Genomic DNA, 115,343 nt, shown 5'->3' on the forward strand with positions numbered 1-115,343 from the left:
GATATCCTCTTGCGACAACTGAACGTCTAACGTACGCAACGTATCCGTCACCTGATCTGGTCGTTTGGCACCAGGAATGATGGCATCGATGCCGTCCTGTGCCAAATACCACGCGAGTACGACGTGTGCGACTTCCGCATCGTGTGCTTCTGCGATCGGACGTAGTTGATCGACTTTTGCGAGATTTTGTTCGAAGACATCTTTTTGGAACAAGGGATCATTTTTTCGTAGATCATCAAACGTCGTCTCTTTCGTATATTTCCCTGCCAATAATCCAGCAGCGAGTGGGAAGTACGGGACGAAGGACATACCGTTTTCAACGATATACGGGAGTAATTCTTTTTCCGCATCCCGTTTGAATAGGTTGTATTCCCCTTGGTAGACGTCGACATGTCCGTCTTTGTTCGCTTCCTTCAGTTGTTCGAGTGAGAAATTCGAGACACCGATTGCGCGAATCTTTCCTTCTTTTTTCAGTTCAGCGAGTGCTGCGACCGCTTCATCTTTTGGTGTCGATTCATCCGGAAAATGAATGTAATACAAATCGATATAGTCTGTCTGAAGACGTTTTAAACTCTCTTCGACCGATTGACGGAGAAAGTCTGGTGAATTGTTCATGACGACGTTTCCGTCAACGAACTGATGCGCACCTTTCGTCGCGAGGACGACATCTTCTCGAGCGACCGTATCGTTCCAGACCTCACCGACGAGTTCCTCCGAACGTTCTGGTCCGTAGATAAAAGCTGTGTCGAGGAAATTGATTCCTTGCTTCAAAGCGACACGAACGAGATCGCGTCCGGCTTGCTCATCGAGATTCGGATACAAGTTGTGTCCACCGACAGCATTCGTACCGAGACCGATTGGGTGAACGAATAAGTTAGATTGACCGAGTTGAACATGTTTTGTCATGAAAATGACCTCCTTAAACGATATCGAGTGGTTCTTTTTTTGTTGGTGCTGGGAACGCTTGATCAAGTGCAGCTAACTCTTCCTCTGTTAAATTCAGAAGCGCAGCGCGACCATTGGCTTCGACATGATGTGCTTGTCCGGCTTTAGGAATAGCGATGACGTCACCTTCACGAATCGCCCATGCGAGTAGAATTTGTGCCGGATCCACACCGTGTGTCTCAGCGAGTTCTTCGACAGTCGGATGATTCAGAAGTTGATCGCGTAATGAACCACCTTCTGCTAGTGGGCAATACGCCATCACTGGAATACCATGCTCACGTAGTAACGGTAATAGTTCATACTCGATTCCGCGTGATCCAAGGTGATAGAGTACCTGATTGACAGCGCATTGATCACCATTTGGCAGTGCCAACAGTTCTTTCATGTCTGATACGTCAAAGTTAGACACACCCCAACGGCGAATCTTTCCTTCTTGTTTTAAAGCTTCCAGTCCTTCGACGGTTTGTTTCAGTGGAATGTCGCCACGCCAGTGCAGAAGGTACAAATCAAGGTAATCGGTACCAAGACGTTCAAGTGTGTTGGAACAAGCCTGCTTCAATGCTTCCCCACCAGCATGATGCGGATAGACTTTCGAAACGAGAAAGACTTCCTCTCGTCGATCTGCGATCGCGTCGCGAATCAATTCTTCAGAAGCACCTTCTCCGTACATCTCTGCCGTATCGATGAGTTCCATTCCGCTATCAAGACCGACACGGAGTGCTTCGATTTCTGCTTCGTGCTTCTCCGACTCTTCTCCCATCCGCCACGTACCTTGTCCGAGTGCCCGAACATGCGTCTGATCGGGAAACGTCACCGTTTTTTGCTTTAATGCAGCAAGTATCAACGTCTTTTCTGTTGCGTTCATCGTTCTTCCTCCTTTAGTAGAGAGACAATAGTAGGGTTTACCACGCGAACTCCGAACAAAAACGTCTTCTTCAATAGAAGGAGACGTCACCAATGCTCAAACAAGGGACCGTGATCACCGAATACAGGATCTTGAGTTGGGCGCATCACCTGACGAATACGTTGAAGATTTTCCGGGCGTTCACTTGTTTGACCTGTCAGCGTATCGTAATCTTGACCATCCGGATAGGCACCGATTACTCGAAAGTGTCGACTTGTATCAAGTGCTTTATGTCCCGTACCTGCAGGAAGTAAAAGAATATCTCCACTCGTCAAAGTGAAGGTCTTACCGAGCGGACCACCCAGCTGAACGGTTGCATGCCCTTCAAGAATCCCGATCACTTCATGAGCGATACTATGATAATGATGAAAGTCAAAAATCCCATCCACCCAGCTGTTACGCCAGTCATGTGCATGGAAGGTCTGTTCGATGTGTGATGGCTCTGCAAATGCGTGCCGATAAATCAACACCGGGAATGTCGGGTTGTTCGGAATGTGCCCGTCATCCTCAAAATAAAATACCTCAACGCGCATCTTCGTTGCTCCTTTCTCTGGTGTGGCACAAAGTAATAATTACATCTGTAATTACCCGTAATTAAATATCATCAATCGTCCAAGCATCTTTATGGCGTAACGAATTCGGAGGTGCTAAGATGCTTAAGTTAACGAAATTACAAAGGAGGCTTTCCGATGATCGCCATCGAAGCAAAATTAGAAGTACAACCCGCAAAACGAGAAGAGTTTTTAGCAGCAACTAAAACACTAGTTGCAGGATCACGTGCTGAAGCAGGAAACATCAGCTATGACTTATTCCAAAGCACAGAAGACGAAAATGTCTTCATGATGATTGAAAAATGGGAAGACCAAGCTGCAATCGAAGCACACAACACGAGTGCTCATTTCGGACAATTCGTTGCGTTTGCACAAACGGCTCTTGCTAAACCATTAGACGTTCAATCGTTCCAAGCATAAGTGTAAGAGAGTAACGAAATAAAAAAGGAGGATATCCTCGGTTTTATGACCGAGAATATCCTCCTTTTTTCGTTCAATGTGACCGTTTAGAACGTTCATTTTCAATTCAGATTTCATATAAGAGTGTTTCACTTTTCTTTTACAATCATATGACATTTCACTGAAACTGTTAGTTTTTCCCTGATTAGGGCATTATTCTTATAAAGACACAAAAAGGAGGCTTTTATCATGAATGAACGAACGAATGCAGCAGAGTCGAAGCGATCATTCTTCAAGATGCCTCATACATATGCCATCATCATGGCAATTCTCATCATCTCAGTCATCTTGACGTATACACTTCCAGCAGGACAATTCGATCGTGAAAAGCAAGACGGACAGACTGTCGTCATCGATGGTACATATCGCGCGGTAGAGTCTGCGCCTGTCAATCTCTTTGGTTTATTTGAAGCAATTCCGCAAGGCATGGAAGCGGGTGCTGCGATCATTTTTTACATTTTCTTAGTTGGTGGTGTCTTCGGTATCATTCGTCAAACCGGTGCTATTGAAGCGGGAATCAATCAATTAATCCGTCGATTTGGTCAAAAAGGGCACATCATGATTCCGATGACGATGTTCGTCTTTTCAATTGCCGGAGCAACGATTGGTATGGCAGAAGAAACAATCATCTTCGTGCCAATTGGGATCATGTTAGCACGTGCCCTTGGATATGATGCGATGACAGGAGCCGCGATCGTCAGTCTAGGGGCAGCGGTTGGTTTTGCCGGCGGGATGTTGAATCCGTTTACGGTAGGTGTCGCTCAATCAATTGCGGAAGTACCGCTCTTTAGTGGTCTCGGGTATCGAACGGCTGTGTATATCGTATTTTTAGCGGTGACGATTCTTTATGTGATGAACTACGCACGGAAAGTTAAACATGATCCGGCGCGCAGTCTTGTTTATGATCTCGAACAACGTCGTTCGGAAGAAGCAGCGACGACGATTTCAAGCTTTTCGAAACGTCATGCCTTTGTTTTACTGGTTTTAATCGGTGGCATTACGCTCAATGTGATCGGAATCTTTGAGTGGGGCTGGTATTTGACGGAATTAACCGCATCCTTCTTGATCATCGGGATGATTGCGGGAATCGTTACGCTTGGTGTGAACGGTACGTTCGAGAGTTTGATTGACGGCGCAAAAGCCGTGACGTTCGGCGCCTTGATTGTTGGATTTGCTCGAGCAATCGTCGTCATTCTTGAAGAAGGACGTGTTATCGATACGGTCATTTACGGCTTATCGAATGCCGTAGGACATTTGCCAACGTTCTTCGCCGTCATCGGGATGTACGCCGTGCAATTGATTACGAACTTCTTCATTCCATCGGGGAGTGGACAAGCGGCGACGACGATGCCCATCATGGCACCATTGTCGGATTTACTTGGGATCGAGCGTCAAGTGGCTGTCCTAGCATTCCAATATGGAGATGGACTGACGAACATGATTTTCCCGACGAGCGCGCATTTGATGGCATTTCTCGCAATCGCAGGCATTCCGTATGAGCAATGGTTACGCTTCGTCTGGAAACTCTTCGCGATTTGGATTGCCTTGGCATGTGCTGCCTTATTACTTGCCGTAACGCTTGGTATTCAATGAAGTCGACCTTTCGGACATCTGTCCGGAAGGTTTTTCAGTTGCAGGAATCGGGAAGCGTTATCACGAACGGAATAGGTAATGACTAAAGGGGGAACTGAAGTGACATATTCAATCGTTGGGTATTGTGAAAAAGAACAAGCATGGGGCGTTGCCGTTCAGTCGAAGTTTTTAGCGGTCGGGAGTGCTGTACCATTTGCGAAGGCGGGAGTAGGTGCGGTAGCGACACAATCGTTTGCAAACACGACGTATGGCCCTGAAGGATTACGAATGATCGAACAAGGTGCTTCAGCGGACGAAGTGTTGCGTCGATTGACGGAAGCAGATGAAGGACGAGCGGATCGTCAAGTGGGAATCATTGATGCGAATGGCAAGAGTGCGACATTCACGGGAGAGGGATGTAACGACTGGGCAGGCGGTATTGCCGGGAAACACTTTGCAGCGCAAGGGAATATTCTTGTAGACGGTAACACGGTAAAAGAGATGGCACGTGTCTTTGAATCAACACAAGGTCCGCTCGCAGAACGTTTGTTGCGTGCGTTAGCAGCTGGTCAAGCAGCAGGCGGGGATTCACGCGGAATGCAATCAGCGGCACTCCTCGTCGTCAAGGAGGGTGGCGGATACGGTGGATTCAACGACCGATATATTGATTTACGCGTTGACGATCATCCGAGTCCGATTGAAGAGCTCGAACGCATCTATCAACTGCATACACTTTATTTGCAACCGAGTAAGCCAGAAGAAATCAAGCCAATCGATGATGCCTTAGAGTCAGAGTTGATGGATAAATTATTAGCGCTTGGCTACCGCGGTGATTTCGAAGACGCGTTCCGGACGTATCTGCATACGGAAAACTTCGAGATGCGCGAACAAGCGGAGCGTGCGATTGATACACGTGTTCTCGCGTATATTCGAGCACAATGAAAAAATGACAGGATGGACCGCGGTCCATCCTGTCATTTTGTTCATACTTGTGTCGACTGGGCGCGAATCGGTACTTTGAATCCGGTCGCGATGAATCGTTCCATTTCCGGTTCCGATTTAGCGTTTAAGCCAACTGTTCCGTCTCCTTTTAATGCCACGTTCGTCAACTTGATACGCGTGATGTCTGGACCGATCGTAATCCCGTGTTTGGCAGAATCCTCAATGCGGATATCACGAAGGCGTACATCCTCAGCTCCGTTTTCTCCCCCAAAGATTTGGATGTCCGTTTTCGCTTGACGGAATCCGCTCATCTTCAACTGACTGATCGTGACGTTCCGTGCCTTATATTGAATCCCGATCATCGGTTGTTCTTGATAGTCATAATACGGATCACCGAGCACCGTAAAATCATGTATGACGACATTACGATAAGCGGAAACGACGAGCGCACGCGGTTTTGAATTCGCATAGAGTTCTGTATATTTAGGAGTCTGAGCAATCAAACGCGTTGCGATGATATTATAAGCCGTCTGAGACGTCGGATCAGTCGCTTGATGGTGACCGATATGTCGGAAGTTAAAGGCGCGATGATCATCAATCGATAGGTGCCCGACGATTTTGACGGTCGAGGCAGCAGAAGAGGTTGCATGTGCCTTAATCTCAAGTCCACCGAAACAACGACTTGTTGCGTTATTGAACAACCAGACGTCGCGTGATCCATCATCGACTTCGATTCCATTTGAATTGGAAAAGCCTTCTGCATGGGCACGTCCACTTGGATCATGCATGAAACAGTTCGAGATGAAGAGATGATCACTATGATGCGTCGTAATCCCGTCATCGCCGAATCCATAACCGTTCAATCCATCGAACCAGATGAATGAACTACTTAAATTTGCTCGAGCTCCATCTCCGTTGTAATTGTAATATGGTGTCGAGATATCAAAACAGTGAAGTCCCGGGTTGACGGCCTCAACATCAAAGACCCAGCCATAGGTGACATGCGCATACGTAAGACAACTGGAGTGGTTGCCCCATGTGCTACTTTTTTTCGCGTCACCGATGCGTTTAATGTTCCAATCAAGCGTCATTTTTTCGACGAGTAGATGATGATTGCCGAGAAGATAATTTTGGTTCGTCACGAGACGTCGTCCTTTTGGTGCATCATCGTGCATCTTTAAAATTGTCTTCCCTTTACCGGCTCCTGTTAAAATCGTATAACTTGGCAAACGAATTCCCCGAACGACGTACGTACCGGCTGGGACATGGACTTGTCGATGTCCATCACCGAGCGCTTCAATGAATGCTTGTGTATCATCCGTCTGTCCATCACCGACTGCGCCAAAATCAGTGATATCGACAGTTTCGACATCGCTGATCAAACGTTCGAACTCATGATTGAGACGACCGAACCAACTTGGTCGAATCTCATCGCGTGGTGTCACGAAAGCGGGTGTCAGCGGTAGAATATGTTTATCACGGTTCGTCAAAAATAATGGCGAGATCATCGAACGAAGCGTTCGACTGAGGTTAGGATTGCGTCGTGGTGCGACGAATGGACTATCGTGTAGCAGTTGTTCCGCTTGTCGAACTGCTTGTTCGTTGGTTGACGTTTCAACGTATTCCTGAATCAACGCCGCATTTTGATACGGATCATGCGTGTGATCGAGTTTTAACATGAAATGGTTCCCCTCTCTGAATAGGTCTGTCTACCTTTTCCCCTCTCCTTACACAATCATTCCTCGTTTCAAGACATCCATAAAAATACACAAAAATTTTTAATATGGATTATAATGGTATTTAAAAAGGGGGGGTCTTCTGATGTCACTTCGAAAACGACTCGTAATTGGTATCGGACTGATTTTGCTAATCTTAGGAATCGGTAAGCCACTGACAGAAGCGGCTGTTCAAGCAATGAAGCCAAAAGCGGTTCAGCCGTCTGGAATCGAAACAAATAGATCGTGTAAACCGAACTGCAAGAAAAAAGGCGAATTGTTAAACATTCGATTTTTTTCATGGTTACCTAAAAAGAAAATGAAGAATGATGAAGATTTACGTGCTTGGGATACCAAGGAAAAGCCGAAGAAGCAGAAAGACCTCAAACCGAAAAAGAAAAAGAATAAGATCTTCACTATAGGAGTTGAAAATGCTAAACGAGGTACGAATGAAAAAGGAGGATCGTCCTCATCGATGTTACTGATGAGTCTGCTTGTTCTCCCGCTAGTCATCATAAGCTATATCGTTTGGCGGAAACGTCGAAAGACCAAGAAACAGGGTGAGGACTCGATCAGAACTGACACCCCGTTACAGTCCTTAGACAACGACTTTGTTATAAAAAAGAACTCGATCGAGCTACCAGATGCCTGGATTCGCAAACAGCTTATCCAGTTCAATCAGATTCTCCCGGTCCGTTTACAGCGACATGATACAGAGACGTTTCAGGAATGGTGCCTGCGAATTGGATTTCAACCTTCCCATCGCTTAACAAAAGCCTATCTTCTAGAACGATACACAGAACGATCTTTTGCGATATCGGAGATGGATAAACAAACGATTCAGGGAGAATTCGGAGCCTTCGTCCACCAGTTCAATTGAAACTTTTTGAATTAGGTGACGTAAATGGAACAGGAAAGGGGAGATGATGATGTACCTAGCAGATGCTGTGAAATTAAAGAGTATCCTGAGGAAACAGCTTGATCAGTTGATTGAAGAGATGGAGCGCGTCGCGTTCATTGATTTAGAAAAGGGAGAAGCACTCCCCGCGCAACAAGGTCGAACCTTAACCGATGTCGAAGCCGCCATGGACATCGTACGTCATGACATGCGGGTCTTGGATCGTCTCGTTTATGCAGCGAATTTAAACACCGTAATTGAGACGGATGAAGGAGACATACCACTCGTCGAAGCGATCGAGTGGGCTACCCAATTACGGGCAAAGGCACAAAACTATCAGATGCTCGCAAGTCGACCAAAACGCGAGTTCCAATATGGATTCGAAGGGACGACGATCATTCGTCATGCCTTGTTTGATCCAGATGCCTATCGTTTAAAAGCGGAGGAAGTGGAACGACGAGCACACAAAGTATCGAATGCAATCAATGCGGCAAACTATCAGACGACGATTGACTTTGATGGTGGACGTTATATGTAACTTCCTTGGCGCGGTGAGACTCCCCGTCAAGGATAGGGGACGGACCTCAATTTTCCTTTGTGGAGAAGAAATGGCGATGGCAAACCGATGACCACGAACCGTTGACAGATTGACCTGTTACCTTTGACCACCTATGGAATCCTGATGTTTTTTCCGTCCCCGCTCCCTGTCGCTTCTTTGAGAAACGGCAGGGATTTTTAGTGTGTCGATGGAAACAACAGGGTATAGAGAAGCACAAGCGAAAGGAGAGAGATCATGGAACACACTTTTTCAGCATTCGTCGTTCGAGAAGTCGATGGATCATACGAGGGGAATATCGAGACAAAGCACGTCGATGATTTACCAGAAGGAGACGTCCTGATTCGTGTCACGCACTCATGCGTCAATTATAAGGATGCTTTATCGATGTCGGGTAATCGTGGGGTGACGAAATCCTATCCGCATACCCCGGGCGTTGACGCAGCAGGATTCATCGAACAAACGACTGATGAACGATTTCACATCGGTCAAGCCGTCGTCGTCAATGGCTTTGATTTCGGGATGAACACTTCGGGCGGATTTCAAGAATACATACGTGTACCAGCCGATTGGGTGACGCTACTTCCAGAATCCATTCGTCCATTAGAAGCGATGCAATATGGAACGGCCGGATTGACGGCAGCGCAATCGGTTGATGAATTGTTGCGAATCGTCTCGAAGGATGCAGGACCGATCCTCGTGACGGGAGCGACAGGTGGGGTTGGTACGATTGCGATTTCTTTACTGATTCGATTAGGATACACGGTATATGCCGTGACCGGAAAACGAGTAGAACAAGAACGATTGCTCAAAAAGGGAGTGGCTGAGGTACTAGACCGCACGACATTCCTAGAAGAAACCGATCGTCCTCTAAAAAAAGGGCTTTATGCCGGTGTCATTGATACGGTCGGGGGACCATTGCTCGCGTCCGTCATTCGCTTCGTGCAATATGGTGGTGTCGTCACGACGTGTGGGAACGTCGGTGGGGCAGAAATGACGTTGACAGTCTATCCCTTCATCTTACGTGGTGTCCGCTTGATTGGAATCGATGCGGTGCAAACACCGATTGCTTATCGTCAAGCGTTATGGCAACGTTTAGCGAGTGACTGGCAGGTCAATCTTTCGTCAGAAGTCGATATCAAAACACTAAACGATTTACCTGAAATCGCAGAAGCCTTGCTGACTTCACGTCATCGTGGTCGAACTGTCATCGAAATTTAAATATTTCGAGTAAACATTGGTGGTATAGTGGGGAAAAACTGTGTCGACTTTTTCAGGAGGAACCATACATGAGTGAACACCAACAAGAACAAGAACGACAGTCTCGACAAGAAAGACGGAAACAAAAACGAAATCGTCGAGGGATTGCCTTTGGTGGTATTCTCGCGACATTATTCATCGTCGGTGGTTGGTTGTATATGTTGACGAACAACGATGCTTCTCAAGCGACATCTACACTTGAAAAACCGAAAACGACCAATCAAGCAACACAAAACGAGGAGTCGGAGAAGGAAACAGCAGCAACGGATGATAAAAAAGAAGCGAAAAAAGAAAAGAAGAAATCAAAGAAAAAAGCAGCAGAGTATGCGCAAGCGGCTTGGGTGACGCGTCCGTTCGCGAACGTTTACGGTGATGCGAATCGTAGTAGTGTCATCTACAAAGCAGATTTAGGTGATGTTTATGAGGTACTGGATGCGAAGGACGGCATGGTCCATCTCAAACTCAATGACAGCATCGAAGGATACTTACCGGAAAGTGATGTTCGTTTGGAAGCACCAAAAGGGACGTCAGACGAAGCCGTTCTTGCGGCGCTCTCGCAAGCAGTCGCTAATCAACCGATTGACAAGCCGGAGCAGTATCTCGGAAAACCGATTGCTGAATTCGAAGCGAAGTATGGTGCTGTTGGTAATACACAACAGGATGCCGTCAATACGTATTACTTCTCGAATGCTGGATATCTGCTTGTCGTCTCGGATGGAATCATTGAAGCGATTGACTGGACGAATGCTTCGACTGGTGGATTATCGACACTGGGTGAACCCGTCGTCGATACGAGCTATGGTACGTGGTACGAGGGAGAATCCTTACAACTAAAAGTGTTCCCGGACAACGGAAAGATGCGTCTACGTCTTGCGCGTGATCCTGGACAAGAATGAATGAACGGCGAATTCGCTTGAAGCGAGTTCGTCTTTTTTTTGCACAAAAAACCTCCCGAGTCCGACACTCAGGAGGAAATATGAAAATCCTTTGGGAGGAGATTTTCTTAGTATACGCCTACTGCATCAAATGATTTCGCTGCAGCTGTTGCTTCTGCACTTGTTGAACCGTAAAGGTCTTTCGCCGATTGAACGACTGCTGCACGGAGTGAGCTGAAGTTCGAGTTTGGAGTCAAGTACACGTTGAGGGCACGGTAGTAGATCGCACCGAGTTTCGGTACACCGATTCCTGTGACAGATACGTTGTAGAACGTTCCGCCGTTACCGAGGAGGTAAGCAGCTTTGTTGATGATACCAGAGTTGATGTGGACACCACCGTTATCTTGCGTACCTGTGTAACGTTTAGAGTAGTGATCTGGATCACCGTAAGCAGCTGGGTTCGACATCGAACGGAGTGCGTCACCGCTGACTCCTGGTGTGTAGATGTCTTCTCCTACGAGCCAGTCAAAGTTCGATCCGACTGTATACTCAGCTACTGTACCCATGATATCTGAGACGGCTTCGTTGATCGCACCAGATTCGTTTTGGTACACGAGACCAGCTGTGTATTCTGTGACAGCGTGTGTCAATTCGTGAGCGACGACGTCAAGTGCGCCTGAAAGTGCGACGAATGTCGTGCCATCTCCGTCACCATAGACCATCTTCGTGCCATCCCAGAATGCGTTGTTGTAGTTCGTTGAATAGTGGACCGTTGAGTTCAAGCGTGCACCAGCGTTGTCGTAACTGTTACGACCATATGTGTTTTTATAGAAGTCATATGTTTTTGCAGCGTTGACGTGTGCACTGACAGCAGCGCGGTCATATGTCGCGTTGAAGACGTTATCTGCATCTGCCCAGAGTGTTCCCGGGAGTGATGTCCGGTTTTTCGCGTCGTATGTGTAGACACCTTTTCCACGCGTTGTATCTTGAAGATAGTATTTCCCAGCACTCAACGTCGTGTTGAACGTTGCGCTTGTGCCAAGTACAGTCGTACCTGTTGCATGAGCGAGTTGGTCGAATTTGTTAAGTACTTTACCTGAGTTCGCATCGATGAAGTATGTCCAACGTGATGGCTCTTTGCCAGCGAGGACTGTCGATGTGACTTTGTATGCATAGACAGCATCATCTTTTACTGGATAGATGACGAGTTCTGCTTTTGGAGCGACTTCGAATTTAGAAGCCTTGATTGCTTTTTGATAAAGTTTGATGGCTTTCTTTTCAGAGAGCGTTGCTTTTTTCGCGAGACCTGGTTTTCCTTTGACGTTGATTGCATCGTTTACGACTGCTTTCAAAGTACCGTCTTTCGCGACGTTCCCGACGACGACACTACCAAAGACAGGGACGCCATCCACTTCTTGTTGGAGACGTACGATCTGTGAAGATCCGTCTTTTTCGACGTTCTGAACAGCAAAGTCACCCTTTTTGTTCACGAAATCTTTAACGATCGTTGCAGCTGGTTCTGACGAAGCTTTCGTGAGCTTACCAGACTGAAGACCTTCTGCACCTACTACCGTAGGAACGACAAGTACACTTGCGACAAGCGATGTAGCGAGAAACTTTTTCAAAATAAATCGCCTCCTTGTTTGGGTTGAGTCTAACTATGCCAAAGAATCAGAGAAGCGAGAATAAGTCATTCGAATTAAATAGAATTTTCTGAATATAGTCCGTAGTACCTGGACTGAATTATTAAGTGTAAAAGATATTTCAAGACGAAAAAAGAACCATTCAAGAGAATGGTTCAGCGAATGCGTTGGTAGAGATGGTGGACGTCATCTCGGGTCTCATCAATTTTAAAATCATGTGGGTCAAGTTCAATTCCTTGTTTTGAAGCGAAGCGTTGGATTTTCTCGAACGATTTCCAAATTTCGATATCCGGTCCTTCGTGCTTCCAGAAGACATAACGCGCAGCAGGAATCCGATGCCCTTTCATACCTTTAGGAATCTGTTCAAGCGACGAGACGGGATACCCGACACATTGCGAATATTTGGTTCCGTTTCGTTCGAGCGAGATATCGAGCGGATAGCTGTCCAGCTTTGCAGGGATCTCATGCGAACGTCTTGAAAATTCACGCCAGAGTTCCGGCATCAATGTATGCAACTCGTTCTCTTCACACGTCAGTCCAAGTCCCACAAAATAAAATTCATGGCGTTCAACGATTTTTGGATGCATCAGAAACTCCCTTCCTTCTTATGACACGTCCTCGACGGGCGAACGCTTCAAATCTAGAAATAGACGCGTAAAGGTGGCGTCCCATTGTGTACCCATACCTTCTTCTAAAATCGACAAGGCTTTTTCTGCGGACATTCCCTTACGATAAGGACGGTCGGATGTCATCGCATCATAGGCGTCAGCAATCGCCATGATTCGACCGAAGAGTGGAATGTCCTCTCCTACGAGACCTTCCGGATACCCCTTTCCGTCATAGCGTTCGTGATGGTACTTTACCCCAGGAAGAATCGGTTGTAACGTCTTTGGTAGCTGAACTTGCGATAGAATGTGCACACCGATGACTGGATGTTGCTGAATGATCTGAAATTCTTCGTCTGTGAGACGTCCTTCTTTCAATAACACATCGTCTCGAATCCCAATTTTTCCGATGTCATGTAACAGCGCGGATTTACGTAACAGTTCGATTTGTTCGTTCGGTAGATTGGCAGCGGTAGCGATTTCGACTGAATAGGCAGCGACACGAACGGAATGACCGGCTGTGTAAGGATCACGGGCATCTAGTGTCGCAGCAAACAAGGTAAACAAACTATCAAGTAACTGTTCGTTTTCCGCATCACGCTTTTTAATACCTTCCATCATCAAGTTAAAACCAGAAACGAGATGGGAGAACTCGTCTGAATATGGATTCGGTAATGAGACGAGTCGATTGCTTTCGACATCTTGAATCCCTTGTTGCAGGGTAGCGATTGGTTTACGGATGTTTTCATAGAGAAGAAGACTACAAAACGTCGCAACGGATAAGATGACGATTAAAATAAGTGTCGCCCAACTCCAGTAAGAGCGAAGGCTCTCATTTTCCGTTAACTGGACAGCTGAGGCGAGAACGAACAGCATGATCGGGAAAACACCGATGATGAGTATGCTGATGAGCATTTTTTGTCTTAGCGTGACAACTGTCGTTTTTTTAGGAAAATCAAATCCATGTTCAAAAGCATACTTCTCTAACGTCAGAAGCATGTGCTCCGTGACACGATAGGTTAGAAAAAACTCAATCAGCGCATGCAGAATGGCGACGAGGACCGCACCAAAACAAGCAAGACCAATCAAATAGTACGGCATCTGTAACCATCCTTGAGAGATCGCTAGTGCTGTCAGAAGTGAAGCGGGAACAGAAAGTCCTAAAAAATGAGGTCCCATGATGCGCTGGACAGTCAGTACCGGAAAACGATGTACCGTTTGATAAGCCTCCTGAAACGAGACGAGAGACGGAATATCGTTTTGGAAGAAACGACGTAAAGGGTGAATATGTCGCGAATAGACTGTGTATTCGAGTAAAAACATCAGACTGACAGATACGGCCATGAGCCCCATCAACATCAATTGTTCGGTTCTAGTGAAGGTGAGGGTCTCAAAAATAAACAGACATCCGACGCCGAAGACAGCGACGAATGAACCGATTAGATAGTTCCTTAGTAAGTGACGTTCAAAACGTTGTAAAGCGCTCATTGTATCCTCCCTTAAGTGAATTAGAGTGCTTTCAGCGTACCGTTTTCTAAAATAATAAGAACGTATTTTTTTGAAAAAGAGGTGAAAGAATCCTTTGAAAATCTTTTGAAAATAATCCCCAAAAATAGGTATGGTTACAAAGCACTAATTGTCTTAAAAGCAATTGATTAACGAAATAAAATAATCTATGATTTGAATATTCAGAAAAGTATAGTAATCAGATGCTTTTCACTAATACATAGGGGGTCAATTCACGTGGGAAAAAAGAAACAGCTTAGCCTAGCCGTTCTATCTGGAATTACGGCAGCTGCATTTGCTGTTGGTCCGGTCTTACCTGGTGGGCAGGTAACGTCCGTACAAGCAGCAGAAAAAGTAGCACCTGGTGCACCGATGGATTTGAACACGGTCGATCAGGATCGATTAGCAAAAGTGCTTGAAAAACGTGGGGTCATCTCAAAAGCAGCTTCAGCAGAAGCAAAACAAAAAGCCGTTCAAAAGTATCTGGACAAAAAGGCGAACGGAAAACCGGACGTCGATCATGACCACGATCATGAATCAAGTAAAGAAGCCGCGTTTGATAAGAAAACAAAAGACTTCTTAACAAAACAAAAGGAACAACTTGCTAAACAATTAAAGAAAAAACACGACAACTACAAAAAAGGTAATCCGAATGGCTTCGTCAAAGTGGATAAAGCAAAACAGGCAGCCTATAACGGTGCGACACGGACGGACAAAGTCCTCGTCCTTCTCGTCGAGTACAGCGACTTCAAGCACAACAACGTCGTTCAAGAGCCTGGATATATGTATTCAGATGACTTCAACCAAAAACATTATCAAGATTTAATGTTTGGTGATCAAGAGTTCGAACTTTTCAACGGAGACAAAGTAAAAACGTTCAAACAGTTCTATGAAGAACAATCAGGTGGTAGTTACTCGGTAGATGGTACGGTGTCCAATTGGTTGACTGTTCCTGGAACAGCAAAAGATTATGGTTCGGATAATCCTGCAGGTGGAAACGATAACTTGCCTGGCGCAAAAGGACCACGTGGTCTCGTCAAGGATTCCTTGAATGCAGCTGTTAAAGCTGGCATTAACTTAGCAGATTACGATAAGTTCGACCAGTACGATATGGACGGCGATGGCGACTTGAATGAGCCAGATGGTCTCGTCGATCACTTGATGATCATTCATGCTGGTACAGGACAAGAAGCAGGCGGCGGTAAGCTCGGTGACGACGCGATCTGGTCACACCGCTGGACACTTGGTAGCGTGTATCCTGTAGCGGATACGACGGCAAGCGTCAATTACTGGGGCGGAAAAATGGCTGCTTATGATTACACAGTTCAACCAGAAGATGGCGCAGTCGGCGTCTTCGCGCACGAATTTGGTCATGATCTTGGACTTCCTGATGAGTACGATACACAGTACACAGGTCAAGGTGAACCAGTTGCATCTTGGTCTATCATGAGTGGTGGTAGCTGGAATGGTAAAGTTGCTGGAACAGAACCAACAAGTTTCTCGCCACAAAACAAAGAGTTCTTCCAAAACGTGATGGGTGGAAACTGGGCGAACATCCAACAGATTGATTTTGATTCACTCACTAAGGCAGGAACGGCATCGTACCTCGACCAGAGTGTAACGAAATCAAAAAATCCAGGAATCATCAAAGTAAATCTACCGAAAAAACCAGTGAAAGGTATCACGCCGGCTTACGGTAAGAAGTATTACTACAGTACGAAAGGTGATGATCTTCATACGTCGATGACTTCACCAGAGTTCGATTTGACGAATGCAAAAGAAGCGAAGTTCGACTTCAAAGCCTTTTACGATGTTGAATTTGATTACGATTACTTGACAGTCACAGCTACTGCTGACGGTCAATCGAAAGTCATCGATAAAATCGGGGATCAAGATACAGATGGTGATCAGCGTGCTGAATCAACAAAAGGAGCATGGGTCGATAAATCATATGACCTGAGCGAATTTGCGGGTAAAAAAGTCACGTTGAAATTTGAATACGTGACAGATGGTGGACTTGCACTAGACGGATTTGCACTTGATAACGCGAAGTTGACAGTTGACGGTAAAGTCGTCTTTGAAGATGATGCAGAGGGTACTCCTAAGTTCACTCTAGATGGTTTCGTTGCTTCAGACGGTTTCTCTTATGCCGATAACGCGTACTACCTCGAATGGCGTAACTATGCAGGCTCGGATAAAGCACTCGAGCATGCACGAGGCGTTAAGTACAACACAGGTCTTGTCGTCTGGTATGGCGATTCAAGCTTCAACGATAACTGGGTTGGCGTACACCCAGGTGAAGGATTCCTCGGAGTCGTCGACTCACATCCTGAAGCAATCGTTGGAACACTCAACGGTAAGCCGGTTACGACAGGAAGCACACGTTACCAGATCGCAGATGCTGCTTTCAGTTATGATAAAGCACCTGCATGGCTCATCGATTCGCCATCACGTGGACTCTATGACTACAAAGGTCTCCCAGGTGTGACGAAGTTTGATGATTCGAAATCGTACATCAACCAGTTGATTCCGGACGCAGGGAAATTGCTTCCGAACAACGGGCTGAAGATTCAAGTCATCGGTGAAGCGAAAGACAACTCTGCTGGAGCAGTCTGGATCCACCGTTAAAAACAGAAGAACAGGTTCAGTTTCGGCTGAACCTGTTTTTTATTTTAGTTATGTAGAAGAAGTGGAATCAATTGGAAAAAACATTGGTCTGACAACTTGACTTTTAAAGCGCATCCATTCTATACTTACGTTAGCTTAATATTGTTATTGTCATTACGGATTCACATCGTGTCACGAACAATCTTTTCGTTGCTCCATGTATTTCGGGACAATAATGAATTCTTTTCATATGCCCAGCATATGTATTAAGTAATTTATTTTTGGAGGTTGTTCCCATGAACACAGGTAAAGTAAAATGGTTTAACGCAGAAAAAGGTTTCGGTTTCATCGAAGTTGAAGGCGGAGAAGACGTATTCGTACATTTCTCAGCAATCACTGGTGAAGGCTTCAAAACTCTTGACGAAGGTCAAGAAGTTGAGTTCGAAATCACTGAAGGCGCACGTGGAGCACAAGCTGCTAACGTCGTAAAACTTTAATTTCAACTATTCAATCGTCCCTTTTCGGAGGGGCGGTTTTTTATTAGACTAATATCTTGAATTCAAGATAAATATGAGATATACTCCAATTACCAAATCATTGACAAGGAGTGAGGAAGATGGAATTACTCGGAATTCATCATGTATCAATCTTAACAGGCATGGCGGAACGCAATTATCAATTCTACACACAAATACTTGGCATGCGTCTGATCAAAAAGACTGTCAATCAAGATGACACGACATCGTATCATCTGTTTTATGGAGATGCGGAAGGGAATCCAGGAACGGACTTGACGTTTTTTGATATTCCGCATCTTGGAACGGGTGTACCGGGGGCATCGAGTATCTCTTCGACATCGCTTCGTGTCAAAACAACGGCTGCACTTCATTTTTGGAAACGACGTTTTGAAGCGAAAGGTGTAGATCACGATGAAATCGTCGAGCGAGCAGGGCGCCAAACACTAGCCTTTCGTGATCAGGAAGGAACACGCTTGATTCTCGTCGCGGAAGATGGTGAGGCAGGTGTCGCAGGTGGTGTACCATGGCCGCAAGAAGAGATTCCATCGGAGCATGCCATTGTTGGACTGGGAGCTGTCACATTAACGGTCAACGATCCGACGTTGACGATTCGTGTTCTGACGGAAGTCATGGGATTCCGAAAAGTAGGCTCTTATCCATCTTTAGCAGGTGACTTTGAACCGATTGAAGTCTATGCAACTGGAGAAGGTGGTATCGGAGCAGAGGTTCATATTGAGGCACGTCCAGATCTCGACCGAGAACGTCTCGGTCGTGGTGGTGTGCATCACGTCGCGTTCCGAGTGCCGAACAGTGATGAATATGAAAAGTGGGTCGAACGCTTGAATTCTCATCACTTACCGAACTCCGGTAAAGTCGATCGTCACTATTTCCAAGCTCTTTACTTCCGGGAACCGAACCATATCTTGTTTGAGCTTTCAACAGACACACCAGGGTTCGCGACGGATGAGTCCGTTGAAACATTAGGAGAGACGCTTGCGTTACCACCGTTTCTTGAACCAAAGCGAGCTGCCATCGAAGCACGGTTACGTCCACTCGAAATCTGACAATCCTGTGACACAGGTCACAGAAGGATCGTCCATCCCGTATACTAAGAACAGGAATCAAGAAAAAGGAGTGACGGGATGTTAAGAACTACGCTTGGGCAATTCCGAATGATTGCGATACTAGAAGGAATCTCGTTTTTAGTTTTACTGTTGATTGCGATGCCGTTAAAGTATATGGCGGATATTCCGCAAGCTGTTTCGGTCGTTGGCGCACTTCATGGTGTCTTGTTCGTCATGTATGCACTCTGGCTCGCGGTCGTGAAATTCAAATACGATTGGTCGATTATCAAGGCGGGGATTGCGTTCATCGCATCATTCATCCCGTTTGGTACATTCGTGCTCGACTGGAAGCTAAAACAGGAAGCAACAAACGCGTAAATTGTGTATACTGAATAGAGCACGGCTGTGGATAACTGTTTTTGTCTATGCGAAGCAGGTTATCCACAGCTTTTTTTCTGTGGATAATTTTTAGGAGGATATATCATGTCAACATTTGAAACATTACACATCAGCGATCTGTGGATAAAAAAATTACAAAAACAAGGCATCAAGGAGCCAACACCGATTCAAGAACAAGCGATTCCGTCATTACTCGACGGACGTGACTTGATTGGGCAGGCGCAAACGGGAACAGGAAAAACGTTAGCGTTTCTCTTACCAATCCTTGAGCAAATCGATGTCGAATCACAAACGGTTCAAGCATTGATTGTTGCACCAACACGTGAACTTGCGCGTCAAATTGCCGATGAGACGCATAAACTGATTCGGAACATGGAACAGTATCGTGCACTCGCTGTATACGGTGGACAAGACGTCTTTAAACAAATTCAACGACTCGGTCGGATGCCACAAATCATCATCGGGACACCAGGACGGATTCTTGACCATGTCGGTCGCGGCACACTTGATTTAAGTGAATTACGGACGCTTGTCTTAGATGAAGCAGATCAAATGCTGCAAATCGGTTTCTTGCCAGAAATCGAAGACATCATTGAAGCAGCACCGGTTGATCGTCAATTCGTCATGTTATCCGCAACGATGCCACCGAAGGTAGAGGAACTCGCAAAAACGTATTTGCGTAACCCGGTCGAAGTCCAAGTAGAGGCGGAAAGCATCACTGTTGAAGCGATTGAGCAGTTCGTCGTCGAAACAACGGATCGTCGCAAACAGGCGACACTGCGGACGATGCTTGACGAGATGCGTCCGTACGCAGCAATCATTTTCTGCCGTACGCAACGTCGCGTCAGTAAATTGAATGAAGAAATGCAGATGCAAGGGTATCCGACGGATGAATTGCATGGTGGACTAACGCAAGGGAAACGAGAAAAGGCGATGGCGAAGTTCTATCAAGGAAAAACACAATTCCTGATCGCAACAGACGTCGCTTCGCGTGGACTCGATGTGACAGGTGTGACACACGTCTTCAACTACGATTTACCGGACGATGCGGAAAGTTATGTTCACCGGATCGGTCGGACAGGACGTGCCGGGAACGACGGAATTGCTGTTTCGATCGTGACACCAAAAGATGGTCGGACGTTCCGTGATATGGAGCGGGAATTGAACATCACGGTCACGCCAATCGTCGTCGAATTATCTGAAGAAGCGATTCGCGCACAGCACGACCAAAGCAAAGGATCACGGAAGACGACAGAAGGACGTGGAAACACACGTCGTTCGAATAACCGTCGCCCGGGACGTGCACATCGTAAATAAACAGAAACAAGATAAAAGAGCCGGTCTACTTCTCTCATAAAAAGAGAAAATAGACCGGCTCTTGTTTTTATTTGGCATAGACCATCTGACCACCGAGATGTCCGGTATAAGCAAGCAACCCGCTACCGACGATCGCAACAACGAAACTAAGTAACAAAAACATTTTTTTGTTTGAACGGTAACCCAATAACAGAAATAACAGCGAGACGCCAAAGGCAAGAAGACTGAACAACGCGAAATGTTCATGATTTTCGATAGCAGCATGAGTAACACTGCTTAAGTTCGCTTCCGCATACTCTTCTGCTCCGTCTCCAGACAAATAGGCGACGACTCCGGAAATCAGACCGACGACTAACGTAAAAAGAGCAAACAGTTTGAATTGCGTCCATTTCAGACTGACGAGTAATAAGATCGTCGCAAATAATAAAAGTGCAATCGGTGCATGAACAAGAAGTGGATGAAGCGGTACGTTCCCCAACATATCAAAGACCTCCTTGGATAAGTATGGTAAAGCATAATTTCACTTTACCCTGCTTATCTGACAGTTAACTGACACCGTTTTAAAGAGTGGGGAAATGAATGATGAACCGTGTGCCCTCACCTAATGTGGAATCAATGGAAATCGTTCCGCCATGTTGCTCCGCAATGGATTGAGCGATTGATAACCCAAGACCAGTTCCTGTTCCGTGACGCGAATGGTCCCCCCGGTAAAAGCGCTCGAATATTTTAGTTTGTTGATCGGAAGCGATACCGATTCCACGGTCCTGTATCATCAACTGGCGTTCTGTAGTAGTTTCTTCGAGGGAGACATCAATGACGTCATCACTGTAGACAAGAGCATTTTCAAGAAAGACCGTCAATAAGCGGTTCAATTGATGGGCATCCCCCTTCATGCGTAAGTCAGGCATTATCGAAGCATGGATGACACGATCCGAGTAGGCATGCTGAAAACGTTCGACGGTCTTTTGAACGAGTGAACTAAGGTCAACTTCCTGTTTCGGTGAAGGTTGTCCTTCTCGCGCAAGTAATAATAAATCAGAGACTAAATACTGCATGCCTGCCGTTTCTGCTTTAATGTCCTCTAGAATCGTACGCCCTTCATTCGAAAGTGATTCCGCTTCTAGCAATTCAATTCCGCTATAGACGATTGTCAGAGGTGTCCGTAGTTCATGTGAAGCATCGGACGTAAAACGACGTTGGCGATCGAATGCTTGTTGCACCGGAATGACGGCTCGACCAGCAAGAATGTATCCGACTAGCGTCAGGACAATCGTTGCGAGCACCGCGATCCCCGCCAGAACGGCAATCAATCGCTGTAAGGTGTCTTCGGTCGGAGAGATGTCCTTCATCAGTAGTAGTCGTCCTTCTTCGGTACTCCGTTGATACAGCAAGAAGTGTCGATCATCCCATTCCACTTGTTTCGTCGTATCATTCGAGCTTAAAAAACGGCGTAGTGTTTTAGACTCGACGTCTGGCGGCAGACTTGCATAGCGTTCGTTTCCTGAACCGTCGAGTAACTGGAAATAGATCGGATTTCGAATGAATTGATCTTCCCCGTGCTCGATCCGTTCGAAGATATCTCGATCAGATACGCCCTTCAATTGATTCAATTCCATTCGATTCAGCAATTGGGCGTTCGTGACATACACACCGATCAGGATGAGGACTAGTACAAGAAAAAACGAGCCACTGAATAACAAGGTCAGTCGTTTTCGAATCGATTCAAGCATGCGGATCACCTAAACGATAACCGAACCCGCGAACTGTCCGGATCAAATTAGGAGCACCGACCGCATCTAATTTTTTACGAACGAGTCGGACGAGCGCATCGAGCGCGTTATCCGTAATATCCGCACCGCTCCCCCACACGACTTCGATGATTAATTCACGACTCATGACCTGTTCAGGTCGTCTTAACAGTAAGGAAAGGAATTCAAATTCACGTCGTGTTAAATCAATCGGATGATGTTCGTAGGAAATCGTTTGTGACGATAGATCGAGGACTAGTCCGTTGAAGGAGACCGTCGACACGAATGCCTTTTGTTGACGACGACTGAGCGCGCGCAAACGTGCCAGTAATTCATTCGATTGAAACGGTTTAACGAGATAGTCATCGGCTCCACTATCGAGACCATGAACGAGATCGATTTCCGTATCGCGAGCAGTCAGCATCAAAATGCCACCTTCAAACTGTTCTTTCCGTAAGGTAGCGGCGACTTCGACTCCGCTCTTGCGAGGCATCATCCAATCGAGAACGAGTAAGTCATAGCGATACGTCTGACATTGGAGGAGCGCTTCCACTCCATCCTGCGCAACATCTACCTGATATCCTGCCCGCTCCAAATGGAGGCGTAACATCTTCGCAAGACGCTGATCATCTTCTGCTACCAAAACGCGCATGCACATCGCTCCTCTTTTTTTCTCATTATCCCATAGTTGCCGTCAGTTAGTTGTCAGTTTTTTTCGATACAGTAAACGTAACAAGAAGGGAGAGAAAACAGATGAAACCCAAACCATTTGCGAAATGGCTCGTCGGGCTTAGTAGTTCCGTCTTCATCGGACTTGCGATTGGTCAGTTGAGTGTTAGCTCGAACGATTCCTCTACGACACCTGTTTCGACAGGCGATACGTATTCGAACGATACGACGCTACCATCTCAAGGGAATCAGTATAGCGATGATGAAGGCGAATACGAAGGGGATGATGGATATTACGAAGATGACGATGATGATCAATGGCAAGGTGATGAATCGTCTGGCTTCAGTCAACCCGGTGGATCAAGTGACGGTCAGTCTAGCCATTCGAGGTAAGGAGGAGGAAGATGGAGCGACAATTGTATGCGATGCATAATCAGGTGCGGTTCGTGACGGATCAGCCGATCGATGAAGCAGAATGGGAGGAACTTGTCCGATTCTTTCATTATGTGGATCGGCAGTGGTCACGCTTTGATAAGCAAAGTGAAGTCAGTCGATTGAATCGCTTACGGATCGGCGACACGTTATCTGTGTCCTTACCGTTAGCCCGCTTACTGGGCCGCGCCACACGATACTTCGAGCAGACCGAACGTTATTTTTCCCCATTCCTGCTGGCGCAACAACAAGCCAATGGCTATCGCCAATCATTTCCCTTCACACAAGCTGTCGTTTATGAAGAGGTTGCTCCACCAGAGATCCCCCCGTTCATCATTGAAGGATGTGACGTGACTCGAGTCGGAGGCGGTTTTATCGACCTAGGTGGAATCGGAAAAGGAGCTGCCGCGATGATTGCAGCGCAGCGACTACGAAAAAGCTGGAGTCGTGGATTGATTGAAGCGGGAGGTGACGTCATCGTCTGGTCCGAGGAGGAACCATGGAATATCACGATCACGCATCCCGAGACCGAACAACGCGTCGCTGACATGCAATTACGACAAGGTGCGATTGCGACATCGAACCGTGTCTATCGATCGTGGAAGACGGACGGACAGACGCATCATCATTTGTTAGATGGACGAACAGGACGTCCGACGAGAAGTCCGATTCTTCAAGTGACGGCATCTGCGCCACAACTCTATGAAGCCGAAGTCATGACGAAGCTTGCCTTTCAGATGACAGAGGCAGAACGTCAAGAAAAGCTGTTTCGTTGGTTTCCAAAAGGACGATTATTGATCTTGGATACTGCTGGGGAATGGCGAAGTGAACAGAAGGGAGTGAGTGAGATATGGACTGGATGAAATGGTTGTTCTCGACATGGACGATGATTCGATTGAGTGGATTAAGTGGGCACTTCTTCATGACGATTTCTGTCTTAGCGGGATTGCTCGGTTCCTACCCGGCACTCAAAAAACAAAAAGCACGACTGCATCACGTGCACTTATATAGTGGCTGGGCAGGTTTGCTCGCAATCGTCCTTCATGCGACGCTCATCATCGTCGATTCATACGCACCACTGACAATCTTTGAGGTCCTGATTCCGGGCCAAGCTTCTTATGAACCACTCTGGAATGCGCTAGGAACAATCAGTCTCTACTTATTCGGGTTCGTTCTCGTGACTTCGGATTTCTTGAAGGAGACGCTAGGCAAGACGCTTTGGAAATTGACACACTGGCTCGTCTTACCTGCTTGGCTATTAATGACGGCACACGGTCTATTCATCGGTACGGATACCGGAACCCTGTTTACGACGATCTGGTACGCTGTCTCAACACTGACGATGTTTACGCTCGTCCTATACCGGATGCGGATCCGTCCTGTGCAACGGACTCGAACTTCAGCAAAAGAGCGCTCAGTCGTACGCTGAGCGCTCTTTTCATTGTCGTGCGAGCCAAGCTGTCCATTCGTTAAAGGCAGCGTCCCGATTCTCGATATAGTTGTGATCACTATCGACAATCGCTTCCTCGAACGGACTGTCGGGTAGCAATAAGTCATGATGAAGCGCTTTGATTGATGTTTCGTCCCGTTCTGACGTCATAAGCAACATCGAGCGATCGGCTAGACGTTCTTTTAGCGTCAGTAAGTTCCAAGTCGTATGATGATGCTTCAACTCGTCGAGTAACGCGTCAGCAGCGGCACCATTCAGGAACGAAGCTCCTCGTTCGAGTACACCGTGTAGCGCAGCTTCGTATTCCGGGTGTTCGAGGACGAGCTGACCGACGAGACCAAAATTAAACGGAGAGATCCCGACATAATGTGCAGCCTCCGGTGTCTCAGCAAAAGCATGTAGACCGGCGAATCCACCCATGCTATGACCAACGACGGTAATCTGATCCGCCTTGATGCCATGTTCGGCAGTGAAAGGCTCTGAGCAGACGTGCTGTAGTGTCGCGGTCGCATCTTCCAAAACATGTTGGAATCGAAAGGTTCCAGGACTACCGATCGTTCCACGATACGACGTGACGAGTACATGGTACCCTGCACTTTGAAGTTGAACTGCCCAGTCCATGTTCAACTGTTTCCCGGGAAATCCGTGGAAGAGTACAATCAGTGGAGCATCCGCTGTATGTTCAGGTGAATAGAGACGGGCAATCAACTGTTCTGAACCACCGCTTGGAACATGGAGATAGGATAGTGTTGCCTTTTTCGTGATCGTTTCCAAAAAAACACGCTCCTTCATAATCATTTTCTAAGTCTTAGTGTGCGTGAAGATGCACGATCATGCAATGATTAAGTGTATGAACTAAAAAGATGGGATACCCTTCTGGGCATCCCATCTTTTGTATGATGTAGCTTAGAATACTTTTGTCGTCCATGATTCACAGTTCCATAAGTCTGTCGCAACAGCTTCATAGAATTCTGGTTCGTGTGAGATCAACAGGACTGTTCCTTTGTACTCTTGTAACGCACGTTTTAATTCTTCTTTGGCTTCGACGTCCAAGTGGTTCGTCGGCTCATCGAGTACGAGGATGTTCGATTCCGTATTCATCAATTTACAAAGACGGACTTTCGCTTTTTCCCCACCGCTGAGCACTTCGATTTTCGATTCGATGTGTTTCGTCATCAAACCACACTTCGCGAGCATAGCACGGACTTGTTGTTGTGTCAGAGACGGGAACGTATTCCAAATCTCTTCGATACACGTATTCGAGTTCTTCTCTTTAACTTCTTGTTCGAAGTACCCGATATGCAAGTTCTCGCCTCGCTCAACGACACCCGAGACAGCTGGAATTTCACCGAGCAAACTCTTGAGCAACGTCGATTTCCCGATTCCGTTCGCACCGTGCAACGCAATCTTCTGCCCACGTTCGATCGTCAGATCAAGAGGGCGCGAAAGTGGCTCATCGTATCCGATGACGAGACCTTTTGCTTCGAACATCAATTTACTTGGTGTCCGTGCTTGGAGGAAGTGGAACTCTGGTTTTGGACGCTCTTGCGCAAGTTCGATGACATCCATCTTATCGAGCTTCTTCTGACGTGACATCGCCATGTTCCGTGTCGAGACACGTGCCTTGTTCCGGGCAACGAAGTCCTTCAACTCAGAGATTTCCTGCTGTTGACGCTTGAACGCAGACTCGAGTTGCTTTTTCTTCGCTTCATGGATCGTAACGAAGTTGTCGTAATCACCGACATAACGATTCAATTCTTGATTTTCCATATGATAAATCAAGTTGATGACGCTATTGAGGAATGGAATGTCGTGCGAAATCAAGATGAACGCATTCTCATATTCATTCAAGTAGCGTTTCAACCATTCGATATGCTGGACATCGAGATAGTTGGTCGGCTCATCAAGTAAGAGAATGTCCGGTTTTTCAAGAAGGAGTTTGGCGAGCAGGATTTTCGTCCGCTGTCCACCACTGAGCTCTTGTACATCCCGGTCGAGTCCGATCTCATCGAGCCCAAGACCGCGCGCGATTTCTTCGACTTTTGCATCGATCGTATAGAAGTCGTTATTCGTCAGAATGTCCTGCAAGACGCCGACTTCTTCGAGCATTTTTTCCAGTTCCTCTGGCTCGACTTCGCCCATTTTACCGTACAAATCATTGATTTCCTGTTCGATGTCGAACATGTACTGGAATGCACCTTTAAGTGCATCGCGGATGGTTAATCCTTTTTCAAGGACAGCGTGCTGATCCAAATAACCAACGCGTACATGCTTCGCCCATTCGACTTTTCCTTCATCCGGCTCAAGTTGCGACGTAATGATGTTCATGAACGTCGATTTTCCTTCACCGTTCGCACCGACGAGACCGATGTGCTCGCCTTTTAACAGGCGGAAGGAGACATTTTCGAAAATGGCGCGGTCACCGAATCCGTGACTTAAGTTAGATACCGTTAAAATACTCATAATTACTCCTTATTTCATGAATTCCTGTGACTTAGACGCCTGTCCGTTTTTTCTGGTTGTTTGCTTTTTTCGTCTGTTGGCTCGTCAATTGTTTCGTTTGTGTTCCTTGTAAGCCAGTCGGACGTTTTGTTTGCGCTTGTTTTTTTGCTTTCAAGCGTTCAATCATTGCCTCTTGCAATGATAGTTTTTTTGGTTGTTCACTCATGTTCGTTCACCTCGATTGATTCGTTCTTACTTTCTAGTATGCCAAAAAAAACGTCTCTTGGAAATGAAGAGACCTGATTTTACATCTCAAAGTGTATCGGCAAGATAGACGACGTAACAATTCCGGTCGATATCGATTTCACAGCTGTCACGCTCAAACACACCGTGGCCTTCGACTTCGATCTTGTCCTTGATCAAAAAACGCATCGCTTGGACGTGATTCGGAACCGTTGATGTCTTTAAGAGCGGTTGCGCGCTGTCAGATAAATACTGTCTGAACTCTATATGAATTTGATGCGGTGGATAAACGCGTTCTTCTGTCGCACGTGGTGATGCTTTAATGTGGTCGACGATCAATTGATCATATTCACCTGCCATCTCATTGGAACGAAGCTCGTATTGATGTCCTTCGATGATATGGAATTCGCAGAGTTGGTGGGCAATGATCTCTTCCGGTTCGATCGCATAACGATCATATTGATAGATCGGATGGAATTCACCATTTTCTTCAACGTAGTAGGCAAGTGACATGCGTAAATCCTCCTTTTCGTTCTATAGATACTATTACCACATTGAAGGAAAAAAAGTTCCGACAGAACAAAGAAACTTTTCTCTCCAAAAAAGCGTATACTATCCATAACGAGAGTAAAAGGAAAGGGGACTGAGACGGTGAATTGGATGAAACAAGCGACACTAGCTGCAACACTGTTGATCGGAACGACACTGAGTGGGTGTGGATCGGATGATGCACGAGCGGAACGACCAGATGATCCGGATTGTGATGACTATGAGTATGATAATGATGAAGGCGTTTGGTACTGTGATGATAGTTCATCAACCCATTCAGGATACTATTACTGGGGCGGTAGTTATTTCGCATCACGTGCCTTGATGCATAGTGCGATGCGAACAAAAGGGTATACGCCGAAATCAAAAGAAGTAAAGAGTTATAACACGAAGACAAAGGGATTCGGAACAGGCTCATCTTCCGGCTTTTTCGGCGGATGAATAGACGACAAACCTTTTACGGAGACATCGATCGTTTTTGGGATGTGCTAGACGGGGAACCGTACGCTGTGACGGAAATCATGCCCATCTCGGACGAACGAATCGACCAACTGCATATCGCGGCGCAAGAAGTTTACAAGATATTTGAAAAAGTACTTCCGATTCTTCGATCGATGGATGATGAGGCACTGCTCGAGCTGGGCTTTCCAGTTGAAAGTCTCGCTTTTTTGCGACTCGAGACGATGCGACCGTTGACCGTCATCGGACGCTTTGATTTCATTGCGACGGCAGATCGTATCTCACTCATGGAATGGAACGCGGATACGCCGACTTTCATTAAAGAAGTATTTGAAGTCAATGATGTCGTAGCGGAAAAACAAGGTTTTGAACGGGTCAACGATGGGGAAAACAAATGGCTGAAGGCAACTGTCCGTCGTGCGATCGAAGCCGCGATACATCGGACGAAACAGCATCCGCATGTCGTCTTCACCTCACATGGTGACCACATCGAGGATCGATTGACGGCTGAGTATTTGCAGTCGTTTTGGAGTGATGCGACCTATTGTCCACTTCATGCATTAGAGATTCGTCCAGAAGAAGGTCTGTACGATGAGGCTGGTAAAAGAATCGATATCTTATATCGTCAAACCTTTCCGATCGAGATGGCCTTACTTGACCGGGATGAGGACGGAAGAAATTTAGGACAATTACTCCTGCAACTCGTCGAGACGGGTCGACTCGAAATCATCAACCCGCCGTCTGCCTTTTTAATGCAAGCTAAGTCGGTTCTTGCATTGATCTGGATGTTGCATGAAGCCAATCATCCGTACTTGAGCGAAACGGACCATATGACGATTACGCGTTACTTTTTACCGACGTACTTATCCGCTGATCCATTCATTTCAAGCCAGCGATTATTCGTTAAAAAACCAATCTTCGGGCGTGAAGGAGATACCGTGACGGTCCATGATGGACAAGGACATATCATGCTAAAGAATGAACAGCATACGTTTCGTGATCAACCGGCTGTTTATCAAGCGTATCAAGAATTACCGACGTACTCACTTCAGGAAGAGGGAGAAGTCGCGTATATGTATGGTGTCTTTATTTTAGGAGGAAGACCAAGTGCGATTGGTGTACGTGCCGGAGAACGGATTACTGGAAACCGTTCCTATTTCGTACCAATTGGTCGACAGCATGAAGGAGGGAGAAACGTATGAGAGCAGCAATTTTAGGAGCATCTGGTCTAGTCGGACAAGAACTCGTCGATCGTTTGTTGGCAGAAGATACGTATAGCGAGGTACATGTTCTCGTTCGCCGCCCGATGCGCCGTTTTCATCCGAAATTGGAAGAATGGGTGATTGATTTTGATCGTGTGACAGAAATTGAACTACCTGTCGTCGACCATGTCTATTGTGCACTGGGCACGACGATCAAACAAGCAGGATCACAAGAGGCATTTCGTCAGGTTGACTACACATATCCGATTGAACTTGGCCGTGAATTGTTAGACCTCGGGGCGACACGATTTGCCTTAATTTCGGCGCTCGGTGCCCATCCGAATGCCAAAACCTTCTACAATCGCGTAAAAGGGGACACGGAAAACGGATTACGTGTACTCGGATATGACGCGTTATTGATTTTTAGACCATCCTTGTTATTAGGGGATCGAGATGAATTCCGCTTAGGCGAACAAGCGGCTGCGAAAATTTCGACGGTCTTACGCCCCTTGTTGAAGCGGAGCGCCATTGCTCCGATCGAAGCTGGTCAAGTCGCTGCGGCGATGATCCGTGAAACGTTACATGCACCGCCTGGAATTACAATCATCGAATCGAAACAGATGCAATCCTGAGCAGTCGAGTAGTCGACTGCTCTTTTTGTTATTCTTGTAACGTAAATAATATTTGACTCGTCAAATGATTTGCGGTTGAATGGTAAAGTGCTGTCTCATATATAAAAAAAGAAGTGAGACAATTCAGGCAAAACAGTGTATTCGTATCCTATCTGTTTCGTCACGCTTATCGTTTGGGGAAAGCGGGAAAAGATGATGGATTATGCACTTATTTAGGATTGATGAAAGGAGCCGATCATATGGCAGAGTTTGATCGCGATCAGGTCTATAAGACCGTTCCGCAAAAAGGATTCTTCGGGAATCCGAAAGGGTTGTTCACCCTCTTCTTCACTGAGTTTTGGGAGCGTTTCTCCTACTATGGCATGCGTGCCATCCTTATCTTCTATATGTACGATTCAGTTGCCAACGGTGGTCTAGGTATCGATAAGACGACAGCTGCGTCAATCATGGCCGTTTATGGTTCGCTCGTCTACATGTCAGGGATCATTGGGGGATGGGTAGCTGACCGTTTACTCGGTACGTCACGCACCGTCTTCTATGGCGGTATCTTGATCATGCTAGGGCATATCGTCCTTGCTTTACCAGCAGGCATTACAGCCCTCTTCATCTCGATGGGACTTATCGTTATCGGTACTGGTTTCTTGAAACCGAACGTATCGAATATCGTCGGTGATTTGTACAGCAAGACGGATAACCGCCGCGATGCTGGTTTTAGTATCTTCTATATGGGGATCAACGCTGGGGCATTCCTCTCACCACTCGTCGTCGGTGAAGTGGCTGACCGCGGTGGATATCACGCTGGTTTCGCACTCGCTGCCATCGGGATGTTCGCAGGACTTGTCGTCTTCGTCTTGACGAAAAAGAAAAACCTTGGTCAAGCGGGTACGTATGTCTTGAACCCATTAAAAGGGGACGAGAAAAAACGCTTCATCACGATCGCATCAATCGTTGTCGTCGTCGTTGCGGTACTCGGTGTCGTTGCATCGATGACAGGACTGTTGACGATTTCTCGTTTTACTTTAATGGTCACGATTCTCGGGATCTTGATTCCGATCGCTTACTTCACAGTCATGCTTCGTAGTCCAAAGATCACGGATGATGAGCGCTCACGTTTGATTGCGTATATTCCGCTCTTCATCGCAGCAGCGATTTTCTGGGCAATCCAAGAACAAGGTTCATACGTCCTCTCCATCTTCGCAAGTGAACGGACGAACCTTTCATTCTTAGGATTCGAGATTCAGCCGGCATTCTTCCAATCGTTGAATCCGCTCTTCATCATCGTATTAGCACCTGTTTTTGCGAGCTTCTGGGTCAAACTCGGTGACCGTCAACCAACGACGATGCAAAAGTTCTCGTTTGGTCTTCTGTTCGCCGGACTTTCGTTCATCGTCATGACACTACCAGGTATCCTGTTCGGTGTGGAGACGTCAGTTAGTCCACTCTGGCTTGCACTGAGCTTCTTCCTCGTCGTCATCGGTGAGCTCTTCTTGTCACCAGTCGGTCTATCGGCAACAACAAAACTGGCGCCGGCAGCCTTCTCAGCGCAAACGATGAGTCTGTGGTTCTTGACGAACGCAACAGGTCAAGCGGTCAACGCACAAATCGTTAAATACTACACGAATGACACGGAGATTTTGTACTTCGGTATCACAGGTATCGTTGCCGTCATCTTCGGATTACTCTTGTTCGCTTTCGCACCAAAACTTCAAAAATACATGCGCGGTATTCGCTGATGCATGAAAAAAGACGCTTTCTCAATCGAGAAAGCGTCTTTTTATTAATCATTCGTCCGGATATGGCGTAACCCTTCTGCGAGCAAGGCGACCAATGTTCCGAGGACGAGACCGTTTGACATCAGGGTCGTCACGAGTGGCGGTAAATCGGCCGTTGCTCCTTTTGGTAGTAACAACGCACCGATGCCGACAAGGACCGGGAGACCGACCGTGATCATCGCCGTTTGACGATTCAAGTCGCGGGCTGCTTCCGTGACGCCGATGATTGCCATTCCGGCAACGATCGGTGCGACCATCGCATAACCGACAGCGACGGGGATTTTAGCGATCAATCCGACGAATGGTGTCACGATACTGAGGAAGAGACACGTGATATTCGCATAGACGAACGCTTTGCGGTCCGTGTTATCTGTTGAAGCAATGAACCCAGCCGTTCCGGAAATGGCGACAGGACCCACCGTACCGAACAGACCAGCGAAGAGTTGTCCGATACCAGCCGTGATACCAGCTGTTCCGACTTGTCCTTTGACGGTTTCACCACGCTTGGCACTGATGATCCGTTCGATGACCTTGATGTTCGCTAAGACGTTCGTCATTAACAACAACGAGATGATGAGAGCTGTCGGTAATAAGCTCCAGTCGACATGAATACCGCCGAACGGCAATAAACTCGGTAAAGTGAACAGTGGACCATCGAAACTTGGCATCTCGGCACGACCGATCAATGCAAACATGCTCCAACCGACGAGTAGCGTGATTAATAAAGCGTACTGGCGTAAGCGATCACTTCGTTCTAAATAAAGCGAGATCAAGACCGTCAGAATCGAGATGACGGCAGGTAATACTTGAATTCGTCCATCCTCGATATTGAGCAATCCTTTCATAACGGATCCGGACAGTTGTGCCGACAGCAGTAGCATGTAGACACCGATGACTTGCGGTGTAAAAAGAGGGACTAAGCGCCGTAATACACCCGTCATCGTCAAGACGATACAGATGATACCGCTGAGTAGGAGTAAGAATCCAAGCGACTGTAAAGTGTTTGAATAACTGCCGTACAATGTGACACCAATCGACGAATAGAGGGCAAATACACCCCACCAAATTCCAGCAGGACCTTCCATGATCGGTAGACGGTGTCCGAGCAGGACTTGAAAGAGACTTAAGATGGCAAATACGAATAGACAACGAGATAAGAAGGAAAGCGTCTCGGCACCCGAGAGTTCAAACGATGCTGCGATGGCAAGGGGCGGGGCAATGTTAGTACAGATGATGAATAAAAACCATTGAATCGTAGACACAAGGGTACGCGGCAAAACGTGAATCTCCTTTCGAAAAAACAATATTGGTTTCATCTTAAACCAATTCATGAAAAAGCGATAGGGATGCTTACAATGACTGAAAATTCTAATATTTGTTTTCATATGTGATTTAACACATAATGTGGGGTATAACGGTAACGGGAGGGAATGAAATGAAAAAATGGAGTATAAGAATCATTGGAACGATTGCTGCGCTGTTGGCACTGCTCGTATTTGCATTCATGATCTGGGCGCAGTTCGATTATGATGCATCTCCCCAAGCGATATCTTACGTGGAGACAGCTACACCACGTGAAGTGACATTTGGAAAAAAGACGAGTGACGTCGGATTCATCTTTTATCAAGGGGCAAAAGTCGATGCAGCGGCCTACAGTTATTACGGCAAGCAACTAGCGAAAGACGGGCACTTCGTCGTCATCCCGAAGCTACCGTTTCGGATTGCGTTGCTTGACTCAAGCGAAGGACTCGATGTCATCGAGGAGTATCCGCAGGTCAAAAAGTGGTATCTGATCGGGCATTCGCTCGGTGGAAGCGCAGCTTCGACGATCGTCGAACAACATCCGAAAATTAAAGGAATCGTTTTCCTCGCGTCCTATCCGATTGATTCGATTGATGTACCCTCGTTGACGATTTATGGTGGACGAGATGGTGTCTTACCAGTCGCTGATATCGAAAAAAGTAAACAGGACGTTCGAAAAGATGCCGTATTCCATGAAATCAAGCAAGGGAACCATGCGAACTTTGGTATGTACGGTCGACAAAAAGGGGATAACAGCAGCTCATTAACGCCAAAAGAACAACAGGACGAGTCGTTAGATGAAATCAAACGATTTATCGATACACCTTAATCAATTCTCTAGTGAATAAACGACTCATCAATCAAATGAAAAGGATGGAGAGATTCTGGCACTGGGTCCGGAATCTCTCCATCCTTATTTCTACTGAGTCATCGATTCAATTCAAGCGATGAGCGACTTCGTCGAGCGTTGGCAAAGCAGCCATCGCTCCTTTGACGGAAGCAGCAAGTCCGCCTGAAATCGCTGCGAATCGACCGATGTCGCGAAGTTCATCTTCAGACCAATCAAACGAAAAATCGCGTAACGCGCACTGGTAGAGTAAACCGGACATGAAGGCATCTCCAGCTCCTGTCGTATCGATTGCGTCGACCGTAATCGCATCGATGACAGCCATCGCACGATCCGTATAGAGAATCGATCCTTCACTTCCTCGCGTGATGGCAAGAAGACGAATCGGATATTCAGCTAACAATTCAGCAGCCCCGTCATCAAGATTCGTTTGTCCAGTTAGAAACGTCAATTCTTCCTCAGCAAGTTTGACGATTTGTGCATCCGGTAGGACAGACCGGATCGTCGTCCGCGCTTCGTCAAGATTCGGCCATAGCGACTCTCGTAAGTTCGGATCGTAAGAGACTGGTACTTGGTGCGCTTTTGCACGTGCGATGGCTTTTCGTGTCGCGTTGACGGATTCTCCAGTGATCAAAGAGATCGAACCGATGTGTAATAAATCGACGGACGTGAAATCCTCCGGTACATGTGTTTCGTGGAATTGCATATCAGCGCGCTCCGCGTTGATGAACTCGAACGACCGCTCTCCATCCTGACCGTTCGTAACGAGCACAAGTCCTGTTTTTTGCGTCGAATCGTGGACGAGATGATCGGTACGAACACCATAATGATGTAACGTATCTTTCAAGAAGTGTCCCATCGAATCATCACCGACAGCTCCAAGAAAATAACTATCAGCGCCTAATCGAGCGAGTCCGACAGAGACATTGGCAGGAGCACCTCCAGGATTTTTTTGAAACGTCATGTTTTCAGCATCAAGAGGAATCAAATCAATCAATGCTTCCCCTAAACTAAAGATTTTCATACGTAGAACTCCTTTCAAGATCCGGACGAATCCGTTCGATGTGTAAAGCCATATAGCCGATTTCTGATTCAGGTACACGTGTATCGAGTTCGACAGTCAACCAATTGCCCATTTGACTCGCACAGGCATAAGCCTCAGCATAACGTGTTTTGACGGCAGATAAAATCACATCATCCATGTCGTGTAAGGTTTCTCCTTGTTCAATCCGGGCGAGGACCAATTTCATGTGCGTAAAGAAACGATAATACGTCATCGATGAGGTCTCGATCGTTTGTCCAAAAAAGACTTCGATCTGTTCACGTAGTTCATTGAGTAACGTAACCGTCTGCAACGCAGTGGCCATATTCGGATGCGTTTGGCGTGCATTGTATAAGTGAAGCGCGATGTTCGCAGCTTCTTCTTTCGGTAGCGTGACCTGTAAGGCACGCTCGATCTCAAGAACTGCCCATTCTCCAATCGCATACTCCGGTCCATACAAAAGGCGAATCTCTTCTGCCAATCGATTATGCACGACGAGTTGTTCACGTGCTAATCGTACGGCATGAGCAAGGTGGTCCGTCAGACTGACGTGAATATAGTCATGAAACGGCGTTTGGAGCTCACCTTCTGCATGTGAGATGATGCGTTCCGATAAATCAATGATCTCAAGTGGTGTCGTTGTCAGAATCTCTTTGAACTGTTCTGCATTTTCAAATGAAGGGATGAACATTTTTTCGATCTTCGTCGCTTGAATCGGATCTTTTTTCTTTTTTCCAAAAGCAATGCCTGGTCCCATGACGATGCGTTCCTGTCCATTTTCTTTGACGACAACAGCGTTGTTATTGAGGATCTTATGAATAATCAGCCTGACGTCCTCCTTTCCGATCTTTTCTTTTATTATAAAGCGAACTTCAGCGCTTTGCGAACCGACAAATGCGACCACCGAGCCCGAGGACTCGGTTTGGTCGCATGAAGGATTAAGCAGCAACGTCCGTTTCTTTTTGTTTCCGTGCATCGAGACGCATCAAGACGACAGTCGAGATGAAAGCAGTGACGACTGCAATGGCGAACCCGACGAGATAGTTGATCAAGTTTGACGCACCGAGTGGCGCGACGATCGCAATCATCGGAATTCCAGTTAATCCATAAGCGTTCGCAGCGACTTGTGTCAAGACGACATAACCGCCACCGATCGCACCACCAATGGCACCACCGATGAATGGTTTTCCAAGACGTAAGTTGACACCGTAGATGACGGGTTCTGTGATTCCGAGAAATGCTGAGAACGCAGACGGTAGGGCGAGTGCTTTGAGTTTAACGTTCTTCGTCAAGAAGTAAACGGCAAGTCCGGCACCACCTTGAGCGACATTCGCCATCGACCAAATCGGTAAGAGGAAGTTCTTTCCGATACTCTTATCTGCAAGTAATCCTGCTTCAATCGCATGGAAACTATGGTGCATCCCTGTGATGACGATTGTCGAATAAAGTCCACCGAAGAGAAGACCGGCTACGACTGAGAACTGTTCATAGAAGAAGACGAGTACGAATGAAATGCCTTTTCCGAGTAACGTTCCGATCGGACCAATGACGATCAATGCCAGGAATCCAGTGACGAGAACCGTAACGAACGGTGTCACGAGTAAGTCAAGCGTTTCGGGTGTCCGTTTCCGGACTTGTTGTTCAATCTTTGCCATGACCCAAACGGTTAAGAGAACCGGGAAGACCGTTCCTTGATAACCAATCAACTCGATGTTCATTCCGAGGAACTTCATGACTTCCGGATCACTATTACCGAGCGTCCAAGGGTTTAAGAGGGACGGGTGTGTCATGATCCCCCCGATGACGGCACCGAGGTACGGGTTCGCACCGAATTCACGGGCTGCCGAGAAACCGATCAGGATCGGTAGGATGATGAAGGCAGAAGACGAGAACATATCCAGTAGTTGGACGATCGGTGAATCACCGTCAACCCAACCGAAGGCCTTGATCATACCGAGTAATCCCATCAAGAGACCGGCTGCGACGATTGCCGGAATGAGTGGAACGAAGACGTTCGAGAGCGAGCGGGCAAGACGGGCGAACGGATTTAATTTTTGCGATGCAGCCTTTTTAACGTCGAGTGGTTCTTCTCCATCGACCTTTACACCGGCAAGTGGTGCAAACGCAGCAAATACCTTGTTGACGGTACCGGTTCCAAAGATGATTTGGTATTGACCAGAACTTGAGAAGGCGCCGCTGACACCATCTAAGTCTTCAAGTGCTGCTTGATCGACCTTTGATTCATCATGCAAGACAAGACGTAAACGCGTCGCGCAATGAGCAGCAGTGATGATGTTCTCGCGTCCGCCGACGAGTTCGAGCACACGTTTAGCAGTTTGTTGATAATCCATCGGAAAAGTCCTCCTTTTTCATGAAACGTGCTGAATGAGACAAAAAAAGGCAAGACCGAACAACACCTCTCCTAACGAGGTGTCATTTCGGTCTTGCCAGCCGTACTGTCACAATCCGCACTATTGATTTGATTTCATCTTAAAGGAGGAAAGAAAGCGTTGTCAATACTTAATGTTCATTTTTTTGAATCTGAATATCGACCTCAACACCGTAGTGGTCTGAAACGACGGGACCGTGAATCCCATCGAATACGACCCCGACGCGTTCGACGTCAATTTTCCGATTCGATAAGACGAGATCGATCCGCAATCCTTGTTGATTGTCTTCCCATCCATCGATGTTGCCATTGATCGTCTCAATTCCGACCGTTTCCTTAGCTAGCAGGAAGACGTCGTGTAATCCCCGTTGCATCATATAGTCATAACCTGTATTTCGTTCTAAAGCATCGTTGTTGAAATCACCGAGGAAGAATGTCCATTCGAGTGGATCCATCCGGGCCATCAAATGATTGAATTGTTCTTGGAACGGTTCGACTTCATCTGCCCACCAGCCAAGATGGCATGTATTGAACGTAATCGGTGTACCGTCGACTTGGATCGTCGCACGGACGATTTTTCGCGATTTCCAATCGAATGTATCTTGACTGCGGCTGACATAATAACTGTCCGATTTTAAGATTGGGTGTTTCGTCAAAAGAGCGAGTCCTTCTTCATACTTATCATAGCCGATATGAGCAAAATCCCAGACTAGGGAGTAGGTTTGACCTTGTTCTTTTAACGCTTGCTGGATCAAATAGGCAAAGTTATCGTTGCGCACATCGTCATAGACGATGGGTGTATCCATCAATTGACTCACTTCTTGCAGTGCGACGACATCATAATCTTGAGCGAGAATTTGTTGAACGATCTGGTTTAATTTTTCGAGTGGCTGTTCTTCCTGCCACGAATGACAGTTTAGTGTGAGTAGACGCATGAGTGGTCCTCCTGATTTTTCAAATAAGAAAGGTGAAACTCTTATAAAAGAGCTTCACCTTTAGGTAGTTCCCTAATCTCGCAGGTTTATGCGCCGATCCGGTCTTGGATATCTGATTTTAAGATATCGGCTTTTGGACCGTAGATGGCTTGCACGCCATTGTTCTTAAGGATCAGACCAAGTGCACCGTTTGCTTTCCAGTCTGCTTCTTTTGCAACAAGCGCTGGATCTTTGACAGTGACACGAAGACGCGTCATGCAGGCATCGACGTCCTCGATGTTTTGCTGTCCACCAAGCAAATCGATGATTTGTGAAGCTTGCGAACCGTCGGCAGGAGCTGATGTCGCAGCAGCCTCACCTGAAGCTTCAGTTGTAGATACGTTGATATCGTCAAGATAGTTCCCGTTACGACCTGGTGTCGCATAGTTGAACTTCTTGATGACGAAACGGAACGTGAAGAAGTTCAAGAAGAAGAAGAACACACAGACACCGATGAAACGAATTAAATCACCAATTAATCCAGCTTTTGCAATCAATGGAATCCGCGTCAAGAGTTCGATCGCACCGAATGCGTGAATCCGAAGATGCATGACATCTGCTAGTGCGAAAGCAACACCCGTGAGCACAGCATAGATGACGTAAAGAACAGGAGCGATGAACATGAACATGAATTCGATTGGCTCCGTGACACCTGTCAAGAAAACTGCAAGTCCAGCAGATAAGAAGACAGGTTTGTATGCTTTCTTCTTATCTTCATCAACTGACATGTACATTGCGACAGCGATACCGATCAATGAAGCAAGTGATGTGACGACTTGTCCTTCTTTAAAACGAGCAGGAACGACACTGTTGATTAAGTCATTGTATCCTTGTGTGTTACCGGCTTGTTTTAAGTTAACAAGGTCAGTGATCCAAGCTAACCAAAGCGGATCTTGACCAGCAACTGTCGATCCTTGAGCGGCGCCTGTCAGGATTTTGTACGTTCCACCGAGTTCCGTGTAGTTCATCGGGACAGTCAACATGTGATGAAGACCGAACGGAAGTAATAGACGCTCGAGTGTACCGTATACGAACGGTGCAATGATCGGTGCAGAATCACGTGAAGAGGCAATCCAGCGACCGAAGTCATTCAATAAGCCTTGAACGAACGGCCAAACGAGTGATAAGGCGAATGCTGCAACGACTGATCCACCAATGACGACGAATGGTACAAAACGTTTTCCGTTGAAGAATGCAAGCGCATCTGGCAATTTACTGAAGTTATAAAATTTATTAAAGAGAACGGCACCAAGGAAACCAGAGATGATTCCGACGAATACTCCCATGTTGAGAGCAGGTGCCCCTAAAACTGAAGTGAAATAATCTTTTACGATGAGCTCAGAACCAAGCAATGAATCGACCGTTGCTTTTGGGTCCGCGATCATGTCAGCGTTGACACCGAAGATAGCTCCTGTGACACGGTTGATCAAAATGAAGGCGAGTAACGCTGCGAACGCACCACCAGCACGTTCTTTTGCCCATGACCCACCAATCGCGACGGCGAATAAGACATGAAGGTTCGTAATGATAGCCCAACCTAAATCTTCAACGATTCGAGCAATCGTTTGCATTAACGCGATATCGCCTCCATACATGCCGATCAGTTTCCCGACCGAGATCATGATTCCTGCAGCAGGCATAACCGCGATGACGACCATCAAGGCTTTACCGAGTTTTTGCCAAAAATCGAACGAAATAGCATTTTTCAAGATCATTCACTCCTTTTGTATCTCTTTTTCTCTAATATGTGTGTAAGAACAGTGCAATAATGTAAGCGATTAATGCAACCGTTTGCATATAGAATTGTAAGCGATAACTTTTTAAAAAGCTAGTGTTTTACAAGAAAAATATTTGAAATTTTATTTTGATTAGAAATTGATAGTTCGGAAAGGTATTCAGATTTTAAAAAAGTGGGAATAAGACTACAGTGAACGTTGTTTAGTTTTAAAAGAAGAAAGGATGTTTGAAGCGGATGAAAGAAGGGATTCAACCGATCGGACAGTACGGACAGCGGATTCGTACATTACGAGAACGTCATCAGTTAGATCAAAATACATTAGCAGAGTTAACTGAGACGACACCTGAGATGATCCAGCGTATTGAAAGTAGCATTGCCCATCCCTCATTTTCAATGATTGAGCGACTGGCCCGTGTCTTACATGTCCCTTCGGATCACTTAATTCGGCATATCTGGCCACCTGAGGTCATCCGTCAGCATGATAGCCCGTCCTTGATCGACCTTCCATCTAGTTGATGGGCATCAAAAAGGAGGAATAAAGGGATTTCTTCTTGTAGATTGTAGACAAATGGGCTGACTCAAAAAATGACGCGTCTTTTCACGCCCTTTCCTCAGGCGAGACACAAGCCAGTTTTCCCACTCTATTCGAGCAGAAAAACGGGTCTTGTTTGTCTCTGACAGCGCAAAATCGCGCTTTTTCCTGTAGGAGTGGCGTGTAACGCGTCATTTTTTTATATCGAAAGAACAATCAGAGAAGCGCTTTGTTCACTCGGCATCGATTCCTTGGGAAAAACAAGCAAGAGCGACCCTGCAGCGAAGTGAAGCGGCGCGATGCTTGTCCCAGGAAAACGATTCGAGACGAACAAAAAAGCGCAATCCTTCTCGTTAGAGAAAAATTGCACTTTGTCTTCAGTCTCAAAGGGATTTCCCCTTGTCCCTCTTTTAGTCGTCTTAACGATTATCGATTGTTTCAGGATAGAGATCGTGATTGAATAAACGGTGCTCTGCCATTTGTTCGTATTTTGTACCAGGCTTCCCATAATTGTAGTACGGATCAATTGAAATTCCACCGCGTGGCGTGAATTTGCCCCATACTTCAAGATAGCGAGGTTCCATCAATTTCACGAGATCCTTTCCGATAACGTTGATGCAGTTCTCATGAAAATCACCGTGGTTACGGAAGCTGAACAAGTACAACTTCAGTGATTTTGATTCGACGAGTTTTTCGTCCGGGATGTACGAGATGTAAATCGTCGCGAAGTCCGGTTGATTCGTGATCGGGCAAAGACTCGTAAATTCTGGTGCATTGAATTTCACGAAGTAATCATTTTCCGGGTGACGGTTCGGGAATGCTTCGAGTACTTCGGGTTGGTATTCAAAAATGTATGGAACGGCTTTTTGGCCGAGTAACGATAAGTCGTTTAAATCTTCAGGGCGCATAAATCATTTCTCCTTAGACGCCACGATCGTTCGCGAAAACGAGGGCGTGTAGTTGTGGTAGGACGCGCGCATGATTGAAGCGCTCATCACGGGCGACGCGTTCCCAAAGTGTTTTTAAATCGTGTAGCATGCGTGGAGCGATCGTTCCTTCTTCGTGCGGATCAGGATTACCGAGCGATAGATAAAGCGTCTTTAGCGCATATCGTTCTGAAATCATCGCCGCGAAGTCGAGGTCTTCCTCATTAAAGATGACGATTTTAACGGCACGCTGTTGTTCCGGTAAACGTTTAAAAAAGACATCCAAGCGATCGAAATCAATCTTCATCCCACTTGAAGGTGGTTTAGGGCTAAGTGTGACGTCATCGATATCAAGCAACCAATTTTGCCAGTAGGAGCCTTGTGTCTCGACGGACATCGTGATGTTTCGTTCTTTTAGTGCCGCAACCAGTGTGCCGATCGAAGCATGAAGTAACGGGTTCCCACCAGAAATCGTGACATGTCCGTAAGAGCCGAGTGCATCAAGACGTTCTATAATCGTCTCTGCCGTCAAGAGTTCAGGTTTTTCAGAACCATCCCATGTGAAGGCGGAGTCACACCACGAACAGGAGTAGTCGCAACCGCCGGTCCGGACAAACATCGTCTTTTGACCAATCGATCGTCCTTCTCCTTGAAATGTTGGTCCGAAAATCTCGAGAACCGGAATTTTTGGTGTTTTCGTTAAGGCACTCATGCTTCGTTCATCCACTCACGACGGACTTCAGCAAAAGCAGTCGGTGTCTCATAGAGCTTGACGAATTCGACACGAAGTCCACGCTCATCCGGAAGGTGTTGTCCGAGCGTCTCGAAAATCCAAGCCGCCATGTTTTCAGCTGTCGTATTCATGTATGGTAACGATTCATTCAGGTAGCGGTGATCCAATAGTGGTTCGAGATGTGTTTTGAAGATTTTTTTGAGATCACCAAAATCGAGTGTCATACCGCGGTGATCCAGAAAACCACTGATCCCCATATCGACATGGTACGTATGACCGTGAAGGGCACGGCATTTTCCATCATAATCATATAGGTGGTGTGCTGCGTCGAACGTTAATTTTTTTACGATCATAACGCGGGATTTCGTATAGATAAGCGAGTCGCCAGTCGGGCGCTCGACCGTTTCAGGTGCTTCGTAATTGAATGTCATGTGTGTTGAACCTCCTTGATGTATGCATCTAAGCCATTTTTCCGTAATTCACAGGCCGGGCATTCGCCACAACCATCTCCAATGACGCCGTTGTAACACGTCAACGTGCGATTTCGAACGAAATCAAACGCACCGAGCGAATCGGCAAGCGCCCACGTCTCTTTTTTGTCGAGCCACATGAGTGGCGTGTGAAGTACGAATGGATAGTCCATCGCAAGGTTCAATGTCACGTTGAGTGACTTGATGAAGGCATCACGGCAGTCAGGGTAACCGGAAAAGTCCGTTTCACATACGCCAGTGACGATATGACGGATTCCGCGTCCTTTCGCAAGGACGGCTGCGAACGAAAGAAACAGGTGATTTCGTCCATCTACGAAAGTAGAAGGAAGACCATCTTCATTCGTCGTGATGGTTTGGCTGTGGTCAGTCAAGGCGTTACTCGTCAGTTGACTGAGAAGAGAGAGATCAAGCTCATGGTGTTTGACACCGAGCTCAGAGGCGATGTCGCGTGCGACTTCGAGTTCTTGTGCATGACGTTGTCCGTAATTAAACGTCACGACTTCGACTTCTTCGTATTGTTTCAATGCCTGAAACAAACAAGTCGTTGAGTCTTGGCCGCCACTAAAGACGACAAGAGCACGTTCGTTTTTCATAATGTACACTTCCATTCCTAGTTTTTGTAACGGAGGAGGTTACGAACTCCGGAGACATAGTCTCAACTATTCACACTAGCAGAAGCCATTGAAAAAGTCGACGTTTTCTGATGAAGACAAAAAAAGAGATGCGTATCGTCAATCGGACGGTACGCATCTCTTGTAAGAAGATTAAAGCGGATAGTGATAGTAGCGTTCTTTGACGAGTAGATCTCGAATGTTCGAATCTTCCGAGATGACTTTCATCAGACCACCTGTTTGTGAAGCATGCGCTTCTAGTGCCTTGATCTTTTGATCCGTATAGGCACTGACATCATGAATGAACGTTCCTTCCCCGAGCTCTTCTTTCGTATTGTTCGCGAAAGCGACCGCAAGGAACTCTGGACGATCAGTAGGATCCATCATCCGAAGGGCACGAACGACGGCACGAGCTGTCGCTTCATGATCGGGATGGACCGCGTAACCCGGGTAGAACGAAATCAAACGAGTTGGTCGTGTCTGTTGAATCAAGGCAAGAATACGGTCAGCAAGTGCTGCTTCATCCTCGAATTCAACGGTCTTATCACGAAGTCCCCACATTTGGAGATCCGAAATCTTCATTTTTGCAGCAGCATCAATCAACTCGCGTTTACGAATCGTTGCGAGCTGTTCCCGGTTCGTAAAGACAGGACGTCCCATGTTACGTCCCATCTCACCAAGTGTCAGACAAGCGTAAGTGACAGGACCACGGTTTTCAGCGTGTTCGATGATCGTACCGGCAGAACTGAAAGCTTCGTCATCCGGGTGAGGGAAGACGACGAGTAAATGATCTTCGTGTGTCATGCGTCTACCTCCTCTGCACCTTGAGCGAATGGTGTCGGGCTAAGTTCAAAAGCAATCGCAAGACGTCCTTCGATATCGTGACCGGCAATCAACAATTGATCCCCAGCAAATTCGAAGTCAGTCAATCCTTCACCGTATAACCAGCCGTGCGCAAGTTTCAAACCGATCCGGTAAGGTCCGTTTCCTGTGATCAGACCACGTTCGTAAGTGATTTCCGCATTACGGAAAAACATCCCTGCGCTATGGAAAGTTGGATCTTGGTGCGTCGCGTAGGCACCGTTCGTCGTCTCGACGTGTACATATAACGGTGTATTCGCATGTTCGTCGATATAACGCTGTATTTCTTGTAAATCAATGGCTTGCATAAACTTTTCTCCTCTCCTATACAGAAAGAAGTCCGCGGATATCGCGGACTTCTTAAGCGGATCAAGACTGGACTGTACGATGTGCAGCGTGGTCAGTTGGTCCGACGTATTCATTCAAACGGAATGAATGACGAATCGCGGAAGTGATGAAAGATTTTGCTGTACGGACAGCAGCTTCTACCGATGCACCTTTTGCGAGTTCGGCCGTGATTGCTGCAGAGTACGTGCAGCCAGCACCGTGCGTGTACGGTGTCTCGATTCGTTCGTCCTCAATCAGGATAAACTCTTTTCCGTCATAAAGCACGTCAACTGCTTGTGGATGGTCAATCTTGCTGCCACCTTTGACAAGAACGTATTGCGCACCTTTTTCATGAATCCGCGCTGCTGCAAGTTTCATCTCGTCGATCGTTGCTGGTGTTTTACCAAGACCCGACAGTTGTCCGGCTTCGAAGACGTTCGGTGTGACGACCGTCGCAAGTGGTGTCAAGACATCACGAAGTGCGTTTGCCGTATCAGGGTTCAGTACTTCGTCTTCGCCTTTACAGACCATGACAGGATCGATCACGACGTTTTGAACGCCGGATGATTTGATTTTCTCAGCTACGGCTTCAATGATCTCGACAGTCGGGAGCATACCCGTCTTCATCGCATCAACACCAATACCTCCAAGGACCGTGTGGATTTGTGTCCGGACGAGTTCTGTGTCGATTGGGTAAACCGCATGGTGCCAAGAGTGATCAGGGTCTTGGGCGACGATGACCGTCAAAGCATTCATTCCATAGACACCAAGTTCTTGGAATGTTTTCAAATCAGCTTGAATACCAGCTCCACCGCTCGTGTCGGAACCAGCAATCGTTAAGGCTTTACGTTTTGTCATGGGGCATTCCTCCTAAAGAAATAGACAATCCTTCTTGTTCTTCATCATAGCGAATTATGGGAAAAACAACAACTATCGACGCTTCTGACGTACACAAAACCCCACCTCTTTTGAGTAGGCGGGGCAAGTACTTATTTAATGAATAAGAAGTCAAGAATATAGTAGATCAAGGCAGCGAAAGCCATTGAAATCGGCAATGTGATGACCCATGTAATGAGCATGCGTTGTGCTGTTCCCCACTTTACACCTTTCTTACGGTGTGATGTACCTACACCCAAGATGGCAGAAGAGATGACGTGTGTCGTCGAAACCGGAAGATGAATCGCTGTCGCTCCAAAGATGATTGCTGCTGATGTTAAGTCAGCTGCAACCCCGTTGACCGGACGGATTTTCATGATTTGACCACCAACGGTCTTGATGATCCGCCATCCACCGACAGATGTTCCGAGACCCATTGCGATCGCACATGAGAGTTTAACCCAAGTCGCAACTTCGTGATCCGTTTGATAACCAGATGAGATCAAAGCAAGCGTGATGATCCCCATCGCTTTTTGTGCGTCGTTCGTACCGTGTGTATACGACTGCAAAGCAGCGGTTGCAATTTGAACATGACGGAAGCGACGATTCGTCTTCGCCAAGTTTCCTTTTTTGAAGATGACTTTAAAGATTGCATAAACGATGAAACCGAGTGTGAATGCGAGTACTGGTGAAATGAGCAAGGCTTGAACGATTTTCAAGAAGCCTTTTGCTTCGATTCCTCCGAATCCAACAGAGGCAACAGCAGCACCAGCAATCGAACCGATCAGTGTATGCGAAGAACTTGACGGAATACCGAAGTACCAAGTCAAAAGGTTCCAGGCAATGGCTGAAATCAAGGCAGCGATGACGACGTAGCTACCATGTTCAAGTGTTGACGGGTCAACGATGTCACCAGAGATCGTTTTTGCGACTCCAGTGAACGTGATTGCACCTAGGAAGTTCATCGATGCAGCCAAGATGATGGCATGACGTGGTTTCAAAGCACGAGTCGACACCGAAGTCGCGATCGAGTTCGCTGTATCGTGGAAACCGTTGATGAAGTCGAAGCTAAGTGCGAGAATCACGATTATGGCGGTGATGATAAACAGGCTATCCATCTCGTTAGCTCCTCACTTAAGCGTTTTTCATGATGATCGTTTCAATGACGTTAGCTGCATCTTGGCAGTAGTCCGCGATTGATTCGAGCGATTCATAGATTTCTTTATATTGGATGATTTTAATTGGATCTGTTTCTGTTGCGAACAATGCTTTGATCGATTTACGGCGTAGGTTGTCACAAATCGTCTCTTGTTCTTTGATTTTGATGACGTGTTCACGCATCGGTTGCAATTTACGTGCAACAAGAAGATCCATTGACATCGCGAGTTCTGTGACAGCGATGTTGATTTCATCGACGAACTTGATCATGTGCTCGTCTGCTTGAACGATATTGTAGATTTCGAAGATCGCTGAACATTCTTCAAAGCCGTCTAAGACGTCATCAAGTGCGTTAGCAAGTGCGAGTAAGTCTTCACGGTCGATCGGCGTGATGAACGCATTGTTCAAGTCGATGATCAACTGGTGCATCAAATCGTCCCCAGCTGTTTCGAAGTCTTTTACTTTATGTGCAAATTCTTTTACATCCGCGATGCCGTTGATTTTAAAGTCAACGAAGAATTGCGAAGTCGTTTTTAAGTGTCCTGCGATTTCGGATAATTTCACTGCGAATGGATCTTGTTTTTTACTAAACATTTCTTCTGCCTCCATATTAAGAACAAGAATAGAATAGTGAAGTAACTTCACGAGTTCGATTGTAGCAGACGGTATTGTAAAAGAATACATTTATGAAGCGTCTTTACGAAATCTTAATAAATCTTAATATGAAGGTGATTGTAGATTTAATAAATTGTCTGACAATGGTAAAAGCGAAGTGTACTTGATTGAAATGAGTTGGATTATGTTGTAATTGCAAGAGATTGTCTTGTGATTGTAAGAATAAAAGCGCATCAGAAGTGGGAAAAGAGGATATGGCGCATGAAAATCGAATGATATGATTAAGTCTGCGTAATCAGGTAAAAGAGGAGGATTTTATTATGCTCGTACAAAGTTTATGTATTCCGAAGCATCAATGTGTCACGATTTCCGAGACAGCGACGATTCGTGAAGCACTCGACACACTTGAAAAAACCGGATACCGCTGTGTCCCGGTCCTTGACCAATCAGGACAGGACTTCAAGGGCAACATCTATAAGATGCACATCTATCGGCATGGGATGAATGGTGGCAGCTTAGACGACAACGTCATGTCGCTGATTAAGAATACATCCAAATACATCTATACAGGAAGTAATTTCTTTGAAGTCTTCTTCTCGATCAAGGAATTACCGTATATCGCGGTCTTAAATGACGATGGTCATTTCTTCGGTATTCTACCTCACGGAAAAATGCTTGAAATGCTTGAAGAAGCGTGGAACCGTGATTCTGGAAGTTACGTCCTGACTGTAGCCCTTAGTGAACAAAAAGGGGCACTTGAGAAGATCTCGAAGATCGTCAACAAATATTCAACGGTCGCGAGTCTGATGACACTCGATGCGAAGAGTAGCGTCATGCGTCGTGTATTGATTACATTACCGACGGATTGTGACGAGAAGACGAAGAAAAAAATCGTCAAGAAACTTGACGATAAGGGACTTCGAGTCGTTGCTGTCGAAGATTTAGCCGTTCGTGTATAATGGACCCGCACAAGACCAGTTCATGACTGGTCTTTTTTTGAGGGAAAGGAAGGATAGATGATGAAACTATTAATAGTAGGAGCCGGTGCGATGAGTGAGGCACTCGTTCAAGGATGGGTCGCTTCTGGATTTGCACGAGAAGATATCACGATGACAAATCGGAGTGGTGGGGCACGCTTGACAGAAGTCGCAGCACGACACGGTGTTCAGACGGTCGAGCAGGAAGATGTCTTCTTATACGATATCGTCATGCTGGGCATGCAACCCGATGGTGTACTCAACTATGTAGCGAATCAACAATGGACGAATCAGACGATCGTTTCGATTGCTGCACATATTACACCATATGAAATCGAACAGTTGGCAAAACGTCCGACAGTTGCTGCCATGCCAAATACCCCAGTCGCACACCGTTTAGGAATGACTGGACTATGGTTCGGCTCACGCGTGAATGAAGAGATCCGAAGTGTAGTCGAGGCATTATTTGGACGTGTCGGAGAAATTGCGGAAGCAAATGAATCGACGATGCCTGCATTCATGGCGGCAGCTGGATGTAGTCCTGCTTTCTTCTATGAAATCGTAGCTGGCATGGTGCCGGTTTTGACGGATGCTGGTTTTGAAGAAGAAAATGCACGCCGAATCGTTGCTCAAGCGATGAAAGGTTCGGCTGAAATTCTCATGCGCTCCGACGCAAGTACGGATCGTCTGATTGCTGATGTTGCGGCACCTGGTGGACCAACGGATCGTGGCGTCCAAGTGCTACGGGAGCATCACTTATTCGATACGATGCAAGCGGCACTACGAGAGAGTGCACGCGAAGCAGACGAATAATGGATTCAAAAGAGGCTGACTCAAAAAGAATGACGCGTCTTTTCATGTCCTTATCGTAGAGACTGACATTTGAGTCAGTCTTTTTTTTCGTTCACGAAAGTTTCACGTGAAACATAAACAAAGCGATTGCATCTTGAAATAAGAATTCGTACACTGTAAAAAGAAACCGTCCAGACGGTACAGTAAATATGAGGGAAGGGGGAGACTATTGGCCAGTGCAAAAGCGCAAGAGACACGGCGTCGGATTCTTGAAGCAACGACGACGATCATTTTGCAACAAGGATTCACCCAATTGACGCTTGAAGAAGTAGCGAAACAAGCGAATGTCTCAAAAGGTGGACTATTGTATCATTTCGCTTCGAAAGAAGCTTTATTAATGGGGGTCATCGAGGCGCAAGAAGCACGACAATTTGAACTATATGAACAGCATCAGTTGACGATGGGACCGATGGAAGCGTTCGTGACGTTGCAAATCCAGCAACAAGAGGAGTTCCATCTCGACATGGATGCGCTTCTTTACTTGTTGTCCTTGTTAAAGGATCATGCGACGTTCGTCGAGGAACGAAAGCGACAAGCGGAGCAGTTCTTTCGCCAACTGACAGAACAGATGGATCCGGTTGAAGTATTGTCGATTCGCTTTACATTAGACGGTTTGAAATTGTCGGAGCATTTTCAGTTCGGCGCACCGTCTCCAGATGTGCGACAACGATTAATTCAGCAATTAATAGAACGTGCACGACGACTAGATAAACAAATTGAAGAGTGAGGGAGAACCATACGATGAAAAAGATCATCCAGTTTTCGGTGAACAATAAGTTTGCCCTCTGGCTCATGACGATCATCATCACGGTTGCCGGTATTTATGCGGGAACATCGATGAAGCTCGAGACATTGCCAGACATCACGACACCGACCGTGTCGGTGACGACGATTTATCCAGGCGCTACACCAGAACAAGTTCTAGATGAAGTCAGTCGAGAACTTGAAAGTAAGGTCGAAAATTTATCAGGAGTCGATACTGTACGTTCGACGTCATTCCAAAATGCATCGAACCTACAAATCGACTATAACTTCAGTACGGATATGGAAGAAGCCGAGCAAAAAGTAAAAGAAGCTCTTTCAAACGTCGAATTACCGGAAGGTGTTCAGGAACCACAAGTATCACGGATTTCCTTTGATGCATTCCCGGTCATCGGTTTTGCCGTTTCGGATAAGGAACGTTCCCTATCTGAATTAACGAAACTCGTTGAAAACGAACTTCAACCGAAGCTTGAAGGAATCGAAGGGGCGCAGACGGTTCAAGTCGCGGGTCAAGAGATTCGCCGGATCGAAATTCGCTTCGATGAGAAAAAACTCGAACGTTACGGTTTAACCGAAGAGAATGCGAAACAATTGATCCAAGCTAATGATTCACGTTTAGCGCTTGGCTTGTACGAGTTAGGAGATAAAGAACAAGCGGTCGTATTAGATGGAAAAGCAACGACGGTCAAGGAATTAAAAGATCTTCGTCTTCCCTATACACCACCAGCATCGGATACTCCTGAAGCAGGACAAGCAGGACAAGCAGGACAAGCAGGACAAGCAGGACAAGCAGGACAAGCAGGACAAGCAGGACAAGCAGGACAAGCAGGACAAGCTCCATCGTCAGCCCCTGCGGCATCTCAAACGACACCATCGACAGGTGCGGCGTCAGGTCAGGCAACACAGACGGCGCCAACGCAAGTACCAACTGTCACGTTGTCGCAAGTCGCGACGATTGAAGATAAAGGAATCGAGGAATCGATCTCGCGTTCGAATGGTGAACGATCGATCGGTGTTCAAGTGACGAAGTCGCAAGATGCGAATACGGTCGATGTCGTCAATGCAGTGAAGCAGACGATCAAAGACTTTGAAAAAGAAAACGGTTCGGTCAAGGCATCTGTGACACTTGATCAAGGAAAACCAATTGAGGAATCCGTTTCGACGATGATCAGTAAAGCATTGATTGGTGCGTTATTTGCAATCGTCATCATCTTGCTGTTCTTGCGGAACATTAAATCAACGATCATCGCTGTTATTTCGATTCCGTTATCGCTTCTAATGGCAATTCTTGTGCTGAAGCAGATGGATATTTCCTTGAATATCATGACACTCGGAGCCATGACGGTCGCAATTGGTCGAGTCGTTGATGATTCCATCGTCGTCATCGAAAATATTTATCGCCGTTTAACGGATCCGACGGAAAAATTAAAAGGAAAAGAACTGATCATCAGTGCAACACGAGAGGTCTTCATTCCAATCGCTTCGTCGACAGTCGTTACGATCGCGGTCTTCTTGCCACTCGGATTCGTTACGGGATTCGTTGGTGAGCTCTTCTTACCATTCGCTTTGACAGTCGTCTTTGCACTGTTCGCGTCCTTGATCGTTGCGGTTACGGTCGTTCCGATGTTCGCCGATTCGCTCTTTAAGCGTGGTAAAGCACCAAAACCGGAAAAAGAAGAGGGCGGAAAGTTGGCGAACGGATATCGCCGTATGCTGAATTGGTCTCTCAACCATAAACTCATCGTCTTTGGTCTATCAGTCTTGCTGTTGATTGGTAGTTTTGCTCTCGTACCAACGATTGGTGTCAACTTCTTGAATCAAGAAGGAGAAAAGACACTCTACGTCACGTACAATCCAAAACCAGGTCAAACGTTGGATGATTCGTTAAAAGCAGCTGATCAAGCAGAAGATTATTTCAACAAACAAAAAAATATCGATAATCTTCAGTTTACCGTCGGTGGAGAAAATCCATTGAATCCAGGGAATACGAAACAAGGGGTCTTCATCGTCCAATACGATCCAGACACGGAAGATTTCGCAGATGTTAAACAGACAGCCATCAAACAGCTGAATGCTGACATTCCGACAGGAGAATGGAAAGAGCAAGACTTTAGTGGTGGCGCAGCTTCGTCAGGCGTCTCGTACTCGATCTTTGCGAATAATATTGAAGATTTAGAAGCAGTAACACCGAAATTCGTTGATGCGATCGAAGGTGAATCGAAGTATGTTCGAAAAGTAACGACAGATTTAAAAGAAGCGTATACGCAATATACGTTCGAAGTCGATCAGCAAAAAGCGGCTGAATTCGGCGTTTCAACAGCACAACTTGCGCAAGGCATTGCTAATGTCCAAGGAGAAGAAAAACCACTTTCTACTATTAAGATAGATGGGAAGGAACTCGATGTCATCGTTCCAAACGAACAAACGACATACGATTCCGTTCAAGATTTGGAAGAGACGGATGTTGTGACACCGCTTGGCGTTCGCAAATTGTCCGATTTCGTTGAAGTGAAGAAAGGAACGACTCCTGATTCGCTCAACGAACGTGATGGAAAACTCGTCGCTACCGTTACAGCAGAACTAAAAACGGATAAAGCAACAGAGGCTTCTCAAGCGATTGAAAAGTCCGTTAAAAACATTGATCGTCCGACAGGCGTCTCGTATGAGCAAGGTGGAGTCACAGAGCAGATCCAAGAGTCGTTCACACAACTTGGTCTAGCAATGGCAGCAGCTGTAGCCATCGTCTATCTTGTCCTCGTCATTACGTTTGGAGGAGCATTGACACCACTCGTCATCTTGTTCTCACTTCCATTCGCAATCATCGGTGGACTGGTTGCCCTATTGATTACAGGAGAGACGATTTCTGTGTCATCCTTGATTGGTGCTTTGATGTTGATCGGAATCGTCGTGACGAATGCGATCGTCTTGATCGACCGTGTCATTCATAAAGAAGCGGAAGGTTTATCGACGCGTGAAGCACTACTCGATGCAGCAGGTACACGTTTACGTCCAATCTTGATGACAGCACTTGCGACGATTGGTGCACTTGCACCACTTGCGCTTGGACTCGAAGGTGGCGCATTGATTTCAAAAGGGTTAGGTGTGACGGTCATCGGTGGACTGACAAGTTCGACGTTGTTGACACTCCTCATCGTGCCGATCGTCTATGAATTCTTAGCACGTTTCCGTAAAAAGAAGTCAATTGATTCTTGAAAAAACGATTAAGTGACTCAAACTGACAGGTATGTAGAAATGGCTATCCTAAGCCGTTCTACAACCTGTTTTTTTATTTTGTTACAAAAGTATTACGAAAAAGAATGCGCGTTAAAGAACTGTAATATGATGAAAATCTGGAACATGATAGGATAAATACAGAAATTATCTGACAATTCAGACGTACAATACATTCATACATAAGAGGAGAATGAATCGATGAAAGCTGTCACTCGTGTTTTGTTAACCTTAACGTTACTCATCAGTAGTTGGACACTCGTCCCAGCATCAACGCAAGCTGCAACAAGTAAAAAAGTAGTGGTGTCAGTGGATGTGCTGAATATTCGTGCAAAAGCTGCTGTATCCAGTAAACGAGTCGGGCAATTGAAACTTGGACAAGCTGTAACCGTCGTAGGTCAGGTCAAAGAATGGTATCAAATTCGTCATCAAGGGAAATCAGCATACATCGCCTCTACATACACGAAAGCATATAACGCTAAAGCGACGAAAGGTCTTAGTAAAACAGGATCAACGATCGTTTCGGTAGCAGAAGGTCTCAAAGGACGTCCTTATGTTTTTGGTGCGACAGGTCCTGTTAGCTTTGATTGCTCTGGATTTACACGTTACGTCTATCAAGCACTAGGAAAATCACTCCCACGTACGGCAGCGGCTCAATACTCAGCAACAAAACGTACGGCACCTGGCGCTGGGGATCTCGTCTTCTTTACACATGGAAGTGGGATTCAACACGTTGGAATCGCTGTCGATGGCGGTACGATGATCAATGCGAACTCGTATTATGGAAGAGTCGTCAAAGAATCGTTCCGTGGCGGTTACTGGGGATCACGGTATGTAGCGGCAGGAACTCTTTAAACGAAATGAAGCGACGAATTCAAATCGATGAACTCGTCGCTTTTTTATATGGATTCAGGTATGAGGAAGAACGGTCGTTCCAGCAATGAACGCCGAAGGTACTTCGATTTGTGGACGAGCAACGAGATCTTCGCGGACGGTTAATTGAAAAGCATGTCGCCCGATCGTGGCATAAGGGATCGCGATCGTCGTCATCGCTAGGACTTCAGCGAGTTCACTTCCATCAAAACCAATGACAGACAGGTCTCCAGGAACCTGATAGCCTTGTTTTCGGAGTTCCAAGATCAGACCCGCTGCCACGTGATCACTTGCGGTCAAGATAGCGGTCGGTCGTTGTTTTTGTTGCATCCAGCGTCTTGCGACGGTCGCACCGTCTTCAATCGTCAAGGTCTGTTCATAGACGAATTCGTCACGTACGACCTCTTGATACGCATGTTTACGCGCCAAGCTATTCGTACTGTCCGGTCGTCCGAGACAGATGCCGATGCTCGTATGTCCCTGTTGTCGTAGATGTGCAAGTCCTTGTTGAAAGGCCGTATAGTGATCGATATAGACGGCAGCGACATCTTCATGATGTTCACAAAAGACGATCGGGCCATATTGTTCATACGATAAAATCGCTGATAAGGGAAGACTGTGCGACACGACGATGAGTGCGTCGATTTCCTGTTGCGCCAGCGCATCCAGTGCCAGTTGCTCATGCGTTTCCACATAATTCGTTTGCCACGTCAAGAACCGATAGCTCGCGTCAAAGGCGGCTTGCGCGATGCCTTGAAGAATGGCAGCGTGATATGGATGATCAACGAACGGGAGCATGACTCCGACCGTTTTTGTCATACCCGTCGATAGATGAACGGCAGTCTGATTACGGATATATCCGAGTTTTTCGATGGCTTCTCGGACAGCTTGTCGCTTCTCGTTCGCAACGTAAGGATGATCATTTAGTACACGTGAGACTGTCGTAACGGACACGTTGGCTTCACGTGCCAAGTCTCGGATGTTCGTCATCGCGCATCCCTCCTGGATTACATCTTACGAGATAATCGTCGTTCAAGTCGGCGCCAATCCTGTCGGGAGACGGGAGCCGAAAATGGAGCTGTCTGCTCAGCCAATTCATTGATCTTTGAGAGCAGTCTTATTTTTTCTTGAGGAGACAAATCAGGGTATTGATCAACCAACGTGTGCTGACACAAATAATAACCTGCTGGTGTATGCAATTGTTCGATGGCCCACTCAAAAGCAACATTTCGTTTAAACAGTTGCGTTAACCGTGTATGAATCGACATGATGATTACCTCCTTTTTAGTGTATATCAAGACGATAGGCTATGAAACGCGTTTCACGGCAAGAACTATTTTTACGCAGTGGATCGGTTGCAAAAATTCAGCAAGAATTGACCAGTTAGACAAAGAAGTCTATGATTGTGACGATACAACACAAAGAGGGGCGAACGTAAAATGGAATCGACAGACTCGAAGCTGGCATTAAAAATGCTCGTTGTTCTATCTCGGACGATGCATGCGGTGACGGAGCAAGTGAAGGCAGACATCAAAACACATCAGTTGAATTTATCGGAATTCGGAGTTCTGGAATTGCTGTACCACAAAGGGGACACGCCTCTACAACAAATTGGCGATAAGATTCTATTAACGAGCGGAAGTGTGACGTATGTCGTGGATAAACTTGAAAAGCGTGGGTTGATCGCGCGAAAATCATGTGCGACGGATCGTCGTGTCACGTTTGGAACCCTAACGGAAGCGGGACGTGAACTAATGGAAGAAACATTCCCGAAACATGAAGCCTTTTTAGCAGACTTATTTAAGGATTTGTCGGTTTCTGAAAAGGAACAGTTGATTGATCAGTTGAAACGAATCGGTTTACGAGCCGAACATTATACGCCGCTCGAAAATGTGTAAGAATTAGCACTCATAAGATCAAGAAAGCTCAGGTCACGGACTTGAGTTTTTTTTATTCGTTTGGAAGTCAAACTAATTGACAAACGAAAAGGTGGTTGGTATGTTTAGTTACAGAATTTACTTTAAATAAAAGGGAGAAATAATAATGACTAAATTACTTTATGTAACTGTTAACCCGAAAGCTACAGAACACTCTTTCAGCCTTCAAGTCGGTGAAGCATTCCTCGAAAGCTACAAAGCAGCGAATCCTTCAGCTGAAGTAGAAGTTCTTGATCTATATAACGAAACAGTCCAAGAAATCGATACAGATGTTCTTAGCGCATGGGGCAAATTCGCAACAGGCGAAGAGTTAACAGAAGTAGAGATCGCAAAAGTCGGTACGATGACAAAACATCTCGAGCAATACATGGAAGCAGATGAGTATGTCTTCGTCACACCAATGTGGAACTTCTCTTTCCCAGCACGTCTCAAAATGTACATCGACAGCGTTCTTCTTGCAGGTAAAACATTCGCTTACACTGCAGAAGGTCCAAAAGGCTTGATGGAAGGCAAAAAAGCACTCCACATCCAAGCAACAGGTGGCGTCTACACAGGATCTGGTCTCAACTTCGGTGATGACTACCTCCGTCAAGCACTTGCTTTCACTGGTGTAACAGACTACGATGCACTCTTCATCGAAGGTATGGCAATGAACCCAGAAAAAGCAGAAGAGATCAAAGAAGCAGCAATCGCTAAAGCAAAAGAACTCGGTCGTTCATTCTCGACTGTCAACGCATAAGATAAGTGTAAAAAAAGGCTCCCGCCGTGTCGGGAGCCTTGAGACTGAAGACAAAGCGTAATTTTTCTCTTAACGAGAAAGATTGCGCTTTTTTGTTCATCTCGCATCGTTTTCCTGGGACAAGTATCGCGCCGCTTCACTTCGTTGCAGGGTCGCTCTTGCTTGTGTCTCGCCTGAGGAAAGGGCGTGAAAGGACGCGTCATTTTTTAAGTCAGCCCTTTTTGTGTGCGCTCAAGAGAGCGTTGATTTTTTACGAAGCACAAGCGTCAGGAAAAGTAACAAGTCCTTGAGTTTCTCGAATCCACGAGGATGCGTCGAGATACGATAGAGCCACTCTAGCTTGAAGCGACGAAATAATTTAGGCGCACGCTTACTGTGTCCGGACCAGACGTCGAACGCACCACCAACACCGATGAAGATGCCGTGATCGACTTGATCATAGATGGAAGCAATCCATTCTTCCTGTTTTGGCGCACCGAGTGCGACGAGAACAAGATCAGCGTCTGCTTCTGTAATGGCTTGCGTTGCTTCTTCTGTCTTTCCAAAACCATGAAATGTTCCAACGAAGTGGATATTCGGAAAACGAATCGATAACTGACGTATCAACGATTTCATGACTTCCGGGCGTCCACCGAGTAAAAAGACGCGCTTCTCGAGTGCGTCTGCCGTCCGCAATAGTTCACGTGCGGTCTCGATTCCCGGCAATGTCGCAGTGAGCGGTGCTCCCATCCGTTTACTGGCAGCCGTCACACCGATCCCGTCTGGTGTAATGAACGTCGCCCGTCGTAAGATGGCATCGTAAGAAGGTTCGCGCAATGCACGCAACACGAGCTCGGGATTCGCCGTGACAAGAAAGGCTTTTCCGCGGTCGTGTAAGATTGTTTTAATATGGGTATACCATTGCGAAGGTGTCGCATCGACGAATGGTAGTCCGAATAATTGTTTTGTCTGAATCATAGTTTTCCACCTCATCATCCATCATAGCAGAATCAAGACGGACGAACAGCGACTTGAGACTGAAAAAGGAGCGGATTCACGTGCATCCATCTTGGCAAACCGTGTTAAAAGAAGAAAAGGAAAAATCCTATTTTCAAGAACTGTGGGCTTTTTTGAAGGAAGCCTATCAAACGACGACCGTCTACCCTCCGAAAGAGCGGATTTTTCATGCGTTCGATGCAGTCGCGCCAGAAGATGTCCGGTGCGTCATCCTAGGGCAAGATCCCTACCATGGTCCACGTCAGGCGAATGGACTCAGCTTTTCCGTGCATGACGGAGTGCCGATTCCTCCGTCCCTTCGAAACATGTATAAGGAACTCGTCACGGATATCGGTTGTCCGGCTCCGACCTCCGGAAATCTCGAAGCATGGTCCCAGCAAGGAGTATTCTTACTCAATACGTCGCTTACGGTTGAGGAGGGGAAAGCGGGATCCCATGCTAAAAAAGGCTGGGCGCCGTTCACGGATCGGGTCATCGAAGTATTAGGAACACAGACACAACCGATCGTATTCATCCTCTGGGGAAATCATGCGAAGAGTAAAAAAGCGCTGATCGATACGGATCGTCATCTTGTTCTTGAAGCCGTCCATCCGAGTCCTTTATCCGCAAGTCGTGGATTTTTCGGTAGTAAGCCATATTCGCAAACGAATGCTTGGCTGAAAGAGCAGGGAAGAGAGCCGATCGACTGGTGTTTGTCGTAAATCAAAAAAGGCTGACTCAAAAGTCAGCCTGAGACTGAAGACAAAGCGCAGTTTTTCTCTTAACGAGAAGGATTGCGCCTTTTTGTTCGTCTCGAATCGTTTTCCAGGGACAAGCATCGCGCCGCTTCGCTGCAGGGTCGCTCTTGCTTGTTTTTCCCCAGGAAGCGATGTCGAGTGAACAAAATGCTTCTCTGATCCTTCTTCCAGGTATAAAAAAAGACGCGTCACACGCAACTCCTACAGGAAAAAGCGCAATTTTGCGCTGTCAGAGACAAACAAGACCCGTTTTCCTGCTTGAATGAAGCAGGAAAATTGGCTTGTGTCTCGCCTGAGGAAAGGGCGTGAAAAGACGCGTCATTCTTTTTGGAGTTACTTAGCGGCTTGAGATAGCCGGCTCCTCATCCATCATGAACTTTTCGACGACGAGAGCAACACCATCTTCATCGTTCGAAGCGGTCATATACTGTGCCTTTTCTTTGACGGTATCGGCTGCATTCGCCATCGCGACGCCAAGACCTGCCCATTCGATCATCGATAGATCGTTGTTGCCGTCTCCACAAGCAATGACTTCTTCTTGAGCGATTCCCAGTTTTTCAGACAGTAAGGCAAGGCTTGTTCCTTTTGTGACACCATCTTCTGTGAATTCAAGGAAAAATGGCTTCGAGCGAGCTACCGCGAGTTCACCCGCAAGTTCCTGTTGAAGCGTCTGTTCGACGCGCGCGAGGTGCGTCTCTTCTGCCATCATTAAACACTTGACGACAGGTGTTTGAATCGCTGCCTTAAAATCAGCGACAGGGATGACCTCCATGCCTGTCAGTTGTCCTTCGAGCGTCGTATATTCATTCGGTTCCTCTGTCAGGATCTCATGTCCGACATACGTGTGGATGTAGACACCCTCCCGTTTACTCAAATCGTCGAGGCGGTGGACCGTCTCCGGGGAAAGCGTGCTGAGGAAGAGCGATTCGTTCGTTTTACAATCAATGATGGAAGCGCCATTAAAGCTTAGGATGTAACTTCCGTAGCGTGCGAGTTCCAGCTCTTTTGCGAGGTCGAGCATGGCAAATGTCGGACGACCGCTAGCGAGGACGACTTTCTTCCCGCGACGCTGCGCAGCGAGTAAAGCTTCTTTCGTACGTGGTGAAATCGTATGGTCACTTGTCAACAAAGTATCATCTAAATCGAGAACAATCATTTTATACGTCATACATTCAAACCCCTTTCAATTATCTGTATATCGTAACAACTTGTCCCCCGTTCGACAATATACTCTCCTCGAAGAGAGTATGATAAAGTGGAAACAGAGCCCGTACGGAAAGGATTCCAACTTTATGAAATATCTCTTCATGATCATATCAAGTCTATTATTAGCAGGATGCAGTACGATGTTTCCGCATCCCGCCTCTTTACTCGAACATCCGTCCCTTCCGGCATGGGAGCAGTCGTTGAAAGAACGGATTGACCGCGATTTGCCGAAACAGGCAGAGATCGTGGCGCCACGAAATCAAGCGGTATCCCGCCTATACGAACTCGTCGACTTAGATCGAAACGGTAAAGATGAAGCAATCACCTTCTACCGTAGTGAGCAGGACGGGCGCTTCACGATTCATCTTCTCGTCCATGAACGACAAGGCGAAAAATGGCGACTCGTGGCGCGACAGACGGTAGCTGACGGTCGAGCCATCGATCGACTCGAAGTCATAACTGACGCACGACATAAACAAAACCACCTGGTCATCGGTATTACCAGTTATGGTGAAAATACGTTATACATCATTGAACAGTTACTATCGAAGCAACGAGACGTCACGAAAGTCGATCGATACGATCGTCTGTCGGTAGCTGATTTGAATCAAGATCGAGAGCGGGATATGGTGCTTCTGCAAAAGGGCAGTCCGTCTCGTTTGATCTATTATAAAGACATCCTGTCGAAAGAGCACCAAGAGACGACGCTTTCGACGCAGGATGGCGATTTATTCGCAGAACATGATTTATTTGAAGTCGATACGATCAATGCCGCTCGGAATAAAGGCTTGATCGTCTCGTATACACGAGATGCAAAAATGCACATCGCATTATTCCGCTTAGCGAACGATACGTTGGAACAGGTCCGTTTCGGTCAGGTCGATGAGATCGTCGAACCGATGTATACCTTCCCGAAAGATGTCGATCAAGACGGAATCGTCGAGTTTGGTCATCAATACACGCCAGAAGGCAGTAAAGGGCGTGAGGGTGAACCAAAACCACGCATCACGGCATACTACACATGGAATGGATCAGATAATCCACCATTTCTCGAGAGTGGGTTCGAACTGCGAGAAGAGCAGTACATCGATCAAGAATACAATTTCGTCATGCGGTTCCCTGCCAACTGGGCGACGCGTGAAACGATCGAAAAACGCGAAAATCGTGTTCGGTTCATCAATCGAGAAACGAAGCAGATTGATTTCGAATTAGAGGTCATTCCGAAGAATCAATACATTGCGAGTGATCAAAAGCGAAAAATCAAAGAAGGTATCGAATATGTCTATGTGATTGATGCGACGAAGGACTATGAAGTGTTCGTCAATCGTGTCACACTCGTGGAATAAAGAATCAGGGGGAGAAAAGAATGACCAAAATACTAGTAGCCGAAGATGAACATGCGATTCGTAGTTTCATCGTCATTAACTTGAAACGGGCAGGCTATGATGTCATCGAGGCGGAAAATGGGAAAGAAGCGCTTGCGCAATTTGATCAACAAACCTTCGATATTCTGTTACTCGATATCATGATGCCGGAAGTCGACGGTTTTGCCGTCTGTGAACAGGCGCGGGCAAAGGATGAAGTCGTCGGGATCATCATGCTGACGGCACGGACACGAGAAGAGGATAAAGTCATGGGACTAAGCGTAGGCGCGGACGATTACATCGCGAAGCCGTTCAGTCCAGCAGAGCTTCTTGCGCGCATCCAGTCACTGTTACGACGGGTAGAGACGTTACGCCGCAGAAAACAGCCACGTGAACTCGTCTCTGGACCGTTCCGGATTGATTTAGGGGCGAAGCGCGTCCAAAAAGAAGGTGTTGACGTCGAAGTGACACCAACTGAATACGATTTACTTTGCCACTTCATCAAAAACGAAGATCAAGTCATGTCGCGAGATGAGTTACTCGATGCGGTATGGGGTGAGAATTACTTTGGTGATCGGAAGACGGTCGATGTCAACATTCGCCGTCTTCGTCAAAAAATCGAAGAGAATCCAGCGGAACCGAAGTTCATCGAGACATTGTGGGGACATGGATACAAGTGGCGTAACGAAGAATGAAGCGCCAGATATTGATGCGGTTCATGACGATCATCACGGTGACAGTCTTACTCGTCATCGGGATCCTTTCGTTCGTGACCTATAACTATTACTACGTGACGGCGACAGATGTCTTGAAACGTCATGCGAATGCGAGTGCTGTCTTATTTGCGAATAGCGGCCTTGCTTATGATTACGCCGATTCAGAAGCGACGATTCATGATGTACTCGATTCTTACGCTTATCCGGACGCTGAGATCGAAGTGTTGGATGCGACAGGGATTCCGCGTTACTCTTCGACCGGATTCATCTCGGAACGTAAGTTGACGCGAGCAGCGGTCAATCAAGTAAGGGCGGGACAGACCGTCACGAAACGATATGACGATGAAGCGACGGGAGAACATTTACTGGAAGTAACAGAACCTGTCGTATCGTTTGGTCAGACGACAGGAGCGCTTCGTTATACGACGTCGCTTGAGCGAATCGATCGACGTGTGATCGAAATTTGTTTAGCGATCGTCCTCCTGGGTACAGTTATTTGGGGACTTGCCTTCATCTATTCCTCACGTCTCGTCTCGTCGATCGTCCGACCGATTCAAGAAGTCATCGGTGCATCGGACCAAATCGCGAAACAGCATTACGACGTCAAGGTGAACGAGGAATACTCGTTCGAGCTTGGAGAACTAGCGCGGACGATCAATTATATGGGGCAACAGATCAAACAGCAGGAAACATTGAAAGATGAATTCATTTCTGGTATTTCCCATGAATTACGGACACCGCTGACATCGATCAAAGGCTGGAGTGAAACGTTACTCGTCGAACAGGATCAGTTGCCGGAAGAGGCGTCGCTTGGGATGGGCATCATTCATTCGGAGACGGAGCGTTTGATTTCGCTCGTTGAGCAGTTACTCGATTTCTCGAAACTCGAGACGAGTCGCCTCGTCTTATACCGTCAAGAAGTCAACTTGACGGAAATCATCGAGACCGTAACAGCGCAACTTCGTCAAAAGCTGGAAGAAAAAAATGTCCAGATCGTACAGAAGTTACCGGCGCAAGTCGTCGGTCTATACGACGAAAATCGATTGAAACAAGTCTTCTTGAACCTGCTTGATAATGCGATCCGCTTTTCTCCAGTCGGTGGCACGATCACCATTCGCCTCGTTCGTTCAGAGCGTGTGTTGTTCCTATCCTTCAGTGATGAAGGTCCCGGGATTCCGAAAGAGCACTTACGTCACGTCACAGAAAAGTTCTACCAAGTGCAAAAAGGAAAGGGTGGAACAGGGCTCGGACTATCGATTTGCCGAGAACTCGTCGAAGCACATGAAGGCAAGCTATTTATTGATAATCAGCCGGAAGGCGGCGTCATCGCAACGATTCTGCTACCTGTCACGAAAGCGTAAACACTGAGACGGGCAGAGTGAAACAGAAACTGGTAAAGTTAAGTGGATTATAGTACGAAATGGATCAGATGATAGGAAACGGAGGAATCAGTCATGGCACTTGGTGTTTCAAATGGTACGCTTCAACCGCTCTCCGGAAAACCGAACGCGGTATCTACTCAAACCGATCTACAGGATATGAAAATGCGTCCGCTCCCGTTCAAAGGAACGCTTGCAGATTCAAAGTTTCAATTACTACGTATCCTACAAAGCCTCGACCGCGTCAAAGTCGTCAAGGAGGAAGGGACATACATCCACGCCATCTTCACAAGTAAAGTCTTTCGCTTCAAGGATGACGTCGAATTTTACTTCGATGAAGCTGCACAGGTGATTCATTTCCGTTCGGCATCACGTGTCGGGTACTCCGACTGGGGCGTCAACCGTAAACGAATGGAAGACATCACACGTCGTTACGAGGAGGGATCACGATGAAGAACTATCAATTAGTCGTCATCGGTGGTGGTGCAGCCGGAATGACGATTGCTGCCGGTGCAGCAAGTCTTGGCGCGCACGTCGCCCTGATCGAACGCCATACGCATCTAGGTGGAGATTGTCTTCACTACGGTTGCGTTCCTTCAAAGGCTTTGATCGAAGCGGCGCACGATGTCCATGTCATGAAGCGAACGGCTGAAAAATACAACGTGACGCTGAACGGGGACGCGGTCTATTCGAAAACGAAAGCAAGCGTCGATCGGGCACGTAACATCATTCAATCACACGATGGAACGAAACGGTTCGAAGATCTTGGTGTCGATGTCTATATCGGAGAAGCGACATTCCTCAGTGCTCATGAAGTGGAAGTGGCGGGACAGCTTGTCGTAGGTGAGAAGTTTGCGATCTCGACGGGATCTCAACCCATCATTCCACCGATTGATGGACTCGATACGATTGATTATTTAACGAACGAGACGATTTTCGAATTGACGGAGCGTCCGGAGCGACTGCTCGTCATCGGTGGTGGTGCGATTGGTCTTGAGTTATCGCAAGCGTATGCGCATCTTGGAACAGAAGTCACGGTCATCGAGGGTATGAAGACGTTACTCGGAAAAGAAGATCGCGACATGGTCGAAGTCATTCAACGTCAGCTCGAACAAGAATTGACATTACATCTCGATACGAAGGTCACGCACGTCCGCAAGTCAGCCGGGGGCATCGAAGTGACGGTCGAAGCAAACGGCGAATCACGTGTCATCGAAACGGATGCCGTGCTTGTCGCGGTCGGTCGTAAGCCACGCATCGAAGCACTACGTCTCGATCGAGCCGGTGTACACGTCGAAAAAGGATTCGTCCAGGTCGATGGTTCACTTCGCACAAGTCAACGACACATCTTTGCGGTCGGAGATACGATCAACTCGCTTCCGTTTACGCACGTCGCAGGGCTTGAAGGAAAAACGGTCGTCACGAATGCTTTATTCGGTCTACGGACGAAGCCGGATTATCGAGCGGTTCCGTGGGTCACATTCACGACGCCTGAATTGTTCCATCTCGGATTGACGGAAGACGAGGCACGTAAGAAACATGGGGAGATCAAGGTCTATCAGACCGGTCTCGATGAAGTCGATCGTTTCGTCATCAATGGTCAGACAGAAGGGCGCGTCAAGCTCATCGCCGATAAGCGTGGAAAACTGATTGGAGCACATGCAATCGGAGAACAAGCGGGTGAGTGGATGCAAGAAGTCGTCTATGCGATGGCACGTAAAGATAAGGTCGGTCAATTGTCGCGTGTCGTCCACCCATATCCGATCCGTGGTGCTGCTGTTCAGCGTGCTGCTGATGTCTACTGGCGTGAACGTCTATTCGCTGGTCCGATCCCAAAATGGTTGAAACGTTATTTCGACTGGAAACAAGGAGAATGATTCATGCAACAACCTGCTACTAAACGGAATTTCGTTCCGCTCGTCATCCTGCTGACGCTTGTCATCAATTTGCTCGTGGCCCTTTTATTCTTTGCACCACCAGTACAAGTTGATTCAGGATTCGATTGGACGTTGCTTCCTTTTTTGAATGCTATCTTCAATAGTTTTACCTTCATGCTGTTGCTCGGCGCTTGGATTTCCATTCGTCGTGGCAATCGGGTGAATCATCGTCGCTTCATTGGTGGTGCGATGATGACGACGACTTTATTCTTAATTTCGTACGTCACGTATCACGCCGTCAGTGAATCGACGAAATTCGGGGGCGAAGGTTTCGTTCGCCCTGTCTATTTCTTTATCCTGATTACGCACATCATCCTAGCTGCAGTCATCGTTCCACTTGTCTTGATGTCACTCGCGCACGCTGTGAATCAAAACTTCGAGAAGCATAAAAAGTGGACACGCTTTACGATGCCGCTTTGGTTATACGTCAGTTTGACCGGTGTCATCGTCTATATCATGATTCGTCCGTATTATTAAAAAAAGCTCCTTCGTGGCAACCACGAAGGAGTTTTTTACGTTCAGGACTCGACTTTTGTTTCGTCGAGTACATTCGCTTTTAAGTCGATCAATGGTCGAATCAACACTTCGACGCGTCGATTCTGACTGCGACCTGCTTCCGTTTGATTGGACGCGATTGGTTGGAATTCACCGTAACCGCTGACGGTGAAGCGTTTTGGTTCAAGCTTTGGATTCCGTTGTAAGGCACGCATGAAACTGATCGCCCGGTCCGCACTCAGTTCCCAGTTCGACGGATACTGTGCTGTGTTGATTGGAATATTATCTGTATGTCCAGACACTTGAATCTGACGTTGCCCTGCTTTGACGAGTAGTGCACTCATCCCCTCTGCGATTTGAAGCGAGCGTCCTCTTACTTCTGCTTGAGCTGGTGAGAACAACGCTCGGTCGCGAATCGTAAAGACAAGTCCTTCATTCGTGATTTCGACCTTGATGTCTTTTTCAAGTTTTTCATTCTTAATGTATTGATTGGCTTCTTCTTTGATTTTTTCGAGTTCTGCGATTTCATAGCTTTGTGCCTTCGTCCGCGCATCGAGTTTTTTCGAATCCTCTTCTTCTTGAGTAGAAAGTGAACTGTTCGTGATCATCCCTGATCCACCGTTGAAGACAGAACTAAATGTCTGTGACATCGCTTTTAGTTTCACGACATCGACACTACTCGAAGCAAAAAGTACGATGAAGAGTGCCAGAAGTAAGGTCAATAAGTCGGCGTACGGAATTAACCAGCCTTCGGAGATATGTTCGTCATGCGGCTTCTTTTTCCGCTTCATAGTTCGCACGCTCCTTCGGTGTCAAGTACACAAGTAGCTTATCCTCTAAGTTTTTCGGTGATTCACCGTTTTGAATCGAGAGAATCCCTTCAATCATCATCTCGTATAATTGAATCTCGTTCGCTGATTTTTGCTTCAGCTTCGTTGCGAACGGGAACCACAGGACGTATCCGGTGAAAATCCCGAATAGTGTTGCGATGAAGGCACCTGAAATGGCGTGACCTAATTTTTCGATATCCGATAAATCGGATAAGGCGGCAACGAGACCGACAACGGCACCGAGAACTCCGAGCGTTGGTGCGTAAGTACCGGCTTGCGTGAAAATGTTCGCATTTGCATGATGGCGTTCCGTCATGTTTTCGAGATCACGTGTCATGACGTCCTCGACATATTCGGATGGTTGTCCATCGATGACCATCATGACGCCACGCTTCATGAAGGCATTATCGACTTCTTCAAGTGCTGACTCGAGAGATAACAGACCTTCTTTACGTGCTTGTGTCGAGAGTGTCAAAAATTGTCCGAGCAACACTTGTTTCGTCATCAGCTTTTGTTCGAATAAGATGACTTTAAATAAGGCAGGTAAGACTTTCAATCGTTCCTTCGGGAAGGAAATCATGATGGCAGCTGCTGTCCCGACGAAGATGATGACGAGGGCTGCTGGGTTAAGCAAAGCAACGGGAGGCGCACCTTTTAAGATCATACCTCCGACTAGTGTGATGAGACCAAGAATGATCCCGATGATCGACACGATATCCATGATTGATGTGTGCCACCTTTCTGTATGTAATCCGTATAGGAACGAAAAATAAAAGAGCAGAAGACACTTCTTCTGCTCGGAAATCCAAAAACCGAGAATCAAGCGCCGTTTTCGTCGATTAGCATTTGAATGCTTTCGTTTCGTTCGTCACGCTCTATATCGGTCAGTACGTCGTATTTTTTTAACACTTGATACAATTCATTTAGAATCGGTTGCTCCAAATGTAATGATAAGAGTTCCTCGAATTGATAATACAATTGCGCAGGCATCCATTGTGATTGTCGTTCCAGCCTTCGCCAGACATCCTCAATCGAATGATCAGCCGTCTTAGGGTCCACTGTTTCCCTCAACCTCCTTTAATGATTACACGTCCACTTTTATCTAGTTTACCAAAAAAATACGAAAACGTTTAGTCGATTGCATATTTCGATAGAACTTCTTAATTCGAGGGAGTATGATAAAGACAATTCTGTCTGAAAACAATCTAGGGGGAGTAAGATGTTCTCGCATAAAAGACGTTCACGACTCGCACGCTTCGGGCGTTTAGGTGAATTGATGTATCATCAGCTGTTCGATAAACCGGCACGTTTTATCGCAACTGGCTTTACATTGACGATTTTACTGGGTGGTTTTTTATTGTGGCTTCCGATCTCGCAGCAAGAGGGGCAAGATGTATCATTCATCGATTGCCTATTCGTTGCGACATCGGCAGGAACCGTCACAGGACTGTCACCGATTAATATTGCCGAATCCTATAATTTACTCGGTCAAATCATCATGATGCTCTTAATTCAGGTCGGTGGACTTGGATTCATGACGATCGCGCTCGTCTTGCTGAGCGTCACGGGACGAAAAATCGGGATTCGTCAGCGGATCATTATCCAAGAGATGTTTAATCTCGATAGTCCGGGCGGAACGATTCGTCTCGTTCGTAATATCATCGTCACGACGGTCCTCGTTGAAATCGTCGGCATGTTTTTGATTGCGCTTGATTTGTTCATTCAATACAAATACAGCTTCGGAAAAGCACTCTATTACGGTTTGTTCCACGCCGTATCTGCCTTCAACAATGCAGGATTCGCACTATGGGGTGATAATCTAATCGGTTTCCAACAAGATACGACATTCATTCTGACGATTGCAGCGCTCTTGATGATTGGTGGTCTTGGTTTTACGGTCATCGCGGATATCGCTGGTAAACGAAACTTCAAGAAAATTTCGCTCCATTCTAAATTGATGGTGCTATCACTACTCGTCATCAATGGACTAGGTGTTTTAGCAATGATGCTCTACGAGTGGGTTTCGAACTTGGGTTCATTAAAAGATGAATCGTTCTTCAGTGCGCTCCATATCGTGTTCTTTCAAGTCGTCACGACACGAACGGCTGGTTTCCAGACGATCGATTTAACGACGATGGTGCCGCTCTCGATCGGTTTGATGATGGTTTTGATGTACATCGGGGCAGGTTCCGCATCAACAGGTTCCGGGATCAAGGTCACGACGGCAGCGGTCATCTTGAAGAATGTCTGGACGTATATACGCGGACAGCGTGAAACGGTTCTGATGCGTCGGACTGTTCAGACGCAAGCGATTCAAAAGGCATATGCGATTGCTGTCTTCAGTTTATTGTTCATCGCTTTGATCACGACGTTCCTGGTGTTGACCCAGCCGAATATTTCCTTTATTGGTCTATTCTTTGAGACGGTTTCGGCATTTGGAACAGTTGGTCTTTCTTTGAACGTAACAGCTGAGCTCAATAGCTTTGGTAAGTTTTTAATCATGTTCATGATGTTACTCGGACGTGTCGGCTCCTTGACGATTTTGTTCACGTTCGCGACGCAACGAGACCGGACGATTCGTTATCCAAAAGAAAATATGTTGATCGGGTAACCGATTTAAAAAGTCCAATCGACTTCCCTTGAGGAAGAACGATTGGACTTTTTTAGTGTGTCGCATGTGTTTGGTAATACTGGACGAGTCGAGGCATCGTTTCTGCAAGGTCTGGACAAATAATACCAGTGTCCCGTAAGTCACGTAAGGCATGTGTCGTGTCATATTGAACGGGATGAATGAAGTAGTCAAGTGTCTGCCGTTGCATCTGAAGTCGTTTCGCGACAGCTGGAGTCAATGCCGTGCTAACGAGTCGAAACGGAACGATTCCGCGCGGATAACGTCCGTAATAGGCGACGTGTAACATCTCAAAAATCGCGCGTGCACCATGTGGGAATGGATCCGTCAGATGATAGGTCTTATTTCTTCCGACCGGTGCATGACTGAGATAAGCGGTCGCTTCAATGACGTAATCATAGGGCACGAGATTGACGAGTGCGTTTGCTCGACCGGGATACGGAAGAGGAGCAAAGGATTGCAGGAGACGCATCGCGTTCAAAACGAAATAAACACCATCCCACTTCGGTGTTTCGCCCGTTTCGGAATGACCGACGACGATCCCAGGACGGATGATTGTATAGGGGATCGTTCCGATTTCTTTACGGAAACGTACCTCTGCTAAATATTTCGTTTCTTCATAAGCATTTTTAAAGGCACTTGCTTGTAACTCATCTTCTAGAACCATTCCGGAACGAAGACCCGAGACATACGCTGTACTGAAGTAGATGTAGCGCTCTAAGGTCCGACACGTATGAGCAAACTGTGTCACGTTCGCGGTACCGATCACATTGATTCGAAAGGCGGGCTCATATGCTGTTGCTAAATCATATAGCGCCGCGAGATGAAAGATGTGTGTGACGTCTTGTTGCAACATCATCCGCGCCTCTGATGATAAAGCAAGCTGTTTGACCGTGATATCGCCTTCGTGCAATACAAGTTGCTCCGATCGTAAGGATGTACGTTCTAGAAGATCCTGGCGTCGCTTAACAGCTGCGTTTCGTTCTGACGATAAATGAAGCAAATGAAAACAAGCGATTTGATCCGGTACACGTGCCAGTTGTTCGATCAGTTTGGTCGCTAAAAAACCGGGGAAACCCGTCATGAAGTAGGTCCGCATCAATTCCATTCCTTTCTTGGATCACGTTCGAGTACAACGGTGAACGTCGAACCATCATTGATTTCTGATTCAACGGAAATCGCACCTCCGTGTGATTCGATGATTTCCTTACAGATGGCAAGTCCGAGTCCGGTTCCGCCGATTTTCCGGATGTCTGAGTTATCGACCCGGTAAAATTTCGTAAAGAGCTTTTCAAAAGCATTTTGTGGAATGCCGAGTCCATGATCAGTCACAGAGAACGTTGCTTGTTCCGGGTTTGCTGAAAGAAGGACTCGAATATGATTCGCCTGTGGAGAGTACTTAATGGCGTTCGAAAGCAAGTTCAAGATCACCTGCTTGATTTTGTGCTCGTCCGCAAAAATCAGAACAGGATCCTCTGGTAGTTCTAGATCAATCCGATGCGTTTCGACGGTCTCGCCATAGGCATCGACGGTTGATGCGAGAAGATCGCGCAACGAGAACGACGTGAAGGTATACTCCTGTTTTCCACCTTCTAGACGCTGAATGTCTAAAAACTCATTTAATAGCGTCGTCAATCGTTTCGTCTCTTCGTGGACGATCTCAACATACCGTTCGATTCGATCAGCCGATTGTTTCTTATATCGTAGTAATTCCATATAGCCAAGAATGGAGGACAGTGGCGTGCGCAACTCATGCGATACTGTACTGACGAGTTCATCCTTTACTTGATCCATCTTTGCTTCCTCTGTCCGGTCACGGAAAACAAATAGGAAGCCATGACGAGAAATGCGACTCTTCTCCTTTTTGATCGCAGTCGCATAAAATTCGAAATAAAGTGGACTGGACTCATTTGGTCGCTGTAACGTGAAACGAAACGATAGTTCAGAATGTTTTCCGGCGAGTAATTCCTCTACTTGTCGGAGCATCTCGAATCGAGTATTCAAATCGAGATTCGGAATCAGACTGATTCGTTCTTGAATCTTACTTGGTGCAATGCCTGGGACATCGAGTAATTTGCGTGCTTTGACGTTCATGAAGATGAAACTCCCATCCTCTTCTGTCAGTAGGAACCCTTCATTGGATGCCTGAAGAATCGATTGTGTGATATCACGCTGGCGCATGATGGCATTTTTTTCGCGTTCAAGCATTTTCTCAATCTTTTTTCGTTCTGTAATATCACGAACGACGGCGACACGCATCCGGATGTTGTTGTAGATGATTTCACGCGGAAAAACTTCGATTTCGACAGAGGTTCCGTCGGCACGTTGACCGAGGACTTCGTATGGTTCTTCTCGATGCTCCTCGATGCGTTGCAAGACACGCGCGTGATGATCCGGATGAATCAATTCAAGCGTCGTCTTGCCTTTCATTTTCTCGAGTTTCGTCCGGAAAATGACTTCTGCTGCGCGATTGGCATCGATGATGATGCCGTGGTCATGAAAGATAACGGCTTCAACGACGGATTCCGAGAAGAGTCGGAAGCGGCGTTCGCTTTTCGTCAGATGCCATTCGATTTGTTTTTGCGGTGTGATGTCCTGAATGAGAAGGAAGTACGTATCGTTTGGCAACCGTGTCATATAAAGGCGTCCATGGAACGTTGAGCCATCCAAACGATGATAGGTCCATTCATTTTCGGCTTCCCGTCCATGCAGTAAAAACAGTTGCGCGTCCGATAAGTCTTTTAAGTTCAATTGTTCGAGATGTTGACGGCGGGTAGCGATTTCCTTCGCATCATGTAGAATCGTCGCTTGGAGACCAATGATGTCTTCGGCATGCTCGAAACGGAATAAGGTGCTTGCCACTTCGTTACAAGTTTGAATCCGAAACTCCGAGTCGGTGATGAATAGAGCAGTATCTAGTGTTGAATTGAATAAGTCCTCGATTTTCAGGGGAGCGACATGGACAAGAAAATAGTCCGTCGCTTCAATCGCTGTGACTGTTAATTGATGTGTCGTTGAAATGACGGCTTCCTTCTGTAATGGAAAGAAATCATCCGTGATGGGAAACAGCTCCTGAACGGTTTCGATATTCGGAGTGTTCATGAACTGGTGTTGAAACGCGTCATTATGAAATTGAATCCTTCCATTTGCATCGACAAGAAGAACGGGGTCTTTCATAGCACGTAACGTCGCGTGAATGATTCGTAGCGATGAAGGGGATGAATGTTCTGCCATGAGCTACCTCCTGACTGGTCTTCGACCATGGATTTTAAGACAGTCTTTCCTCGTTAGTTTACTTCTGCAAGACGAGTCGTGTTTCCTGTTGAAGGAAGCAACCGACGAAGAATTTTAGTATAGTGAAAAAAAGGTCACGACGAAGTAGAGGGGAAAAGCACGATGAAACGATTAAAACGAAAACGATTGTTACTAGCAGCTTTGTTTGCAATGATAGGAATTTTCGGAACTTATTTTTTTTCGAGTTCTTGGGAACCTTTAATCTTAATCATCAGTATAGTAGGGTGTATCCTTTTTCTTCTTTTGTCCATTTTAACGCCGTCGCTTGAAAAACGACTCGATCGAATGGAAGGACGAGAATTTGAAGAATGGCTTGCCGATTTATTTGAAACAGCAGGATATCGGGTCGAGTTGACACCTGCTTCACGCGACTTCGGAGCAGATTTGTTGATAGAGGATGAACGAGGGTATAAGATTGCCATCCAGGCAAAGCGATATAGTGCGGCTGTAGGGCTCGAAGCGGTTCAACAGGTCGCTGCCTCGGTTCCATTCTACGGGATGGACGAGGGATGGGTCGTTACGAATTCGACCTTTACGGAAGCTGCGTATCAGCTAGCGGAACCAAATCAGGTTCGCCTCATTGATCGGGAAGAATTGCTCGCATTTGCAAAGGAGATGAACCTGCATTGAACATGTCGAATGATTGTCGACAAAAGGGGGTTGTCAATTTGGAGAAACGGTGCAATAATCATTTTCGTTAACGAAATATCATACAGATAAAGAAAGTTAAACTATACAGGATGTCTAAATAAACTGGGGACGAAAAACCAGCACGTTTTAGCAGTGAGAGGAGAATTTCTGTTGCGCAAAGTTGTCTATGTGCAGGGTTGCGTTTTTTCGCAAGGTCATGCCGCGATTTATGATGAAGCGCACCAAATGATCGGTGCGGTTCAACACGACGAGAATGGTCGTGTTCAAGTAATGAATGGTGAAGGTAGAGGGGTAGCGTTTGGTAAGTTCATTCCGACGTGTAAGAAGTGGGTCGTGATGAACCATGATGGACAAGAGGTAGGTCAAATGCGTGAGAAGTTTTCGCTCTTCTCGAAGAAATGTGAGTACAACGTGTATGAGCGTGGTACATTCACGATTTCCTTCGACCTGACAAAAGGAAAATTCTCCGTACGGAGTGCAGCTGGAGAAGTCGTTGCTGAATTGTTGCAAGACGGTGATGAGTACCGTCTCGTCAAGGATGCGGACAAACTCTCGATGTACGAACTACTCTCTGTCTTGAAAAGTCTGACGAACAACGTCCACTATAAATCACTGACAGCCGTCTAAATAAAAAAAGATGCCTTCCATGACATGGATGGCATCTTTTTTTCATCATGTCGTTTGCAGAACATGATGGAGGCGTTGTTTCGCTTCGTGTGTTAAATGCGATACACGACGGGCATAGAGACACAGTTGGAGAACGTGGACAGTTTCAGGGCGGTAAGCGTTAATGCGCTCGAGCGAGCGTCTGAGACGCTTCTCCGTCAATTCGATCGGACCACTTGTCTCCGCGTGTTGCGTATAGACGAGATAAAAATTAAGCGGACTGATTAAATCATCCTCATCAATATTCGGATTCTTGAAGACGATCGTCAGCAGTTCTCGTGTTTCTTCTAACGAGAAGAGGTGTTTTAAATCATCCAGTAAATAGATGATCGAAGCCTGATTGATCGAGTACTTCTTTCCGCGATGCGGTACGCCGATGATGTCCCGGACTTCACGTTTCGTCCAGTTCTGGATCGTCGTCGCTGACATATGTTCGCCGATCAGGGCATTTGCCAAATGAACGATTTCATTGATGGATAGACCATTTTTTAATGGATCGAATTGCTTCAAGCGATTGATGACCTTCGGCAATTCTATGCCTTCCGTTGCGACGAGGGGTTCGATTCCTTTTCCTTCGTTCAAGCGTTGCAGACAACTTGATAATGTTTGGACTGCTTGAGCATCATACATTTCCAAAACTTCCTCTCTAGGACGTCATTTGACCTTATGTTATCAAATGAAGGTTCAATAGGGCAAATGGCAACTGAAACAACGTACAATAATAGGAAAGAAAGGGGGAATGACGATGGAATGGATAGCTGCTCTTGGCACGATTGGAATCGTCGGGCTAGTTCTCGTCATCCTGGAAGTCATTGGACGCCGTTTCGGCTTTTCTCCCGAGACGGTTCGAAAATGGATTCATATTGCTGTCGGTCACTGGGTATTTCTTGCGCTGCTCTGGCTGGATCACTGGTACGTTGCGATCGTACCGTTGTTATTCTTTGCTGTCGTGAATCTAGTGACACTACGAAAAGGAATCGGTCAGATGCACGACGTCGATCGTCCTTCTTACGGAACGGTCTATTATCCACTCGCTCTAGCGGGACTCGTCCTGTTCTTCTTCGAGCGACAGCCGATGGCGCTCATTGCGGGAAGCATGGTGCTTGCTTGGGGTGACGGTCTCGCGGCTCTCGTCGGAAAACGCTACGGAAAGACGTTTTACGTCCGTGGTGAGACGAAACGATCCTTTGAAGGAAGTATCGCCCTATTTTTGGCGTCATTCCTCGTGTTGACCGTGACGTTCTTGTTTTATGGACAACCGGTTTGGCTCGCTGTCAGTTATGGCTTCTTGCTTGCGAATATCGCAGCCTTGATCGAAGCGATTTCATATCGCGATCTCGACAACTTGATCTTGCCATGGACGATCGCGGCACTCGTCGCGTTTGCTTTTTAACGTTCAGTCGCGTAACAACAATTGTTTGAAATAGAGAAAGCGTAATCGAATATAGTCCGGATACGCACGCCAACCTGCATGACGGATGGTCATATCCCGACACATATCCTGAAAGACATGGCGATAGATCTTTTCTTCGGAATCGTCATAAACAGCTGCGAACAAGCCATGCTCGAGCATGTTGGAAAGGCATTCGTCGAGCTTAGCGTAGAGGGTCTCGTCGCTGTCTTCGCGCAATGTAGCATGCAGCTTCTCATATTGAATACTTTGATTGACAGAAGCTGTCGCATGAAAGACGGTGGTTTTGTCGAGATGAGATACGCCAAGGATTAAGGCATAGAGTGCTTCCAACATGTCGATCGAATGACCGTCTAATTGTTGGATGGAATCAATGGCCATCAGCGTATCGATTCCAGATGCGCCAACCTTCTTTAAATATGTAAACGCATGAACAGCTGACTCCCCATAAAATTGACGATGATTGTAATGGACGGCAAGGAAACGATGTCCTGCTGGCTCTTCAGGGAACCGTGTGATGGCTGAAAGGAAAAACTGTTCTGCTTCGTGCATATATCCTTCATCTTCACTGATGATACCGAGGAGTATGTATCCGTGCACATGCTCACCGATTTGCTGATGTGTCTCTTCGATCAGCCGGCGCGCTTGAGTGTGTTCGTTCTTGAAGTAAAGGGAATGAGCTGTAGCGATGTTGAGCAATGGATGAGATGGGACGAGAACACGTAAGCGCTCGGTTGCGGCAATACGTACGCTCTCTTCTGTATCGGATGTCAGTGCTTCGAGTAACGCGACTTCAGCAACGTGGCTCTGAAGTTCAAGAGAATGGGCGGTTATGGTTTGTGTCATGTAATGAGATCCTTTCTACTAGTTCAAAATCATAAGTCTTCGTTTCTCATCATATGACAAGCCGAGTGCTGCCTCAAGAAGCAATAAAAAATAGTCGATGGTTCCTCAAAAAGGAATCATCGACTATTTCTACTTTCAAGATCATGCGTGTAGGTGAAGCACATCTTCAACGGATTTGTACGTGTATCCGAGATCGCGTGCGACTGCTTCGTACGTGACGAATCCTTGCGCGACGTTCAATCCTTTTTCAAGAGCATCGTTTTCAGCAAGCGCACGGTGTGTGCCTTTGTTCGCGAGCTCAAGGACATACGGAAGCGTTGCGTTCGTCAATGCTAGTGTAGACGTACGTGGAACAGCACCTGGCATGTTCGCGACAGCGTAATGAACGACACCGAATTTTTCATATGTTGGGTCATCATGCGTCGAGATACGGTCGACCGTCTCGAAGATACCACCTTGGTCGATGGCAACGTCAACGATGACAGCGCCCGGCTTCATGCGTTTGACCATGTCGGCAGTGACGAGTTTCGGTGCTTTTGCACCTGGAATCAAGACAGCACCGATGACGAGATCACTCTCAGCGACCGCTTCAGCAATCGTGTACGGGTTGGAGATCAACGTGTTGATCGAGTTACCGAAGATATCATCGAGCTGACGAAGGCGCTCTGGGCTGACATCGATGATCGTGACATCCGCACCAAGACCAACCGCGAGTTTCGCAGCATTCGTTCCGACGACACCGCCGCCGATGACTGTGACTTTTCCACGACGAACCCCAGGAACACCTGCAAGCAGGATGCCCATACCACCGTGTGGTTTTTCCAAGAACTGTGCACCGATTTGCGATGCCATACGTCCTGCGACTTCACTCATTGGTGTTAACAATGGAAGGGTGCGGTTCTTTTCAACCGTCTCATAAGCGATTGCTGTGATGTTCGAATCAACGAGTGCACGTGTCAGTTCTGGCTCAGCCGCTAAGTGAAGATACGTGAACAATGTCAGATCCGGACGGAAGTATTGGTACTCTGAAGCGATCGGCTCTTTAACTTTTAAAGCGAGTTCGGCTGTTGCCCAGACTTCAGCAGCAGTCGCGATGATTTCAGCACCAGCTTTGACGTACTCTTCGTTCGTGAAGCCACTCCCCATACCTGCCATTGATTCAATGATGACACGATGTCCTTGTGCATGTAACGCTGCTACCCCGGCAGGTGTTAATGCAACACGGTTTTCGTTGTTTTTGATTTCCTTTAATACTCCAATGATCATGTGAACGCGATCCCCTTTCGCAAATAAACAAATCAATTTCTCTTCATCTTCAGTATACGAGAAATGAAAGCGTTCTACTTTATCGGTGTTTTCAAAAATAACCGATATCCTTTGTGAAAAATCACAAAGGATATCGGTCTGCTTTTAGATACAAATAAAGTAAGGCGCGTTCAGGTAAAGATTCCATTCGAATGCCCGCTTCCTCCTCGATCCGTCGCATCCGATAGAGGATCGTATTCGGATGGACATGGAGATGGGAAGCGACTTGTTTGACGTTTCCATCATAATGAAGGAACCATTCTAGCGTCTCACATAAGGAGGAGGCATGTTTCACATCGTAAGCACGCAGCCGTTCGATTTCTTCCAAGCGAACCGTCCGCCGTCGCAGACGCTCCGAGAAAATCGGTAAGAGCTGGAATAAGCCGAGGCGTTCGTAACGGGTCACGTTCTTCAGCTCAAATGGGAAGGCGTCTTTTAGACGCAAGACAATGCCCGCTTCTTCATAGCGCTCGGGAATCGCTTGGACGCCGGTGAATACTTCACTACTTGCTGCGACGAAGTCCGTATAATCGAACCGCTCCGCGAGTAATTGTCGAAACGACTGGATGAAGGCGTCAAATTGCAGACGTTCTTGTTCTGCGTCGCGGTCGTTTGTGCTGATCCACAAGATGAAATCCGTCTCATCATACGCATAAAGTAACGGACGAACCGTCTGCTGAATCGTCAATAAATAGCGCAGGCGATCGGCGAGACGCGGTGTGATTGCCTCTGAAAATCGAATGACCGTCAAACGACTGATGCCAGGTGGTGCGACATGGAGTTTAGAGAACATCTTCAGGATTTCCGACTCGGATAATTCTTCATGTAATAACTCGAAGAAAAACTGTTCCGTCTGCTCTTCCTTCCGTTTTTTCTGCATGTCGATCGCCAGTAACTGACGTTGAGCAAGTAGAGCTCCTTTCTTTAAGTCCGCTAGTTCCGATGGAGTAAACGGCGTGCTTCGGGCAATCGACCAGATATAGCCGAGAATTTCTGAATCTTGCTTGATCGCAATGGCGACACGGTCATTCAGTCCGACATCCGTGCGTGCAGAAATAATGAGTGGATCATCTTGTGTAGCAAGGCTCTGGATGACTTCATCTTTCCAGAGTTGGTCGATGACCGATTCCGGTACCCGGCGACCAATGATCGTTGCGACACGGGCAGGGTCTGTATCGGCCGTATGCGTACTATACGCAAGAAGGCGGTGATTGCGATCTTCAATCGTAATCGGGGCATTCAAGGCAATACCGATCGCTTCCGCTAAGTCGTCTAAGGAATGATATGAAGCTTCTAACATGGGATTTCCCTTCTTTCTCTTTCACTCGATAGTTTTAGTATATCTTCTATTGTGTAAAATCACAAAAAGTATTCTTTTGTATTGTAAGAAAACACAACTACATGCTACGGTAAGCCTCGGAAAAGAGAGAGAGGATGAAATGGCATGGAAGTGTTACGTCTGATATCGGCTTGGGTCTGGGGGATTCCGAGTATGATGTTGTTGGTAGGAACAGGAGTGTACTTTACGATCCGCTTACGTGGTCTTCAGTTTCGGCGTTTAAAACAAGCGTTTCAATTATCTGTTCAAAAATCAGGGCAAGGTGAAGGTGAAATCAGTAGCTTTCAGATGTTGATGACGTCCCTCGCGGCGACGATCGGAAACGGAAACATCGCAGGGATCGCAGTCGCCTTGACGATGGGCGGACCGGGCGCAGTCTTTTGGATGTGGGTCATCGGTTTAATTGGAATGGCGACGAAATATGCAGAAAGCCTCCTTGCCATTCTCTTTAGAAGTCGAAACGAACGCGGCGAAGCCGTCAGTGGACCGATGTATTATATCGAGAAGGGACTAGGACCTAAATTTAAACTACTCGCCATCCTGTTTGCGGTATTTGGTTTGATCGCATCATTTGGTGTTGGGAATACGGTGCAAGCGAATGCGATGGCAACGGTGCTTGAGCAATCGTTCCGTGTGCCGCTGCTAGTGTTCGGCATTCTGCTCGCGATTGCGGTCTACGTATCAATTCGTGGTGGGCTCGAACGCGTCAGTGCGATCTCGACGATCTTCGTTCCGATCATGAGCTTACTCTATATCGGTGCCGCTTGTGTCCTTTTAGTATTGAAGGCAGATCAGATTCTACCAGCCTTTGGTTTAATCTTTGAGTACGCCTTCCAGCCGCTTGCGCCAGCGGGAGCCTTCACCGGTGTATCAATCATGATGGCGATGCAAGTCGGTGTAGCACGGGGGATTTTCACGAACGAAGCAGGACTTGGGACAGCAGCCTTGATTGCCGGATCTGCGAAAAGTGAGCGTCCGGTCGAACAAGGATTGATTTCGATGACGAGTACCTTCATCGTGACCTTGATCGTTTGTACGATGACGGCACTCGTCCTTCTGACGACAGGTTTTTGGGATCCGTCAGGTGGGCTACATTCAGGTATGATGCATGATGCGAATCTTTCCGGGGCAGCACTGACAGCAACCGCCTTTGCGAGTGTTCTTGGATCATTTGGAGAATGGACGGTCGCTTTCTCCGTCTTCTTCTTCGGTTATTCAACGATCATCGGTTGGTATGTCTATGGAGAGAAGTGCTTGGAGTACTTGAGCGGTACGACACGCTTCAACGAAGGATACCGCGTGTTCTTTGCGCTCGCAGCCTGTTATGGTGCGGTCGCGCAATTAGAACCGTTGTGGCTGGTCGCAGATATTGCAAATGGATTAATGATGATTCCGAACTTGATTGGAATGTTGTTCTTGTCGCACTTAGTCATTGAACAAACGAGAGACTATGAACGAGCCGGTCACAAACGAGTGGCTTAACGGAAAAAAGCGGCTGACTCAAAAAAAGAATGACGCGTCTTTTCACGCCCTTTCCTCAGGTGAGACACAAGCCAGTTTTCCTGCTTCATTTAAGCAGGAAAGCGGGGCTTGTTCGTCTCTGACAGCGCGATGCGCTTTTCCTGTAGGAGTGGCGTGTGACGCGCCATTCTTTTTGTTACGAGATAAGGGTGGCAGATCATCATTCTGCCACCCTTATCTTTGTAGAGACTGACTTTTGAGTCAGCCCCTTTTCTGATGAGACGATTCATCCATTCGTTCGACGACGGCTGTAGATGAGGAGTGTCAGCAGGAAGATCAAACTAAGCGCAACGAGAACGGAGAGTGAAGCGACGTTCCAGCCGATGACTTCGAGTAGGACACTGACCGCAACCGTCAAATAGAAGATACCGAGGTACTTTTTAACGAACGGACTTTCGAAGTGCGTCAACTGTTTCGCGCCAATCGGTGCTCCGAGCAAGGCGCCGACAATCAGCATGATCCCGACGAGGATATCGATATTCGTACTCGCGACCGTATAGTTGACGAGTCCCGATAGGACGATCAGTAACGCGGAAGCAATACTCGTTCCGACTGCACGTTTCAACTCATAGCCAACGATCCCGACGAGTAACGGTGTGATGATGAATCCACCGCTGACACCGAGAAGCGAAGAGATGAATCCAGCGAACAGACCAGTGAAGGCAAGAGCGAGATATCGATTTTTCCAACCCGTCTGTTCACCGGTCGTTGCTTTCGGACGTAAGAACTTATTCGCGAAATAGAGTAAGAGTCCGATATAAACGATCGAGATGACGAGATGAGCACCGTTGACTTCTTCTAAACGAAGAACAAGTGGTGTCGCGATCGTCGAACCGATGATTCCGACACCCCCAACGACAAGACTATCGCGCCAGACGACATTTTTAAGACGTAAGTGAGAGATCGTACCTGAAACCGTTGATCCGAGAGTCAACATGAGACTGGTCGCGATCGCAACGCTTGGAGCATATCCTAAAATGAGTAGTAGGGGCGTCAAGATGATACCGCCACCGATTCCGAAAAAGCCGGAGATGATTCCAATGAAAAATCCGAGGATTAAGAAATAATAAAAAGCGAGATCCATGTACAGTCTTCCTTTCCTTTTCTTCTCTATTATCCACTTAGTATGGCAATGAATGAGAAGAATGTAAAAGGGGACGGCTCCTTCAAGGGGGTTGAAGGAGCCGTTAAGGGGAACTTATTCTTTTGACGCGGCGACTTCCGTGGCTGCATCGATACCGGTATTGGCCTTGACTAAGATACGCTCGAAGTTACCGGCAACTTCGTTCGATTTCGTCAACAATGTCCCGACGATGGCTCCGAGGAAGCCAAGTGGGATGGAGACGATTCCTGGATTCGTCAGCGGGAAGAGGGCTTCCCCGACGAACAAGGCTGAACCGTCGACTGCCCAAATATTTGGACTGAGTGCGACGAGAATCAGTGAAGAGAATAACCCGACGACCATACCTGTGACAGCTCCGCCAGTATTGAAACGGCGCCAGAAGATCGTCAAGAGAATGACTGGCAAGTTGGCACTTGCCGCGACAGCAAAGGCAAGCGAAACGAGGAACGCGACGTTCATCGTTTGTGCGAACAATGCCAGTACCATCGAAATCAAGGCGACGGCGATGGAAGCGAGTCGTGCTGCCGTCATCTGTTCTTTTTCCGTTGCTTGTCCTTTGCGAAGAATATGACTGTAGAAGTCATGGGCAAAGGCGGATGCTGCGGATAAGACGAGTCCCGCAACAACGGCGAGGATCGTCGCAAAGGCGACCGCGGCAACGAACGCAAAGAGTAAATCGCCACCGAGTGCTTGAGCGAGAAGTGGTGCCGCCATGTTACCGGCAGCATTGGCAGCAATGATATCTTCAGAACCGACGAAAGCAGCGGCACCAAAGCCGAGGAAGATCGTCAAGATATAAAAGGCACCGATGATCCACGTCGCATATACGACGGATTTACGAGCAGTCGGAGCATCCTTAACAGTAAAGAAACGAATCAAGATATGTGGTAATCCAGCCGTTCCGAGAACGAGTGCGAGATTCAATGAAATCGTATCGAGCGGTAATTTGAACTTGTTTCCGGGATTCAAGAATGAATCACCGAGCGGTGTCGCTTGTTTGACTTCTGAAAACATCTTGAAGATCGAAAAATCGAACTTGGCGAATACCATGAACGAAATGACAGCTGTTCCTGCCATCAAGAGAATCGCTTTGATGATTTGGACCCATGAGGTCGCTGTCATACCACCGAAGACAACGTAGACTGTCATCAAGATACCGACGATGATGACACTTGTCGTGTAAGGAATTCCTAATAACAGTTCAATCAAGGCACCCGCACCAACGAGTTGCGCAATCATATAGAAAATCGAGATCGCGATTGAGTTCATGGCGGCGACTCCTCGAACTTTTGAAGCATTGAAACGAGCGGCAATCATATCCGCCATCGTGTACTTCCCAAGGTTCCGAAGTGGTTCGGCAACGAGGTACAAGACAACCAGATAGGCAACGAGGAAGCCAATCGAGTAGAAGAATCCGTCGAATCCGGCTAAAGCGATCATCCCAGCAATTCCGAGGAACGAGGCAGCGGACATATAGTCGCCGGCAATCGCCATCCCGTTTTGTGCACCAGTGAGTCCGCCATCCGCTGTATAAAAGTCGTTAGCAGTTTTTGTTTTACGAGCAGCAAAGTATGTAATGACGAGCGTCAAACCGACGATCGCCGCAAATAAGGCAACGGCAGTATAATTCATTTCGACTCCTCCTTGATCTGTTCGACGAGTCGATCAAAGGCACGTGCTTTTTTGCTGTACATCATGCAGAACGTCCACGTCATGATGAACTGAGCAAAAGCGAAGATCCAAGCACCTGTAATATCACCGAACACCGGCTGATTTAAAATCGTGAAGTAGCTTGTTAAAATCGGAAGCGTAAAATAAAAAATAAGACAGAAACTGATGGCTGGAAGAATGAAGCCATTCTTTTGACGCATCAATTGTTGAAAAGTAGCGCTCTCGACGATTGCTGGAGCGGATTGAGTCGCTTCATTTTTTTGAACTTCGGACACTTGATGCATGAGGACGCCTCCTTTAAGGAATGAATGTAAATTCATTATAAGGATGTCGTTTCTGGAAAAGCTATCCTAATTTTTAAGAAGAAAAGCTCATTATTATATTAATATTGGTCATACCAATTTAATGTAAGCGTTTGCAATATTGAACATTGTTTGAACGTTATTTTTATATATTAATTATGTCGGAAAATGATTCAAAAGACCTATTACCCGGAAAATGAGAAAAACTTAAAAAGCCTGCCTATGGAATCATAGACAGGCTTGAGTCATTTTTCAGATGGACGTTCGATCTTATCTTCGATTTCCCGTAAATGATCCGCACGTTTTGAGAGCGCACGACGCTTCAGCCATTCTTCCGTACCGCGACTGACTCCCCAGATGGCGAGTAAAATTAAAAATAGAAGGACAAGACGCATCGGACGTTCAAGGAACGTGGACCATTCCTTTCCGATTAGCGAGAAGATGATGACGACGATCAGACGACCGGCACCAGCAGCGATCAAATACGTCCGCAGCGATAGTTGAATCATGGCGGAAATGGACGTGATGATGAACGCAGGCATGAACGGAAGCGAGAAAAAGAATCCGAGTGAGATGGGACTCATGTGACGAACACGTTCGATCCACTGTTGTGCGGCATGGTGTTTTTCAAGCCAACGCGTAACCGGACGACGAAATAGATATCGAATACAAGCGAAGACGACGAGTGATCCAAGCATGCTCCCGACCCATGATACGAGAACACCCATACCAAAACCATAGGTTGCCGCATTCGCGGAAATGATCAGGACGAGTGGCAGGAAAGGAAATAGAGACTCAAGAAACGGGGCAATCAAACCGGTGGCAGCTCCTCCAGGTAAGTCTTGGAGAAAGAAAATCATCTGCTCGATCCAGTCACGAAGTGTATGGAGCATTCGGAATCCTCCTTGCGAGATGTACTACTGTGTTTTATTTTACCTCTTTCTGATTCAGAAAGGGAATGAAATTCCTTGAAAGGGATTCAGGAATTGTAGATTGTACATTCGAAAGGGAGTTGGTATTATACTTAAATGGGTGCGTTTTGCAGGCGTTCCCAGCTAGTCAATAGCTAGACGCTTCGTTTGCCAACGTTCGTTTTACTGCAAAAAACTGACATGGGGGCTAATGAGGAATATGAAACCTTATCGCGTACTATTATTTTATAAGTATGTTCCGATCGAAAATGCGGAACAGCTAACGAAAGAGCATCTTGCTTACTGTAAAGAGCTCGGTATTAAAGGTCGGATTTTGATCGCACCAGAAGGAATCAACGGCACACTCTCTGGAACGGTCGAACAAACGGAACAATACATGAAGGACTTGACGGCGGATCCACGATTCGCTGACATCGAATTCAAAATCGATGAAGTCGAAGGGCACGCCTTCAAAAAGACGTTCGTCCGTTACAAAAAAGAACTCGTCACATGGCGTTTTGAGGATGAATTCAACGTACCAGAAGAACACGCTGCGTATCTTGAACCAGCAGAGTGGAAAGAAATGATGAAACAAGATGATGTCGTCATTCTCGATGTACGCAACAACTATGAATACGACCTCGGACACTTCAAGAATGCTGTAAAAGTGGATGTCGATGCTTCACGGGAATTCCCGGAGTGGCTTGACGAGAACGAGCATTTGTTTGAAGGGAAAAAGGTTCTCACATACTGTACGGGTGGCGTTCGTTGTGAAAAATTCACGGCGTACTTCCGTAAACGGCAACAGAGTGATGATATCTTCCATCTTAAAGGTGGAGTCGTCATGTACGGAAAAGATGAACAGACGCAAGGAGAAGACTGGGAAGGCGAACTGTACGTCTTTGATGAGCGTGTACAAGTTCCTGTTAATGCCGTTAATCCTTCTGTCGTCTCAGAATGTTACTACTGTGGAAAACCGGAGACGCGCTACGTTAATTGTGCAAACCCGGAATGTAATCGACAGCACTTCTGCTGTGAAGAATGCGAACCAAAAGTCATGCGTTCGTGTTCCGATGAATGCCGGGAGCATCCGCGCAACCGTTATGAAAAAGAGCAACAAGAAGAATTAGTATAAGGCACGCGTAAAAAGCCGGAAGATTTCTTTATTAGTAGAAATCGCCCGGCTTTTTGTGTATTCACGAGGAAGGAAACAAGTAACGTAAAATATCCGGTAAACGCTCGGCCCAGGCCGTTTCATGATGAATCGCTTCCGGAATGATCGTATAGCGACTTTGAGTAAGTTTCTGTTCGACCGCTCGCGCTAAGACATCATTTGTGTGTAAATAATCCGTTTCGGTCATCGGACCACTCACTTCTTTTGTCCCAACATCCATATAACAGCGATGGGTAGCAGACAGCGACGGACTGCGCTCGATGAATTCAAGGAGTGAGGAGAAGTTTGCCCATCCGGCCGTCGACAGGGCAGCGACGCGCGTGATGACTTCCGGATATGCGAACAATCCATAGAGCGAAATGACGCCACCCATCGAGCTGCCGATCATCGTCGTATCGTCAGGGCGTGTCGCGTAGTTGGCATCAATGTACGGTTTTAACTCGCGGATGATCCAGTCCATGTAGACCTTACCGTTTCCCCCGATTGATTTCCTGTGCGAAGGATAAGCAGTCCGCATCAATAAAGCTTCATCACTCCAAGGAGCGTAGTCATCGTAACGATCCATTCCGTCTTCTGGACTGTCGATCGCGACGACCATTGCCGGAATCTGTGTCTGTTGTAGCGCAAGATGAATCTCCCAGCCTTTTCCGAACGAGGCGGTCTCTCCACTGAAGACGTTTTGTCCATCGTGCATATAAATCACAGGTAACGCTTCAGAAGGATCTAAATGGGGTGGCCGATGAATCCGAATCGTCCGATGAGTTTGTGATGTCGGTAGCGTCATTTCAATTTCAGTAATCGACAATAGAGTCACGACCTTTCAAAGGTTTGCATAATGCGCGGTACAATTGCGCCCATTGTGTTTTCCGCCGACATAGAGTGCATGATCGGCTTGACGTAACGATTCTTCGAACGTCCGTTGATATCTTTCCTCCACTGTATCAATTCCGAGGCTGACCGTTAAGGACAGTCGGTGACCATCGACGAGGAAGGGACGATCCATGACCGCATGGCGGACCGTCTCGGCAATCTGGATAGCAGCCTCTTGACTACCATTTCGCAACAGAAGTACGAATTCCTCCCCACCATAACGAGCAGCAAAGACATCATCATATTGTAATTGGATCGCCTGGATACGTCGACCGAGTTCACGAAGGACGAGATCGCCTACTTTATGACCGTACGTATCATTGACACGTTTGAAATGATCGATATCGAACAGGATCACGGAGAGCGGATAGCAGTCAGCGGCAAATTCCTGCCGACCGTGTTCATAAAAAGCACGACTATTCGGTAATTCGGTCAAGGCATCGGTCCGACTTTCCGTATAGAGTTGGACCGTTTCACGTGAGCGTTCTAAGACGCGACAAAAGATACGGAGCAAACGAGATAATTCGTCGGCATTCGTCACATCATAGGCGTCTGCGACTTGATGGAACAGGATGATCGAAACATCGACCTCTCCGCTCGTAATCGAAGGAATCGCTAGCATCGAGTGACGATCGACAGGCAATCCGATTTGAATATCGTTTCCCCAGTCGCAACGCAGCCCATAGATGATCGGGGTATGCAAATCGTCGGCTGACAAGGAATGAAACAGTGGTAACACGTCGATCGGTTGTTTCGTCCGGATATTATAGATGACTTGTTTCCGCTGTTGTTGAATTGAGATCCAACCTTCAGAAAACGGCAATAGATGTGGTAAATCGAGGAGCAGTGAATCGATCGTCTCGCGCTCGAAGCGGGAAATCAACAAGTGTTCCTTCGCATCATCAAATCGCTTAGCATTATCGTTTGCTTCAAGGGAGTCGCCACGCTCTTGCAACAGACGTTTGAACAAAAAGAGAATCAAGGCGGAAACTGTAGCCGCGACGAGCGGACTTTCATCGTAGAACCAGATTCCAAGTAGAGCACTTAACATGCTAATCCCGTAGACGAGGGACTGAAGCTTTACGAGACGTTGCCAATCGTATTTCAAGTAGAGGAATCGATTGACGAATAGACATTGGAAGTAAGAGACAAGGAAGACGGTGATTAAAAAGCCGATGAAAGGGAGCAAGGCTTTCGTATACGTAAAGTTTGAGCCGATTGGCCCGCCGAGCACATAATACGCAAAGGCCGGAAGCGAGATGTAAACTAAATCGAACAAGGCGTTGATCGGGTAGAGATAAACGAAACGTTTCCAACGAATCGCTTTTCGATGAGACATGAATTGAAAGACGAGAATACCGACTTGGCTTAAAATCAAGGCGTACGTTAAACCGTAATTGAGGAATAAAAATAAGATGATGCCTTCTTGGAATGTATAGTAAATGCCACCACGACGGACATTATCGAACTGAAACAGGAGAACGAGTCCGAATAAATAAAGAGTGTTGATGATGGAGACAGAAGGATGGAAGGTTGGTGGATGAACGATGCCGATCACTAATAATGTCAAGGCGACGAGACCGAAGACGATCCAGCTCGTCCGGGCTACATGTTGGTAGTAGCGCATGAAACATCCCTCCCCCTGAGAAGTATCTTTTATTCCTATACCCGAATTGTGGAAATTTTGATGAGCCATTTACCAAAAAAATAAGGTTGAGAGAAAAGAAAGAATTGCGTATAATGTGAAAGATATCGAATACAGTCGATGATGAAGAGAGTAACGGTTGATATTCGTCAACTAGCGAATCAGGGAATGGTGGAAGCCTGAGGACGAACCGGTCGTGAAGCGCACTTCTGAGACGCTGCCCGATTCCTGATGGAAAAGGCGTAGCCGGGGGAACCCCGTTATCCCCGAACAAGGTGGGTGTCGAAATGACACCAAGAAGAGTGGTACCGCGGTCATTCCGTCTCTTTGCGCGTGGCGCAAGGGGCGTTTTTTATTGCCAAAAAATCAGTGAAGCAGGAGGAAATAAAGATGAGTTATAAAGCGCAGTATGCAGAAGTATTACATCAAGTCATGGAAGGTGCCTTATCGGTTGAACAAATCGAACAACTGATCGAGCAACCGAAACATGAAGATCATGGAGATCTGGCATTCCCATGTTTCATGCTCGCGAAAGCATTCCGTAAAGCACCGAACATGATTGCTTCGGAGCTCGCAGAAAAAATTGACGCGCCGTTGTTCTCGAACGTTCAAGCTGTTGGTCCTTACATCAACGTCTTCTTGAACCGGGAAGTCGTCTCGCAAGAAATCGTCAACCAAGTCCTGACGGAGCAAGAGGCGTTCGGATCAAGTGAAGCGAATGGAAAAACAATCGTCACTGATTTTTCATCACCAAACATCGCGAAACCATTCTCGATGGGCCACTTGCGTTCGACGGTCATCGGGAACGCGCTCAACCAAATCTCACGTAAAAAAGGCTACGACGTCGTCGGTGTCAACCACTTAGGGGACTGGGGAACACAGTTCGGGAAATTGATGGTGGCTTACACGATGTGGGGTGAGGAAGAAGCCGTCCGTGCAGAACCGATCAAGGAATTGTTGAAATTATACGTCCGGTTCCACGAAGAAGCGGAAACAAATCCAGCACTTGAGGACGAAGGACGTCTCTGGTTCAAAAAACTCGAACAAGGTGATGAGCAGGCAACGACGCTTTGGACGTGGTTCCGTGAAGTCTCACTCGTCGAGTTCAACCGTGTTTATGAGATGCTCGGCGTTAAATTCGATAGTTTGAACGGAGAAGCCTTCTACAACGATAAGATGCAACACGTCATCGATTTGCTCGAAGAAAAAGATCTCCTCGTCGAATCAGAAGGGGCAATGGTCGTCGACCTCGAAGCAGAGGGTATGCCACCTGCCTTGATTAAAAAGAAAGATGGAGCAACGCTTTATGCGACACGTGACTTAGCAGCTGCTGTCTATCGTCTCGAAACGTACCGCTTTGAGCAAGCGTTCTACGTCGTCGGTGGGGAACAAGCGCTTCACTTCAAGCAATTGTTCGCAGTCTTGAAGAAACTTGGATTTGAGAACGTCGACGGAATGCACCATGTGCCGTTCGGTCTGATCATGAAGGACGGAAAGAAAATGTCGACGCGTAAAGGTCGGATCGTATTGCTTGAAGAAGTACTACAAGAAGCGATCGACGTCGCGAAGCAAAACATCGCGGAAAAAAATCCGAACTTAGCGAATGCCGAAGCAACGGCTCGTCAAGTAGGTGTCGGCGCCGTCATCTTCCACGACTTGAAGAATGAACGGATGAACAACATCGAGTTCGATCTTGAGCAGATGTTGAAATTCGAAGGCGAAACAGGACCGTATGTCCAGTACACGAATGCCCGTGCGCACTCGTTGCTCCGTAAAGGTGGCTATGATGGCACACCATTCGCTGGTAGTGCCGATGATCATGCATGGGGTGTCGTCTCGATGCTAAACCAATTCTCGACGGTCATCGATCGCGCGTTCACACGTCGCGAGCCGTCAATCATCAGCCGTTACATCTTAGATCTTGCACAAAGCTTCAATAAATATTACGGACACGTCCGTGTTCTCGAAGATGACGCAGCAAAACAATCGCGTCTTGCACTCGTCAAGTCTGTCACGATCGTCTTGACAGAGGGTCTTCGTTTGCTTGGTGTCGGCGCTCCAGAAGAAATGTAAGACCAATCCACGAATAAGAAGAGGTAGATTATGAAGACTGAGACGAAAGAACGATTACAGCAAGCTGCTTCACAGATGAAGCAGGAGCCTTTGGCAGAAACGGTCGCCTTTATGGCTGATTTTCACGGGAAAGTCGCTGCTTGGTTACCGGGAGAGTCTGTCGATTTCGTTCACGATTTCGTGACGGCGCCGGAAGCCGATTTGATTGCTCCGATTGAAGGAGACGCGTTACGGACGAAAGACAATTTTGAATTCTTCATGCGTAAGAAACAGACACGGAAAAAACTGGGTGAACTGTTGACGCTTTGGAAGTCGGCACGTACGACAGAGACGTTGAGTCAAATCGATGCGATCGGATTGAAAAAATGGCTCGCTCGTAATGAATTCCGTTCGGAAGACAAACCATGGGATTATTTGAACCGTCTGCATGTTCTGCTATTCCTTGATTTGATGACGACGATCATCGATGATCATCGATTGACGAGTCTGCATGAGCAACTGGTTGGTACGTCACCGGTTCCGACGAGCTTCGTTCGTCGTCAAGGGGATGTTCGTCAAGTCATCGAAGCATTCGCGGAAGAGACGAACTTCACACAAGTGGATGTCGTCAAGGCATCGCTTGTCCGTTATCTCTGATCAATAGGATGCACGAACAAAAGCCGTCGAGCCCTGTGCCCGACGGCTTTTGTCGTATCTTCTTACTTCGCTTGATGGAACACGATCGATTGTTGCTCTGAATCGTAAAGACACCATTCTCGTTCGAACACGACGGGACCCAGATTGACGGCATGCCGTTCTCCTTTGATTGATAAAGTTTGATCTAGTGGGCTCGGTTTGGCGATGCCATTTTGAAACAAACCTCTGATATGACTATGGCCAAAAAAGAGTAATGGTTCACGTTGTTGTGACAGATTGGGTAGAAAATCACGCGACCAACTGAGTTGGTCTCCATGAATCAATAATGCCCCCTCGATCCGTTGTTTTCGAGGGCAATCGCGTAACGCATCGATGACAGGAGACAGATGCGGTGGGACGAGCGACAGGATGCGTTCTTCTTGATTGCCAAGCAACGTCTTAAAATCAATCAACTCTAAAAAATCATCATCGAGTGTCACGACGAGGGAGAGCGATTCAAAGGAATAGCGCTTCGCTCGCTTTTTACCGACATGGCATTCATGAACATCACCGAGACAAAACAAATGCGCATCGGGAGCGAGCCGCCGTATGTCAGCTAGGACAGCCGCTGTGTCGGCTACTGAGCTGTGAAGATCCGCAAAAAGGGCATAACGCATGATCGACCACTCCTTTGTTAAGGAGATACCCGAAAATGCGTCATGCCCATCTTTTTTCAATCAAGTCATGCGTATCTTATTCTGTTTCGACTGTGACGCCACGTTCTGCGAAGACGACTTTTGCGACTTCGAGTGCGTTCAAGACACGTGGGAATCCAGTGTAAGGAACAAGATGCATGATAGCTTCGACGATTTCGTTTCCTGTCAAACCAGCTGTCAATCCAGTATTGATGTGAAGAGCGAGCTGTGGTTCTGTACCTTGTGTGACGAGGGAAGCAATCGTCACGATTGCGCGGTCACGGTTGACGAGACCATCACGGCTGTAAACTTCACCGTATGCGAAATCCGTGATCCACTCACCGACTGCTGGAGCGATATCTTTCAGGGATTCAGAGATTTTGTCATGCGTAGATTGTGCAGCGTTTGCGTCTGTGAATTCGCTGAGTTTTTTTACGCCTGTTTCGTGACGTGATTCAAAATGAGTTGCCATGGTAAAAGACTTCCTTTCTTTTTTAACGATGTATTTATCGTAAAGGAAGAAATACCATGCTACAAATACATGGTTTTTATGAAAGGTATGCTTATTTGGAATATATATCGCTGACGAATTGAATCCATTTCCGCGTCACGTACGATTGATAGCGACCGGTCGGAACGGCGATTCCTAAGTGCCACGGAACACGTGTTTCAAGCGGAATCGTTTTGACGCCACGAATCGAAAAGCGATCCGCGATCGAACGCGGCAGGACAGTCACGGCATTTCCTTCTGCGACTAGTAAACATAAGAAGTCCCACTGCGAGCTCACCCGAGACACGTTAGGCGTAAATCCGGCATCTTGGCAGGCGTTCAAGACGACATCGTGGAGTGAGAATGTTTCATTGAACAAGACGAACGGCATGTCGGTGACTTCCTCTAACGCAATCATCGACCGATCAGCGAGTGGGTGATCATTTGGTAAAAACAAATGCAATTCTTCTTCAATGAAGGGGTGTGTCGTTAAATGCTCATCCGAAGGCAGCACCGTTGCGATCAAATCGACTTCACCGGCGACGACCGCTTTTTCTAGCGCATGCCCACCGGCTTCGATTAATTCGATTTGAATCATCGGATACATCTCTTCGAAGCGACGCAGGAGACCCGGGAAAAACAGCGAACCGATCAGTGGGGGCACACCGAGCCGAATCGTTCCCTTCGTCAGATGCATGACGTCATAGAGGTGGGAAGGCAGGTCAGATAACTGCCGCAGAATCTTTTCACCTTCAATCAATAAGGTCTCACCGGCATCCGTCAGGACGATTTGTCGTTTACTCCGATCGAACAATTCCATCTCAAGTTCTTCTTCTAAGTGACGGACCATTTTACTGAGTGTCGGTTGCGTGACGTGGAGATGTTCAGCGGCACGAGTGAAGCTTTTGAAGCGTGCCACTTCCGTAAAGTATTCCAGTTGGCGGAAATCCATCAGTATTCTCCTATTCTTTTGAGTTATAGATGTCATAACAAGTATTCATTTTTATTATTCTTTCAATCAGCGTACAGTAAAGAGACCGAACACGTAAAGATAAAGAAAGAAGGAATCCATCATGATGAAACAACTCGAAGGAAAAGTTGCATTAATTACAGGAGCAGCAAGCGGAATCGGTCTTGAGATTGCTGAAGAATTCGCTCAAGAAGGTGCGAAGGTCGTCATCGTCGATCTTCAGGAAGAAGCTGCAAAACGCTCTGCTGAAACACTTCGTGAAAAAGGCTTCGATGCGTTTGCCGTCGCAGGTGACGTGACGAATGAAGAGGCAATCAAATCAAGTATCGAACAGACTGTCGCACACTACGGAACGATTGATATCGTCATCAACAATGCGGGTATGCAACACGTCTCACCAATCGAAGAGTTCTCGACTGAGAAATTCGACTTGCTTCAAAGCATCATGCTTCGTGCACCATTCCTTTATACGAAATATGTCTTCCCGATCATGAAAAAACAAGGCTCTGGACGAATCTTGAACATGTCATCGATCAACGGATTGATTGGTTTTGCAGGGAAAGCTGCTTATAACAGTGCGAAACACGGCGTCATCGGTTTAACGAAAGTCGCAGCATTAGAAGGAGCAACTTCAGGTATCACGGTCAACGCGATTTGCCCAGGATATGTCGATACACCACTCGTCCAAAACCAATTGTCTTCGCTCGCTGAAACACGGAATGTACCACTCGAACGTGTATTAGAAGAAGTCATCTATCCACTTGTCCCGCAACAACGGTTACTCCAAGTCAAAGAAATCGCGGATTACGCTATTTTCCTTGCAAGTGACAAAGCAGCAGGTGTCACGGGTCAAGCTGTCGTTCTCGATGGTGGTTATACAGCGCAGTAAGCAACGATATAAATGAAGGGAGGTACTTTTTGGATACAATCCAGAAAGCACCTCCCTTTTTTGTTTGATGGACTGAACAAAAACGTTCAGCTAATTTGACGTGAGTGGATTAACGGAAGTTAATGAACTGAACGTCGACCGATAACGGAAGTTCACGAACGATTTGCATGACTTGTTGTAGGTCGTCACGTGATTTACCTGTGACACGGATTTGATCATCTTGGATCTGTGTCTTCACTTTTAATTTCGATTCCTTGACGGCATTGTTGATCTTTTTCGCATCGTCACGATCAATCCCGCTCTTAAGGATGACACGTTGGCGAACCGTATTCCCAGCAGCCTGCTCGACTTTTTCGTACTGCAGGTTTTTTGTCGGGACTTCGCGCTTGATCAATTTTGCTGTTAAGACATCTTTGACTTGATCGAGTTTGAAATCGTCATCTGAGATTAGAATCAAATCCTCTTTTTCGAGCTTCATGTCGCTCTTTGAACCTTTGAAGTCGAAGCGGTTCGTGATTTCTTTTAGTGCGATCTGAACTGCATTCTTGACTTCCTCGATGTTGATTTGTGACACGATATCAAATGAATTATCTTTTGCTGCCATGTTAATCTCCCCTTTCATTCCACTCTCTATTTTAGAGAGGAATACCGGAAGCGTCCACTGCTTTGAAATTTTGTTATAATAAAAACCATGAAATGAAAGGGGTGCTTAGCTTTGAAACAAACAGCAGACATGTTGACGCTCACACCGCAAGAACTGGATGAGCGATTTGCCTATAGTGGAAATGATTTAGGAGCGACCTTCTCAGAGACAGCGATTCGCGTGCGCTTATGGGCGCCGACGGCAGAACGTGTCGTGATTCGTCTCTACAAGACACTACGCGCACGAAAAGTCGAAGAGGTCGAGATGGTGGCAGGCGAACGGGGAACGTACGTCGTTGAACTCGATCGAGCGGCATATGAAGGTTATTTCTATACGTTTCAAGCGAGCATCAACGGACAAAAGGTCGAGGCGGTCGATCCGTATGCGAAAGCCGTCGGAACGAATGGAAAACGCGGTGCGTTGATCGACCCGACAAGTGTGACACCAGAACGATGGATCGAAGAACGCCCACTGTTCCATTCTTCGCAAGACGCAGTTGTGTATGAATTACATGTACGCGATGCAACGAGTCATCCGGCTAGTGGTGTCGTCGCACGTGGTACGTTCGCTGGGCTGACGGAAGCAGGGACACGGACACCAAATGGCGGATTAACAGGACTTGATTATTTAGCGGATCTCGGTGTGACACATGTCCAGTTACTGCCGATCTATGATTTTGGCTCAGTCAATGAGACAGCGCCGAACGACCCGGATAACTATAACTGGGGGTATGACCCGGTGAACTACTTTGCGCCGGAAGGTTCATACTCGTCGAATCCAGATGATCCACGAACGAGGATTCTTGAATTAAAACAATTGGTACAAGCGTTACACGATCGCGGGATCCGTGTCATCATGGACGTCGTCTTCAATCATACGTATGATGCAGCAACGGTTCCGCTCGGTCAGTTCGTTCCTGGATACTTCTATCGTCAAGAGGCGGATGGTAGTCTCTCAAATGGTAGTTTCTGTGGAAATGATACGGCATCTGAACGTCTGATGATGCGAAAGTTCATTCTTGATTGTGTGACGTACTGGGCGAAAGAATACCATCTGGATGGTTTCCGATTCGATTTGATGGGACTTCATGATGTCGAGACAATGAATCAGGTGCGCCATGCACTTGACCGGATTGATCCGTCGATTCTGATCATCGGTGAAGGTTGGGATCTCGATACGCCACTTGATCCAGAAGAAAAAGCGAACTACTTCAATGCACCGAAAATGCCAGGAATCGCTCACTTCAATAACGGTTTACGAGACGGGGTCAAAGGAGATGTTCAAACGCCGGAAGACCGTGGTTTCATCAGCGGGGCATTCGACCGGACGAGTGAAGTCAAACGGGGAATCGCTGGTAACGTCTCTTCACAAGGATTTGCTGATGAGCCGAATCAGGTCGTCTCGTATGTCGAAGCTCACGATGATTTGACGATTTGGGATAAATTAACGGTGTCTCGCCCAGAGGATACGGAAGAGATTCGCCGGAAACGGCAAATGCTCGCGAATGCGATCATCTTGACGGGACAAGGGATTCCGTTCCTTCATGCCGGACAAGAGTTTTTCCGGACGAAGGACGGTGTTCGTGACAGCTTCAATGCCGGAGAGGTCGTCAATCGTCTCGATTATGAACGGGCAGAAACAGAGCGTCCGGCCGTCGAGTACGTCAAAGGATTAATTGCCCTTCGTCGTCAGTATCCGATGTTCCGTCTCGCAAACGCATCGATGATCAAGAAGCATCTTCGTTTCCTCGAAGAAGGGGAAGGTGTCATTGCCTTTGAACTGAAGCGCACCTATGAAGGATACATCGAACGACAGCGCGTCTACCATAATGCGACGGAAGAGGATATCACGATTGAATTGCCAAACGGTGAATTCGAGGTATTGGTTGAGTCGGGTGCAGTTAAGTTGCACGCACCACGACTGCATGAAGAGAAACAGTTGGTCGTTCCAGCATTGACGACGACGGTCATCGCCGAACGAAAAGCGGACTACAAGAAGTATGCGGTGGCAGGTGGTGCAGCCTTGACGATCATCGGATTGTTGTACGCAGCGAACAAACGTCGTAAGAAAACCGATTAAATCAAGAAGGACGGAGCGCAAGATGGCTTCGTCCTTTTTTACGTGGATGACAGTCCGATGTCAGCCTGTCATGAAATTGACTTGCCTGAATTCATCGAAACCTTGTTTGAAGCGTCACCTTTCGGGAAAAAACCTCTTAAGTAGTATATGGGATGTTGTTTTTATGAAAGGATGTACGGCGTATGTTTGGTTTCGAGGATTTATGGAAATTCTTTTTGTCGTTCTTTTTATTGTTGCCTATCGTGACATTGATTCATGAGATGGGGCATTACTTTTTTGCCCGATTGTTCGGTGGAAACATGGAGATCAATATCGGTTCTGGAAAATCGTTACTCCGTGTCGGACCGATTCGTTTAAATCGTGTCTATTTTTGGGATGGATGGTGTCAATATGAGGCACTACGTCACGAAACGAAGTTTGCTAATATCATGGTCTACGCTGGTGGATCGATCGCGAACTTAGTGAGTATCTTAGTCGTAAATAGTCTCATTTATGCCGGTGTGTTCGAGGCATCGATCTTTACGTACCAATTTGCGTATTTCTCGTTTTATTTCGTCTTTTTCTCACTCTTCCCGATCGATCATCCAAACGGTTATCCGAGTGATGGGAAAGCAATCATCAATGTCTTCCGTTACGGTAAATCAGACTATCATCCACAATCTTAAGCGAAGATTAAAGCCTCCTTCCATCATTGGAAAAGAGGCTTTTTACTCAAGATTCCGATTCGCTAGACGAATCAGATTCCGTTTTCGTTTGTTCCTGCTCGAGTTCGACGAGCTTTTGAATCAAGATATGGCGCGGCATATGCATCAGTTGTTCAAGTGGTACGTTCAGACGTTTTGCGAGTTCGACAGCCGTCTCTGCTGATAATTGTAAAGGTTTCATCGTGTTCGTCCTCCTTTTTCCATGAAGTTAGTATAACAGGAGGTGCAAGCCGAGCGCATCAATAGTAGCGAGAAACTGAGAAGGTTGATACCGTATGAAGTAGGAAGTGATGCATATGTATAAACCTGCTGCAGAGCTGTTACTCCATGAATCCGTCTCACTGTTTGATCGAATCGGGGAGGATTTGCTTCTTTTTCGAGATCGCCACGGATTTATGAAATGTGATGCGGATTTAAGACCACTATGGGAAACAGCATGTGCGTATGTTCCATTCTCCTGGTACATTGAGCCAGGCGGTGGACGATTGTTCATCGTATTTGAAGAGTCAGCTTATTTTGGTTTACTAGATTTAGAGCAAGGGCATTTAGATTATATCAAGCGACCCGCTGCTTTTTCCGAGGCATGGTTCAGTAATTTATTCTTGTGGCAAGATGATGAGATCTTCCTGTACACGGCAGAAACAGACGTCGTCTGTGTGAACGTTCAAACAGGGGACTGGCGGTACTCAAATTATGAAGAGGCGCCACTGTTCGGGCGCTTAGTGGAGCGAGGATATGATACACGTTTGACGTTCGAACGATTCATCGCACCTACGACGATCATTTCTTATGATGATCTAAAAGAACGGTATGTGATTTGGGACGCTGCGACGAATCAGGAATCGATCATTCCTTTTTCAGATTACGCGGAGTACTCGCTCGTTGATCACCGGCACCAATTGTTTTCGATCACCGATTCATCTCGTTTTTACTTGTATGAGAAGAGTCAGCTGAAATATAAGTTCGAGGGATGTCATTCCTCCGTTTTACTCAAAAGTGTGTTACTCGATGAAGAGGCGCGACGTCTTGCGATCGTATCGACATCGGCGACATTCGGCAACACATGGGTTCAAATTTTTCAAAAGACGTAATGAAACATCCTTTTCGCTTTTCAGCAAGAAGGATGTTTTTTGTACGTTTATACAGAAAGGGGACGCATCATGCAACGGCTTGGTCATCTGATGAGTACGTATTTTCGAGGAGTGTTGATTGTTTGGGCAATCCTGCTCGTCGTGCTTGGATATTTCGCTTATCAACTACCCGATCGGCTAGAAGGAAACGGATTTACGCGTGACGGTGATTTTCAACGCGTCGAGACAGTACTCGATCAAGACTTCGGTCAGGATCCGCATACGATCATCGTTCTATTTGAAAATCAAGAGAATCTACAACAAACGATGGTGGAACATGTCGAGCGCTTCCGTGATATCAAAGGTGTCGGGAACGTCACTGGTCCTGTTGAAAATCCGCGAGCGATTCGGAACGATAAGGGATACGTGACGGTCGGGGTACCGACACTTGATGCGAAATGGGCAGCTGCGGTCACACGTCAACTGGATGATACCGGAACGATTCGACTAACGGGTGAACCAGTCGTCGTCGATGATTTGAATACAGCGTCGAAAAATGATCTCATCCGGGCTGAGTTGATTGGAATTCCAGCAGCGTTGATCGTCTTGCTACTCGTTTTCGGTACTCCGGTTGCCGCCATCCTACCGTTGATCATGGGACTCGTTACTTTTGTCTTTGGTGCCGGTGTTCTTTATTTCGTCGCCGGGCAACAAGAGTTATCAATCTTCGTCTTGAATGCGGTCGCGATGATTTCGCTGGCGCTCGGAATTGATTTTTCGCTGTTATACGTCAATCGATTTCGCGAAGAACGGCAGGACGGACAAGATATTCGGAAGGCGGCGATCCGTTCGGTCGAGACGGCAGGGCGTTCAATTTTATTTTCCGGAATCTGTGTATTCGTCGGACTTGCCGGGCTATTGCTGATTGATGTGGATGTCTTCCGCGCTGTTGCGATCGGGACGCTCGTTTCGGTCCTCGGGGCAGTCGTCAGTGCATTAACGTTACTACCGGCACTATTGATCGTTTTCGGGAAGGTGTTAGAGAAAGGACGACTCTTCCGGCAGCGAGCAGGTCGTAGTGAAGATCGTTGGCGTCGCCTCGCTCGTTTCGTCATGAAGCGCCCGGTCGCAGTCACGATTTTGTCCTTATTGCTGTTGTTACCTTGTTTATTGCCGTTACGTGATTTGACGTTGAACATTCCGCAAGCGACCGCTTTACCGGAATCGTATCCATCGCGTCTCGCCTTTGAGTCGTGGGAAAAAACATTCGGAAACGATGGAACGGACGCCGTCCTCATTTTATCTGCTGATGCTTCCTCAGAGGTGGGACGAGAAAAAATCGAAGACGTGACGATTCGACTCGAGTCGGATCCCGATGTACGTTCCGTCGTATCCGCCGCAACGATTGCCGAACAGCAACAAGTGACGCTCGAGCAGTTAGTCGCTGTTCCGGCCGGGCGCGAAGCTTTGACGGCATTTCTATCAGAGAACGACCAAGCACGAATTGATGTTAACTTAAAAGGAGATCCCGGCGATGCTGCTTCGCAAGACTGGGTGCGAAAGATGCAAGCGGACGGTTATCTTGTCGGGGGACCGGCAGCCTTCAATCAGGAAATTTATGATGCCATTGAATCGAAACTCCCACTAGCAGTCGGTGTCGTCGTTTTGGCGACATTCATCATCCTGCTGATTGCGTTCCGGTCCATCTTGATCCCAATCAAGGCGATTCTGATGAATTTGCTTAGTCTAGGAGCGACATTCGGATTACTCGTCATCTTGTTCGAGTCCGGCGCAGTTCTTCCGCAGGAGACGATCGGCATTCTGACACCGGTCTTCATCTTCTCACTCGTCTTTGGTTTATCGATGGATTATGAAGTGTTCCTCGTCTCGCGAATGGAAGAGTATTATGACGAGACAGGCGATAACGATTACGCGACCGAGATGGGGCTTGCGAAGACGAGTAAAATCATTACGTCTGCTGCCTTGATCATGATCGTCGTCACAGGGGCGTTTGCCTTCACGGGCGTCAGTCCAATTAAACAACTTGGCGTCGGTATCGCGCTTGCGATATTTATTGATGCTACGATCGTCCGGATGCTACTCGTCCCCGCACTGATGAAACTATTTGGTCACTGGAACTGGTGGTGGCCGGGTGGTCGTCGTAAAGCGATCCGCAAGTGACACATCACGTAAGCACATCAGTAGCTATTCAGAGGAAGACGAGCGTATACTGTCGATATTCAATTCAAGAAATTAGAGGAGGCACTTCACTCATGGCAACTCAAGCAATGTTTGAACCATTTACATTACCAAACGGTGTGACGCTGAAAAACCGCGTCTTGATGGCACCGATGACGAACTATGCGGCACAAGAGAACGGCGAAGTATCGGATGCGGAACTCGCGTACTATGCGGAACGTTCAGGCGGCGTCAGTGCGGTCATTACAGCATGTGCGAACGTCACGGCAGACGGTCAAGGATTCCCGAATGAGTTCGGTGCGCATCGTGACGATCTCGTTCCAAGTCTGAAGCGACTTGCAAAAACGATTCAAGATAAAGGCGCAAAAGCGATCTTACAAATCTTCCACGCTGGTCGCATGGCACCACCAGAACTCGTCGGTGGGCAAACAGTCAGTGCAAGTGCTGTCGCACCCGTACGTGAAGGGGCAATGACACCTCGTGCATTAGAGGCAGAAGAAGTTGAAGCAATCGTTGAAGCATTCGGTCAAGCGACACGTCGTGCGATGGAAGCTGGATTTGATGGTGTTGAGATTCACGGTGCGAACACGTACTTGATTCAACAATTCTTCTCACCACACTCAAACCGTCGCGAAGACAAATGGGGCGGTAGCTTAGAAAAACGTCTCGCCTTCCCATTAGCGGTCGTGGATGCAGTCGAAGCTGTCGCGAAACAGGATCCTTCGTTCATCGTCGGATACCGTTTCTCTCCAGAAGAGATCGAAAATCCAGGAATCACACTCGATGATACGATGCGCCTCGTCGATGAGCTGGCGAAAAAAGACCTCGATTACTTGCACGTTTCCGTGATGGACTTCTTCGCAGGTTCGATTCGTGACGAAAATGCAACGACATCACCAATCACGCTCGTCCAAGAACGTGTTGGCGAACAAGTACCTGTCATCGGTGTCGGATCGTTGCACACAGCGGACGAAGTCGAACAAGGTTTGGCTGTCGTTCCAATGATCGCCCTCGGTCGTGAACTGATCATGGAACCGAAATGGGTTGAGAAAGTCGAAGCGGGTGACCTTGCGTCAATCCGGACCGAACTTGATCCAGAAGCACAAGCAGAACTCGTCGTTCCAGATGCGTTATGGGCAGGTATCACAAGTCGTCCAGGCTGGTTCCCGATCAAACAAACAAGCAAATAATAGAACAGCATCAAAAAGCACTCTAGATCTCGTGTCTAGAGTGCTTTGAGACTGAAGGTAAAGTGCAATTTTTCTCTAACGAGAAGGATTGCGCTTTTTTGTTCGTCTCGCATCATTTTCCTGGGACAAGCATCGCGCCGCTTCGCTTCGCTGCAGGGTCGCTCTTGCTTGTTTTTCCCTAGGAAGCGATGTCGAGTGAACAAAACGCTTCTCTGATCCTTCGGTATAAAAAGAATGACGCGCCACACGCCACTCCTACAGGGAAAAGCGCATTTATGCGATGTCAGAGACAAACGAGACCCGTTTCCTGCTCGAATAGAGCGGGAAAACTGGCTTGTGTCTCGCCTGAGGAAAGGGCGTGAAAAGATGCATCATTTTTTGGAGTCAGCCCTGTTGTCTACAATTTTTTTGTTTATTAATAGGCAACCTGTCCCATCCGAACGCCACAAAACGTATGCAAGGTGACCGGATCCTGTAGATTCGTTCGTTCCAACATATCGTTTAAGAGCAAGGCACAGACGTAGGCATCCTCTTTCGCATCATGGTGCTGGAAAGAGACGTTGAGGAATTCTGCCATCGTATTCAATCGATGGTTCGGCAACCACGGATACAGTTTGCGGGATAACTTGACCGTGCAACCGTACGTGAAAGCAGGCATCTGGTACATATCGTATTTTTGAATCGCTTTTTGGAGCGCCCCCATATCAAATGATGCATTGTGGGCGACGACCAGTTGAGCACCTGCAATTAAATCGTATAAGCCATGTGCTTCCATCGCTTCAGGTAACGTCGGTGCATCGAAGACATCACTCGGACGAATTCCATGAACCCGGATGTTTCCGGCATCGAAGTTTTCTTCTGGATTGATTAAGACCTGTTTACTCTCCGTGACGCGACCGTTAGAGAGAACGGACCAACCAAACGCACAAATACTTCGGCTATTCCGATTTGCCGTTTCAAAGTCAATCGCTAATGTATACATGTAGCAGGCTCCTTTCTGTCATTCACTAGTAACAGAATACATGTTCGTATTATAGAAGTCCATCAAAAAAGACCATCTGCAAGGCAGATGATCTGATATCTCTTCCATTCACTTCGCGGTGGCGACTTTTTGTTCCTCTGCGACGTATTCCTCCGGCTTAAATAACAGAACGCGATCTTTATAGGCGAAGACAAGGGCCGTCAAGACAGCCATCGCATCAGCGATCGGGAAAGCGAACCAGACACCATTGACACCGAAGAACAGGGGTAAGATTAGGACGAGTGGAATCGTGTATAACGTTTGGCGTGACAAGGACAAGAATAAAGCGACTTTTGCTTTGGCGAGCGATTGATACATCCCGTTGACAATCATTTGAATCCCATAGACGAACGATAGAGCGAATAAGATGCGCATCGCACTCGAGCCTTCCTGCAGCAGTGTTGCTTCTTCCGTGAACAAGCCGACCCAAAAACGGGGGAACAGTTGAATCAGTAACCACAAGCTGATTGATAACGATAAGCCGTAACGGATTGCGAGTTTGATGGCAAGCGACATCCGGCTAAATTGCCGAGAACCGAAATTATACCCGACGATCGGTTGCATCCCTTGTACGATCCCCATGATCGGCATACCGACAAGCGCCATGAACTTATTGATGACCGCAAACGTCGCTAGTTCTGTCGTACCCCCGTACCGGACGAGCATGTGGTTGACGGTGATGAACAAAATCGATTGGGAGACTTGCATGATGAACGACGATGATCCGATTTGCATCATCCGAAACGTTAAACGGAAATCGGGTTTGAAAGCATTCCGATCGAGTGTTAACCCCGTTTGCCGACGTTTCGTAAAGAAGAATCGGAAAACAAGTGCAGCACCGACGATTTGCGCAACGACTGTCCCGAGTGCAGCACCTTGGATGCCCCAATCAAGACCAAAGATGAACAGAGGTGTCAGGACGATGTTGATGGCAACCGTCGTCAACATGACGCGCATCTGATAGTTCGCGCGTCCTTCTGCGCGTAACATTGCACTCGACGCCATCGTCAACATGAAGAAAGGAGATCCGATCAAGAGGACGCGTAAGAAATCGATGCTATACGGCATGATTTCATCTGTCGCTCCAAAGAGACGAAGTAACGGTTCGACGAAGATGAAAGCACTGATGATGGCGAGCATACTGATGAAGAAAACCGCTATCAAGACGTTCGCATAAGCACGACTGGCACCATCCGTCTGTTTTTGACCAAGCCGTTGTGACGCAATCGCAGCCCCCCCGATCCCAATCGAGTTGGCGATTGCCATCAACACGAGCTGGACGGGGAAAGCGATTCCGACAGCGGCAACGGCAGCCGTACCGATGCCTTGAGCGACGAAAATCGTATCGACGATATTATAGAGTGCCGTGACGAGCATCCCGACCATTGCCGGCAAGGAGAGACTAAGTAAGAGCTGGTTGACAGGTGCTTCACCCAAACGGGCAGTGTTTTTATTCATGGAAGGAGAGCCTCCTTTTTTAGACAAGTGGTAAGTAGGGTTTTACTCAGAGTAGTCGCTTCTATGAAGAGATGCAAGAAATCACTCTAGTCAATGTGTTCGTTCCATGAAAAAAGGATGCGCCATGAAGCGCATCCGATGGAACTCGTTTTAAGATGGTGTAGGCAAGTACCCTTTCGAGTACTCGAAAGCAATGAATAAAATGGCACCGAGCGCCAAGTAAGCGAGTAAGGTGATCGTTTGTTGTTTTTTCGGCATCTGGTGATACTGGACCGACTCTTCAGCGAGTCGGAGCGGTTCGATCCGCTGATCGATTCGTCGCAACAACGCATCGTAGTCGTTCGCAGCATCATATTGATACCGTAACAGATCGTCCGCTTCCTGACGTGCCTCTTCTGGACTCGCTTGTCGCAAATCTTGTAAATCGAGACGAAGCGACCAAGCAATCGGATCGTACGTACTTTCGACCGTTTGTTCTTCCTCCACTTCCGGTGCAAGAACGACTTCAGCGTTTGCACGTTCCTGCTCCGCCTTTGCGCGTAAGACGCGTTCGCGTGCAGCACGGTATAACATCAAGGTCGATCGGTTCGCCTCATATTGTTTTGCGAACTTATACCGTTTCCAGACAGCACTGCCGCCGAAGAAAGCAATCAAGAGCAGAATCAGGCTGAAGTTCGTGATGCCGTAAGCAATCAAGGCAGCAAGACCAGCGACCCAAACGATGATCGGAAGTCCCGCAAGAATCCGTCCGCCGTCAAGCGGACTGACGGGAAGTAGGTTGAAGAGATTCAATAGAGCTCCGAGATGGAAGATGACGAGCCAAAAGTCATTTCCCGTCACAGCGTATCCAATCGCAAGCGGAATCAGGGACACAAGACCCGCGAGTGGTCCACCGTACGCAAGAATCGCTTCTTGTTTTGGTGTCCGGAACGTATCTTTGATTCCGATGACGGCTCCCATGAACGGTACGAAAATCGCGGGACCCGTTTTAAAACCGAGTCGTTTCGCAGCGAGTAGATGTCCCATCTCATGAATGAATAGGAGATAGAGCAATCCGACTCCGAACCAGACACCGAATACTTGAGCGTAAAAGAGAAGCGAAACTCCGAACGAAATCAGAGTGCCTCCAAACTTCGAAAGTTTCAATAAGGCAAGGATGACCTTTCCTTTCGTTAAGAGAAAGGCGCCGGCAACAGCAAGTCCACCCCAACGTTTTTTAGCCATCGTGAAATTCCTTCTTTCATCATGTGACGTTCTTCCTTAAGTGTACGACACAAATGTAGAAAAAGTTTCATTTAGACTGCTCGAGAATCAGATAGAAACAACTGCCATCTGGCTGACGCGCTTCACTACCGACCTGAAAATGGTGTGTCGTCGCAAGTGCAGCAGCAATCGACAATCCGAGTCCACTTCCTGAACGATCGCGTGCTGCATCAAGTCGGTAAAACCGGTCAAATAACCGGGTACGTTCTTCGTTCGTTAGAGATGTTCCTCGATCAAGAACAGCGAGTCGCTCCTTGCGCAGATGCAATTCAGGAGAAGTGGCATATTTCAGGGCGTTATCGATATAAATCGTCAAGATGCGTAGCACCGCTTCGCGATTCGCCAGGATTGTTCCAGAGGCATCAACAGGGATGATCGTCCCTGTCGCGTGATACATCCGATCAGCGAGTTCGCTCCCAAGCTCGGCTAAGTCAATCTCTTCGACAGACGTTTCTTCATAACCGAGACGAGACAGTTCGAGCATGGGCTCGATCAAGGTCGTCCGCATCGCATGCGTCTCCTGTAAGATATTTTCAATCGATTCATCAAGGACGTCCGGCTTCGTTTTGCCCCATCGCTTCAATAATTGCGCATACCCTTCGATGACGGTCAGCGGTGTCTTCATCTCATGCGAGACATCGGCGACGAACTGCCGTTGTTGTTCCATCGTCTGATCGACACGCCCAATCATCTGATTGAAGACATGACCGAGGCGACCGATCTCATCATCGCGTTCGGTCTGCACAGTCTCAAGCGTTCCAGAAGACGAGATCCGTTGCATCGTATCATTCAGTTGCCTGAGCGGGCGAAGCGTCTGATATGCAATCCAGAAGCTACTGATGAACGCGATGACGATTCCGACGACCAACACGATGGTGAAGGTCAAGATGAGTGTCGAGACCGTATCATCGACGCTTTCATCTTCGAATAAATAGGCTTGATCCTGATAGACGATACCGAACCAATCGCCAGACTTGAAAGGTTCGTTCGAGCGCGGGATACCAGGGAGGTCACTTGCTCGTACGTCTCCGTTAACGGTAGAAGAGTTGTCATCCTCTTTATCGTTTGAAATGACCCATCGTCCATCTTCGTTCGATAAGACGACGGAATCTTCATGAAGCGTCAGTAATGCCCGGACCGATGAATCATCCTCCATCAATTCCTCTGCCTGTTCAAGCTGCGTATAACGGGATTCAATCAAATGATTGCGGACGACGAAGGTCACGACGATGAACGAAAGTAACAATAAGAGTGTCGTGAAGGCGGTGACGGATAAAGCAAGTTTCGTTCGAAGCTTCATGACGTCGCCTCCCGTAGCACATACCCCACTCCACGAACGGTCTGAATCAAAGCAGGAGGGTGGGCATCGACTTTTTTCCGAAGATAACGAATGTAGACGTCGACGATATTCGTCTCGCCGAAGTAATCGTACCCCCAGACGCGATTTAGGATTTGTTCGCGTGTCAGGACATGTTCCTTGTTTTCGAGTAAATACGTCAGGAGTTCGAACTCACGTGGTGTCAAATCGAGTCGCAATTCATCGCGAAATGCTTCGTGTCGATCAAGGTCGAGTACAAGATCAGCGAACTGTAACGTGCGCGATGCGTTATTCGTTGAAGCCGGAGTGCGGAGTAACGCCCGGATCCGGGCAAGGAGTTCCTCCATCTCGAACGGTTTCGTCACATAATCATTCGCACCAAGATCGAGTCCTGCGACTTTATCGTAAACTTCTCCACGTGCTGTTAGCATAATGACGGGGACATGAATGCCTTTTCCGCGGAGCCTGCGCAACACCTCGAAGCCGCTCAGCTCCGGCATCATCACGTCGAGTAAGACGAGATCAACCGAATGCTCAGCGGCAGCGAGACCATCTTTTCCGTTAGAGGCGACACGTGTCGCGTACCCGGCATATTGGAGTTCGAGTTCAAGGAGGCGTGCGATTTTCGCATCGTCCTCAACGATTAAGATGGTGGTTGGCATAAACATCCTCCTTTAATGATCATTCATCGATTTCTGTTACTTCGTCTGACGCGTTCAACTCAAGTTTGACGGAACCACCGACGCGGACGTCATCATCTTGTTCCATGTTTGATGCACGAGAGTATGACTTTTGTGCACCGTTTTGTTCGATAATGATCTCTTGATTCGTTATTTTAGCGAGCGTGCCGCGGACTTCTTGCTCCCGTGCATCGTCACGGTCTTCGTCGCGTGTAGCATTACGATCCTCGTCGTCATCGTCACGGTCGATTTCACGGACTTGACCGTCCGCATTCAATTCGATTTTTACGATATCCCCAGATTTCGCAGCGTCGCGTTCCGCACGATCCGCAATCGCGTAGACCGTCTCTTGTCCATCTTGTTCGAGTGTCAATTCACTTTGTGATAGGGCACGAAGGATGCCGTATCGTTCATTCGCATCATCCGATGAATCATCTGAGCGATTGCCATCGTCCTCTCGGTCATTCCGATCATCTTGATCTTCTCGCTCAAGTTCCGTGATTTGCTGATTCGCATTCAGATCGATTTTGACCCAATCGCCTTCTTGCACGGCTTCGCGTTCGACTGACGAAGCAAAGTCATACGTCTGAGTGTCACCGTTGACGTCAATCGTCATCGAACGATCCGATACTTTTTGCAATGTGCCTTCGATTTCTTGATCGTCACGCATCGAAGCAGGAAGCTTTTGTTCGACTTGGCGCGAAGCAGCTTCGACTTTTTGCTCTGCCTGCTGTGAAGTGGTGACCGTCGAGTTGACGAGAGAGTGTCCTGGACCTGTGAAGAGGAGAAACGCTCCGGCTCCTGTTAAGACTGTACCCGTTACGGCAAGTGTAGCGATTCCTTTTTTGAAACGTTTATTCCCTTTATCTGTTCGTTTTTCAGTCATGATGATGTCCTCCTTTAGTAGTGGCTGTTGTTCTTATACATAGAATAACCAGACCATGTGAAAGGAAGCTGAGGAACAGATTAGAATTTGATGAGAATTAGATTGTTTTGATGACTCGGGCTGGATTTCCACCGACGACGCTGTTTGCCGGTACATCCTTGACGACGACACTACCTGAGGCGATGACAGCATTATCTCCGATCGTCACACCGGGATTGATGACCGCACGTCCACCGATCCAGACATTATTTCCGATGACGACCGGTTTTCCGAATTCATAACCGCTGTTGCGCTCGACAGGATCGAGTGGATGGGTCGCAGTATAGATATGTACTCCTGGAGCAAGCATGCAGTTGTCACCAATCGTAATCGGGCAAATATCGAGCAAGACACAGTCATAATTGGCATAAAAGCGAGCCCCTAATGTGATGTTATAGCCATAATCACATTTAAAGGTCGGTTCAATGTAAAAGTCGGCTTGCTCCGTCTGGAATAATTGTTGAAGAAGTGCTTTCCGTTTAGTCCCATCATGAACACTCAATTGATTGAACTCATAACAGAGCGATTGTGCTCGGATACGGTCAGCTACGAGTTCCGGATCTTGTGCTAAGTAGAGTTCCCCTTGAATCATCTTTTCTTTTTCAGTCATCTGATTCACTCCTTCATCGTTAATACTTTCATTAGACTAAATGGTACCCGGTGATGCAACTGATATCCCGTTAAGATATACGTAAAGGGGGCTGACTCAAAAAAGAGTGACTCGTCTTTTCACGCCCTTTCCTCAGGCGAGACACAAGCCAGCTTTCCTGCTTTCTTCAGCAGGAAAGCGGGTCTTGTTTGTCTCTGACAGCGCAAAAATGCGCTTTTTCCTGTAGGAGTCGCGTGTAACGAGCACTTCTTTTTTTACGAGAAAAGGGTGGCAGATTATCATTCTGCCACCCTGGTCTTTGTAGAAACTGACTTTTGAGTCATTCCCGTCAAATGCAATTCTTATGCTAATTCGATTCCGCCTGTGACACCATAGATTTGCGCTGTAACATAGCTCGCAGCGTCTGAAGCGAGGAAAACATACACATCCGACAGTTCGACCGGTTGACCACTGCGCTTCAGTGGTGTTTCCTGTCCGAACTCTGGAATGTTCTCGCTTGGCTGACCGCCCGAGATTTGAAGTGGTGTCCAAATCGGACCAGGTGCGACGGAATTGACACGGATTCCTTTTGGTGCGACTTGTTTAGCGAGTCCGCGCGTGAACCCGTTGATGGCAAACTTCGTCGATGCATAATCCAAGAGGTTCGCGCTTGGGTTGTATCCTTGAACGGATGTCGTCGTGATGATCGAAGCCCCTTCTTTTAAGAGTGGCAATGCTGCTTTGACGACCCAGAAGAGGGAGAAGACATTGATTTCGTATGTCTTACGTAATTGCTCCGTTGACAGGTCGAGAATATCTTCGACAGCTTGTTGTTTACCTGCAACAAGCGCCAAAATGTCGAGTCCACCGAGCGATTCGTGTGCTTCTTTGACGAGTTGTCCACAGAACGCTTCATCACTTAAATCACCAGGTAAGAGATATGCTTTTTGTCCCGCTGCTTCAACGAGTGCTTTAACCTCTTCCGCATCCTGTTGTTCTTCCGGTAAGTAGTTGAGCACGATGTCAGCTCCTTCACGAGCGTAGGCGATGGCTGCTGCTCGGCCGATGCCGGAGTCGCCACCCGTAATCAGTGCTTTTTTGCCGATCAATTTGCCAGAGCCTTTATAACTCTCTTCGCCACAATCGGGAACAGGTTCCATTTTTGCTTGAACCGCTGGTGCGTCCTGATATTGTTTTGGGAAATCGTCATTGAAGTATTGGGTTAACGGATTTTTCGATGCAGCCATGTAAACATTCCTCCTGAAAGTTGGTTTTGGTATAGGGTGTATGTTCCCTCAACAGGTCGGATTAAACGTTTCTGATGATAGTAAATTTGGAAATTGATGGTTTACACTAGAAAAAGAGGAGTGTGAAGAAGATGATTACTGGATTGTATGAAGCTCATTTACCGGTCAAAGAACTTGAACGATCGATTATCTTTTACGAAAAATTAGGTCTAGCATGTGTGTTCCGAAATGAACGCGTCGCTTTCTTTTGGATCGAGCATGGCAAGAGTTGGTTAGGTTTATGGAAAGCTGGTCAAGCCGAGTTACCGTATCATCCATCGATTCGACATGTGGCGTTTCGGATGGAGCAAGAAAATATCGATAAAGCACAGGACTGGTTAAAGGAGAGAGGGATTGAAGTCCGATCCGCCTTTGGTGTAGCGGCAGCCGATCAACCGCTTGTTCTCGATAACCATCCACATGCGCACGCGGCGATCTACTTCGAGGATCCAGATGGAAATTCACTCGAGTTGATCGCACCGTTACGCTTTGACATGGAAATAGTGAATGGCACGATGCCGTATCAAGACTGGCAACATCTATTTGAGACTGAATCGGAGAAAAAGACGATATAACTGGTGTTTTCATTAAAACGATTCGAGACGAACAAAAAAGTGCAATCCTTCTCGTTAGAGAAAAATTGCACGTTGTCTTCAGTCTAAAACAAGCAACGATGATTCGTTGCTTGTTTGATTGATCGTGTAATGCGCTTAGACACGAGCGGATTGACGTTCATTCATCGCTTGCAGAGCTGCTTGGTTCAGCAAGTTCCACGGTTTGTTGTAGTGCGGTTGGAAGAAGAAGTCGACGAAAGCGAGCTCTTCAAGTGTCATATCATTTTGAATGGCGACTGACAGTGTGTTCATCGCCTGTGTCAAATCCACTTTTGAGATGATTTGTGCACCGACGACACGATGGGTTGCTGTCTCGAAGACGAGCTTCAATTGGACGTCTTCTGCTGTTGGCATGAACTCTGGGCGATACGCATCTGTAACTGTCGTGCTACTCACTTCGAGTCCGAACAAGGGTGCCGCTTCTTCTGTCAAACCAGTCGACGCGATGTTCAAATCATATAGGCGAAGACCAGATGTGCCTTGTGTTCCTTGGTAACGAATCTTTGGTGCGCGTAAGTTTTTACCGATTAATGTTCCCATCCGGACAGCATTCGTTGCAAGTGGAATATAGGCATGTGTCCGAGCTGGATTGTAATAGACGGCACAGCTGTCACCAGCAGCAAAGATGTTCGGGTTGCTTGTCCGCATATAATCGTCAACGATGATGGCACCGTTCGGTAGCATGTCGACCTGTCCTTTTAAGAGTTCCGTACTTGGGCGGAAACCGACACAGAGAATGACGAGGTCCGTTTCAAACGTTCCTTTGTCTGTGACGACGTGTGTCACGGCGCCGTTTTCCCCTTTGAAGCTTTGGACGGTTTGTCCGAGTTCGAGGCGAATACCACGGTCTGTCAATTCACGTTCGATGACGTCAGTGAACGAGCGGTCGAGGTATTTGTTGAGAATGCGATCCGCACTATCGATGAACGTGACGTCTTTTCCGTATGCTTCAAACGCTTCGACGAGTTCAGCACCGATATACCCTGCACCAACGACTGTGATCCGCTCTGCATCTGTCGCTTTTTCAATGATTGTTTGAGCGTGGTGATAGTTTTTACAGAGCTCGATCTGATTCAATTCGATGCCGGGAAGCATCGGAATGATTGGCCATGATCCAGTCGTCATGATGAGTTTATCGTACGTATCGTGAACGACTTCACCAGTCATGAGGTTTTTCGCAACGATCGTTTGGCGTTCACTATCGATTTCAAGTACATCATGTTTCAGACGCATCTCAGCGCCGAGTTCAGCGAGTTCACTTGGTGATGAGTAGAAAAGCGATTCCGCATGTTTGACGACACCACCGACGTGAAGCGCGATTCCACAAGAGAGAAACGATACATTGTCATTCCGCTCATAAACGGTGATCTCGACGTCTTGTTGTGAAGCGAGTTCTTTGACTGCTGCTGTTCCTGCGTGTGTACATCCGATGACTGCTACTTTCATGGGTAAAGTCTCCTTTGTGTTTTGTTTGTGATAAATATCACATTCATTTGATATACTTAGTGTAATCCTTCACAAGGTCGTTTTCAAGTAGTTTGTTCAACATTGAGCATAATCTTGTCTAAATTGTGAATGAGTGAGCAAAAGTGTTTGGATTATGTGAAGAATGCGTAAAACTGTTTTAGTTACTGAAATTCGGGTTATAATGAAAATAGATTTTTAATGAAGGGGTGGAAACCGATGGATACCGAGAGGACCAATCATCTATTCAGCTTACCTGATTTTTAGCAGTACCGGTCATAACGAACAGACGGTAATGGCTTATAAAAATCAGGGAGAGCGAAAATAGATGAATACCCAAACGGGACGTATAAAACCTCTCCCACGATGTAAACGGGAGAGGACAATAAAACATGAAACGAATCGCAACCATCTTAACCGGGACGCTGATCATGGCGTTCGGTTACTACACATTGAATGAACAGTTCGGATTAGCAGAAGGCGGCTTTATCGGATTATCGTTGCTCGGTCGATACTTTTTTGATATCAATCCTTCGATCTCAATGATCGTGCTCGATATTCCATTTTTCATCGGTGCCTTGTACTTCAAAGGGAAACGTTTCGTCAGCGAAGCGTTACTCTCAGCAGGTGCGTTATCAGTCTTTTATGAGATGTGGCACCGACTCGATTTGTTCCACTTTCCAGAACAGGCTTGGCCAGCGACGCTCATCGCAGCGATCGCTAGCGGAATCGTGACCGGATATGGTCTCGGACTTGTTTTGAAAAGTGGAGCGGCAACAGGTGGAGACGATTTGCTATCGATGGGACTCAGTAAACTGACAGGTCTATCGATCGGAACGATCTTGTTCGGACTCGATGCCATCGTGTTAATCATCTCACTCGTCTATCTGCCGCTCAGCTTAACGTTATATACGTTACTGGCTGTAGCGATCGCTGGACGTGTCGTGGCTGTCATGACACGGGAGCCTGTCATCGTACCGGCACCTGTCGTACAAAAAGTCACGCAGTGAGACAGATGAATGTCTAAAAAAATCATGTATCGGATTCGACATCGTCGAGTCCGATTTTTCAGGTTCATGGATTAGAAAAACGAAAGGAGAAGGATGAGATGATTCGACAAGCACATGCTTCTGAAGCGCAACAGATTGCCCCGTTGATTGAGCAGGCGATTCATGAGATTGCTGAGACACTGACGGGAACGAAAAAGCGGGAGGAAGTTTTAGAGCGACTCGCGTACTTCGTCGCTGAAACAGGAAACCGATTGAGTCATGAAAACATCCTCGTGAAAATCATCGAGGGTGAAGTAGCAGGTATCGTCATTGCATATGCCGGGACGGATGCGAAACGACTCGACGAACCGATCAAAGCACAACTGAAGCGCTGGACGGGTCAAGACGTCCGGATCGACGTCGAGACGGAAGGACCGGTCTATTACTTGGATACTTTATCGGTTGACGCGCGTCATGGTGGAAAAGGAATTGGAACGGAATTATTGCAGGCAGCAGCGGAAGAAGGGGAAAAGCGAGGACTACAAGCGTTCACCTTAAACGCTGATCAAACGAATGCAGGAGCACAGCGACTGTATCGTCGTCTCGGCTTCGAACCAGTCCGGACGATTGAAATCAGCGGCGGTACCTTTGATTATATGGAACGTCGTTACGATACGCAGCAATGAAAAAAACCATATCGATTTCCACGGTGTTATTCGGGAATCGACATGGTTTTTCGTATGGGTGTAGTCGTGCCGTCAAGGCGTTAATTGATACAGCATCGCTTGCGCGTCTTCTGGTTCGTAGCGGGCATCACTCGTGAAGCGGACGACTTGTTTGACTTTTGGTCGTACGCCTTGAGCGTGGAGGCGCTCGAGCAATCGACCAGTCACGTAACTCTGGTCGGATTTTGGTTCTGCGTTCCATTTACTGATCGATCCGATCGGAACGATCGCGGCATCCGGTCGTTCGGACTGGAATTGGCGAGCTTCCTCGTCGGTAAAGACTGTCGCGCCGATTGGAAGAGTCGCTACGTAACGCGCCAGTTCAATCGTTGCCGGAGGACGCGTTGCTTGCTCGTTTAACGCGAGGCTACCGATCGTCAACTGAATGACTAAAAACGGCAGATACATCCGCAACGGAAGCTGACGGATCAACCAGATGAGTAGCAATAGGACAAGCGGTAAGACATGACGGGGTTTATCGATATTTTGTCCGAGCCAGACCCAGACGAAATAGAGTCCAGCCGTCGCTCCCCAAGCGACATCGACCGCCCAACGTTTTCGTAAAAACAGCATCAGTCCTGACACTAGTCCGATCCACGTGCCATAGCCGATCCCATGCCAGAAGAGTTGCTGAAGTGTTTGAACAAATCGTTGAACGATAGAAGCGTCATCGGTCTGAGCAGAACCACCCCAATCGGAAAAATGACCGCTGACGAAGCGAAGTGATAATTGAAGAAACGAGTAGGGTCCACCGACAGAAAAAGCGACCGGTAGCAACCAAGCAAGCTGCGCCAGAACAAGAAGGGCGCACTCGGATAAGAGTTGCCAGTAATCCTTTCGTACCTGCCACAGCAGGACAAGCAACATGAAACCAAATGGCGCGTAGGATAGGCGAGTCGCCATCAGTAAACCGAACAGAAGATACGGAAGCCAGCGACGAATCTGATGCCGTGCGCGTTCGATGCTCCAGCCGTACCAGACGAGTAGTCCGAGGGCGAGCCCATCCGACATCCCTGTCGCAGCAAACGTCACGAGTGAGGCAGTGGAGAGAACGGTAAAGGCAGCGATCAGTCGAGCCGTATCATAGGCATGACGGCGAAAGAGCGAGTAAAGTGGCAAGAGCGCACTTGCCAGTCCTAGTGTAGAGACGAGTCCGAGCGCTTTGACAGGTATCATCAGCGGCAGAAACAGATTGGCAAATAAGATGAAAAAGGGATAACCCGGAAAGTGCGGACGTAAATCAGCCAGATCATAATCGGTCACAGCTAACGTGAAGTTCGCAATATCGTAGCTCGCGATGAAGGGACTGACGTAACTGATCCGTAAACCAATCCAGCCACCGATAAATAGCAACGTGATCCAAAAAAGCGATCGTCCACGCGGACGTGAACGATCGCTTCGGACGGTCAAGAAACCTCCTGTAAGGACTTTGATGACTTCGATGGTTTGTTTTGACGGAGCAACATCCAACCGGCAAAGGCGAAGTAGCCCCACCAAGCGACGACTTGTTCGAGCGAGGGGTTATGGCTGTATCCGAACATCGCACCCATGAACGTTCCGATCTGTCCACTGATCAATGTTGAATTTCCTGTATCACGCAAGTATTGCACCTGATCGATATAGTGCTCCGGCATGAAGCCGACGATATT

The 115,343-nt window shown here is 47.1% G+C and carries 116 protein-coding genes and 1 other annotated feature (2 of these 117 cut by a window edge); of the genes, 52 read left to right on the top strand and 64 right to left on the bottom strand.

Annotated features, from left to right (window positions below):
* The 3 genes from KNQ08_RS13775 to KNQ08_RS13785 form a co-directional block, all read right to left on the bottom strand.
* On the bottom strand, positions 1-906 hold the 5' portion of the coding sequence (locus KNQ08_RS13775) for an aldo/keto reductase (RefSeq protein ID WP_133208435.1). 27 nt of this gene lie to the left of the window's left edge; 906 of the gene's 933 nt are visible here — the first part of the coding sequence; its start codon is at positions 904-906; the stop codon falls past the left edge of the window.
* A 13-nt stretch (positions 907-919) separates the two neighbouring features.
* Positions 920-1,810 carry an aldo/keto reductase gene (locus tag KNQ08_RS13780; protein WP_133208434.1) on the bottom strand — a complete coding sequence of 297 codons (891 nt, stop codon included), beginning with the start codon at positions 1,808-1,810 and terminating at the stop codon, positions 920-922.
* A gap of 86 nt (positions 1,811-1,896) precedes the next feature.
* On the bottom strand, positions 1,897-2,382 hold the full coding sequence (locus KNQ08_RS13785) for a cupin domain-containing protein (protein ID WP_023469764.1): 486 nt from the start codon (positions 2,380-2,382) through the stop codon (positions 1,897-1,899).
* A 156-nt stretch (positions 2,383-2,538) separates the two neighbouring features.
* Here KNQ08_RS13785 and KNQ08_RS13790 point away from each other — a divergent pair, with 156 nt between their 5' ends.
* The 3 genes from KNQ08_RS13790 to KNQ08_RS13800 all read left to right on the top strand — a co-directional run bounded on the left by KNQ08_RS13790 (position 2,539) and on the right by KNQ08_RS13800 (position 5,373).
* Positions 2,539-2,820 (top strand): putative quinol monooxygenase, encoded by a 282-nt coding sequence (locus KNQ08_RS13790; RefSeq protein ID WP_023469763.1) that lies wholly within the window; start codon positions 2,539-2,541, stop codon positions 2,818-2,820.
* A gap of 228 nt (positions 2,821-3,048) precedes the next feature.
* Positions 3,049-4,452, top strand: a complete 1,404-nt coding sequence (locus KNQ08_RS13795) for a YfcC family protein (protein WP_149428035.1) — start codon at positions 3,049-3,051, stop codon at positions 4,450-4,452.
* A gap of 99 nt (positions 4,453-4,551) precedes the next feature.
* Positions 4,552-5,373: a DUF1028 domain-containing protein gene (locus KNQ08_RS13800; protein ID WP_050677198.1), complete on the top strand. Its 822-nt coding sequence runs from the start codon at positions 4,552-4,554 to the stop codon at positions 5,371-5,373.
* Between the two features lie 41 nt (positions 5,374-5,414).
* On the opposite strand, the gene KNQ08_RS13805 is transcribed toward KNQ08_RS13800, so the two are convergent.
* Entirely contained in the window at positions 5,415-7,052 is a 1,638-nt protein-coding gene (locus KNQ08_RS13805) for a glycoside hydrolase family 55 protein (RefSeq protein ID WP_214806154.1), read from the bottom strand.
* Positions 7,053-7,194: 142 nt separating this feature from the next.
* Here KNQ08_RS13805 and KNQ08_RS13810 point away from each other — a divergent pair, with 142 nt between their 5' ends.
* From KNQ08_RS13810 to KNQ08_RS13825, 4 genes are all read left to right on the top strand, one after another.
* Positions 7,195-7,968, top strand: a complete 774-nt coding sequence (locus KNQ08_RS13810) for a hypothetical protein (RefSeq protein ID WP_214806156.1) — start codon at positions 7,195-7,197, stop codon at positions 7,966-7,968.
* 43 nt (positions 7,969-8,011) lie between these two features.
* Positions 8,012-8,524 (top strand): hypothetical protein, encoded by a 513-nt coding sequence (locus KNQ08_RS13815; protein ID WP_251133722.1) that lies wholly within the window; start codon positions 8,012-8,014, stop codon positions 8,522-8,524.
* Between the two features lie 255 nt (positions 8,525-8,779).
* Positions 8,780-9,763: a YhdH/YhfP family quinone oxidoreductase gene (locus tag KNQ08_RS13820; protein WP_214806158.1), complete on the top strand. Its 984-nt coding sequence runs from the start codon at positions 8,780-8,782 to the stop codon at positions 9,761-9,763.
* A gap of 68 nt (positions 9,764-9,831) precedes the next feature.
* Complete coding sequence (locus KNQ08_RS13825) at positions 9,832-10,698, top strand: hypothetical protein (protein ID WP_214806160.1); 867 nt, start codon at positions 9,832-9,834, stop codon at positions 10,696-10,698.
* A gap of 107 nt (positions 10,699-10,805) precedes the next feature.
* Here the strand turns inward: KNQ08_RS13825 and KNQ08_RS13830 are convergent, their stop codons facing one another.
* The 3 genes from KNQ08_RS13830 to KNQ08_RS13840 all read right to left on the bottom strand — a co-directional run bounded on the left by KNQ08_RS13830 (position 10,806) and on the right by KNQ08_RS13840 (position 14,413).
* Positions 10,806-12,302 carry a M4 family metallopeptidase gene (locus tag KNQ08_RS13830; protein WP_149428030.1) on the bottom strand — a complete coding sequence of 499 codons (1,497 nt, stop codon included), beginning with the start codon at positions 12,300-12,302 and terminating at the stop codon, positions 10,806-10,808.
* A 173-nt stretch (positions 12,303-12,475) separates the two neighbouring features.
* A complete protein-coding gene (locus tag KNQ08_RS13835; protein ID WP_050677192.1) occupies positions 12,476-12,907 on the bottom strand; it encodes a GyrI-like domain-containing protein in 432 nt (143 codons plus the stop codon).
* Positions 12,908-12,925: 18 nt separating this feature from the next.
* On the bottom strand, positions 12,926-14,413 hold the full coding sequence (locus tag KNQ08_RS13840; protein ID WP_149428029.1) for an HD domain-containing phosphohydrolase: 1,488 nt from the start codon (positions 14,411-14,413) through the stop codon (positions 12,926-12,928).
* Positions 14,414-14,668: 255 nt separating this feature from the next.
* Between KNQ08_RS13840 and KNQ08_RS13845 the strand changes: the two genes are divergently transcribed.
* The 5 genes from KNQ08_RS13845 to KNQ08_RS13865 all read left to right on the top strand — a co-directional run bounded on the left by KNQ08_RS13845 (position 14,669) and on the right by KNQ08_RS13865 (position 20,336).
* Positions 14,669-17,059, top strand: a complete 2,391-nt coding sequence (locus tag KNQ08_RS13845) for an immune inhibitor A domain-containing protein (protein ID WP_214725145.1) — start codon at positions 14,669-14,671, stop codon at positions 17,057-17,059.
* 275 nt (positions 17,060-17,334) lie between these two features.
* Entirely contained in the window at positions 17,335-17,535 is a 201-nt protein-coding gene (locus KNQ08_RS13850; protein WP_023469752.1) for a cold-shock protein, read from the top strand.
* Positions 17,536-17,654: 119 nt separating this feature from the next.
* Entirely contained in the window at positions 17,655-18,620 is a 966-nt protein-coding gene (locus KNQ08_RS13855) for a ring-cleaving dioxygenase (RefSeq protein WP_149428027.1), read from the top strand.
* A gap of 78 nt (positions 18,621-18,698) precedes the next feature.
* Positions 18,699-18,998 carry a DUF3817 domain-containing protein gene (locus KNQ08_RS13860; RefSeq protein ID WP_050677188.1) on the top strand — a complete coding sequence of 100 codons (300 nt, stop codon included), beginning with the start codon at positions 18,699-18,701 and terminating at the stop codon, positions 18,996-18,998.
* A gap of 105 nt (positions 18,999-19,103) precedes the next feature.
* Positions 19,104-20,336, top strand: a complete 1,233-nt coding sequence (locus tag KNQ08_RS13865) for a DEAD/DEAH box helicase (protein WP_214806162.1) — start codon at positions 19,104-19,106, stop codon at positions 20,334-20,336.
* 67 nt (positions 20,337-20,403) lie between these two features.
* On the opposite strand, the gene KNQ08_RS13870 is transcribed toward KNQ08_RS13865, so the two are convergent.
* The 3 genes from KNQ08_RS13870 to KNQ08_RS13880 form a co-directional block, all read right to left on the bottom strand.
* Positions 20,404-20,817 (bottom strand): DUF2231 domain-containing protein, encoded by a 414-nt coding sequence (locus KNQ08_RS13870; protein ID WP_149428026.1) that lies wholly within the window; start codon positions 20,815-20,817, stop codon positions 20,404-20,406.
* A 79-nt stretch (positions 20,818-20,896) separates the two neighbouring features.
* The gene (locus KNQ08_RS13875) at positions 20,897-22,066 is read right to left on the bottom strand and encodes a sensor histidine kinase (RefSeq protein ID WP_214806164.1); all 1,170 of its coding nucleotides are present in this window, start codon (positions 22,064-22,066) and stop codon (positions 20,897-20,899) included.
* Positions 22,059-22,736 (bottom strand): response regulator transcription factor, encoded by a 678-nt coding sequence (locus tag KNQ08_RS13880; protein WP_214806166.1) that lies wholly within the window; start codon positions 22,734-22,736, stop codon positions 22,059-22,061. The genes KNQ08_RS13875 and KNQ08_RS13880 overlap by 8 nt, the downstream gene beginning before the upstream one ends.
* 101 nt (positions 22,737-22,837) lie before the next feature.
* Between KNQ08_RS13880 and KNQ08_RS13885 the strand changes: the two genes are divergently transcribed.
* From KNQ08_RS13885 to KNQ08_RS13895, 3 genes are read left to right on the top strand one after another with little or no spacing between them, the layout of a single operon-like run.
* The gene (locus tag KNQ08_RS13885) at positions 22,838-23,146 is read left to right on the top strand and encodes a hypothetical protein (RefSeq protein ID WP_023469745.1); all 309 of its coding nucleotides are present in this window, start codon (positions 22,838-22,840) and stop codon (positions 23,144-23,146) included.
* An 11-nt stretch (positions 23,147-23,157) separates the two neighbouring features.
* On the top strand, positions 23,158-24,048 hold the full coding sequence (locus KNQ08_RS13890; protein WP_214806168.1) for an FAD:protein FMN transferase: 891 nt from the start codon (positions 23,158-23,160) through the stop codon (positions 24,046-24,048).
* Positions 24,045-24,614 carry a ferric reductase-like transmembrane domain-containing protein gene (locus KNQ08_RS13895; RefSeq protein WP_251133723.1) on the top strand — a complete coding sequence of 190 codons (570 nt, stop codon included), beginning with the start codon at positions 24,045-24,047 and terminating at the stop codon, positions 24,612-24,614. Before KNQ08_RS13890 ends, KNQ08_RS13895 begins: the two co-directional genes overlap by 4 nt.
* 9 nt (positions 24,615-24,623) lie before the next feature.
* On the opposite strand, the gene KNQ08_RS13900 is transcribed toward KNQ08_RS13895, so the two are convergent.
* The 4 genes from KNQ08_RS13900 to KNQ08_RS13915 all read right to left on the bottom strand — a co-directional run bounded on the left by KNQ08_RS13900 (position 24,624) and on the right by KNQ08_RS13915 (position 27,833).
* On the bottom strand, positions 24,624-25,409 hold the full coding sequence (locus KNQ08_RS13900; protein WP_214772268.1) for an alpha/beta hydrolase family protein: 786 nt from the start codon (positions 25,407-25,409) through the stop codon (positions 24,624-24,626).
* Positions 25,410-25,541: 132 nt separating this feature from the next.
* A complete protein-coding gene (locus KNQ08_RS13905) occupies positions 25,542-27,098 on the bottom strand; it encodes an ABC-F family ATP-binding cassette domain-containing protein (protein ID WP_023469741.1) in 1,557 nt (518 codons plus the stop codon).
* Between the two features lie 31 nt (positions 27,099-27,129).
* Positions 27,130-27,303 (bottom strand): hypothetical protein, encoded by a 174-nt coding sequence (locus KNQ08_RS13910; RefSeq protein ID WP_023469740.1) that lies wholly within the window; start codon positions 27,301-27,303, stop codon positions 27,130-27,132.
* Positions 27,304-27,389: 86 nt separating this feature from the next.
* Positions 27,390-27,833 (bottom strand): hypothetical protein, encoded by a 444-nt coding sequence (locus KNQ08_RS13915; protein ID WP_058704372.1) that lies wholly within the window; start codon positions 27,831-27,833, stop codon positions 27,390-27,392.
* Between the two features lie 147 nt (positions 27,834-27,980).
* Between KNQ08_RS13915 and KNQ08_RS13920 the strand changes: the two genes are divergently transcribed.
* The 4 genes from KNQ08_RS13920 (at position 27,981) to KNQ08_RS13935 (ending at position 31,895) form a co-directional block, all read left to right on the top strand.
* Positions 27,981-28,310 (top strand): hypothetical protein, encoded by a 330-nt coding sequence (locus KNQ08_RS13920; RefSeq protein WP_035395686.1) that lies wholly within the window; start codon positions 27,981-27,983, stop codon positions 28,308-28,310.
* A complete protein-coding gene (locus KNQ08_RS13925) occupies positions 28,307-29,530 on the top strand; it encodes a glutathionylspermidine synthase family protein (protein WP_149428021.1) in 1,224 nt (407 codons plus the stop codon). Before KNQ08_RS13920 ends, KNQ08_RS13925 begins: the two co-directional genes overlap by 4 nt.
* Positions 29,527-30,162, top strand: coding sequence for a Rossmann-fold NAD(P)-binding domain-containing protein (locus KNQ08_RS13930; RefSeq protein WP_149428020.1), 636 nt, complete (start codon positions 29,527-29,529; stop codon positions 30,160-30,162). The genes KNQ08_RS13925 and KNQ08_RS13930 overlap by 4 nt, the downstream gene beginning before the upstream one ends.
* A gap of 239 nt (positions 30,163-30,401) precedes the next feature.
* Positions 30,402-31,895 (top strand): peptide MFS transporter, encoded by a 1,494-nt coding sequence (locus KNQ08_RS13935; protein ID WP_023469735.1) that lies wholly within the window; start codon positions 30,402-30,404, stop codon positions 31,893-31,895.
* A gap of 44 nt (positions 31,896-31,939) precedes the next feature.
* Here the strand turns inward: KNQ08_RS13935 and KNQ08_RS13940 are convergent, their stop codons facing one another.
* Positions 31,940-33,211, bottom strand: a complete 1,272-nt coding sequence (locus KNQ08_RS13940; protein ID WP_023469734.1) for a purine/pyrimidine permease — start codon at positions 33,209-33,211, stop codon at positions 31,940-31,942.
* Positions 33,212-33,369: 158 nt separating this feature from the next.
* Between KNQ08_RS13940 and KNQ08_RS13945 the strand changes: the two genes are divergently transcribed.
* Positions 33,370-34,065: an alpha/beta hydrolase gene (locus KNQ08_RS13945; RefSeq protein WP_214806169.1), complete on the top strand. Its 696-nt coding sequence runs from the start codon at positions 33,370-33,372 to the stop codon at positions 34,063-34,065.
* Between the two features lie 106 nt (positions 34,066-34,171).
* Here KNQ08_RS13945 and KNQ08_RS13950 read toward each other — a convergent pair whose 3' ends face one another.
* From KNQ08_RS13950 to KNQ08_RS13970, 5 genes are all read right to left on the bottom strand, one after another.
* Positions 34,172-35,107: a carbohydrate kinase family protein gene (locus tag KNQ08_RS13950; protein ID WP_050677176.1), complete on the bottom strand. Its 936-nt coding sequence runs from the start codon at positions 35,105-35,107 to the stop codon at positions 34,172-34,174.
* Complete coding sequence (locus KNQ08_RS13955; protein ID WP_323679827.1) at positions 35,094-35,987, bottom strand: PRD domain-containing protein; 894 nt, start codon at positions 35,985-35,987, stop codon at positions 35,094-35,096. Before KNQ08_RS13955 ends, KNQ08_RS13950 begins: the two co-directional genes overlap by 14 nt.
* Positions 35,988-36,063: 76 nt before the next feature.
* The gene (locus KNQ08_RS13960) at positions 36,064-37,476 is read right to left on the bottom strand and encodes a sucrose-specific PTS transporter subunit IIBC (RefSeq protein ID WP_023469730.1); all 1,413 of its coding nucleotides are present in this window, start codon (positions 37,474-37,476) and stop codon (positions 36,064-36,066) included.
* A gap of 169 nt (positions 37,477-37,645) precedes the next feature.
* Entirely contained in the window at positions 37,646-38,449 is an 804-nt protein-coding gene (locus tag KNQ08_RS13965) for an endonuclease/exonuclease/phosphatase family protein (RefSeq protein ID WP_023469729.1), read from the bottom strand.
* Between the two features lie 86 nt (positions 38,450-38,535).
* A complete protein-coding gene (locus KNQ08_RS13970) occupies positions 38,536-40,146 on the bottom strand; it encodes a PTS transporter subunit IIBC (protein WP_244150235.1) in 1,611 nt (536 codons plus the stop codon).
* A gap of 314 nt (positions 40,147-40,460) precedes the next feature.
* On the opposite strand from KNQ08_RS13970, the gene KNQ08_RS13975 reads away from it, so the two are divergent.
* Positions 40,461-40,742: a helix-turn-helix domain-containing protein gene (locus tag KNQ08_RS13975; protein ID WP_023469727.1), complete on the top strand. Its 282-nt coding sequence runs from the start codon at positions 40,461-40,463 to the stop codon at positions 40,740-40,742.
* Between the two features lie 435 nt (positions 40,743-41,177).
* Here KNQ08_RS13975 and queF read toward each other — a convergent pair whose 3' ends face one another.
* The 9 genes from queF to KNQ08_RS14020 form a co-directional block, all read right to left on the bottom strand.
* The gene (gene queF, locus KNQ08_RS13980; RefSeq protein ID WP_023469726.1) at positions 41,178-41,666 is read right to left on the bottom strand and encodes a preQ(1) synthase; all 489 of its coding nucleotides are present in this window, start codon (positions 41,664-41,666) and stop codon (positions 41,178-41,180) included.
* A 13-nt stretch (positions 41,667-41,679) separates the two neighbouring features.
* A complete protein-coding gene (gene queE / locus KNQ08_RS13985; protein WP_023469725.1) occupies positions 41,680-42,396 on the bottom strand; it encodes a 7-carboxy-7-deazaguanine synthase QueE in 717 nt (238 codons plus the stop codon).
* Complete coding sequence (queD, locus tag KNQ08_RS13990; RefSeq protein WP_023469724.1) at positions 42,393-42,848, bottom strand: 6-carboxytetrahydropterin synthase QueD; 456 nt, start codon at positions 42,846-42,848, stop codon at positions 42,393-42,395. The genes queE and queD overlap by 4 nt, the downstream gene beginning before the upstream one ends.
* Positions 42,845-43,501, bottom strand: coding sequence for a 7-cyano-7-deazaguanine synthase QueC (queC, locus tag KNQ08_RS13995; RefSeq protein ID WP_023469723.1), 657 nt, complete (start codon positions 43,499-43,501; stop codon positions 42,845-42,847). The genes queD and queC overlap by 4 nt, the downstream gene beginning before the upstream one ends.
* 171 nt (positions 43,502-43,672) lie before the next feature.
* Positions 43,673-44,323, bottom strand: a complete 651-nt coding sequence (gene bshB2, locus KNQ08_RS14000; RefSeq protein ID WP_149428016.1) for a bacillithiol biosynthesis deacetylase BshB2 — start codon at positions 44,321-44,323, stop codon at positions 43,673-43,675.
* Positions 44,320-44,688 carry a YojF family protein gene (locus KNQ08_RS14005; protein WP_029342921.1) on the bottom strand — a complete coding sequence of 123 codons (369 nt, stop codon included), beginning with the start codon at positions 44,686-44,688 and terminating at the stop codon, positions 44,320-44,322. The genes bshB2 and KNQ08_RS14005 overlap by 4 nt, the downstream gene beginning before the upstream one ends.
* 61 nt (positions 44,689-44,749) lie before the next feature.
* Positions 44,750-45,565, bottom strand: a complete 816-nt coding sequence (gene pdxK / locus KNQ08_RS14010; RefSeq protein WP_023469720.1) for a pyridoxine/pyridoxal/pyridoxamine kinase — start codon at positions 45,563-45,565, stop codon at positions 44,750-44,752.
* A gap of 131 nt (positions 45,566-45,696) precedes the next feature.
* Complete coding sequence (locus KNQ08_RS14015; protein WP_023469719.1) at positions 45,697-46,701, bottom strand: inorganic phosphate transporter; 1,005 nt, start codon at positions 46,699-46,701, stop codon at positions 45,697-45,699.
* A gap of 16 nt (positions 46,702-46,717) precedes the next feature.
* Positions 46,718-47,335 (bottom strand): DUF47 domain-containing protein, encoded by a 618-nt coding sequence (locus KNQ08_RS14020; RefSeq protein WP_023469718.1) that lies wholly within the window; start codon positions 47,333-47,335, stop codon positions 46,718-46,720.
* Positions 47,336-47,676: 341 nt separating this feature from the next.
* On the opposite strand from KNQ08_RS14020, the gene cbpA reads away from it, so the two are divergent.
* The 5 genes from cbpA (at position 47,677) to KNQ08_RS14045 (ending at position 54,033) form a co-directional block, all read left to right on the top strand.
* Positions 47,677-48,315, top strand: a complete 639-nt coding sequence (gene cbpA / locus KNQ08_RS14025) for a cyclic di-AMP binding protein CbpA (RefSeq protein WP_149428015.1) — start codon at positions 47,677-47,679, stop codon at positions 48,313-48,315.
* A gap of 57 nt (positions 48,316-48,372) precedes the next feature.
* Positions 48,373-49,146, top strand: coding sequence for a pyrroline-5-carboxylate reductase family protein (locus KNQ08_RS14030; RefSeq protein WP_251133724.1), 774 nt, complete (start codon positions 48,373-48,375; stop codon positions 49,144-49,146).
* A 208-nt stretch (positions 49,147-49,354) separates the two neighbouring features.
* Positions 49,355-49,912: a TetR/AcrR family transcriptional regulator gene (locus KNQ08_RS14035; protein ID WP_087681646.1), complete on the top strand. Its 558-nt coding sequence runs from the start codon at positions 49,355-49,357 to the stop codon at positions 49,910-49,912.
* Positions 49,913-49,926: 14 nt separating this feature from the next.
* Complete coding sequence (locus tag KNQ08_RS14040) at positions 49,927-53,160, top strand: efflux RND transporter permease subunit (RefSeq protein ID WP_214806170.1); 3,234 nt, start codon at positions 49,927-49,929, stop codon at positions 53,158-53,160.
* Positions 53,161-53,379: 219 nt separating this feature from the next.
* Positions 53,380-54,033: a C40 family peptidase gene (locus tag KNQ08_RS14045; RefSeq protein WP_050678422.1), complete on the top strand. Its 654-nt coding sequence runs from the start codon at positions 53,380-53,382 to the stop codon at positions 54,031-54,033.
* A 54-nt stretch (positions 54,034-54,087) separates the two neighbouring features.
* On the opposite strand, the gene KNQ08_RS14050 is transcribed toward KNQ08_RS14045, so the two are convergent.
* Both KNQ08_RS14050 and KNQ08_RS14055 read right to left on the bottom strand, forming a co-directional pair.
* On the bottom strand, positions 54,088-55,041 hold the full coding sequence (locus KNQ08_RS14050) for a LacI family DNA-binding transcriptional regulator (RefSeq protein WP_214806171.1): 954 nt from the start codon (positions 55,039-55,041) through the stop codon (positions 54,088-54,090).
* A gap of 17 nt (positions 55,042-55,058) precedes the next feature.
* A complete protein-coding gene (locus KNQ08_RS14055) occupies positions 55,059-55,319 on the bottom strand; it encodes a hypothetical protein (RefSeq protein ID WP_023469711.1) in 261 nt (86 codons plus the stop codon).
* 171 nt (positions 55,320-55,490) lie between these two features.
* Between KNQ08_RS14055 and KNQ08_RS14060 the strand changes: the two genes are divergently transcribed.
* Together KNQ08_RS14060 and KNQ08_RS14065 are read left to right on the top strand one after the other, a co-directional pair.
* Positions 55,491-55,949, top strand: coding sequence for a MarR family winged helix-turn-helix transcriptional regulator (locus KNQ08_RS14060; protein WP_029342913.1), 459 nt, complete (start codon positions 55,491-55,493; stop codon positions 55,947-55,949).
* A gap of 145 nt (positions 55,950-56,094) precedes the next feature.
* On the top strand, positions 56,095-56,727 hold the full coding sequence (locus KNQ08_RS14065; protein WP_023469709.1) for an NAD(P)H-dependent oxidoreductase: 633 nt from the start codon (positions 56,095-56,097) through the stop codon (positions 56,725-56,727).
* 231 nt (positions 56,728-56,958) lie between these two features.
* Here the strand turns inward: KNQ08_RS14065 and KNQ08_RS14070 are convergent, their stop codons facing one another.
* Positions 56,959-57,684 (bottom strand): WecB/TagA/CpsF family glycosyltransferase, encoded by a 726-nt coding sequence (locus KNQ08_RS14070; RefSeq protein WP_149428012.1) that lies wholly within the window; start codon positions 57,682-57,684, stop codon positions 56,959-56,961.
* Between the two features lie 80 nt (positions 57,685-57,764).
* On the opposite strand from KNQ08_RS14070, the gene KNQ08_RS14075 reads away from it, so the two are divergent.
* A complete protein-coding gene (locus KNQ08_RS14075) occupies positions 57,765-58,424 on the top strand; it encodes a uracil-DNA glycosylase (protein WP_214806172.1) in 660 nt (219 codons plus the stop codon).
* Positions 58,425-58,797: 373 nt separating this feature from the next.
* Here the strand turns inward: KNQ08_RS14075 and KNQ08_RS14080 are convergent, their stop codons facing one another.
* Positions 58,798-59,628, bottom strand: coding sequence for a Cof-type HAD-IIB family hydrolase (locus KNQ08_RS14080; RefSeq protein ID WP_214725120.1), 831 nt, complete (start codon positions 59,626-59,628; stop codon positions 58,798-58,800).
* Positions 59,629-59,806: 178 nt separating this feature from the next.
* Here KNQ08_RS14080 and KNQ08_RS14085 point away from each other — a divergent pair, with 178 nt between their 5' ends.
* The 6 genes from KNQ08_RS14085 (at position 59,807) to KNQ08_RS14110 (ending at position 65,539) form a co-directional block, all read left to right on the top strand.
* Positions 59,807-61,012, top strand: a complete 1,206-nt coding sequence (locus KNQ08_RS14085) for a hypothetical protein (protein WP_251133725.1) — start codon at positions 59,807-59,809, stop codon at positions 61,010-61,012.
* A 20-nt stretch (positions 61,013-61,032) separates the two neighbouring features.
* A complete protein-coding gene (locus KNQ08_RS14090; protein WP_023469704.1) occupies positions 61,033-61,725 on the top strand; it encodes a response regulator transcription factor in 693 nt (230 codons plus the stop codon).
* A gap of 23 nt (positions 61,726-61,748) precedes the next feature.
* Positions 61,749-63,107, top strand: a complete 1,359-nt coding sequence (locus tag KNQ08_RS14095) for a sensor histidine kinase (RefSeq protein WP_251133726.1) — start codon at positions 61,749-61,751, stop codon at positions 63,105-63,107.
* A 93-nt stretch (positions 63,108-63,200) separates the two neighbouring features.
* Complete coding sequence (locus tag KNQ08_RS14100; RefSeq protein WP_050678428.1) at positions 63,201-63,578, top strand: DUF1499 domain-containing protein; 378 nt, start codon at positions 63,201-63,203, stop codon at positions 63,576-63,578.
* On the top strand, positions 63,575-65,002 hold the full coding sequence (locus KNQ08_RS14105) for a dihydrolipoyl dehydrogenase family protein (protein ID WP_064300689.1): 1,428 nt from the start codon (positions 63,575-63,577) through the stop codon (positions 65,000-65,002). The genes KNQ08_RS14100 and KNQ08_RS14105 overlap by 4 nt, the downstream gene beginning before the upstream one ends.
* A 3-nt stretch (positions 65,003-65,005) precedes the next feature.
* Complete coding sequence (locus KNQ08_RS14110) at positions 65,006-65,539, top strand: DUF420 domain-containing protein (protein ID WP_029342905.1); 534 nt, start codon at positions 65,006-65,008, stop codon at positions 65,537-65,539.
* A gap of 41 nt (positions 65,540-65,580) precedes the next feature.
* Here KNQ08_RS14110 and KNQ08_RS14115 read toward each other — a convergent pair whose 3' ends face one another.
* The 3 genes from KNQ08_RS14115 to KNQ08_RS14125 form a co-directional block, all read right to left on the bottom strand.
* The gene (locus KNQ08_RS14115) at positions 65,581-66,348 is read right to left on the bottom strand and encodes a flagellar motor protein MotB (RefSeq protein ID WP_214806174.1); all 768 of its coding nucleotides are present in this window, start codon (positions 66,346-66,348) and stop codon (positions 65,581-65,583) included.
* Positions 66,323-67,108, bottom strand: coding sequence for a flagellar motor stator protein MotA (gene motA / locus KNQ08_RS14120; RefSeq protein WP_029342903.1), 786 nt, complete (start codon positions 67,106-67,108; stop codon positions 66,323-66,325). Before motA ends, KNQ08_RS14115 begins: the two co-directional genes overlap by 26 nt.
* 98 nt (positions 67,109-67,206) lie before the next feature.
* Positions 67,207-67,446: a hypothetical protein gene (locus tag KNQ08_RS14125; RefSeq protein ID WP_023469697.1), complete on the bottom strand. Its 240-nt coding sequence runs from the start codon at positions 67,444-67,446 to the stop codon at positions 67,207-67,209.
* Between the two features lie 160 nt (positions 67,447-67,606).
* On the opposite strand from KNQ08_RS14125, the gene KNQ08_RS14130 reads away from it, so the two are divergent.
* Entirely contained in the window at positions 67,607-68,998 is a 1,392-nt protein-coding gene (locus KNQ08_RS14130; RefSeq protein ID WP_214806176.1) for a TrkH family potassium uptake protein, read from the top strand.
* A gap of 52 nt (positions 68,999-69,050) precedes the next feature.
* Here KNQ08_RS14130 and KNQ08_RS14135 read toward each other — a convergent pair whose 3' ends face one another.
* Together KNQ08_RS14135 and KNQ08_RS14140 are read right to left on the bottom strand one after the other, a co-directional pair.
* Positions 69,051-70,100, bottom strand: coding sequence for an SDR family oxidoreductase (locus tag KNQ08_RS14135; protein WP_251133727.1), 1,050 nt, complete (start codon positions 70,098-70,100; stop codon positions 69,051-69,053).
* Between the two features lie 14 nt (positions 70,101-70,114).
* The gene (locus tag KNQ08_RS14140) at positions 70,115-72,250 is read right to left on the bottom strand and encodes an ATP-binding protein (protein WP_214806180.1); all 2,136 of its coding nucleotides are present in this window, start codon (positions 72,248-72,250) and stop codon (positions 70,115-70,117) included.
* A gap of 303 nt (positions 72,251-72,553) precedes the next feature.
* Here KNQ08_RS14140 and KNQ08_RS14145 point away from each other — a divergent pair, with 303 nt between their 5' ends.
* On the top strand, positions 72,554-72,940 hold the full coding sequence (locus KNQ08_RS14145) for a restriction endonuclease (RefSeq protein WP_230088865.1): 387 nt from the start codon (positions 72,554-72,556) through the stop codon (positions 72,938-72,940).
* Between the two features lie 171 nt (positions 72,941-73,111).
* Positions 73,112-73,588, top strand: coding sequence for an LURP-one-related family protein (locus KNQ08_RS14150; protein ID WP_023469691.1), 477 nt, complete (start codon positions 73,112-73,114; stop codon positions 73,586-73,588).
* Between the two features lie 45 nt (positions 73,589-73,633).
* On the opposite strand, the gene KNQ08_RS14155 is transcribed toward KNQ08_RS14150, so the two are convergent.
* Positions 73,634-74,257, bottom strand: a complete 624-nt coding sequence (locus KNQ08_RS14155) for a DUF1836 domain-containing protein (RefSeq protein ID WP_149428005.1) — start codon at positions 74,255-74,257, stop codon at positions 73,634-73,636.
* A gap of 115 nt (positions 74,258-74,372) precedes the next feature.
* Between KNQ08_RS14155 and KNQ08_RS14160 the strand changes: the two genes are divergently transcribed.
* Complete coding sequence (locus KNQ08_RS14160; protein WP_064300682.1) at positions 74,373-75,020, top strand: diacylglycerol/polyprenol kinase family protein; 648 nt, start codon at positions 74,373-74,375, stop codon at positions 75,018-75,020.
* A gap of 3 nt (positions 75,021-75,023) precedes the next feature.
* Here KNQ08_RS14160 and KNQ08_RS14165 read toward each other — a convergent pair whose 3' ends face one another.
* The 3 genes from KNQ08_RS14165 to KNQ08_RS14175 all read right to left on the bottom strand — a co-directional run bounded on the left by KNQ08_RS14165 (position 75,024) and on the right by KNQ08_RS14175 (position 78,489).
* Positions 75,024-75,884, bottom strand: a complete 861-nt coding sequence (locus KNQ08_RS14165) for a tetratricopeptide repeat protein (RefSeq protein WP_214806182.1) — start codon at positions 75,882-75,884, stop codon at positions 75,024-75,026.
* A 141-nt stretch (positions 75,885-76,025) separates the two neighbouring features.
* Positions 76,026-77,150: an alanine dehydrogenase gene (gene ald, locus KNQ08_RS14170; RefSeq protein ID WP_029342897.1), complete on the bottom strand. Its 1,125-nt coding sequence runs from the start codon at positions 77,148-77,150 to the stop codon at positions 76,026-76,028.
* Positions 77,151-77,271: 121 nt separating this feature from the next.
* Positions 77,272-78,489 carry a PucR family transcriptional regulator gene (locus KNQ08_RS14175; protein ID WP_214806183.1) on the bottom strand — a complete coding sequence of 406 codons (1,218 nt, stop codon included), beginning with the start codon at positions 78,487-78,489 and terminating at the stop codon, positions 77,272-77,274.
* A 144-nt stretch (positions 78,490-78,633) separates the two neighbouring features.
* On the opposite strand from KNQ08_RS14175, the gene KNQ08_RS14180 reads away from it, so the two are divergent.
* Positions 78,634-80,010 (top strand): alanine/glycine:cation symporter family protein, encoded by a 1,377-nt coding sequence (locus KNQ08_RS14180; RefSeq protein WP_214729074.1) that lies wholly within the window; start codon positions 78,634-78,636, stop codon positions 80,008-80,010.
* Positions 80,011-80,275: 265 nt separating this feature from the next.
* Here the strand turns inward: KNQ08_RS14180 and KNQ08_RS14185 are convergent, their stop codons facing one another.
* From KNQ08_RS14185 to KNQ08_RS14200, 4 genes are all read right to left on the bottom strand, one after another.
* On the bottom strand, positions 80,276-81,133 hold the full coding sequence (locus KNQ08_RS14185) for a sulfite exporter TauE/SafE family protein (protein WP_050678439.1): 858 nt from the start codon (positions 81,131-81,133) through the stop codon (positions 80,276-80,278).
* 114 nt (positions 81,134-81,247) lie between these two features.
* The gene (locus KNQ08_RS14190) at positions 81,248-82,804 is read right to left on the bottom strand and encodes a solute symporter family protein (protein WP_149428001.1); all 1,557 of its coding nucleotides are present in this window, start codon (positions 82,802-82,804) and stop codon (positions 81,248-81,250) included.
* Positions 82,801-83,127 carry a DUF485 domain-containing protein gene (locus tag KNQ08_RS14195; protein ID WP_023469682.1) on the bottom strand — a complete coding sequence of 109 codons (327 nt, stop codon included), beginning with the start codon at positions 83,125-83,127 and terminating at the stop codon, positions 82,801-82,803. The genes KNQ08_RS14190 and KNQ08_RS14195 overlap by 4 nt, the downstream gene beginning before the upstream one ends.
* Before the next feature lie 263 nt (positions 83,128-83,390).
* Complete coding sequence (locus KNQ08_RS14200; protein WP_023469681.1) at positions 83,391-84,038, bottom strand: TVP38/TMEM64 family protein; 648 nt, start codon at positions 84,036-84,038, stop codon at positions 83,391-83,393.
* Between the two features lie 238 nt (positions 84,039-84,276).
* Here KNQ08_RS14200 and trhO point away from each other — a divergent pair, with 238 nt between their 5' ends.
* Positions 84,277-85,191, top strand: coding sequence for an oxygen-dependent tRNA uridine(34) hydroxylase TrhO (gene trhO, locus KNQ08_RS14205; protein WP_082627445.1), 915 nt, complete (start codon positions 84,277-84,279; stop codon positions 85,189-85,191).
* Positions 85,192-85,252: 61 nt separating this feature from the next.
* Here trhO and KNQ08_RS14210 read toward each other — a convergent pair whose 3' ends face one another.
* Both KNQ08_RS14210 and KNQ08_RS14215 read right to left on the bottom strand, forming a co-directional pair.
* Positions 85,253-86,035 carry an alpha/beta hydrolase gene (locus tag KNQ08_RS14210; protein ID WP_058265678.1) on the bottom strand — a complete coding sequence of 261 codons (783 nt, stop codon included), beginning with the start codon at positions 86,033-86,035 and terminating at the stop codon, positions 85,253-85,255.
* Between the two features lie 15 nt (positions 86,036-86,050).
* Positions 86,051-87,727: a GGDEF domain-containing protein gene (locus KNQ08_RS14215; protein ID WP_149427999.1), complete on the bottom strand. Its 1,677-nt coding sequence runs from the start codon at positions 87,725-87,727 to the stop codon at positions 86,051-86,053.
* A 129-nt stretch (positions 87,728-87,856) separates the two neighbouring features.
* Positions 87,857-88,075 (top strand) — a binding site (T-box leader).
* A 60-nt stretch (positions 88,076-88,135) separates the two neighbouring features.
* Between KNQ08_RS14215 and argS the strand changes: the two genes are divergently transcribed.
* Both argS and KNQ08_RS14225 read left to right on the top strand, forming a co-directional pair.
* Positions 88,136-89,818, top strand: coding sequence for an arginine--tRNA ligase (argS, locus tag KNQ08_RS14220; protein ID WP_214806184.1), 1,683 nt, complete (start codon positions 88,136-88,138; stop codon positions 89,816-89,818).
* 30 nt (positions 89,819-89,848) lie between these two features.
* The gene (locus KNQ08_RS14225; protein WP_133208404.1) at positions 89,849-90,454 is read left to right on the top strand and encodes a hypothetical protein; all 606 of its coding nucleotides are present in this window, start codon (positions 89,849-89,851) and stop codon (positions 90,452-90,454) included.
* Between the two features lie 62 nt (positions 90,455-90,516).
* On the opposite strand, the gene KNQ08_RS14230 is transcribed toward KNQ08_RS14225, so the two are convergent.
* From KNQ08_RS14230 to KNQ08_RS14240, 3 genes are all read right to left on the bottom strand, one after another.
* Positions 90,517-91,110, bottom strand: a complete 594-nt coding sequence (locus tag KNQ08_RS14230) for a metallophosphoesterase family protein (RefSeq protein WP_149427997.1) — start codon at positions 91,108-91,110, stop codon at positions 90,517-90,519.
* Between the two features lie 76 nt (positions 91,111-91,186).
* Positions 91,187-91,600: a carboxymuconolactone decarboxylase family protein gene (locus tag KNQ08_RS14235; protein ID WP_023469674.1), complete on the bottom strand. Its 414-nt coding sequence runs from the start codon at positions 91,598-91,600 to the stop codon at positions 91,187-91,189.
* A gap of 91 nt (positions 91,601-91,691) precedes the next feature.
* Positions 91,692-92,570 (bottom strand): LysR family transcriptional regulator, encoded by an 879-nt coding sequence (locus KNQ08_RS14240; protein WP_214725096.1) that lies wholly within the window; start codon positions 92,568-92,570, stop codon positions 91,692-91,694.
* Positions 92,571-92,691: 121 nt separating this feature from the next.
* Between KNQ08_RS14240 and KNQ08_RS14245 the strand changes: the two genes are divergently transcribed.
* Complete coding sequence (locus KNQ08_RS14245) at positions 92,692-93,477, top strand: 3-hydroxybutyrate dehydrogenase (protein ID WP_029342884.1); 786 nt, start codon at positions 92,692-92,694, stop codon at positions 93,475-93,477.
* A gap of 109 nt (positions 93,478-93,586) precedes the next feature.
* Here the strand turns inward: KNQ08_RS14245 and KNQ08_RS14250 are convergent, their stop codons facing one another.
* Positions 93,587-94,081, bottom strand: coding sequence for a YajQ family cyclic di-GMP-binding protein (locus KNQ08_RS14250; protein WP_023469671.1), 495 nt, complete (start codon positions 94,079-94,081; stop codon positions 93,587-93,589).
* 111 nt (positions 94,082-94,192) lie between these two features.
* Here KNQ08_RS14250 and pulA point away from each other — a divergent pair, with 111 nt between their 5' ends.
* Both pulA and KNQ08_RS14260 read left to right on the top strand, forming a co-directional pair.
* Entirely contained in the window at positions 94,193-96,199 is a 2,007-nt protein-coding gene (gene pulA / locus KNQ08_RS14255) for a type I pullulanase (protein ID WP_251133728.1), read from the top strand.
* Between the two features lie 182 nt (positions 96,200-96,381).
* Positions 96,382-96,864 (top strand): site-2 protease family protein, encoded by a 483-nt coding sequence (locus KNQ08_RS14260; protein WP_214806185.1) that lies wholly within the window; start codon positions 96,382-96,384, stop codon positions 96,862-96,864.
* 46 nt (positions 96,865-96,910) lie between these two features.
* On the opposite strand, the gene KNQ08_RS14265 is transcribed toward KNQ08_RS14260, so the two are convergent.
* Complete coding sequence (locus KNQ08_RS14265) at positions 96,911-97,084, bottom strand: YycC family protein (RefSeq protein ID WP_214806186.1); 174 nt, start codon at positions 97,082-97,084, stop codon at positions 96,911-96,913.
* 115 nt (positions 97,085-97,199) lie between these two features.
* On the opposite strand from KNQ08_RS14265, the gene KNQ08_RS14270 reads away from it, so the two are divergent.
* From KNQ08_RS14270 to KNQ08_RS14280, 3 genes are all read left to right on the top strand, one after another.
* The gene (locus tag KNQ08_RS14270) at positions 97,200-97,994 is read left to right on the top strand and encodes a hypothetical protein (protein WP_082663182.1); all 795 of its coding nucleotides are present in this window, start codon (positions 97,200-97,202) and stop codon (positions 97,992-97,994) included.
* 69 nt (positions 97,995-98,063) lie between these two features.
* Complete coding sequence (locus KNQ08_RS14275) at positions 98,064-100,154, top strand: MMPL family transporter (protein WP_214725094.1); 2,091 nt, start codon at positions 98,064-98,066, stop codon at positions 100,152-100,154.
* Positions 100,155-100,246: 92 nt separating this feature from the next.
* Complete coding sequence (locus KNQ08_RS14280) at positions 100,247-101,362, top strand: NADH-dependent flavin oxidoreductase (protein ID WP_058265686.1); 1,116 nt, start codon at positions 100,247-100,249, stop codon at positions 101,360-101,362.
* Between the two features lie 415 nt (positions 101,363-101,777).
* Here the strand turns inward: KNQ08_RS14280 and KNQ08_RS14285 are convergent, their stop codons facing one another.
* From KNQ08_RS14285 to KNQ08_RS14320, 8 genes are all read right to left on the bottom strand, one after another.
* Entirely contained in the window at positions 101,778-102,344 is a 567-nt protein-coding gene (locus tag KNQ08_RS14285) for a 3'-5' exonuclease (protein WP_053452136.1), read from the bottom strand.
* 108 nt (positions 102,345-102,452) lie between these two features.
* Complete coding sequence (locus KNQ08_RS14290; RefSeq protein WP_149427994.1) at positions 102,453-103,841, bottom strand: MATE family efflux transporter; 1,389 nt, start codon at positions 103,839-103,841, stop codon at positions 102,453-102,455.
* A gap of 150 nt (positions 103,842-103,991) precedes the next feature.
* Positions 103,992-105,065 (bottom strand): site-2 protease family protein, encoded by a 1,074-nt coding sequence (locus KNQ08_RS14295; RefSeq protein ID WP_149427993.1) that lies wholly within the window; start codon positions 105,063-105,065, stop codon positions 103,992-103,994.
* Positions 105,066-105,132: 67 nt separating this feature from the next.
* The gene (locus KNQ08_RS14300) at positions 105,133-106,404 is read right to left on the bottom strand and encodes a HAMP domain-containing sensor histidine kinase (protein WP_214806187.1); all 1,272 of its coding nucleotides are present in this window, start codon (positions 106,402-106,404) and stop codon (positions 105,133-105,135) included.
* Entirely contained in the window at positions 106,401-107,084 is a 684-nt protein-coding gene (locus tag KNQ08_RS14305; RefSeq protein ID WP_214772252.1) for a response regulator transcription factor, read from the bottom strand. The genes KNQ08_RS14300 and KNQ08_RS14305 overlap by 4 nt, the downstream gene beginning before the upstream one ends.
* 19 nt (positions 107,085-107,103) lie before the next feature.
* Entirely contained in the window at positions 107,104-107,988 is an 885-nt protein-coding gene (locus KNQ08_RS14310; protein ID WP_251133431.1) for a hypothetical protein, read from the bottom strand.
* A gap of 97 nt (positions 107,989-108,085) precedes the next feature.
* The gene (locus tag KNQ08_RS14315; RefSeq protein ID WP_035395634.1) at positions 108,086-108,637 is read right to left on the bottom strand and encodes a maltose acetyltransferase domain-containing protein; all 552 of its coding nucleotides are present in this window, start codon (positions 108,635-108,637) and stop codon (positions 108,086-108,088) included.
* Between the two features lie 341 nt (positions 108,638-108,978).
* Positions 108,979-109,863: an SDR family oxidoreductase gene (locus tag KNQ08_RS14320; RefSeq protein WP_029342871.1), complete on the bottom strand. Its 885-nt coding sequence runs from the start codon at positions 109,861-109,863 to the stop codon at positions 108,979-108,981.
* 131 nt (positions 109,864-109,994) lie between these two features.
* Here KNQ08_RS14320 and KNQ08_RS14325 point away from each other — a divergent pair, with 131 nt between their 5' ends.
* Complete coding sequence (locus KNQ08_RS14325) at positions 109,995-110,477, top strand: VOC family protein (RefSeq protein ID WP_149427989.1); 483 nt, start codon at positions 109,995-109,997, stop codon at positions 110,475-110,477.
* Between the two features lie 135 nt (positions 110,478-110,612).
* On the opposite strand, the gene KNQ08_RS14330 is transcribed toward KNQ08_RS14325, so the two are convergent.
* On the bottom strand, positions 110,613-111,962 hold the full coding sequence (locus tag KNQ08_RS14330) for an FAD-dependent oxidoreductase (RefSeq protein ID WP_058713917.1): 1,350 nt from the start codon (positions 111,960-111,962) through the stop codon (positions 110,613-110,615).
* 410 nt (positions 111,963-112,372) lie between these two features.
* On the opposite strand from KNQ08_RS14330, the gene KNQ08_RS14335 reads away from it, so the two are divergent.
* Together KNQ08_RS14335 and KNQ08_RS14340 are read left to right on the top strand one after the other, a co-directional pair.
* Positions 112,373-112,990 carry a YitT family protein gene (locus KNQ08_RS14335; RefSeq protein WP_058265694.1) on the top strand — a complete coding sequence of 206 codons (618 nt, stop codon included), beginning with the start codon at positions 112,373-112,375 and terminating at the stop codon, positions 112,988-112,990.
* Between the two features lie 98 nt (positions 112,991-113,088).
* Complete coding sequence (locus KNQ08_RS14340) at positions 113,089-113,655, top strand: GNAT family N-acetyltransferase (protein ID WP_149427988.1); 567 nt, start codon at positions 113,089-113,091, stop codon at positions 113,653-113,655.
* Between the two features lie 72 nt (positions 113,656-113,727).
* On the opposite strand, the gene KNQ08_RS14345 is transcribed toward KNQ08_RS14340, so the two are convergent.
* Both KNQ08_RS14345 and KNQ08_RS14350 read right to left on the bottom strand, forming a co-directional pair.
* Positions 113,728-115,104: a hypothetical protein gene (locus KNQ08_RS14345; RefSeq protein WP_149427987.1), complete on the bottom strand. Its 1,377-nt coding sequence runs from the start codon at positions 115,102-115,104 to the stop codon at positions 113,728-113,730.
* A protein-coding gene (locus tag KNQ08_RS14350; protein ID WP_029342865.1) for an FTR1 family iron permease crosses the window boundary here: on the bottom strand, positions 115,101-115,343 show its 3' portion. 675 nt of this gene lie beyond the right edge of the window; only the last 243 of its 918 coding nucleotides appear in the window; its start codon lies off the right edge, out of view; the stop codon is at positions 115,101-115,103. Before KNQ08_RS14350 ends, KNQ08_RS14345 begins: the two co-directional genes overlap by 4 nt.

This window comes from Exiguobacterium sp. s46 (genome assembly GCF_018618875.1).
Lineage (GTDB): Bacteria > Bacillota > Bacilli > Exiguobacteriales > Exiguobacteriaceae > Exiguobacterium_A > Exiguobacterium_A abrahamii.

Bases quoted from the DNA above. Each gene is read 5' to 3' on its own strand.
- KNQ08_RS14180 (WP_214729074.1), top strand. From the start codon at position 78,634: ATGGAAGTGTTACGTCTGATATCGGCTTGGGTCTGGGGGATTCCGAGT.
- bshB2 (WP_149428016.1), bottom strand. From the start codon at position 44,323: ATGACACACGAAGATCATTTACTCGTCGTCTTCCCTCACCCGGATGAC.
- KNQ08_RS13860 (WP_050677188.1), top strand. From the start codon at position 18,699: ATGTTAAGAACTACGCTTGGGCAATTCCGAATGATTGCGATACTAGAA.
- cbpA (WP_149428015.1), top strand. From the start codon at position 47,677: ATGCTCGTACAAAGTTTATGTATTCCGAAGCATCAATGTGTCACGATT.
- queC (WP_023469723.1), bottom strand. From the start codon at position 43,501: ATGAAAAACGAACGTGCTCTTGTCGTCTTTAGTGGCGGCCAAGACTCA.
- KNQ08_RS14325 (WP_149427989.1), top strand. From the start codon at position 109,995: ATGATTACTGGATTGTATGAAGCTCATTTACCGGTCAAAGAACTTGAA.
- KNQ08_RS14135 (WP_251133727.1), bottom strand. From the start codon at position 70,100: ATGACGGGTTTCCCCGGTTTTTTAGCGACCAAACTGATCGAACAACTG.
- KNQ08_RS14040 (WP_214806170.1), top strand. From the start codon at position 49,927: ATGAAAAAGATCATCCAGTTTTCGGTGAACAATAAGTTTGCCCTCTGG.
- KNQ08_RS13945 (WP_214806169.1), top strand. From the start codon at position 33,370: ATGAAAAAATGGAGTATAAGAATCATTGGAACGATTGCTGCGCTGTTG.
- KNQ08_RS14295 (WP_149427993.1), bottom strand. From the start codon at position 105,065: ATGGCTAAAAAACGTTGGGGTGGACTTGCTGTTGCCGGCGCCTTTCTC.
- KNQ08_RS13820 (WP_214806158.1), top strand. From the start codon at position 8,780: ATGGAACACACTTTTTCAGCATTCGTCGTTCGAGAAGTCGATGGATCA.
- KNQ08_RS14225 (WP_133208404.1), top strand. From the start codon at position 89,849: ATGAAGACTGAGACGAAAGAACGATTACAGCAAGCTGCTTCACAGATG.
- argS (WP_214806184.1), top strand. From the start codon at position 88,136: ATGAGTTATAAAGCGCAGTATGCAGAAGTATTACATCAAGTCATGGAA.
- KNQ08_RS14030 (WP_251133724.1), top strand. From the start codon at position 48,373: ATGATGAAACTATTAATAGTAGGAGCCGGTGCGATGAGTGAGGCACTC.
- KNQ08_RS13930 (WP_149428020.1), top strand. From the start codon at position 29,527: ATGAGAGCAGCAATTTTAGGAGCATCTGGTCTAGTCGGACAAGAACTC.
- KNQ08_RS14095 (WP_251133726.1), top strand. From the start codon at position 61,749: ATGACGATCATCACGGTGACAGTCTTACTCGTCATCGGGATCCTTTCG.
- KNQ08_RS14300 (WP_214806187.1), bottom strand. From the start codon at position 106,404: ATGAAGCTTCGAACGAAACTTGCTTTATCCGTCACCGCCTTCACGACA.
- KNQ08_RS14130 (WP_214806176.1), top strand. From the start codon at position 67,607: ATGTTCTCGCATAAAAGACGTTCACGACTCGCACGCTTCGGGCGTTTA.
- KNQ08_RS14275 (WP_214725094.1), top strand. From the start codon at position 98,064: ATGCAACGGCTTGGTCATCTGATGAGTACGTATTTTCGAGGAGTGTTG.
- KNQ08_RS13880 (WP_214806166.1), bottom strand. From the start codon at position 22,736: ATGCGCGTTTTGGTAGCAGAAGATGATCAGCGTCTTGCGAAGATGTTA.
- KNQ08_RS13805 (WP_214806154.1), bottom strand. From the start codon at position 7,052: ATGTTAAAACTCGATCACACGCATGATCCGTATCAAAATGCGGCGTTG.
- KNQ08_RS14270 (WP_082663182.1), top strand. From the start codon at position 97,200: ATGTATAAACCTGCTGCAGAGCTGTTACTCCATGAATCCGTCTCACTG.
- KNQ08_RS14265 (WP_214806186.1), bottom strand. From the start codon at position 97,084: ATGAAACCTTTACAATTATCAGCAGAGACGGCTGTCGAACTCGCAAAA.
- queF (WP_023469726.1), bottom strand. From the start codon at position 41,666: ATGCGCCCTGAAGATTTAAACGACTTATCGTTACTCGGCCAAAAAGCC.
- KNQ08_RS14260 (WP_214806185.1), top strand. From the start codon at position 96,382: ATGTTTGGTTTCGAGGATTTATGGAAATTCTTTTTGTCGTTCTTTTTA.
- KNQ08_RS13970 (WP_244150235.1), bottom strand. From the start codon at position 40,146: ATGGTCGTCATCGCGGTTATGCCTGCTGCAGGAATCATGATCTCGGTC.
- KNQ08_RS14085 (WP_251133725.1), top strand. From the start codon at position 59,807: ATGTTTCCGCATCCCGCCTCTTTACTCGAACATCCGTCCCTTCCGGCA.
- KNQ08_RS13815 (WP_251133722.1), top strand. From the start codon at position 8,012: ATGATGATGTACCTAGCAGATGCTGTGAAATTAAAGAGTATCCTGAGG.
- KNQ08_RS14080 (WP_214725120.1), bottom strand. From the start codon at position 59,628: ATGACGTATAAAATGATTGTTCTCGATTTAGATGATACTTTGTTGACA.
- KNQ08_RS13960 (WP_023469730.1), bottom strand. From the start codon at position 37,476: ATGGATTATCAACAAACTGCTAAACGTGTGCTCGAACTCGTCGGCGGA.
- KNQ08_RS14020 (WP_023469718.1), bottom strand. From the start codon at position 47,335: ATGTTTAGTAAAAAACAAGATCCATTCGCAGTGAAATTATCCGAAATC.
- KNQ08_RS13875 (WP_214806164.1), bottom strand. From the start codon at position 22,066: ATGCTTGAATCGATTCGAAAACGACTGACCTTGTTATTCAGTGGCTCG.
- KNQ08_RS13965 (WP_023469729.1), bottom strand. From the start codon at position 38,449: ATGCGTCTACTCACACTAAACTGTCATTCGTGGCAGGAAGAACAGCCA.
- KNQ08_RS14320 (WP_029342871.1), bottom strand. From the start codon at position 109,863: ATGGCTGCATCGAAAAATCCGTTAACCCAATACTTCAATGACGATTTC.
- KNQ08_RS13865 (WP_214806162.1), top strand. From the start codon at position 19,104: ATGTCAACATTTGAAACATTACACATCAGCGATCTGTGGATAAAAAAA.
- queE (WP_023469725.1), bottom strand. From the start codon at position 42,396: ATGAGTGCCTTAACGAAAACACCAAAAATTCCGGTTCTCGAGATTTTC.
- KNQ08_RS14140 (WP_214806180.1), bottom strand. From the start codon at position 72,250: ATGGCAGAACATTCATCCCCTTCATCGCTACGAATCATTCACGCGACG.
- KNQ08_RS14280 (WP_058265686.1), top strand. From the start codon at position 100,247: ATGGCAACTCAAGCAATGTTTGAACCATTTACATTACCAAACGGTGTG.
- KNQ08_RS14335 (WP_058265694.1), top strand. From the start codon at position 112,373: ATGAAACGAATCGCAACCATCTTAACCGGGACGCTGATCATGGCGTTC.
- KNQ08_RS14050 (WP_214806171.1), bottom strand. From the start codon at position 55,041: ATGACGAACATCCGAGACTTGGCACGTGAAGCCAACGTGTCCGTTACG.
- KNQ08_RS14065 (WP_023469709.1), top strand. From the start codon at position 56,095: ATGACTAAATTACTTTATGTAACTGTTAACCCGAAAGCTACAGAACAC.
- KNQ08_RS13925 (WP_149428021.1), top strand. From the start codon at position 28,307: ATGAATAGACGACAAACCTTTTACGGAGACATCGATCGTTTTTGGGAT.
- KNQ08_RS14215 (WP_149427999.1), bottom strand. From the start codon at position 87,727: ATGCGCTACTACCAACATGTAGCCCGGACGAGCTGGATCGTCTTCGGT.
- KNQ08_RS14310 (WP_251133431.1), bottom strand. From the start codon at position 107,988: ATGACTGAAAAACGAACAGATAAAGGGAATAAACGTTTCAAAAAAGGA.
- KNQ08_RS14315 (WP_035395634.1), bottom strand. From the start codon at position 108,637: ATGACTGAAAAAGAAAAGATGATTCAAGGGGAACTCTACTTAGCACAA.
- KNQ08_RS13840 (WP_149428029.1), bottom strand. From the start codon at position 14,413: ATGAGCGCTTTACAACGTTTTGAACGTCACTTACTAAGGAACTATCTA.
- KNQ08_RS13935 (WP_023469735.1), top strand. From the start codon at position 30,402: ATGGCAGAGTTTGATCGCGATCAGGTCTATAAGACCGTTCCGCAAAAA.
- KNQ08_RS14195 (WP_023469682.1), bottom strand. From the start codon at position 83,127: ATGCATCAAGTGTCCGAAGTTCAAAAAAATGAAGCGACTCAATCCGCT.
- KNQ08_RS13920 (WP_035395686.1), top strand. From the start codon at position 27,981: ATGAAACAAGCGACACTAGCTGCAACACTGTTGATCGGAACGACACTG.
- KNQ08_RS14285 (WP_053452136.1), bottom strand. From the start codon at position 102,344: ATGTATACATTAGCGATTGACTTTGAAACGGCAAATCGGAATAGCCGA.
- KNQ08_RS13885 (WP_023469745.1), top strand. From the start codon at position 22,838: ATGAAACCCAAACCATTTGCGAAATGGCTCGTCGGGCTTAGTAGTTCC.
- KNQ08_RS14190 (WP_149428001.1), bottom strand. From the start codon at position 82,804: ATGAATTATACTGCCGTTGCCTTATTTGCGGCGATCGTCGGTTTGACG.
- KNQ08_RS14340 (WP_149427988.1), top strand. From the start codon at position 113,089: ATGATTCGACAAGCACATGCTTCTGAAGCGCAACAGATTGCCCCGTTG.
- KNQ08_RS13870 (WP_149428026.1), bottom strand. From the start codon at position 20,817: ATGTTGGGGAACGTACCGCTTCATCCACTTCTTGTTCATGCACCGATT.
- KNQ08_RS14055 (WP_023469711.1), bottom strand. From the start codon at position 55,319: ATGTCGATTCATACACGGTTAACGCAACTGTTTAAACGAAATGTTGCT.
- KNQ08_RS13915 (WP_058704372.1), bottom strand. From the start codon at position 27,833: ATGTCACTTGCCTACTACGTTGAAGAAAATGGTGAATTCCATCCGATC.
- KNQ08_RS14105 (WP_064300689.1), top strand. From the start codon at position 63,575: ATGAAGAACTATCAATTAGTCGTCATCGGTGGTGGTGCAGCCGGAATG.
- KNQ08_RS14175 (WP_214806183.1), bottom strand. From the start codon at position 78,489: ATGTTAGAAGCTTCATATCATTCCTTAGACGACTTAGCGGAAGCGATC.
- motA (WP_029342903.1), bottom strand. From the start codon at position 67,108: ATGGATATCGTGTCGATCATCGGGATCATTCTTGGTCTCATCACACTA.
- KNQ08_RS13855 (WP_149428027.1), top strand. From the start codon at position 17,655: ATGGAATTACTCGGAATTCATCATGTATCAATCTTAACAGGCATGGCG.
- KNQ08_RS13895 (WP_251133723.1), top strand. From the start codon at position 24,045: ATGAAATGGTTGTTCTCGACATGGACGATGATTCGATTGAGTGGATTA.
- KNQ08_RS14330 (WP_058713917.1), bottom strand. From the start codon at position 111,962: ATGAAAGTAGCAGTCATCGGATGTACACACGCAGGAACAGCAGCAGTC.
- KNQ08_RS14250 (WP_023469671.1), bottom strand. From the start codon at position 94,081: ATGGCAGCAAAAGATAATTCATTTGATATCGTGTCACAAATCAACATC.
- KNQ08_RS13785 (WP_023469764.1), bottom strand. From the start codon at position 2,382: ATGCGCGTTGAGGTATTTTATTTTGAGGATGACGGGCACATTCCGAAC.
- KNQ08_RS14110 (WP_029342905.1), top strand. From the start codon at position 65,006: ATGCAACAACCTGCTACTAAACGGAATTTCGTTCCGCTCGTCATCCTG.
- KNQ08_RS14165 (WP_214806182.1), bottom strand. From the start codon at position 75,884: ATGACACAAACCATAACCGCCCATTCTCTTGAACTTCAGAGCCACGTT.
- KNQ08_RS14230 (WP_149427997.1), bottom strand. From the start codon at position 91,110: ATGCGTTATGCCCTTTTTGCGGATCTTCACAGCTCAGTAGCCGACACA.
- pdxK (WP_023469720.1), bottom strand. From the start codon at position 45,565: ATGACAAAACGTAAAGCCTTAACGATTGCTGGTTCCGACACGAGCGGT.
- KNQ08_RS13975 (WP_023469727.1), top strand. From the start codon at position 40,461: ATGAAAGAAGGGATTCAACCGATCGGACAGTACGGACAGCGGATTCGT.
- queD (WP_023469724.1), bottom strand. From the start codon at position 42,848: ATGACATTCAATTACGAAGCACCTGAAACGGTCGAGCGCCCGACTGGC.
- KNQ08_RS14160 (WP_064300682.1), top strand. From the start codon at position 74,373: ATGGAATGGATAGCTGCTCTTGGCACGATTGGAATCGTCGGGCTAGTT.
- KNQ08_RS14100 (WP_050678428.1), top strand. From the start codon at position 63,201: ATGGCACTTGGTGTTTCAAATGGTACGCTTCAACCGCTCTCCGGAAAA.
- KNQ08_RS14155 (WP_149428005.1), bottom strand. From the start codon at position 74,257: ATGTATGATGCTCAAGCAGTCCAAACATTATCAAGTTGTCTGCAACGC.
- ald (WP_029342897.1), bottom strand. From the start codon at position 77,150: ATGATCATTGGAGTATTAAAGGAAATCAAAAACAACGAAAACCGTGTT.
- KNQ08_RS14005 (WP_029342921.1), bottom strand. From the start codon at position 44,688: ATGCAAGCCATTGATTTACAAGAAATACAGCGTTATATCGACGAACAT.
- KNQ08_RS13950 (WP_050677176.1), bottom strand. From the start codon at position 35,107: ATGAAAATCTTTAGTTTAGGGGAAGCATTGATTGATTTGATTCCTCTT.
- KNQ08_RS13780 (WP_133208434.1), bottom strand. From the start codon at position 1,810: ATGAACGCAACAGAAAAGACGTTGATACTTGCTGCATTAAAGCAAAAA.
- KNQ08_RS14305 (WP_214772252.1), bottom strand. From the start codon at position 107,084: ATGCCAACCACCATCTTAATCGTTGAGGACGATGCGAAAATCGCACGC.
- KNQ08_RS13850 (WP_023469752.1), top strand. From the start codon at position 17,335: ATGAACACAGGTAAAGTAAAATGGTTTAACGCAGAAAAAGGTTTCGGT.
- KNQ08_RS13825 (WP_214806160.1), top strand. From the start codon at position 9,832: ATGAGTGAACACCAACAAGAACAAGAACGACAGTCTCGACAAGAAAGA.
- KNQ08_RS14015 (WP_023469719.1), bottom strand. From the start codon at position 46,701: ATGGATAGCCTGTTTATCATCACCGCCATAATCGTGATTCTCGCACTT.
- KNQ08_RS14090 (WP_023469704.1), top strand. From the start codon at position 61,033: ATGACCAAAATACTAGTAGCCGAAGATGAACATGCGATTCGTAGTTTC.
- KNQ08_RS13890 (WP_214806168.1), top strand. From the start codon at position 23,158: ATGGAGCGACAATTGTATGCGATGCATAATCAGGTGCGGTTCGTGACG.
- KNQ08_RS13910 (WP_023469740.1), bottom strand. From the start codon at position 27,303: ATGAGTGAACAACCAAAAAAACTATCATTGCAAGAGGCAATGATTGAA.
- KNQ08_RS13790 (WP_023469763.1), top strand. From the start codon at position 2,539: ATGATCGCCATCGAAGCAAAATTAGAAGTACAACCCGCAAAACGAGAA.
- KNQ08_RS14115 (WP_214806174.1), bottom strand. From the start codon at position 66,348: ATGAAGCGGAAAAAGAAGCCGCATGACGAACATATCTCCGAAGGCTGG.
- KNQ08_RS14070 (WP_149428012.1), bottom strand. From the start codon at position 57,684: ATGATTCAGACAAAACAATTATTCGGACTACCATTCGTCGATGCGACA.
- KNQ08_RS13835 (WP_050677192.1), bottom strand. From the start codon at position 12,907: ATGCATCCAAAAATCGTTGAACGCCATGAATTTTATTTTGTGGGACTT.
- KNQ08_RS14240 (WP_214725096.1), bottom strand. From the start codon at position 92,570: ATGGATTTCCGCCAACTGGAATACTTTACGGAAGTGGCACGCTTCAAA.
- KNQ08_RS14045 (WP_050678422.1), top strand. From the start codon at position 53,380: ATGAAAGCTGTCACTCGTGTTTTGTTAACCTTAACGTTACTCATCAGT.
- KNQ08_RS13810 (WP_214806156.1), top strand. From the start codon at position 7,195: ATGTCACTTCGAAAACGACTCGTAATTGGTATCGGACTGATTTTGCTA.
- KNQ08_RS14235 (WP_023469674.1), bottom strand. From the start codon at position 91,600: ATGGCAACTCATTTTGAATCACGTCACGAAACAGGCGTAAAAAAACTC.
- trhO (WP_082627445.1), top strand. From the start codon at position 84,277: ATGAAACCTTATCGCGTACTATTATTTTATAAGTATGTTCCGATCGAA.
- KNQ08_RS13905 (WP_023469741.1), bottom strand. From the start codon at position 27,098: ATGAGTATTTTAACGGTATCTAACTTAAGTCACGGATTCGGTGACCGC.
- KNQ08_RS14200 (WP_023469681.1), bottom strand. From the start codon at position 84,038: ATGCTCCATACACTTCGTGACTGGATCGAGCAGATGATTTTCTTTCTC.
- KNQ08_RS13795 (WP_149428035.1), top strand. From the start codon at position 3,049: ATGAATGAACGAACGAATGCAGCAGAGTCGAAGCGATCATTCTTCAAG.
- KNQ08_RS14245 (WP_029342884.1), top strand. From the start codon at position 92,692: ATGATGAAACAACTCGAAGGAAAAGTTGCATTAATTACAGGAGCAGCA.
- KNQ08_RS14060 (WP_029342913.1), top strand. From the start codon at position 55,491: ATGGAATCGACAGACTCGAAGCTGGCATTAAAAATGCTCGTTGTTCTA.
- KNQ08_RS14290 (WP_149427994.1), bottom strand. From the start codon at position 103,841: ATGAATAAAAACACTGCCCGTTTGGGTGAAGCACCTGTCAACCAGCTC.
- KNQ08_RS14185 (WP_050678439.1), bottom strand. From the start codon at position 81,133: ATGGATCTCGCTTTTTATTATTTCTTAATCCTCGGATTTTTCATTGGA.